Genomic DNA, 113911 nt, shown 5'->3' with positions numbered 1-113911 from the left:
CGCTTCATCTGGGACTTGATGTTCGCCACGAAAGAGCCTTTTCAGCTTCGTCGGAATTCGTATTGCGCCTCGTACGAGAGAGAGCACAAAGCGCAGTGGACCAGGCTACCAGCCGCTTCCGTGGCCTCCCAAACCGGACCAGGACCGCCGCGCATGGGACCATGGGGGAGACGAAAAACAACCGAGTCCCGCCTACCCGCGTTCTCTGAATGGACCCTGCGTGCCCGCGACCCCTACGAACGTGCCGGAGCCGAGCCGTACCGACCCGGCTCTCCTCCGTAACTTTTGCATCATCGCGCACATCGACCACGGCAAGTCCACGCTCGCCGACCGGATGCTCCAGCTGACCGGCGTCGTCGACCAGCGGCAGATGCGCGCGCAGTACCTCGACCGCATGGACATCGAGCGCGAGCGCGGCATCACGATCAAGTCCCAGGCCGTCCGGCTGCCCTGGGCCCCGACCGACGAGGACGCCGGCGCGACCCGCATCCTCAACATGATCGACACCCCGGGCCACGTCGACTTCACGTACGAGGTGTCGCGCTCCCTCGCCGCGTGCGAGGGCTGCATCCTCCTCGTGGACGCCGCCCAGGGCATCGAGGCCCAGACCCTCGCCAACCTGTACCTGGCGATGGAACACGACCTCGTGATCATCCCGGTGCTCAACAAGATCGACCTGCCGGCCGCGCAGCCCGAGAAGTTCGCCAAGGAGCTGGCGAACCTCGTCGGCTGCGAGCCCGAGGACGTGCTGAAGGTCTCCGCCAAGACCGGCGTCGGCGTCCCCGAGCTGCTCGACAAGGTCGTCCGCGAGGTCCCGGCCCCGGTCGGCGTCAAGGACGCGCCCGCCCGCGCGATGATCTTCGACTCGGTCTATGACGCGTACCGCGGTGTCGTGACGTACGTGAAGGTCGTCGACGGCACGCTCAGCAAGCGCGAGCGCATCAAGATGATGTCCACCGGCGCCGCCCACGAGCTGCTGGAGATCGGTACGAACTCGCCCGAGATGAAGGCCGCCGACGGCCTGTCCGTGGGCGAGGTCGGCTACCTGATCACCGGTGTGAAGGACGTCCGCCAGTCCAAGGTCGGCGACACCATCACCCAGCTCAGCAAGGGTGCCGACGTGCCGCTGGGCGGCTACAAGGACCCGAAGCCGATGGTCTTCTCCGGTCTGTACCCGCTCGACGGCTCCGACTACCCGGAGCTGCGCGACGCCCTGGACAAGCTCCAGCTCAACGACGCCGCGCTGGTCTACGAGCCGGAGACCTCCGCGGCCCTCGGCTTCGGCTTCCGCGTCGGCTTCCTGGGCCTGCTGCACCTGGAGGTCATCCGCGAGCGCCTGGAGCGCGAGTTCGGCCTCGACCTGATCGCCACCGCCCCCAACGTGGTCTACCGCGTGGACATGGAGGACGGGGCCGAGCACGAGGTCACCAACCCGAGCGAGTTCCCGACCGGCAAGATCGACGAGGTCCACGAGCCGGTCGTACGGGCCACCATCCTGGCGCCCAGCGAGTTCATCGGCGCGATCATGGAGCTGTGCCAGACCCGCCGCGGCAACCTGCTCGGCATGGACTACCTCTCCGAGGACCGGGTCGAGATCCGCTACACCCTGCCGCTCGCCGAGGTCGTCTTCGACTTCTTCGACCAGCTGAAGTCCAAGACCCGCGGTTACGCCTCGCTGGACTACGAGCCCACCGGCGAGCAGGCCGCCGACCTGGTCAAGGTCGACATCCTGCTGCACGGCGACAAGGTCGACGCGTTCTCCGCGATCTGCCACAAGGACAAGGCGTACGCGTACGGCGTGCGGCTGGTCGCCAAGCTGCGCGAGCTGATCCCGCGGCAGAGCTTCGAGGTGCCGATCCAGGCGGCCATCGGCAGCCGGGTCATCGCCCGTGAGACGGTCCGCGCCATCCGCAAGGACGTGCTCGCCAAGTGCTACGGCGGTGACATCTCCCGTAAGCGGAAGCTGCTGGAGAAGCAGAAGGAAGGCAAGAAGCGGATGAAGATGGTCGGCAGCGTGGAGGTCCCCCAGGAGGCCTTCATCGCCGTACTGTCCTCCGACTCCGACGGCGACTCCAAGAGCAAGAAGTAGCCGCGTAGGCGGGCGGTCCGGGCCGGTGGCCCGGCGTGCCCGCCGCCCCGCGGCTCCGCCGTCCAGCCCCCGGCCGTTTCCGGCCGGGGGCTGCGTGCTGTCACGGTCCCGGCCGGGGACTGTGTGCTGTCACGGTCCCGGTCAGGGGCTGTGCTGCCACGGAACGGACGTCCGGTGCGTACGGCATCCGGGCGGTCGGTGGGGAAAACGGCGGCCAGGCGGTTTCCGGGACGCGCCGGACGCCGTTGTCGTGGGTGGCAGCGGTGTGCCGGGCGGCCCAGGGGGCGTCCGGGCGGCATGAGTGCCGTGCCGCCGAGGAGGCCGCGCCGGGAAGGGATACGTATGAAGTACACCAGGGCCGCCGCGCTGCTGGCCGGGGCCGCGCTGTCGGTGGGCGTCGCCGCGCCCGCCTTCGCCGACCAGACGGGGGCGGACAAGTTCAAGAGCGGCGTCAGCGGGACGGTCGGCGGTGCGCAGAAAGCCGTCACCAACCTCGGCGACGGGCTGAAGAAGGTCAACGGCACGCTACGGGGCGACGAGAAGGTCGGCCACATGGTCGGCGACTCGGCCTCCTCGAACGCGCCCAGCGCCGACGGCATCGGCGTCCAGGCCGCTTCCCTCGGCCGCTGACCGGCGGCCCGGGGCCCGACGTCCGGGACCCGACGTCCGTGACCCGATGCCTGTCGCCCGACGCCCATGGCCCGACATCCGTGACCCGCGCCCGTGGCCCACGGTGTCGGCCGCCCGCGCACCCGTACCGCCTCGCGCTCCCGTACCGCCTCGCGCTCCCGAGCCGCCTCGCGCTCCCGAGCCGCCTCGCGCTCCCGAGCCGTCCGCGCACCCGAGCCGTCCGCGCACCCGTACCACCCCGCGCACCCGAGCCGCCCCGCGCACCCGGCGGCCGGCCCGGGCCGGTGCGCGGGCGACGGCGCACACGCACATCACACGAAGGACCCACATCACACGAACGACTGACGTCCCGCCCCACGAAGGGCGTACGCCACGCCCGCAAACCGAGTGCCGCACGAGTCCGGCGACCTTGCTCACACCGCAGGCCGCCTCCCGCCCGTACTGGTGGGCGCCCTGCCGACACCGGCCGACCGCGCCGCCCGAACCCTGGACGACCGACATCAGCGCTGGTCAGAGGCTCGTACATCCGCCCCGACGGCCCGCCGGAGACCCACCGGGCACCCGGTCGGAACGAAACGTGTATCAGGCACCCACCGCGTCGGCCCGCTCCTGAACCCGTCCCCCGCAGCCCCTTACGCCATGGCGCAACGCGCTCTAGTCTGATCACTGCTCGAAGGTTACTCGCGAGTCACCAGCAACGTAGCGGGCCCCGGAGGATGCCGTGACGGACACCCAGACGCTGATCGAGAACCGGCCACCTTCCGTGGCGACCCTCTTCCTGGAGCGTGTCGCGGCAACCCCCGACCACGAGGCGTACCGCTATCCGGTACCGCCCGCCGCGGGCCGGGGGCCCGACGACTGGAAGGTGCTGAGCTGGGCCGAGGCCGCCCAGCGGGTGTACGCGGTGGCCGCTGGGCTGATCTCGCTGGGCGTCCGGTCCGAGGAGCGGGTGGCGCTCGCCGCCAGTACCCGCGTCGAGTGGATCCTCACCGACCTCGGCGTGCTGTGTTCCGGCGCGGCCACCACCACCGTCTACCCCAGCACCAACGCGGACGAGACGGCGTACATCCTCGCCGACTCCGGCAGCCGTGTGCTGATCGCCGAGGACGCGGGGCAGCTCGCCAAGGCCCGCGAGAAGCGCGCCGACCTGCCGGAACTGGCCCATGTCGTGGTGATCCAGGAAGCCGACGCGCAGCCCGCCGAGGGCGACCCGGAGGACTGGGTGCTCTCCCTCGCCGAGCTGGAGCGGCGCGGCGCCGCCCACCTGGAGAAGAACCCGGACTGCGTACGGGAGCAGATCGCGGCCCTGCGTGCCGACCAGCTCGCGACGCTGATCTACACCTCGGGCACCACCGGCCGCCCCAAGGGCGTACGGCTGCCGCACGACTGCTGGTCGTACATGGCGCGGGCGATCCAGGCCACCGGACTGGTCACCGAGGACGACGTGCAGTACCTCTGGCTGCCGCTGGCGCACGTCTTCGGGAAGGTGCTGACGGCGGGGCAGATCTCCGTCGGGCATGTGATCGCGGTGGACGGCCGGGTCGACAAGATCATCGAGAACCTGCCGGTGGTGCAGCCCACCTACATGGCGGCCGTGCCGCGGATCTTCGAGAAGGTCTACAACGGCGTGGTGTCCAAGGCCCGGGAGGGCGGCGCCGCCAAGTACAAGATCTTCCAGTGGGCGGCAGGGGTGGCACGGGAGTACGCCAAGGCGTCCCAGGAGAACTTCCGCCGCACCGGCAACGCCTCCGTCCCGTTCGCCCTCGGCGCCAAGCACAAGATCGCCGACGCGCTCGTCTACGCCAAGCTGCGCGAAGCCTTCGGCGGCCGGCTGCGCGCCGCGGTCTCCGGCTCCGCGGCCCTCGCCCCCGAGATCGGCTACTTCTTCGCCGGCGCCGGTATCCACATCCTGGAGGGGTACGGCCTCACCGAGTCCAGCGCGGCCAGCTTCGTGAACCCCGGCGAGGCGTACCGCACCGGCACGGTCGGCAAGCCGCTGCCCGGCACGGAGGTGCGGATCGCCGAGGACGGCGAGGTGCTCGCTGCGCGGGCCCGGCATCATGGAGGGCTACCACGGGCTGCCGGAGAAGACGGCCGAGGTGCTGGAGTCGGACGGCTGGTTCCACACCGGCGACATCGGCGAGCTGTCCCCGGACGGCTATCTGCGGATCACCGACCGCAAGAAGGACCTGATCAAGACCTCCGGCGGCAAGTACATCGCGCCGGCCGAGGTCGAGGGGCAGTTCAAGGCGGTCTGCCCGTTCGTCTCCAACGTGCTGGTGCACGGCGCCAACCGGAACTTCTGCACCGCGCTGATCGCCCTCGACGAGCCGACGATCATGGGCTGGGCCGCCGAGCACGGTCTCAAGGGAAGGCCGTACGCCGAGGTCGTGGGCGCGGCGCGGACCCGCGAGCTGATCGAGGGGTACGTGGAGCGGGTCAACGAGGGGCTCCAGCGCTGGCAGCGGATCCGCAAGTTCCGGCTGCTGCCGCGAGACCTGGACATCGAGCACGGCGAAGTGACGCCCAGCCTGAAGATCAAGCGGCCGGTGGTGGAACGGGCCTTCAAGGACCTGCTGGAGGAGATGTACGAGGGCGCCCGCGAGTCGTGACGGCCCGCGACGCGCCTCGCGAGTCGTGACGGCCCGTGCCCGAGGGGCCGGCCGCCCCGCGAGACGTAGCGGCTTGCACTTCTGACGGCGGCGGCCGCGCCGACTCCGAGCGGTACGGGCACCGGTGCCCGCCGGTGCCCGTACCGCCCGGAGCCCGTACGAGCCCCCTGCCGAAACCCGATTCCCCTACCGGAACCCGATCCCCCCGCCGAAACCCGAGCCCCCGCCGGAACCCGGCTCCGCTACCGCCCCCGCCGCAACGCCCGTACCGATTCGCCCATGCGGGCCACGCTCTCGCCCAGGTCGCGCTCACCGGGCACGGAGCTGCCGGAAAGGCGGCGCTCGATCTCGGAGATACGGTCCGCCAACTCGCCCATCCGGGCATGGTCCTGCTTTATGAGTCGTCGCAACTGCCGGTTCTTGCGGTGCAGGTCGAGAAAGACGTTCACCTTCGCGCGGAGCACCCAGGGATCGAAAGGCTTGGTGAGGTAGTCGGCGGCGCCGGTCGAATACCCGCGGAAGGCGAATCCGGAGTCGCTGTCCGTCCCGGTCAGAAAAATGATCGGGATGTCCTTCGTCTGGTCGAGACGTTTGATGTTGGAAGCGGTCTCGAAGCCATCCATGCCGGGCATGAGAATGTCCAGCAGGACGACCGCGAACTCCTGCCGGAGCAGTGCCTTCATCGCTTCCTCGCCGGACCGGGCCCGGACCAGCGGCTCGCCGAGCGAGCCCAGGACCGCTTCGAGCGCGGCGAGATTGTCTTCCATGTCGTCGACGAGAAGGATGCCCGCCCGGTCGTCGGTTCCGGCGTCGGCGCCGGTGTCGGGTGCATGGGTCATGATGGGCCTTCGGTGCCTTGGGACCTCGGAGAGGTCGCGTCGGGGTCGTGCTTGCCTGATTCACCGCCCGGGGCCGGGTTGCCGGAGCCGTGCCGGGACAGGAGATCGACGGTCACCGCCAGCAGGCGGTCCACGTCGACGGGTTTCGGGACGTATTCGTTGGCTCCGCTCTCCAGTGATTTCTCACGGTCGCCGGGCATCGCTTTCGCGGTGAGAACGATGACGGGCAGATCCGCGAAGCGTGGCGTACGCCGGATCGCGCGAATGGTTTCGTAACCGTCCATCTCCGGCATCATGATGTCCATCAGCACCAGGTTGACACCGGGATTCTTCTCCAGCATCTCGATGCCCTCCCGGCCGTGTTCGGCGTAGAGGACCCGCATGCCGACCCGGCTCAGCACATTCGTGAGCGCGAAGACATTGCGGATGTCGTCGTCGACGACCAGGACCTGGCAGCCGGACAGCAGGCTGCCCGAGGGCCCGCTCACCCAGTCCTCCAGCCGGGTGGTGGTCGGCCACGGTGCCTCGTCGCGCGGGGCGGGCGGCCCCGAGCGCGGGTGGTGCCGCGGCGTCTTCGCCAGGTGCAGCGCACCGTCCGCGCGCTGCTCGGCGCTGTCCAGCGGCTCGGGGGCGTACCCGGGACAGTCGATGGGGACGTGCAGTGTGAAGACGCTGCCGATGCCGGGGCGGCTGCTCGCGGTGATCCGGCCGCCGAGCAGCCCCGCGATCTCCCGGCTGATGGACAGGCCCAGGCCCGTACCGCCGTACTTGCGGTTGGTGGTGCCGTCCGCCTGCTGGAACGCCTCGAAGATGACCGGCAGCTTCTCCGGCGCGATGCCGATGCCGGTGTCCGTGACGGTGAAGGCGATCGTGCCGTCCCCGGAGCGGTCCACCCGCAGGTCGATCTTGCCGGCGGCGGTGAACTTCACCGCGTTGGACAGCAGGTTGCGCAGCACCTGCTGGAGGCGCTGTTCGTCGGAGAACAGCTCCTTGGGCACGCTCTCGCTCACCGACACCTCGAAGGCCAGCCCCCGGTCGAGGGTCATCGGCCGGAACGTGTCGTGGACGTAGTTGAGCAGTTTGATCAGCGGCAGCCGCTTGGGCCGTACGTCCATCCGGCCCGCCTCGATCTTGGACAGGTCGAGGATGTCGTTGATGAGCTGGAGCAGGTCGGACCCGGACCGGTGGATCGTGATCGCGAACTGCACCTCCTGCTCGTTCAGGTGCCCGTCCGGGTTGTCGGCGAGCAGCCGGGCGAGGATGAGCAGCGAGTTCAGCGGGTTGCGCAGCTCGTGCGACATGTTCGCCAGGAACTCGGACTTGTACTGGGAGGAGCTGGCCAGCAGCGCCGCCTTCTCCTCCAGTTCCTCGTTCGACCGCTGGAGCTCCGCCTGCCGCCGCTGGAGCTCGTCGGTCCGCTCCTGGAGCTGGCGGGCCAGCCGCTGCGACTCGCCGAGCAGGGACTCCGTACGGGAGTTGGCGACGATGGTGTTGATGGCCACGCCGATGGTGTTCACGAACTGGTCGAAGAAGGCCAGGTGCACGTCGGAGAAGCGGGAGAAGGACGCCAGCTCGATGACGCCGAGCGTCTGGTCCTCGAACAGCACCGGGATGATGACGACGGTCGCCGGGTTGGCCTCGCCCAGCCCCGAATTGATCTTGATGTAGTCCGGCGGGGCGTCCTCCACCAGGATGCGCTTCTTCTCCAGGGCGGCCTGGCGCACCAGGCCGTGGTCCATGGAGCCCGGCGTGTCGATCGTGGTGTCCAGGGACGACCCGTACCCGGCGATGAAGGCCATCTGGAGGTCGTCGCGGTCGGTGTCGGCCAGGAAGAAGGCGCCGTACTGGGCGTTCACCAGCGGCGTCAGCTCCCGCAGGATCAGGTCGGCGACCTCCATCAGGTCCCGGTGGCCCTGCATCAGCCCCGCCAGCCGCGCGAGGTTCGACTCCAGCCAGTCCTTGGCGCGGGTGGTCTCCCGGAGGTTGGAGACCATCAGATTGATGTTGTCGCGCAGCTCGGCGACCTCGCCCTGGGTCTCCACGGTCACGTTACGGGTCATGTCGCCGGCCGCCACCGCCGAGGCCACCTCGGCGATGGCCCGTACCTGGGTGGTGAGGTTCGACGCCAGCTCGTTGACGTTGGTCGTCAGCCGCTTCCACGTGCCGTACACGCCCTCCACCCGGGCCTGGCCGCCCAGCTGCCCCTCGCTGCCCACCTCGCGGGCGACCCGGGTGACTTCGGACGCGAACGACGACAGGGTGTCGACCATCGTGTTGAGCGTGGTCTTCAGCTCCAGGATCTCGCCGCGCGCGTCCACGTCGATCTTCTTGGACAGGTCGCCCTGGGCGACCGCGGTTGCCACCAGCGCGATGTTGCGCACCTGCGTCGTCAGGTTGGACGCCATGAAGTTGACGTTGTCCGTCAGGTCCTTCCACACCCCGGACGCGCCCCGGACCTGCGCCCGGCCGCCCAGACTGCCCTCCGTGCCGACCTCGCGCGCCACCCGCGTGACCTCGTCGGCGAACGCCCGCAACTGCTCCACCATCGAGTTGACGGTGTCCTTCAGCTCCAGGATCTCGCCGCGCGCGTCGACCGTGATCTTCTTCGACAGGTCGCCGTCGGCCACCGCCGTGGTCACCTGCGCGATGTTGCGCACCTGGGAGGTGAGGTTGGACGCCATGAAGTTGACGTTGTCGGTGAGATCCTTCCACACCCCGGAGGCGCCGCGTACCTGCGCCTGACCGCCGAGGTTGCCTTCGGTGCCGACCTCGCGGGCGACGCGGGTGACCTCGTCGGCGAAGGCGGAGAGCTGGTCGACCATCGTGTTGATCGTCGACTTCACCTCCAGGATCTCGCCCTTCGCCTCGACCGTGATCTTCCGGCCCAGATCGCCCTCCGCGACCGCCGTCGCCACCAGGGCGATGTTGCGCACCTGGGAGGTGAGGTTGTCGGCCATGAAGTTGACGTTGTCGGTGAGGTCCTTCCAGACGCCCGACACGCCGCGTACGTGCGCCCGGCCGCCGAGCCGCCCTTCGGTGCCGACCTCGCGGGCGACGCGGGTGACCTCGTCGGCGAAGGCGGAGAGCTGGTCGACCATCGTGTTGACGGTCAGCTTCAGCTGGAGGATCTCGCCGCGCGCGTCCACGGTGATCTTCTGACTGAGATCGCCGTTGGCCACCGCCGTGGTCACCTGGGCGATATTGCGCACCTGGCTGGTCAGGTTGGACGCCATGAAGTTGACGTTGTCGGTGAGGTCCTTCCAGACGCCCGACACGCCCCGCACCTGGGCGCGGCCGCCCAGCTGCCCTTCGGTGCCGACCTCGCGGGCGACGCGGGTGACCTCGTCGGCGAAGGCGGAGAGCTGGTCGACCATCGTGTTGACGGTCAGCTTCAGCTCCAGCAGCTCGCCCGCCGCCTCCACCGTCACCTGCCGGGTCAGGTCACCGCGCGCCACCGCCGTCGTCACCAGCGCGATGTCCCGCACCTGGGCGGTCAGCCTGGCCGCCATGGTGTTGACCGCCTCGGTCACGTCCCGCCAGCTCCCGGACAGCCCGGCCACCTTGGCGCGCCCGCCGAGCCGGCCTTCCGTACCGGACTCGCGGGCCACCCGGGTGACCTCGCCGGTGAACAGCGACAGCTGGTCGACCATCCGGTTCACCGCCCGGCCCAGGCGCCGGCGGTCGCCGCGCAGCGGACGGTTGCCGTCGTGCAGGTCCACCCGCTGGGTCAGGTCGCCGCCCGCCACCGCGTCCAGCACCTGGGTGGCCTGGGTGGTCGGGATGACCAGCGCGTCGATGATGGCGTTGGCGGCCTGTACGGAGGTGGCCCAGGTGCCGGGACCCGGGCTGGCGGACATCCGTTCGTCCAGCCGGCCCTGGCGCACGACCTCCGACCGCAGGCGTAACAGCTCGTCGGCCAGGTGCTGGTTGCGGGAAGCTGTCTGGTTGAAGACCGCGGACAGCTCGGCCAGCAGGCCTTCCTGGGCCACCGGCAGCCGGGTGCGGAAGTCTCCGGCCGCCATCGACGTCAAAGCGGTCAGCAGCGGTCTGAGATCGGCGGCGCGCACGACGTCACCGCCCGGATCGAGGGACACTCGGGGCACTGCCGAATCGACCGCCATGTCTCCCCACTTCAGTAACTCGGTGCTTATGGGTGCGCTCAGTCTGTCACTCTGTGAGTGGCGTATTCGGCGCTATTGCGGAACTGCTCGGGAGTTGCTCAATGAGGACGACAACTTCGTCGGACAGGGACGCCCCGGCCCGGGGCGCCGCGGTGGCCCGGGCGGCGTTCCGCCCCGGTCGCGGCGGTCCCGGCGGGGCGGCTTCCGGCGGGCCTCACGAGGAGTTCACCGACGCTCGTTCCGAGGGAGGCAGGCCGGTGGATTCCCGCACGGAGGCGGACACGGACCCAGCCGGGGAGACGGCCGGCGCGACGGATGCGGCCATGGGGGCGGGGGTGGCGGATGCGACGGATCCGGCCACCGGGGAGGGGGTGACGGATGCGACGGATCCGGCCACCGGGGCGGGGGAGGGTGAGGTGAGATCCGCCGAAGCCGCACCCGTCGAAGCCGTGCCCGCGGAGCCCGCTCCCGCCGAACCCGCTCCCGTAGAGGCTTCCGCTGCCCCGTCCTCCAGACCGGCTTCCGGCCCCGGCGCCGGGCCCGCCACCGACGGGCGGGACAGCGTCCGCCGGTCGAGCCTGCCCGGCAATCCGCGTGCGGCCGCGGCGGCGCGGCAGTTCGTACGGGCTGTCCTGGCCGACTGGGTGTCCCGGTCGCTGCCCGGCGCGGACGCCCTCGGTGACCGCCTCGCCGACGAGGCGGTCCTGCTGGTCAGCGAGCTGGTCACGAACGTCGTGGTGCACGCGGGCACCACCGTGGAACTGCTGTGCCGTCTCGAAACGGACCTGGACGCGGGCACGGAGGCGGGTACGGCAGCGGATACGGGCGTCGGCACGACAGCGGGCGCCGGCGCGGCTACGGATGCCGATGACGCAGCCCCGAACCCGGACGCCACCTCGAACTCGGACACGCCCCCGAACCCGAACACGCCCCCAGCCCCGGACGCACCCCCGAACAGCCCACGCACCGCGATCGTCATCGAAGTCTCCGACCACCACCCCGCCCGCGCCGTACGGGCGCGCCAGTCGGCCTCCGTGAACGAGAGCCGGGGCCACGGCCTGCAACTGGTCGGCGCCGTCGCCGAGTCCTGGGGCATCACGTACCGGCGCGACCTGAAGACCGTGTGGTTCCGGCTCCCGGCCGGCCCGCGGCACCGTGCCTACGGGCCACCGGCCCGGTTCTCCCACCACGACCTGGAGCTGCAGCGCGGGCTGCGCGCCGCCGAACTGCTCGCCCCCGCGTCCGCCCGCCGCTCCCCGGCGCGCCGGACCGACGCGGACTGGATCAACCACGGCGCCCTGTCCTTCCTCGCGGAGGCGTCCGACCTGCTGTCCGGTCAGCTCGACGAGGAGCAGGTGGCGCTGCTCGCCGCCCAGTTGGTCGTACCGCGCCTCGCCGACTGGTGCGCGGTCTGGCTGCACGGCGGCGGCCGGGAGGGCGCTGGCGAGGCCCCGCGGCTCGCCCGCGTCTGGCATTCCAGCGAGGGCCGCATCGACGCCCTGCGGATGGCTCTGGAGAAGGACCCGCCGACGGCGCCGGCCCCCGGCCCGCAGCGGGACGGCGCCGGGGCCGCCGTGCCGTGGCCCTGGCCGCAGGAGCCGAGCGGGTACGGGCCCGGAGGCGCCGCACTGGCCTGCCGCCTGGTGGCCGGCGGCCGCGACCAGGGCACGCTGCTGATCGGGCGGGCCGGTCTGATGCGCTTCCCCGACGAGGTCGTGGGTCTCATAGAGGATCTGACCCGCCGGGTCGCCCGCGCCCTGGCCACGGCCCGCGCGTACCGCAATCAGGAGCGGATCAGCCAGGTGCTCCAGCGCCGCCTGCTGCCCAGGGGCCGGCCCGCCGTTCCCGGCCTGGAGTCCTCCGTGGTGTACGAGCCGCGGGAGGGCGCCTGGGCCGGCGGCGACTTCTGGGACCTGTTCCACGCCGGGAACGGACGCTGGTGCTTCGCCCTCGGCGACGTGTGCGGCAACGGCCCGGAAGCCGCGGCGGTCACCGGCCTCGCCCGCCCCGTCCTGCGGCTGCTGGCCCGCGACGGATTCGGCGTGGGTGAGGTGCTGGACCGGCTCAACAAGACCATGGCGCGCGAGGCCGCCGACTCGGTGGCCGCCGTGACGGCGGCGGTAGCGGCGGCGGGCAGCGGCCTGGACCCGTCCCTCGAACTGCGCGCCGAGGGCGAGCAGACCCGTTTCCTCTCCCTCCTGTACGGCGAGATCGTGCCGCACGCCGACGGCACGGCGGGCGCCCGGTGCACCCTGGCCAGCGCCGGGCACCCGCTGCCGCTGGTCCTCGGCACGGACGGCGCGGTACGGATCGCCGCCGCGCCGCAGATGCTGGTCGGAGTGGTGGAGGACACGTCGTACGAGTCCGAGTCCTTCGAGCTGGCCCCCGGCGAGACGCTGCTGTGCGTCACGGACGGGGTGACGGAGCGGCGCTCGGGCCACCGCCAGTTCGACGACGATGACGGCCTGGCCCACCACCTCGCCGCCTGCACCGGCCTGGGGGCCACCGCGGTCGCCGAGCACATCCGGCGGGCGGTGCACGCGTTCGCGGACACGCCGCCGGACGACGATCTGGCGCTGCTGGTGCTCCAGGCGACCGGAGAGCGATAGCGGACGGGGCGGGCGGAGACGGCCGGGCGGCGACGGCCGGGCGGCGCCTGCACGATCCGCCCACCACGCGCCTCCGTACCGTCCGCCCGCAGGCGCTCCCCGCGCTCCCCGCCCGATGCCGGACAATGGACCACATGCCTTCCGCACTCCCCGACGGTGAGCCCATGCCCGAAGACGGGTCGCTGCCCGGTCACGCCCTGACGGGGGCGGCCGCCCGGCCGCTCGGGTTCTACCTGCACGTGCCCTACTGCGCGACGCGCTGCGGCTACTGCGACTTCAACACGTACACGGCCACCGAGCTGCGCGGCTCGGGCGGCGCGCTCGCCTCGCGGGAGAACTACGCGGACACCGTCGCCGAGGAGATCCGGCTCGCCCGCAAGGTGCTCGGCGACGACCCCCGGCCGGTCGAGACGGTCTTCGTCGGCGGCGGCACACCGACCCTGCTCCCGGCCGCCGGCCTGGGGCGGATGCTCGCCGCGATCCGTGACGAGTTCGGGCTGGCGGACGGCGCCGAGGTCACCACCGAGGCCAACCCGGAGTCCGTCGACCCGCGCTACCTGGCCGAACTGCGGGAGGCCGGCTTCAACCGGATCTCCTTCGGCATGCAGAGCGCCCGGCAGCACGTCCTGAAGATCCTGGACCGTACGCACACCCCGGGCCGCCCCGAAGCCTGCGTCGCCGAGGCGCGCGCGGCGGGCTTCGAACACGTCAACCTGGACCTGATCTACGGGACGCCCGGCGAGTCCGACGACGACTGGCGGGCCACGCTGGACGCGGCGCTCGGCGCGGCGCCCGACCACGTCTCCGCGTACGCGCTGATCGTCGAGGAGGGCACCCAGCTGGCCCGCCGGATCCGGCGCGGCGAGGTCCCGATGACCGACGACGACGTGCACGCGGACCGCTACCTGATCACCGAGGAGGCGATGTCAGCGGCCGGCTTCCAGTGGTACGAGGTCTCCAACTGGGCCACGACGGAGGCGGGCCGCTGCCGCCACAACGAGCTGTACTGGACGGGTGCGGACTGGTGGGGCGCGGGTCCCGGCGCGCACAGCCACGTGGGCGGCGTCCGCTGGTGGAACGTGAAGCACCCCGGCGCGTACGCACAGGCCCTCGCCGAGGGCCGGTCCCCGGGCGCGGGCCGCGAACTCCTCTCCGACGAGGACCGTCGCGTCGAACGCATCCTCCTCGAACTCCGCCTCGCGGCCGGCTGCCCCCTCGACCTCCTCGCCCCGGCCGGCGCCAAGGCCGCCGCCCGAGCCCTGTCCGACGGCCTCCTGCAACCCGCCCCGTACGAACAGGGCCGCGCCGTCCTGACCCTGCGCGGACGCCTGCTGGCGGACGCGGTGGTGCGGGACCTGGTGGACTGATCACTCGGCCGGGTGAATGCCCGCCGTAGCCCAGTCCGACTGCCTACGCTGTCCATAAGCTGCCGCCAACGTACGCGGCGGATGTGGAGGACCACGGAGCTGACCGCTGTGGATGACCGGCTGATCACCGATGCCACCGAAATCTTCCGTCGACTGGAAGTTCCGGAGGGGTACAAAGCGGAGCTTCTCAGAGGGAACATCGTGATGACGGCGGAGCCCGACTGGGTCCACAACGACATCGTCGTGTCCGTGGCGGAACAAATTCCGTACCGGCGTTGGCAGCGTAAGCAGACACAAGACGTCTCGTTCCCGCTGGAGACCAGTGAGCCACAGCCCGACCTGGTGGTACTGCCGCGGGACGCCTTCGCGGGGCCGGGCCGCCTGATCCCGGCAGAGGTGGTGACCTTCCTCTTGGAGGTCGTTTCCCGGTCCAGCGTCGACCACGATTACCGCGTCAAGCGGTCCGTCTACGCGGCGGGCAAGGTGCCCGCTTACCTGATCATCGATCCGACGGTGGCCGAGTGCCGCCTGCTCACCGAACCGTACGGCGAGGGCGAGAACGCCGACTACCGGGTCGAGCGGATCAGCAAGTTCGGCGAGGCCGTGCCCCTGGAGCTGCTGGATGTCACGCTGGACACCAGCGAGTTCCCGACCCTCCCCGGTATCGGGCGGTATCACCGGCCGCGCTGATCACTCGACGGGGTGAATCAGGTGCTTCCCGCGCGGATCGCCCTACGCTGCTTCCTGACCTGCTGTCGTACTCATGGGCGACGGCGTGAAGCGGAGGACCACGGAGATGACGGCTGTGGACGACCGACCGATCACTCACCCCCTCGTCACGTTCTTCGACGAACTTGAGGTTCCCGAAGAATTCAAGGCGGAGCTCCTGCGGGGGAAATCGTGATGATGGCCGGCCCTGATCTGGTGCACAACCGGATCGTGTTGAGGGTGTTGCGACAGATCCCGGACCAGAAATGGGACTGTCTCCAGACGCAGGACATCGACCTCCTGCGCGAAACCAGTGAGCCGCAGCCGGACCTCGTCGTGCTGGATCGCGATGCCGGACCTGAATCGGGACGGCTGCTGCCCCCGAACTGGTCACGCTGCTCGTCGAAGTCGTCTCGAAGAACAGCGTCGACCGCGACTACCGCCTCAAGCGCAACATCTACGCCGCAGGCGACATCCCCGCCTACCTGATCATCGACCCCATCATGGCTCAGTGCGTCCTCCTCACCGAGCCTGGCGGCAGCGGCGAGGACGCCGACTACTCGGTGCAGCGCATCACCAAGTTCGGTGATGCGCTGCCACTGGACATCCTCGGCATCGAGATGGACACCAGCGAGTTCCAGACCCTCCCCGACGCTAAGCCGCACTCCCGGCCGTGACGAAGTCGATCAGTTCCTCCACTCGCCCCAGCAGCGCCGGTTCGATGTCCTTGTAGGAGTGGACCGAGGCGAGGATCCGCTGCCAGGCCGCGCCCGTGTTCTCCGGCCAGCCCAAAGCCCGGCACACGCCCGTCTTCCAGTCCTGGCCGCGGGGGACGGACGGCCAGGCGGGGATGCCCACCGCGGACGGTTTCACCGCTTCCCAGACGTCGATGTACGGGTGGCCGACGACCAGGACGTTCTCGTCCGTGACGGAGGCCGCGATGCGGGACTCCTTCGAGCCGGGGACGAGGTGGTCGACGAGGACGCCGAGGCGGGCGTCCGGGCCGGGGGAGAAGGAGCGGACGATGGCCGGGAGGTCGTCGACGCCTTCGAGGTATTCGACGACGACGCCCTCGATGCGCAGGTCGTCGCCCCAGACGCGTTCCACCAGCTCGGCGTCGTGGCGCCCTTCCACGTAGATGCGCCCGGCGCGGGCGACCCGTGCGCGGGCGCCGGGGACGGCCAGCGAGCCGGACGCCGTACGGGCCGGTCCGCGCGCCGCGGGGCGCGAAGAGGGCCGTACTAGGGTGACGGGCTTGCCGTCCAGGAGGAAGCCGCGCGGGGGCATCGGGAAGACCCGGTGTTTGCCGAAGCGGTCCTCCAGGGTGACGGTCGGGCCCTCGGCGGTCTTCTCGCAGCGGACGACCGCGCCGCAGAACCCCGTGACGGCTTCCTCGACGACGAGGTCCGGCTCGGCCTCGACCTCGGGGGCCGGCTGCTGCTTCTTCCACGGCGGGGTGAGGTCCGGGCCGTACTCTCTGCTGCGCATTGGACAGACGATAAGAAGGGATGGCCGGTCAGTGCCGCGACACGCCGAAGCGGCGGCTCAGCGCGTCGCGTTGGTCACGGACGAATCGGGCATCCACGACAGCTCCGTGCCCGGGCACGTACACCGCGTCCTCGCCGCCGAGGGCCAGCAGCCGGTCCAGGGCGGCCGGCCACTGGCCGGGGACCGCGTCCGGCCCGGCCTGGGGCGCGCCGGACTCCTCGACCAGGTCGCCGCAGAAGACGACCGGGGGCGAGCCGTGCGTGCCGGGGGCCAGGACGACCAGGTCGTACGCGGTGTGGCCGGGGCCGACGTTGGCGAGCACGACCTGCCGGTCGCCGAGGTCGACGGTGCGTTCGCCGGAGACCAGGTGGTGCGGGCGGACGAGGAGGTCGGCGGCCTCCGCGGCGGCGTCCGGGTCCACGCCGTGCGACACCGCGTCGCGCCGCAGGTCGTCCCGGGCGCGCGGCAGGAACTCGTCGAGCCCGGCCGCGCCGAAGACCTGGACGCCCGCGAAGGCCGCGGCGCCCAGCACATGATCGAAGTGGGGATGGGTCAGCGCGACATGTGTCACGTTCCGTCCCGCGATGTCGCGCAGTTGCCGACGCAGCTCGGCGCCGTCGCGGAGGGTGGCGCCGGTGTCGACGATCAGCACGCCGGACGAGCCGACGACGGCACCGGCCGTCTCGTCCCAGCCCGGCATCCGGCGCCGCCCGACGCCCGCGCCGAGCCGTTCCCACCCCGCCTCTTCCCAAGTCGTACGCATACCGCGACGCTAGCCGTATCGCGATAGCGTTGCCCGCCGGACCGGGGGATTCAGAGTGCCCGCCGGTGCCCGGGGTACGCGTTTCGCGGGACCCCGGAGCGCGACTCCGGTACCGCCGCCCTTGCCCTGCCCGTGCGACCCGGCCGTACACTTGGTCAGGGTCTGGCACTCGGCCCTGATGAGTGCCAGGGAAGACGACCCGGAAGAACCCGGCCGCGCGCCGGTGACACGGCCGGACTGGAGGTGTGCGCGATGCTCAGTGAACGCAGGCTCGAAGTGCTGCGCGCCATCGTCCAGGACTATGTCGGGACCGAGGAGCCGGTCGGCTCCAAGGCGCTGACCCAGCGGCACCAGCTCGGTGTCTCACCCGCCACGGTCCGCAACGACATGGCCGCGCTGGAGGACGAGGGCTTCATCGCCCAGCCGCACACCAGCGCCGGGCGCATCCCGACGGACAAGGGTTACCGCCTCTTCGTCGACAAGCTGGCCGGCGTCAAGCCGCTTTCCAGCCCCGAGCGACGCGCCATCCAGAACTTCCTGGACGGCGCCGTCGACCTCGACGACGTGGTGGGCCGTACGGTACGGCTGCTGGCGCAGCTGACGCGGCAGGTCGCCGTCGTGCAGTACCCGTCGCTGACCCGGTCCACGGTGCGGCACGTGGAGCTGCTGTCGCTGGCACCGGCCCGGCTGATGCTGGTCCTGATCACGGACACCGGCCGGGTCGAGCAGCGCATGGTGGACTGTCCGGCGCCGTTCGGCGAGACCTCCTTGGCGGACCTGCGGGCGCGGCTGAACAGCCGCGTGGTGGGGCGGCGGTTCACGGACGTGCCGCAGCTCGTGCAGGATCTCCCGGACTCCTTCGAGCAGGAGGACCGGGGCACGGTCTCGACAGTCCTGTCGGTGTTGCTGGAGACTCTGGTGGAGGAGACCGAGGAGCGGCTGATGATCGGCGGTACCGCCAATCTCACGCGCTTCGGGCACGATTTCCCACTGACCATCCGGCCGGTGCTGGAGGCCCTGGAGGAGCAGGTGGTGCTCCTCAAACTGCTGGGGGAGGCCAAGGACTCCGGCATGACCGTACGCATCGGGCATGAGAATGCCCATGAGGGCCTGACGTCCACATCGGTCGTCGCGGTCGGCTACGGTTCGGGCGACGAGGCAGTCGCCAAACTCGGCGTGGTCGGACCGACCCGCATGGACTACCCCGGAACGATGGGAGCGGTACGCGCAGTGGCACGTTACGTCGGACAGATCCTCGCGGAGTCGTAAGTGGCCACGGACTATTACGCGGTCCTGGGCGTACGACGCGATGCCTCGCAGGACGAGATCAAGAAGGCTTTCCGGCGGCTGGCCCGCGAGCTGCACCCGGATGTGAACCCCGATCCGAAGACCCAGGAGCGGTTCAAGGAGATCAACGCCGCTTACGAGGTGCTGTCGGACCCGCAGAAGAAGCAGGTCTACGACCTCGGCGGCGACCCCCTCTCGCAGGCGGGTGGCGGCGGCGGGGCCGGCGGCTTCGGCGCGGGCTTCGGCAACTTCTCCGACATCATGGACGCGTTCTTCGGCACGGCGTCGCAGCGCGGACCGCGGTCCCGTACGCGGCGCGGCCAGGACGCCATGATCCGGCTGGATGTCGAACTGGACGAGGCGGCCTTCGGGACCACCAAGGACATCCAGGTGGACACCGCCGTCGTCTGTACGACCTGTTCGGGCGAGGGCGCGGCGCCGGGCACCTCGGCGCAGACCTGTGACATGTGCCGCGGCCGCGGTGAGGTCTCGCAGGTCACCCGGTCCTTCCTGGGTCAGGTCATGACCTCGCGGCCGTGCCCGCAGTGCCAGGGCTTCGGTACGGTCGTGCCGACCCCGTGCCCGGAGTGCGCCGGTGACGGCCGCATCCGCTCGCGCCGCACGCTGACGGTCAAGATCCCGGCCGGTGTGGACAACGGCACCCGCATCCAGCTCGCGGGCGAGGGCGAGGTCGGCCCCGGCGGCGGCCCGGCCGGCGACCTGTACGTGGAGATCCACGAACTGGCGCACCCGACGTTCCAGCGGCGCGGCGACGACCTGCACTGCACGGTCACCATCCCGATGACGGCGGCGGCGCTGGGCACCAAGTGCCCGCTGGAGACGCTGGACGGCATCGAGGAGATCGACATCCGGCCCGGCACCCAGTCCGGCCAGTCGATCCCGCTGCACGGCCGCGGCGTCACGCATCTGCGCGGCAACGGGCGCGGCGACCTCATCGTGCACGTCGAGGTCATCACGCCGTCCAAGCTGGACGCGGAGCAGGAGGAACTGCTGCGGCGCCTCGCGAAGCTCCGCGGCGAGGAACGCCCGACGGGACAGTTCCAGCCGGGGCAGCAGGGGTTGTTCTCGCGGTTGAAGGACGCTTTTAACGGGCGGTAGGCGTGTCGTTGTGCCCGGGGGTCCGGGGGTTGTCCTCCGGGCAGGCGCTGTCGGCCGGGGCAGCAGGGGTTGTTCTCGCGGTTGAAGGACGCCTTCAACGGGCGGTGACCCCCGTACGGCATACGGCGGCGGTCGGGCAGGAGCCCGGCCGCCGTTCGCCGTCCGGTGCCCCTGATGCCCCGGGCCCCTGCCCGAACTGCCCTGATCGCCGGACGTGTTTGATCTTGGTGGGTCCGGGCCCGGTTCGGGTCCCCGCGTGCGGCGTGACACGATGTGGTCATGCCCACAGCGCTGACCGATCTCTGCCGCTATCCGATCGCGCAGGCCCCCATGGCAGGCGGCGTCGCCCGCCCGGAGCTGGCCGCCGCCGTCAGCGGAGCCGGCGGACTCGGCTTCCTGGCCGCCGGGTACAAGACCGCGGACGGCATGTATCAGGAGATCAAACAGCTGCGCGGGCTCACCGACCGCCCCTTCGGCGTGAACCTCTTCATGCCGCAGCCCTCGCTCGCCGAGAACGCGGCCGTCGAGGTCTACCGTGAGCAGCTCGCGGGCGAGTCGGCCTGGTACGAGACCGCGCTGGACGACGTCGACCCGTACGAAGGCGTCGACGACGGGTACGAGGCGAAGCTCGCCATCCTGCGCGAGGACCCGGTGCCGGTCGTCTCCTTCCACTTCGGGTGTCCGTCGCGCGCCGTTCTCGACGGATTCGCCAAAGTCGGCACGTTCACGATCGTCACCGCCACCACGGCGGCCGAGGCGCAGGCCGCGCAGTGGTCCGGCGCCGACGCGGTCTGTGTCCAGGGCATAGAGGCCGGCGGCCACCAGGGCACCCACCGCGACGACCCGCAGGCCGACGGCACCGGCGCCGGGGTCGGACTGCTGTCGCTGATCGGGCAGGTGCGGGAGGCCGTGCAGATACCGATCGTCGCGGCGGGCGGTCTGATGCGTGGCTCGCAGATCGCCGCGGTGCTGGCGGCGGGCGCGTCGATGGCGCAGCTCGGTACGGCGTTCCTGGTCACCCCGGAGTCGGGCGCGAACCCGCTGCACAAGCAGGCGATGACCAACCCCCTGTTCACGCGTACCGAGCTGACCAGGGCCTTCTCCGGGCGCCCGGCCCGCAGCCTGGTGAACCGTTTCCTGCGCGAGCACGGCCCGTACGCCCCGGCCGCCTACCCGGCCGTCCACCACCTCACCTCGGGCCTGCGCAAGGCCGCCGCCAAGACCGGTGACGCGCAGGGCATGGCCCTGTGGGCGGGCCAGGGGCACCGGATGGCGCGGGAGATGCCGGCCGGGCAGCTGGTCGAGGTGCTGGTGGCCGAACTGGAGGCGGCACGCGCCGGATCGGGCCGGGACGACGTGCGCGGGTCCGGCGCGCAGGAGAGCTGTCAGGCCGGTCCGGGGCTCCCGGGTGAGCCGGGAGGTGTGCTGTGACGGCGCCGGTGTTTCTCGTCGAGAGCGTCCCGGGTACGGGGGAGACCGTGCTGGACGGTCCCGAGGGAAGGCACGCGGTCTCCGTACGGCGGCTCCGTGCGGGGGAACCCGTGGTGCTGACGGACGGGCAGGGCAGCGGCGCGGTGGGCGTGGTGCGGGCCGCCGAGGGCAAGGACCGCCTCGTCGTCGAGGTGACCGGTACGCAGACCGAACCGGAGCCGGCGCCGCGCATCACCGTCGTCCAGGCGCTCCCCAAGGGCGACCGCGGCGAACTGGCCGTGGAGACCATGACGGAGACCGGCGTGGACGCCATCGTCCCGTGGGCCGCGTCCCGGTGCATCACGCAGTGGAAGGGCGAGCGGGCCGCGAAGTCCCTCGCCAAGTGGCGCAACACCGCCCGCGAGGCGGGCAAGCAGGCACGCCGGCTGCGCTTTCCCGAGGTCGCCGACCCGATGTCGACGAAGCAGGTCGCGGCTCTCCTCGCGGAGGCGGAGTTCGCCGCCGTACTGCACGAGGACCGCGACGCGGGCAGCGCACCGCTGGCCGCCGCCGAACTGCCGTCGAGCGGGCGGATCGTGCTCGTGGTCGGCCCCGAAGGGGCGTGTCGCCGGAGGAGTTGGCGGCCTTCGAGGAGGCGGGCGCCAAGGCGTACCGGCTCGGATGGAGCGTACTGCGGACGTCGACGGCGGGTACGGCGGCCACCGCGCTGCTGCTGGGCCGTACCGGCCGCTGGAGCTGACCCGGGCCTCTGGTCGGCGCGGGAGAGGCGACGGACGGCGGCGGGGCCGCGGCGCGCGTGACGCCGCGGCTCCGCCGCTCACCGCTGCCGCCGGATCAGACCAGCTCGGCGTGGAGGGTGATGTTCTTGACGCCGGCCAGCGCCTGGCTCACCGGGCAGTTCTTCTTCGCGTCCTCGGCCGCGGCCTGGAAGTCCTCTTCGGACAGACCGGGCACGCTGGCCTTGAGGGTCAGCACGATGCCGGTGATGCCCTCGCCCGGCTGGAAGGTCACGTCGGCCTTGGTGTCCAGCGCGGCGACGGTGTAGCCCTTGCCGGCCAGGCCGTGCGAGAAGGCCATCGAGTAGCAGGACGAGTGGGCCGCCGCGATCAGCTCCTCGGGGCTGGTGACGCCGTTCGGCTGCTCGGCGCGGGCCGGCCAGTTCACGTCGAAGGTGCCGACGTTGGAGGAGGCGAGGGCGACGCTGCCCTTGCCCTCCATCAGGTTGCCTTCCCAGTGGGTCTGCGCGGTGCGGGTCGTTGCCATGGTGGATGACTCCTGGTCGTGGGGTGACGGCGGGCTGTGCACGATCAGCTTAGTGAAGCCGGCGCGGTGTGCCGCGGGCCCCGGACAGCCGGAGCGCCGCACTCCGTACGAGCCGGAACGCGAGCCCGTACGGGACCGGCGCACAGTGGCCGAGCCGGGGCTGTCGGTCCGCCTGCGGCGGTGGGAAGCTGCCGGGCATGCGGGCCATAGGGCGCTTACGAGACGTACGGCACGGGCGGGAGCGGTACGCGCGGACCGGCCGGTGCCGGTCCCGCCGGACCCGGCGCGGCAGGCTGCTCGCGGTGGCGGGCACCGTGGGCGCCGCGATCGTCGGGGTGTCCGCCTGCGAGCCCGCGGGCGGGCTGAACACCTCGTCGGTCGCCGTCACCACCGACCAGGCGGGGACGCGCGCGCTGGAGCGCATCGGCGTGAACGTGAGCTGGCTGAGCTGTACGGCGACGCTCCAGGGCGATCAGCGGGCCACTGTGAACCCGACGGCCACCGCGCAACAGAAGTCGGTCGCCATCGTCGACTGCCAGGGACAGACCGCCCGGGGCAGCGACATCACCATCACCGGGCGGGTCACCTCCGGGGTGGACGGGCGCTGCGTACGGGGCAATCTGACCGCGCGCGTCGCCGGGCAGGTCGTCTTCCGGGTGAGCGTGCTCGGCAGTTGCGACGCGGACGAGCCGACCGGCAGTCAGCGGCCGACCGTGACCCGTACCGTCCAGCCGCCCAGCAGCGGCCATACGTCCGACGACCCGACCGACGATCCGCCGGACACGCCGCCGGTGACGGTCACCGTCACGGCGCCCGCCCCCGGCCCGGACCCCGATCCCGACCCGGACCCGTCCCCCAGCGACACCTGCACGGACGACTCCCATGACCACGACGGCCAGGGCGACGGCCACGACGGCGGGCAGAACGACGACCATCAGAACGACGACAAGCAGAACGACGACCACCAGAACCAGCAAGACCCCGACCAGCAGCACACCTGGGCAGCGCACCACTGACCCCGCTCGCCCCTCTCCTCCCGGCCGCCGCACCCGCTCCGTACCCCGGCCGCCGCACCGCCCCGCGCGGGCGGCCCGGTAACATCCGGTCCCATAGACGTGATGGTGATGTGACACGGCGCGGTACGGGCGGCCCGGCTCCGGACGGACGGGGCCGCCGGGTACCGGCCGGCGACCCGGGAGGAGCCCACCGGTGGCGGGAGAACCGCAGGCCGACTGCCTGTTCTGCAAGATCGTGGCAGGCGAGGTGCCCGCGACGATCGTGCGGGAGACCGAGACGACCGTCGCCTTCCGGGACATCAGCCCGCAGGCGCCGACCCATGTGCTGGTCATCCCCAAGGTGCACTACGCGAACGCCGGGGAACTGGCCGCCGCCGAGCCGCGGATCGCCGGTGAGGTGCTGAGCGAGGCCGCCGCGGTGGCCGCCGACGAGAAGGTCGACGCGACCGGCTACCGGATCATCTTCAACACCGGCCCGGGCGCCGGCCAGACCGTCTTCCACGCCCATGCGCACGTGCTGGGCGGCCGCGACCTCCAGCGCCTGGTCTGACCGGGGCGAAGGAGCCGCAGCACCGTGTCCGTACGCGAGTTCGTCGTCCTCGGCACCGCCAGCCAGGTGCCCACCCGGCACCGTAACCACAACGGTTACGTGCTGCGCTGGGACGGCGAGGGCATCATGTTCGACCCCGGCGAGGGCACCCAGCGGCAGATGCTGCGGGCCGGGGTCGCCGCGCACGACCTGCACCGGCTCTGTGTGACCCACTTCCACGGCGACCACTCGCTGGGGCTCGCCGGCGTCATCCAGCGCATCAACCTCGACCGGGTGCCGCATCCGGTCACCGCGCACTACCCGGCGAGCGGGCAGCGCTTCTTCGACCGGCTGCGGTACGCCACGGCCTACCGCGAGACGGTACGGCTGGGCGAGGAGCCGGTGGCCGCCGACGGGGTGCTGGCCCGTACCCCGTCGTACGTCCTGGAGGCGCGGAAGCTCTCCCACCCGGTCGAGTCGTTCGGCTACCGCCTCGTCGAGCCGGACGGGCGCCGGATGCTGCCGGAGCGGCTCGCCGCGCACGGCATCACCGGGCCGGACATCGGCCGGCTCCAGCGCGAGGGTGAGCTGAACGGCGTCACCCTCGACGACGTCAGCGAGGTACGGCGGGGCCAGCGCTTCGCCTTCGTCATGGACACCCGGCTGTGCGACGGGGTGCACGCTCTCGCCGAGGGCTGCGACCTGCTGGTCATCGAGTCGACGTTCCTCGACGAGGACGAGCGGCTGGCCGCCGACCACGGGCACCTGACGGCGGGCCAGGCGGCACGTGTCGCGGCCGGCGCGGGCGTGCGCCACCTGGTCCTCACCCACTTCTCGCAGCGCTACCCGAACCCTTCGGAGTTCGAGCGGCAGGCGCGGGCGGCCGGGTTCGCGGGCGAACTGACCGTCGCCCGCGATCTGATGCGCGTCCCGGTGCCCAAGCGCGCCTGAGGAGCTTGCCGCCCCGGGGGCCCGTGCCGGGTCAGGGCAGGAAGTACATCGGGTTCGGCAGCTTGAACGTCTTGTCGCCGTAGCCGCCGTTCAGGTCGCTGTACTGGTCGCCGAAGTTGGCGACGATGTTGTAGCCGCGCGACTCGATGTGCTTACGGGTGCCCGCCTTGTACTCGACCGTCGAGCACTTCGCGCCGCACGGCAGGTAGGCCGGCGGGTTCTTCTTGTCCTTCAGGTAGACGTGCGCGCGGTCGAGCGGGACGCCGTAGCCGACGTTCTTGAGGTTGCGCACGCTCCACTCGCGCTGCGCCTCCTTGCGGCCGGTGACGAAGAAGACCTCGATGCCCTGGCGGTGCGCCCGATTGACGAGGCGGTCCATGCCGTAGACCGCTTCCATGTCGGTGCTCGCCAGGTACTTGTCCTGGGCCTCCTCGGTGTGGTGGAAGCCGACCTGGAGCTCGTAGTTGTAGGTGAGCAGCGTGGTGTCGTCCATGTCCAGGACGATGGCGGGCTTCTTGCCGTGGTGGTGCTTGCCGGCGTCCTCGGCGACCTTGTCGAGGTAGCGCCGGGCCGAGTCGGTGATGCCGCGCACCTGCTTGGCGTAGTTGCTGCGCGGCGAGGCGTAGTGCTGCCCGTCCGCGGTCACCGTGTCGCCGTAGTACGCCTTGATCCTGGCCTGCACCTGGGTGAGGTTGGGGATCTCCTTGTCCGTACGCGGTACCGAGTGCTCGGCGGTGGCCTGACCGACGCCGAACGCCGCGGTACCGGCGACGACCGCCGTGGCGGCCGCGGCGCCGAGACGGACACGGCGACGGGAGAGGAGGGGTGGCGCATGTGCTGCTCCTAGGTGAACCGGTGGGGGCCACCTAGGTTTAACAGAGCGTTTACACGGACATCTACGCGCGAAGATTCAACGATTGGCAAAGGCTGGACGGGAAAGCCGGTGCTGAGGCACGCCGACGCTTCGGTCCGCACCGAAGTGACGCGCTCCTAGGCTCCCCACCATGAACACCGCACATCCCGCCGCCGCGCCCGCCACCCACCTGGAGATAGCGCCCAGCGTCCTGTATTTCGGGACACCGGTGGTCCTGGTGTCCACGGAGAACGAGGACGGAACGTTCAACCTCGCCCCCTCTCCTCCGCCTGGGCGCTCGGCCGGACCGTCGTCCTCGGACTCGGCCGCGAAGGGCAGACCGCGCACAACCTCGGCAGCCGGCCCGGACTGGTGCTCAGCCTGCCGGGCCCCGGGCTGTGGCCCGCGGTGGAGCGGCTGGCGCCGCTCACCGGCCGCGACCCGGTACCGCTGGGCAAGCCCGCCGGCTGCCGCTACGAGCCGGACAAGTTCGGCGCGGCCGGGCTCACCGCCGTACCGTCCCGCTCGGTACGGCCGCCCCGTGTCGCCGAGTGCCCGCTCCAGATGGAGGCCCGCGCCGAACGGGTGCGGCCGGACGTCTCCGGCGACTTCGTCCTCGTCGAGACCGTCGTGAGCGTGGTCCACGCCGATCCCCGCATCGTCGTCCCCGGCACCGACCACATCGACCCCGCCGCCTGGAGCCCGCTCGTCTACAACTTCCGCCACTACTTCGGACTCGGACCGGAACTGGGGCACTCGTACCGCACGCAGACGCCCCGCGACGCGTAGCAGCGTCCGCCGGAGCCGTGCCGCCGTAGCCGTACCCGCGGGTGCCGCACCCAACTCGCCATCTCCTCGCCGGACTTGCGCGAGCCCCCATTGACGCCCGCGGACCCGCCTCCCTACTCTCCGTCCCCATGGACGGATCACGTCTACATACGCAGACGGAGGCGCCCCCGGCGCCGGCCGCTCCCACCACCATCACCGCCATCCGCCTCACCCCGGTCCTCGTGGCCGACCCGCCCCTGCTGAACACCCAGGGCGTCCACCAGCCCTACACGCCCCGCCTGATCGTCGAGGTGACCACGGCGGGCGGGGCGACCGGCCTCGGCGAGACCTACGGGGACACGAAGTACCTCGACCTGGCGGGTCCGCTGGCCGACGCGCTGATCGGCCTTTCGGTCACGGACCTGAACGTACTGCCGCGCCTGGCCGCCGAGGTGTGCGGCGACTCCCCGGCGGCCACCGGGGCCGGTGCGGTCACCGCGGGCGGCCTGCGCGGTGTGCAGACCGCCGACAAGCTGCGGCTCTCCGTCCTCTCCGGCTTCGAGGTCGCCTGCCTGGACGCCTGGGGACGGTTCGCCGGTCTGCCCGTCCACGCCCTGCTCGGCGGCAAGGTCCGCGACCGTGTCGACTACAGCGCCTACCTCTTCTACCGCTGGGCCGCACACCCCGGCGGCCGCGGCGAACCCGACGACTGGGGCGCGGCCCTCGACCCGCCCGGTATCGTCGCCCAGGCCCGCCGTTTCCGTGACACGTACGGCTTCCGCTCCTTCAAGCTCAAGGGCGGCGTCTTCGAGCCCGCGCGGGAGACCGCCGCCATCCGGGCGCTGGCCGCCGCCTTCCCCGGCCACCCCCTGCGCCTGGACCCGAACGGCGCATGGAGCGTCCCGACGTCCCTGAAGGTCGCCCACGAGCTCCAGGACGTCCTCGAATACCTGGAGGACCCCGCCGCCACCACCGCCCACATGGCCGAGGTCGCCTCCCGTACGGACCTCCCGCTCGCCACGAACATGTGCGTGACCACCTTCGCCGAGATCCGGGAAGCGTTCACCCGGGGCGCCGTCCAGGTCGTCCTCTCCGACCACCACTACTGGGGCGGCCTGCGCAACACCCGTGAACTCGCCGCGGTCTGCCGCGTCTTCGGCGTCGGCCTGTCCATGCACTCCAACACCCACCTCGGCATCAGCCTCGCCGCCATGAACCACGTCGCCGCGACCGTCCCCGACCTGCGTTACGCCTGCGACACCCACTACCCCTGGCAGACGGAGGACGTCCTCACCGAACGCCTCGCCTTCACCGAGGGCGCACTGCCGGTGTCCGGCGCCCCGGGCCTCGGCGTCACGCTCGACCGCGACCGCCTGGCGGCCCTCCACGCACGCTGGCTGGCCGACGACGGCACGTACCGCGACCGCGACGACGCGGCGGCGATGCGGGCCGCCGACCCGGGGTGGGTGACGCCCCGGGTGCCGCGGTGGTGAGCGGGGCCCCGCGGCCGCCCGGCGCCCCGACGCACCGGCGCTTCCGGCGCCGGGGACGCGTACCGTATTCATCCCGTACGTGATCTTTGGAGGGAGCTGTCCCGATGGCACAGGAAGTGCGCGGCGTCATCGCGCCGGGGAAGAACGAGCCGGTGCGGCTGGAGACCATCCTGGTGCCGGATCCCGGACCGGGCGAGGCCGTGGTGAAGGTGCAGGCGTGCGGGGTGTGCCACACGGACCTGCACTACAAGCAGGGCGGGATCAACGACGAGTTCCCGTTCCTGCTCGGGCACGAGGCGGCGGGCGTCGTGGAGTCCGTCGGGGCGGGCGTGACCGACGTCGAGCCCGGGGACTTCGTCATCCTCAACTGGCGCGCGGTGTGCGGCAAGTGCCGTGCCTGCAAGCGCGGACGGCCGCAGTACTGTTTCGACACCCACAACGCGCGGCAGAAGATGACGCTGAAGGACGGCACGGAGCTGACGCCCGCCCTCGGCATCGGCGCCTTCGCGGACAAGACGCTGGTCGCGGCCGGGCAGTGCACCAAGGTCGACCCCGAGGTGTCGCCGGCCGTGGCCGGGCTGCTGGGCTGCGGCGTGATGGCCGGCATCGGCGCGGCCATCAACACGGGCGCCGTGGGCCGGGGCGACACCGTCGCGGTGATCGGCTGCGGCGGCGTGGGCGACGCGGCGATCGTCGGCGCCCGGCTGGCCGGCGCGGCGCGGATCATCGCCGTGGACGTGGAGGACCGCAAGCTCTCCATGGCCAAGACGATGGGCGCCACCCACACCGTGAACTCGCGCGCCGCCGACCCCGTCGAGGCGATCCGCGAGCTGACCGGCGGCTTCGGCGCCGACGTGGTGATCGACGCGGTGGGGCGCCCGGAGACCTACCGGCAGGCGTTCTACGCCCGCGACCTGGCCGGCACGGTGGTCCTGGTCGGCGTCCCGACGCCGGAGATGAAGCTGGAACTGCCGCTGCTGGACGTGTTCGGCCGGGGCGGCGCGCTGAAGTCGTCCTGGTACGGCGACTGCCTGCCGTCCCGCGACTTCCCGATGCTGGTCGACCTGCACCAGCAGGGCCGGATCGATCTGGCGGGCTTCGTCACGGAGACGATCGGCATCGACGGTATCGAGCAGGCGTTCGAGCGGATGCACCAGGGTGACGTGCTGCGTTCGGTGGTGACGCTCTGATGGCGGCCCGCATCGACCACCTGGTCACCTCCGGCACCTTCGCGCTCGACGGCGGCACCTGGGACGTCGACAACAACGTGTGGATCGTCGGCGACGACACCGAGGCCGTCGTCATCGACGCCGCCCACGACGCCGACGCGATCTTCGCCGCGCTCGACGGCCGTACGCTGCGCGCCATCATCTGCACCCACGCGCACAACGACCACATCGACGCGGCCCCGGCCCTCGCCGCCCGCACCGGAGCCTCCATCCACCTGCACCCGGCCGACCTGCCGCTCTGGCAGCAGACCCACCCGGACCGGGCGCCGGAGCAGGAACTGGCGGACGGCCAGGTGCTCACCGTCGCCGGCGTCGACCTGACCGTGCTGCACACCCCCGGCCACGCGCCGGGCGCGGTCTGCCTGTACGCGCCGGACCTGGGCGAGCACGGCACGGTCTTCACCGGCGACACCCTCTTCCAGGGCGGCCCCGGCGCCACCGGCCGGTCGTTCTCCGACTTCCCGACCATCGTCGACTCGATCCGGGACCGGCTGCTGACGCTGCCCCCGCGGACCGAGGTCCGTACCGGGCACGGTGACGGGACGACGATCGGTGCCGAGGCGCCGCACCTGGACGAATGGGTGAAGCGGGGGCACTGAGCCCCCGCCCGGTCAGTCCGTGGCCGCCGGGTCAGTCCGTGGCCGCCCGCTCCAGGATGCGGGCGGCCACCGCCGGTGAATCCACCAGCGGATGCAGCGCCATCGCGCGCAGCGCCGCGTCCCGGTCCTTGAACTCGGCCGCCTCGATCGTCGCCAGCTCGACGGCCTTGACCTGGAGCATCAGCCCCAGCTGGTCCTCCCGCAGGGGCGCGCACGGCAGCGGCCGCGCGCCGTCCGCGTCCACCTCGCACACCGTCTCGATGATGGACTCGGGGGCGAGCTGGGGCACGGTCGTGCCGTTCCGTACGTTCAGGATGAGGCGCGCGTGCCGGTCGCCCGCGATGGCGCGCATGACGGCCAGCGCCACCTGGTCGTAGCCGCCGCCTTCCAGATCGCAGGTGTCGCGCTGCCAGCCGCCGCTCGCCTCCCGGCTGTGGGCCATGTACGTCTCTTCGCGTTCCAGGCGGGTGCGTTCCCACAGCGCGTGCGCCTCTTCGGGAGAGACACCGGACGCCGCCTCGAAGAAGCCGCCCTGCTGCTGGTCCAGGAACTCACCGCGGGTCTCCTCCGTGTGCTGCACGGAAGCGAGGGTCTCGCGGCGGAAGTAGTAGTAGTGCAGATACTCGTTGGGCAGCGAACCCAGCGAGCGCAGCCAGTCGGCGCCGAAGAGTTTGCCCTCCTCGAAGGAGGTGAGGGCGTCGGCGTCGGCCAGCAGGGCCTTCAGCAGGTCCGTGCCGTCCTCGGCGGTCAAGGAGCGCAGCCAGCCCAGGTGGTTGAGACCGACGTAGCCGTACGTCACCCGGTCCGGATCGGCGCCCGCGGCGCGCGCGGCGCGCCGCACCAGCCCGACCGGCGAGTCACAGATACCGATCACCCGGTCGCCCAGCACCTGCGCCATCGCCTCGGTGACGATCCCCGCCGGATTGGTGAAGTTGACGACCCAGGCGTCCGGCGCCAGCGCCGCCACCCGCTCCGCGATGTGCAGCGCGACGGGCACCGTGCGCAGCCCGTACAGTACGCCGCCCGCACCCACCGTCTCCTGCCCCAGCACCCCCGCGTCCAGCGGAATCCGCTCGTCCGCGATCCGCCCCGCGGTGCCGCCGACGCGGATCGCGGAGAAGACGAAGTCGGTGCCCCGCAGCGCGTCGTCGAGCGACGCGGCGACCCGTACCCGGACGGGGGACGGTCGGCCCGGCCCGGCCCGCCGCTCGGCCTGGCGGGCCAGCACGGAGGCGATGACGGCCACCCGCCGCTGATCGGTGTCGTACAGGGTCACTTCGGTGACGGCCTGCGCGGGATCGTCCAGGAGCGCGCGGTGCACGAGCGGTACCCGGAAACCCCCGCCGCCCAAAATCGTGAGCCTCATGGGCCGGAACGTACCCCAGCATCGGGCAGACTGGCGTCACGCGCACGGACGAGAGGGGCAGGCACGGTGAGCGCACACGATGTCCAGCGGACCTCGGGCAACGGCCCGGCCGGTCACGTCCCGCCGGGCCCCGCGCCCGCGCTCGACCCCCTGGCCGCCGTACGGACCGGAGGCGATCCGGCCACCGACGTGTATCTCACCGGCACGGTCTTCCTGGACATCATCTTCACCGGCCTGGACTCCGCCCCGGTACGCGGCACGGAGTCCTGGGCCCGCGGCATGGGCTCCAGCCCCGGCGGCGTCGCCAACATGGCCACCGCGCTGGCCCGCCTGGGCCTGCGCACCTCGCTCGCCGCGGCCTTCGGCGACGACATGTACGGCGAGTACTGCTGGGAGGCGCTGGAGCGCGGCGAACACGTCGACCTGTCGCTGTCCCGCACCGTCGCCGGCTGGCACTCACCCGTCACCGTCTCCATGGCGTACGAGGGTGAGCGCACCATGGTCTCGCACGGCCACGAAGCGCCCAGCGGCCCCGCCCGCACCGCCTTCGACGGCAAGCACGCGCCGGGCTGCCCGCCGCCGTCCCGGGCCTGCGTCGCCTCCTTGGAGCCGGGCCGCCCCGAGGGCTGGCTCGGCTGCGCCGCCCGCCGCGGCAGCCGCGTCTTCGCCGACGTGGGCTGGGACGACTCCGGCCGCTGGGACCCGGCCGACCTCGCCGAACTGGAGCACTGCGAGGCCTTCCTGCCCAACGCGGAGGAGGCGATGCGCTACACCCGCCTGGACTGCCCGCGCGCCGCCGCGCGCAAGCTGGCCGACCGGGTGCCGATCGCCGTGGTCACCCTGGGCGCCGAGGGCGCGTACGCGGTCGACGGGCGCACCGGCGAGACCGCCGAGGTGCCCGCCATCGCGGTGGAGGCCATGGACCCGACCGGCGCCGGCGACGTCTTCGTGGCGGGCTTCGTCACCGGCTCGCTGGCCGGCTGGCCGCTGGCCGACCGGCTCGCCTTCGCCGGACTGACCGCCGCCCTCTCCGTACAGGAATTCGGCGGCTCGCTGTCCGCGCCGGGCTGGGTGGAGATCGCCGCCTGGTGGCAGCGCGTCGTGCGGGCGGAGGCGTACGGACGCACCCCGGACGGCTGCGCCACCTCGGCGGCCCGCGCCCAGGACGCGGCCGCGCTGCGCCGCCGCTACGCCTTCCTGGACGCCCTGCTGCCCACCGCGGACCGCACCTGGCCGCTGGCCCGCGCCCTACCGACGCTCGGCTTCCGCCGCCCCGCCTGAGAGCCCGCGCGCGGCGGTGCCGCGCGCCCCCGCGTGAACGGCCGGCCAACCGCGGAACACGCGCCCGTGCGCACTCCGTCACCGGAGGAACACGAGAACAGGAGAACGCCGGAAAAGGCTTCGGGCTTGTCAGTGCACCGTCGTACCCTGGGTGTCCCAAGGAGCCGAGCTGCCGGGCACCGTCCTTGCAGCGCAACGAATGGGGGATGAGCAGGCCAGAGAGCCGGCCCATGACTCAGACACCTACACGACCGCAGGCGCACGCCCAGTTCACCGTCCCCGCCAAGCACCCGATGGTGACGGTCCTGGGGTCCGGAGACGCCCTGCTGCGGGTCATCGAGAACGCCTTCCCGGCCACCGACATCCACGTCCGGGGCAACGAGATCCGGGCGACCGGCGACCCCGCGGAAGTCGCCCTCATCCAGCGCCTCTTCGACGAGATGATGCTGGTGCTGCGCACCGGCCAGCCGATGACCGAGGACGCGGTGGAACGCTCCATCGCCATGCTCCGCTCGGCGGCGGACGGCGAGGGCGCGACGAGCGAGACCCCCGCCGAGGTGCTCACCCAGAACATCCTCTCCAACCGCGGCCGCACCATCCGCCCCAAGACGCTGAACCAGAAGCGCTACGTCGACGCCATCGACCACCACACGGTCGTCTTCGGCATCGGCCCCGCGGGCACCGGCAAGACCTACCTGGCCATGGCCAAGGCCGTACAGGCCCTACAGTCCAAGCAGGTCAACCGCATCATCCTGACCCGCCCCGCGGTCGAGGCCGGCGAACGCCTGGGCTTCCTCCCCGGCACCCTCTACGAGAAGATCGACCCGTATCTGCGCCCGCTGTACGACGCGCTGCACGACATGCTCGACCCGGACTCGATCCCGCGGCTGATGGCGGCGGGGACGATCGAGGTGGCGCCGCTGGCTTATATGCGTGGTCGCAGCCAGCCTACGTTTACCAATGTACTGACGCCGGATGGTTGGCGCCCCATCGGTGACCTCCATGTCGGTGACCTGGTCATTGGCTCCAATGGTGAACCCACCCCGGTTATCGGCGTCTATCCGCAGGGCGAGAGGGACATCTACCGCGTCACCGCACAGGACGGTTCCTGGACCCTGTGCTGCGGCGAGCACCTGTGGACGGTCCGCACCGCGTCGGACAAGCGCCGGGACAAGCCGTGGCGGGTCCTGGAGACCAAGGAGATGATCGGCAATCTCCGCGCGGCGCAGGCCCGCCGCTACGAGCTGCCGTTGCTCACGGCGCCGGTCTGCTTTCCGGAGCGCGACGTTCCGCTGGATCCGTATGCGCTTGGGCTCCTGCTCGGCGACGGCTGCATGTCGGGGACCAGGACGCCTTCCTTCACCACGGCTGACCCGGAGCTTGTGGCCGTACTGGAAGCCGCAGTACCAGGCACCAAAGTTCGGGCGCGAGGAGGTTACGACTACCTCATCAACCGCGCGCCGACCCCTAAGGATGCTGAAGGCGGCATCTTGACACATCCGCTCAAGCAGGCGCTGCGCAGCTTGGACTTGCTTGGCAGTAAGTCTTACTCGAAGTTCGTGCCGGATGCCTACCTCTACAACTCGGCTGATGTCCGTCTAGCGGTGCTTCAGGGGCTGCTCGACACTGACGGTGGTCCAGTCACGCAATCCGACCGAACCTGCCGTGTCCAGTACTCGACGGCATCGATCCTGCTCCGGGACGATGTCATCGCGCTGGTCCAGTCGCTGGGCGGCGTCGCCTACAGCCGCCGCCGGGCGGCCGAGGGCCGGAAACAAGGGACGGCTCTTGGCGCCTACCGCCGGGACGCGCACGTCGTCGACATCCGTCTTCCCGAAGGCATCGAGCCCTTCCGTCTCGCCCGCAAGGCCGAGAAGTACCACGCGGCCGGGGGCGGCGGACGCCCGATGCGGTTCATCGACTCCATCGAGCCCGCGGGGCGAGAGGAAGCGGTGTGCATTCAGGTGGCGGCCGAGGACTCGTTGTACGTCACACAGGACTACCTACTGACGCACAACACCCTCAACGACGCTTTCATCATCCTGGACGAGGCGCAGAACACCAGCCCCGAGCAGATGAAGATGTTCCTCACCCGCCTCGGGTTCGACTCGAAGATCGTCATTACCGGTGACGTCACGCAGATCGATCTACCGGGCGGTACGAAGAGCGGTCTGCGGCAGGTCCAGGAGATCCTGGAGGGGCTGGACGACGTGCACTTCTCGCGGCTCAGCAGCCAGGACGTCGTCCGGCACAAGCTCGTCGGCCGTATTGTCGATGCGTACGAGAAGTACGACAGCCAGCACGGCCAGCACAGCCACAACGGCCGGCGAACCTGAGAAACGAGAAGCAGCACCACATGTCGATCGACGTCAACAACGAGTCCGGAACGGACATCGACGAGCAGGCGATCCTGGACGTCGCCCGCTACGCCGTGGCCCGGATGCGTATTCACCCGCTTTCCGAGCTGTCGGTCATCGTCGTCGACGCGGACGCCATGGAACAGCTCCACCTCCAGTGGATGGACCTGCCGGGGCCGACCGATGTCATGTCCTTCCCGATGGACGAGCTGCGTCCGCCGGCCAAGGACGACGAGGAGCCCCCGCAGGGACTCCTCGGTGACATCGTGCTCTGCCCGGAGGTCGCCAAGAAGCAGGGCGAGGAGGCGCCGACCGGGCACAGCATGGACGAGGAGCTCCAGCTGCTGACCGTGCACGGCGTCCTGCACCTGCTCGGGTACGACCACGAGGAGCCTTCGGAGAAGGCCGAGATGTTCGGCCTCCAGGCGGCGATCGTCGACGGCTGGCGTGCCGAGCGCGGGCTGACGGGTCCGTCGCCGGCCCCGACCGTCACCTGACGGCGGGAGATCCGGTGACCACCCAGCTGATCGCGGTCGCGGTTCTGCTCGTCGTCGTCGCGTGGCTCGCGGCGTGTGCCGAGGCGGGACTCGCCCGTACGACCAGCTTCCGTGCCGAGGAAGCCGTGCGGTCGGGGCGGCGGGGCAGCGCGAAGCTGGCCGCCGTCGCCGCCGATCCCGTGCGCTATCTGAACGTCGCGCTGCTGGTGCGCGTCGGCTGCGAGATGGCGGCCGGGGTGCTGGTGACGTACGCCTGTCTGCGCTCCTTCGAGCAGACGTGGCAGGCGCTGACCGTGGCCATCGCGGTGATGGTGCTGGTCTCGTACGTCGCGGTGGGCGTTTCTCCTCGCACGATCGGCCGCCAGCATCCGCTGAACACCGCCACCGCCGCGGCGTACGTGCTGCTGCCGCTGGCCCGGATCATGGGGCCGATCCCGCGGCTGCTGATCCTGCTGGGCAACGCGCTGACCCCGGGCAAGGGCTTCCGCCAGGGCCCCTTCGCCTCCGAGGCCGAGCTGCGCTCGCTGGTCGACCTCGCGGAGAAGGAGTCGCTGATCGAGGACGAGGAGCGCCGTATGGTGCACTCCGTCTTCCAGCTCGGCGACACCCTGGTGCGGGAGGTGATGGTGCCGCGGACGGACCTGATCTCGGTCGAGCGGTTCAAGACCATCCGCCAGGCGCTGACCCTCGCGCTGCGCTCCGGGTTCTCCCGTATCCCGGTGACCGGCGAGAACGAGGACGACGTAGTGGGCGTCGTGTACGTGAAGGACCTGGCCCGCAAGGTGCACATCAGCCGGGACGCGGAGACCGAGCTGGTCTCCACGGCGATGCGGCCCGCCGTCTTCGTGCCCGACACGAAGAACGCCGGTGACCTGCTGCGCGAGATGCAGCAGGACCGCAATCACGTCGCGGTGGTCATCGACGAGTACGGCGGTACGGCCGGCATCGTGACGATCGAGGACATCCTGGAGGAGATCGTCGGCGAGATCACCGACGAGTACGACCGGGAGCTGCCGCCCGTGGAGGACCTGGGCGACGGGCGGTACCGGGTGACCGCGCGGCTGGACATCGGCGACCTCGGTGAGCTGTACGGCTTCGCGGAGCTGGACGACGAGGACGTGGAGACGGTCGGCGGGCTGCTCGCCAAGCATCTGGGCCGGGTGCCGATCGCGGGTGCCACGGCCGAGATCGACCTCAGCGAGAACGCGTCCGCGCTCTCGCCGAAGGCGCTGCGGCTGACCGCGGAGGCCCCGGCCGGCCGCCGCAACAAGATCGTCACGGTGCTGTGCGAGCCGGTCAGGGGCGACGACGGCGCGGCCGGTCAGGACTGACCGCGGCGGCGTAGCGGGAAGCGGTCACGATGGGGGCTGCGGTGACGGGGTGACGGTCAGGACCGGCCGCGGCGGCGGAGCGGGAAGCGGTCGGGGCCGGCCGCGACGCACAGCCCCGCGAGCGCCGTGGTGGTCCCGGTGACCACCACGGCGGGCCAGCCGCCGCCCGACCAGGCCACCGTGCCGGCCAGCGATCCGACGGCGATGCCGGAGAAGCGCAGGGTGAAGTAGAGCGTGTTGAGGCGGCTGTGCACGGCCGGGTCGAGGCTGAACAGGGACGTCTGCGAGGCGGCCTGGCTGCCCCAGACCCCGACGTCCAGCACGATCACGCCCGCCAGCAGCCACCACAGTGAGCCGCCGCCCGGCAGCAGGAGCAGCCAGCCCGCGATCACCAGGCCGATCAGCGCCGCGAGCGCGCCGCGCCGCCCGAGCCGGTCGGCCAGCCGTCCGGCGTACGGGGAGGCCAGCGCGCTCGCCGCGGCCACCAGCCCGAACAGGCCGATCTCGGTCGACCCGTACCCGTACTCGCCCTCCAGCAGGAACGTCAGCGTCGTCCAGAACGCGCCGAACGCGATCCCCACCAGCGCGCCGGACACGGTGATCCGCCGGACCAGCAGGTGGGCGGCGAACAGCCGCGGCAGCGAGGCGAGCGTCGAGCGGTACGAGGCGGCCGCGGCGGCCGGGACGCGGGGCAGGGCCCGGCTCAGGACCAGCATGGTCAGCAGCGTCAGGACGCACGAGCAGCCGAACACCGCCCGCCAGCCCACCTGCTCCGCCAGCGCCCCCGAGTACGCGCGGGACGCGAGCACTCCGACCAGCAGGCCGGCCTGGACGGTGCCGACGACCCGGCCCCGGTCGGCGTTGCCGCCGCCGGCGGCCAGGGCCACCGCGAGCGGCGTGATGAGCTGCGGTACGGGCGAGAGCAGGCCGACCGCGAAGCCGGCCACCACCAGCCAGGTCACGCTGGGCGCGAGGGCACAGGCGGCGAGGGCGAGCGCGGACGCCGTACCGAGGCCGAGGACGATCCGCCGCCGGTCGTGGCTGTCGCCCGCCGGGACGAGCAGCAGGATGCCCGCCGCGTAGCCGAGCTGGGTGGCGGTGGGCACCGCGCCGAGGACGTCCGGGGCCACCCCGAAGGAGTGCGCGGCGGCGCCCAGCAGCGGCTGGTTCAGGTAGACGTTGGCGGCGGTGACGGCGCTGGTGGCGGCGAGCAGCAGGGCCGTCGGACGGGTCAGGCCGGAGCGGGGCGGGCGGTCGGTGCGCGGGGGAGCGGAAGCTGGTTCGATCACATGAGTCGACGCTAGGCCGGGGCGGGCGTGGCAGGCTTGTGCGGGAGTGCCAAGTTCTGTCGAGAACGTGCCAGGCGGGGAGCAGGCGGGAGGCGAGGCGGCGTGTACGGCAAGAGCGAGGACCGGGACGACTACCAGCAGGTGCCCCGGCCGGTCGCCGCGATGGCCCGTGACCTGCCCGACGGCCACCACATCCCGGATCACCGGCACCTCAGGGCCCAGCTGATCTACGGCACCACCGGCGCGATCTCGGTGGCCACCGGACACGGCGTGTGGGTGGTGCCCGCCACCCGTGGCGTGTGGGTGCCCGCCGGGCTGACCCACGCGATGACCTGCGCGGGCGCGGTCGCCATGCGCACCCTCTACATCGAGCCGCAGTCCGCCTGGCGGCTGCCCGACGCCCCCACCGTCGTCTCGGTCTCCCCCTGTTGCGGGAGCTGATCGACGAGGCCACCCGGCTTCCGGTGGAGTACGACGTACGGGGCCGCGACGGCACGGTGATGGACCTGCTCCTGCGCGAACTCGCGCCGCGCCCCGTACCGGCCCTGCACCTGCCCGCCCCGGACGACCCCCGGCTGCGCGACCTGTGCGCGGCGATCCGGCGCAGCCCCGGCGAGGACTGGACGACCTCGTACGCCGCGGCCCGCGCCCACCTGAGCCCGCGCAGCCTGCACCGCAGATTCGCCGCCGCCACGGGGATGAGCCCGGCCCGCTGGGTGCAGCAGGCCAGGCTCGTCCACGCGGTCACCCTGCTGGCCAGGGGGACACCGGTCACCTCCGTCGCCACCGGCCTCGGCTATGCCACCCCCAGCGCCTTCACCGCCATGTTCCGGCGGGCGCTGGGCACCACTCCGTCGGCCTACTTCGCGGGCGTGTAGTCCGTACGGGACCGGGACCGGCGGACCGCCCGGGAGAGGCCGGCGGCGGCCGGCGCGGCGACCGCCGCGACGAGCAGCGCGGCGGTGCGGACGGCCTGGCCGAGCCGGCCCGGCGACGAGGGGTACGAGTCGGTCGTACGGGAACTGCCCGCGGTCAGCGAGGATTTCGCGGAACTGTGGGCGCGCGGGGATGTGCAGGTCGGCGGGCAGGTCCAAAGGACCTGGAGCACCCGCTCGCGGCGCCCTGCTCTTCGAGACCACCCGGCTGCGGGTACCGGCCCGCCCGGATCTGACCATCGTGCTGCACGACCCGCGCCGGTCGGCAGTGGTCGACACGGCGGCGAAGCTGGAGTGGCTGACGTCGCCGGAGGGCCGCCGGGGCGGGATGTATGCGGTGGCGGGGTGACGGGAGGGACGGCCGTCGCCCTACGCCCCTTCGTGCCCGCCGGGCCGCGGGGCGCATATGCTCGCCCGTATGAGCGAAGCCGCACCGCTGGACCCGGAAGACCGCAAGATCATCACGCTGGCCCGTTCCGCGCGCGCCCGCAACGGGGTGCCGGAGGGCGCCGCCGTCCGTGACGAGACCGGGCGCACCTATGTCGCGGGGACCGTCGCCCTGGAGTCGTTGCGGCTCAGCGCGTTGCGTACGGCGGTGGCCATGGCCGTCGCGAGCGGCGCGCGGTCGCTGGAGGCGGCGGCCGTGGTGACCGAGGCGGAGTCCGCCTCGGACGAGGACCGCGCGGCCGTACGGGACCTCGGCGGCGCCGGGACCCCGGTGCTGGTCGCCGGTCCGGACGGCACGCTGCGGGCCTCGGTCCAGGCGGGCTGACGGGCCGGGCGGCGGCTGACGGGCCCGCCGGCCTAAGAGGCCAACAAGCTGACGGTCCAGGCGGCTGAAGGGCCGACGGGCCGACGTCAGGGCGGATTGACGGGTTGGAGGGGCCGGCGCAGGGCCCGCGCTCCTCACTCCGCCGCCCGGTCCGCCCCCACCCGCCCCAGCAGCGCCTTCTTGTCCGGCTTGCCGCTCGCCGCCACCGGCACCTCCCGTATGACGGTGATCGTGGCGGGCACGCTCGCCGGGCCCAGCACGGCCGCGACGTGGTCGCGCAGCGCCGCGAGGTCGGGCCGCCGGTCCGCCGCCGGGACGACGAACGCGTGGGCGGCCTCGCCGGTCCGCTCGTCGGGCGTGCCCACGACGTACGCCTGGTCGACGTCCGGGTGCCCGGTGAGGGCCTGTTCGACGGCGCCCGCGTAATGCAGCACGGCGTTGACGATGATGACGTCACGGGTGCGCCCGGTGAGCCGCAGGAAGCCGTGCTCGTCGAGGCGGCCGAGGTCGCGGGTGCGTACCCAGCCGTCCCGCAGTACGGCGCGGGTCTCCTCCTCGTCCCGGCGGTAGCCGGCCAGCGCTCCGGCCGTACGGACCCAGATCTCGCCGGTGGCGCCCTCGGGGAGCGGCCGCCCGTCGGCCGGGTTCCGCACGCCGATGTCCACCCCCTTCAGGGGCCGCCCCACCGAGCCGTACGCCGCGTCCGGCCGGCGGGCCAGGTCGTCGGGGGTGAGCAGGGTCAGCATGCCGGTCTCGGTCTGCCCGTACCCCTGGTGCACGACCGGGCCGAGCCGTTCGGCCGCCTCCGCGAGGCGGTGGGGCGACAGGGGTGATCCGGCCACGAGGAGAGCTCGGAGGCTCGTGAAATCAATGGTGTTGGCGGGTTCGGTGCGCAGGGTGTTGAGGATGTGGTGCAGCCGGGGGACGGTCAGCAGGCAGGCGGTGATGCGGTGCCGTGCGAAGACCTCCGGGAAGGACAGCGGCGGGTCCGCGATGACGGCGGTGCCGCCGCCCAGCAGGCACAGCCCCAGGTGCTCGAAGATCACCGCGCTGGTGAGGGTGCCGAAGAGCAGGAAGCGCGCGTAGGCCGCAGCGAGGGCGCTGGTCCGCGCTGACCAGCGGGCGGGCTGCCACGACCAGCTCGCGGTCAGGCTGCGGTAGGTGTGCGCGCACTCCTTGGGCTGTCCGGTGCTGCCGCTGGTCAGGGTGATCAGGGCGAGGTCGTCCGGGCGGCCGCGGGCCACGAGGTCGTCGGGGAGGCCGGTTCCGGCGTGTTCAGCAGGTCTTTCTCCAGGCCGAGCCGGGTGGTGTCGGGGGCGCCCGCCGCGAGGAGTTCGGGGAGGCCGACGGCTCGTCGTGTACGAGGACGTCGATGCCGTCGGCCAGGACGCGGGCGAGATGGCCCGGCGGCAGGCCGGGACGGAGGCCGGTCAGCCGGGCGCCCAGCAGATGCACCGCGAGGTGCAGGGCGAACGCCTCGGGGGTGACGCCGGCGGCCACCGCGACGGACGACCCCGGCCCGACGCCCGCCGCGCGCAGTCCGCGCACACAGCGGCCGGTCAGGTCCAGGACCTCACGGCGTGGGACGGCCCGCCCCCGGTGTTCGAACGCCGGGGCGTCCTGTTGCCGGTGGAAGGCGTCGGCGAGGGCCTGCGGGAAAGGACGTGCGGTCGGCTGGCTCATTTCGTGTCCGTTCCGGTCGGTGTGAACGGCTGAAATGCGTCACGGGACCGGCGGGGCGAGCGGGGCCGGGAGTGCGGGAGAGTAATGCGGCGACCCGCCGGGACGCGACAGAAGGGTGTTCCGGGTAAAAGTCCCGGACCTTGTGACACTGGCTTGTGCAGCGTACTCGTAAACCTTGGATTGAGTGTGACGCAGATCACTTATTTGCGCCCTGGTGTCGTTCTTTAATGCTCAAGTACTGTCGGATTCCGCTCCATCTCCATACCCCCGCAGGTGACAGGAGAATTGCGTGAGCCACGACGAAGCGATGGACTATCTGGTGGTCGGCGCCGGTCCCGCGGGATTACAAGCCGGATATTTCCTGCAACAGACCGGGCGCAGTCATCTCATCGTGGAGTCGGGCGCGGCTCCCGGTGAATTCTTCACCCGTTTCCCCCGCCACCGCACCCTCATCTCGATCAACAAGGTGCACACCGGCTGGGACGACCCCGAGCTGAACATGCGCACCGACTGGAACTCGCTGCTCTCCGACGAGCACACCCCGCTGTTCACCGCCCGTACCCCGCGCTATTTCCCGGATGCCGACGAGCTGGTCGGCTACCTCGCCGACTTCGCCGCCACCCACCGCCTGCGCATCCGCCACCACACCCGTATCACCGGGATATCCCGGCCGTACGGCGGGCCGGACGGGCCCGGCGACTTCCTCGCCCGCGCCGCCGACGGCACCACCTACCGCGCACGGCGGCTGATCATGGCGACCGGTGTCACCCGTCCGTACATCCCCGCCATCGAGGGCGTCGAGACGGCCGAGCGCTATGACGAGGTCTCCGTCGACCCGGCCGGCTTCACCGGGCAGCGGGTGCTGATCATCGGCCGTGCCAACTCCGCGTTCGAGACCGCCGACAACCTCATCGAGACCGCCGCCGTCATCCACGTCGCCGGACCCGGCTCGCTGAAGCTCGCCTGGCAGACCCATTTCGTCGGACACCTGCGGGCCGTCAACAACAACTTCCTCGACACCTATCAGCTGAAATTGCAGAACGCGGTGCTGGACGGAAGCATCGAGCGTATCCGGCAGCAGCCGGACGGCTCATACGTGGTCTCCGTTTCCTTTTCCCGGGTCGCGGAGGTCGTCAAGGACATCGCTTACGACCGGGTCATCCTCGCCACCGGATTCCGCTTCGACCCGTCGGTATTCGCCTCGGAGTGCCGCCCCGAACTCACCGTCAACGACCGTTTCCCGGCCCAGACCGACGCCTGGGAATCGCCGAACGTCCCCGGACTGTACTTCGCCGGCACCATCACCCAGGTACGCGATTTCAAGAAATCCACCAGCGGTTTCATCCACGGATTCCGGTACGGCGTACGGGCCCTGCACCGCATCCTCGAAGCCCGCCACCACGGCCGCCCCTGGCCCGCCCGCGCCCTGCCCGCCACCGCCGAGGCGGTCACCGACGCCGTGATCGCCCGCGTCAACCGCAGCTCGGCGCTCTTCCAGGTGTTCGGCTTCCTCGGCGACGCGGTGCTCGTCGACCGGGAAGGCACGGTCCGCTACTGCGAGGAAGTGCCGGTCGACCACCTGCACACCGCCGTCGCCGACGGCGGCTTCGGCGAGGTCGGCTCCTACTGCACCGTCACCCTCGAATACGGCGAGGGCCACGACAAGGTGAACCCGTTCGACATCTCCGCAGGCCGGGTCTCCCAGCAGGACACCACCGGCCTGGACGGCCGCTATCTGCACCCGGTGGTCCGCGTCTTCGACGGCGCCGCGCCCGGCAAGGCGACCGCCGAGCACCACCTCACCGAGAACCTGGAGAACGAGTGGGACAGCGAGGAGGTCCACCGCGCACCCCTGCGGTCCTTCCTGCGCCCCCGGCTCACCGGCCCCGAACCGGCGGCCCGGCCGTGATCCCCACCCTCGCCGACCTGCGCGAGCGGGCCCGGGAACGGCTGGACCCGCGGGTGTACGACTTCTTCGCCGGGGGCGCCGGGGGCGAGACGGCGCTCCACGAGAACGAAGCGGCGTTCCGCAGGCTCGCCCTGCTGCCGCGCGTCCTGCGCGGGGCGGCCACCCGCGACCTGTCCGTGACGCTGTGCGGCGACCGCCTGGCGATGCCCGTCCTGGTCTCGCCCACCGCCTTCCACCGCCTCGCGCACCCCGAGGGCGAGCTGGCCACCGCCCGCGCGACGGCGGCAGCCGGCACGGTCCTGGTCACCGGCATGGCCGCGACCGTGCCGGTGGCCGAGGTCACCGCCGCCGCCCGCGCCGTACAGGCCGACGCGGCCGTCTGGTTCCAGCTCTACCTCCAGCCCGAACCGGAGGTCACCCTCGCCCTGGTGCGCAGGGCGGAGCGGGCCGGCTGCACGGCGCTGGTCGTCACGGTCGACTCGCCCGTCTTCGGCCGCCGCGAGCGGGACGCCCGGCACGGCTTCGACGACCTGCCCGACGACCTGGCCGCCGAGAACATGCGCGGCCTGCCCGGCGCCCTCGACGACCGCCCCCGCGACATCGCCATGTCCCCCGGGCTCTCCTGGGACGACCTGCGCAGGCTGCGGGCGCAGACCCGGCTGCCGGTGCTGCTCAAGGGCGTCCTGCACCCCGGGGACGCGCGGATCGCCGTCGCCGAGGGCGTGGACGGGCTGCTGGTCTCCAACCACGGCGGCCGGCAGCTCGACGCCGCACCGGCGAGCGTCGAGGCGCTGCCCGCCGTGGCCGAGGCGGTCGCGGGCCGGGTGCCGGTCCTGCTGGACGGCGGCGTCCGCCGGGGCTCCGACGCCGCCGTGGCCCTCGCGCTGGGCGCGTCGGCCGTCGGCGTCGGCCGTCCGGTGCTGTGGGGCCTGGCCGCGGGCGGCGAGAAAGGCGTCCGGCACGTACTGGAGCTGCTGCGCGCGGAGTTCGACCACGTGCTGGCGCTGTGCGGCGGCGGCAGCCCGGCCGACCTCGGTCCGGACCTCGTCGTCGCGCGGGGGAGCGTCCGGGGCGGGGAGGCCCGATGAACCGCCTCCGGCTCTCCGCCCGCCCCCGCGCCCTCCGGCTGCTCGCCGCCACGGCCGCCGCCCTCTCCGTCCCGTACTGGCTGCCGCGCTCCGTCGTCGCCGCCCGCGTCGCGCTCTTCGCCCGGATCAACGGCGACGAGGGCATCGCCTTCCCGAACGCCGCCGTCCCCGCCGAACGCTTCCAGGAGATCTACTCCCACCCGGCCGCCAACGGCCGCAGCCGCGGCGCCGCCCTCTCGGACCTCTTCTGGTACTGGCTCGCGCCCGGCCCCGAAGTGCACCAGGAACACCTGGAGGACGGCCCGCGCTACGACGACGTCGCCCGCACCACCCTCGCCGTGCTCGCCGGTCCCAGCCAGGACCTGTCCGCGGCGGCGGCCCGCCGTACCGCCGCCGTGCTCGACGAACGGGGCGTCGGCCGCGCCACATTCGTACGGCTGCGCGACCTGATGATGCCGGTCTGGGCGGAATTCTTCTACGGCCTGGTCTTCCGCGAACCGTGCCCGGCCGGCGTCCGGCGCCTGATCGTCGACAACGCCGAGGACGTGGTGAACTCCCTGAAGTGCACCCGGCCACGCCACCTGGCCCGCCGCGCCCGCCTCACCCGCCACCTGCGGCAGCGCATCGCCGCCGGGCACGTGCCGCCGCGCCACCTGCCGGACTCCCTCACACCCGACGAGCAGGCCCACTACCTCCAGGGCACCTTCTTCAACACGGCCGTCGTGCAGCTGTCCGAGGCCATGGCCCACCTGCTGCTCGTCCTGGCCCAACACCCGGACGTACAGCGGAAGCTGGCCGCCGCGCCGGACGACGACCGCTACTTCGCCAACGTCCTCGACGAGACGCTGCGCCTCTACCCGCTCTTCGGCGTCGCCCACCGCATCAGCACGGACGACATCCCGCTCGGCCCGGACGCCGTCCTTCCCGCCGGCTCCGTCCTGTGCTTCAACTACCCCGACTACCACGCCACCGGCTACACCGACCCCGACGTCTTCGATCCCGGCCGCTGGGACCACCTCGTCGCCAAGGACCAGCACCACATCCCGTTCGGCGTCGCCGCCAACCGGCCCTGCCCCGCCTGGCGGCTGGCCCCGCTGGTCATGCGCGCCGCGACCCGCGAGGTGCTGAGCCGCTTCACCCTCCACTCCGACGTCGCGCACACCCGCTCCATCCCGCACCGCGCCCCCTGCCTGCTGGTCCGGCGCGGCCGCCCGCTGCCGCCGCACCGGCTGTTCGCCGCCCGCGCCTTCCTGCGGGTGCGCGACCGGTGGGAGGACGTGTGGCGCAGCTGCGTCCAGCTCGTCCTCGGTACGTGGATGGTGCTGGACGCCCGCCGGCTGCGCCCGGCCGAGCGGTACTTCGCCGCCCACGACAGCCAGGGCGCCTCGCTGCCGGCCGGCACCGGCGGACCGGCGCGCTGCCCGTACCCGTACGCCTGAGCCGTACGCCTGAGCCGCACGCCCGGTCCGCGCACCCGGTCCGGACGCCTGATCCCCCTCTCGGTCCGCACGCCCGGTCCGCGCCCCTGGCCCGTACGCCTCACCCCCACACCAGCCCCACGATCCGAAGGGCCCTCCGCCATGACCGTCACGGAGTTAGGGCCGGCCTTCTTCCTGGCCGTCGTCGTCATCCTGCTCGTCTGCCGGCTCGTGGGGCGCGCCCTGCGAGCGCTGGGCCAGCCGCCCGTGGTGGGGGAGATGGTCGCCGGCGTGGTGCTCGGACCGTCCGTGCTGGGCCTGCTGGCGCCCGGTCTGGAGACGGCCCTGTTCCCGCCGGAGCTGCGGCCCGCGCTGTACGTCGCCGGGCAGATCGGCCTGGTCGTCTTCATGTTCCAGACCGGCTACGAGTTCCGGTCGGCCGGTATCCGGGCGGTGGCCGGGCCGGCCGCGATGATCTCGGGCGCCGGGATCTTCGTACCGCTCGCGCTGGGCGTGGGGCTGACCTACGCCGTGCACGGCCGGGTCGACGTCTTCCCGGACGACGTGTCCGTCACCGTATCCGCCCTCTTCGTCGGCGTGACCCTGGCCATCACCGCGTTCCCCATGCTGGCCCGCATCATCACCGAGCGGGGTCTGACCGGCACCCGCTTCGGCTCGCTGTCCCTGGCGTCCGGGGCGGTGGACGACGCGCTGGCGTGGGTGCTGCTCGCCGGGGTGCTGAGCATGACCGGCGCCGGCACCGGGCCGCTGGTCGTCGCCCTCGTGGGCAGTGCCGGCCTGGTGGTCGTACTGGTCCTGCTCGCCCGCTCCGGGACCCGGCTCACGGGCCTGGTGAACCGCCGCAGCCCCGACGAGCTGCTGCTGATCACCATCGTGGTCCTGTTCATCGCCGCCTGGTACACCGACCGCATCGGCCTGTACGCCGTCTTCGGCGCGTTCAGCCTGGGCGTGGTCTTCCCGCGCTCCGCAGCGGTGGACCGGGCCGTCGAGACGATCGCGCCGATCAGCCGGATCGTCTTCCTGCCCCTGTTCTTCACCTACTCCGGACTGAACACCGACTTCGCGCTGCTGGCCTCGCCCGGACTGCTGCTGTTCACCGCGGGCTGTGTCGCCCTGGCCGTCCTCGGCAAGCTGGGCGCCTGCTGGCTGGCCGCGCGGCTGGCCGGCGAGGGGGCCGGGGTGGCGCTGCGCATCGGCACGCTGATGAACGCGCGGGGCCTGATGCAGCTCATCGCGATCAACATCGGTCTGGCGGCCGGCATCGTCACCCCGTCGATGTTCGCGGTGCTGGTCGTGGTCGCGCTGGTGACGACGGTGATGGCGTCCCCGATGCTGACCCTGTGGGACCGCCTCGACGCGCGCCGTACGCCGGGACGGACGCGGGCGGAGCGGGTCGGCGCCGCGCCCTGAGTCCCGCCGTACGGGGCCGGGCCGTCCGCCCGTACGGCCACCGCCCGGACCTGGTGGTCCGCGCCCGCCCGCCGATCGGGGACAATGGGCGCCATGAGCGTTCGTACAGAGTCCTCCGCCCAGCACCGCGCCGGCTTCGCGTGCTTCGTCGGCCGCCCGAACGCGGGCAAGTCCACCCTCACGAACGCTCTGGTCGGCACGAAGGTGGCGATCACCTCCAACCGTCCGCAGACCACCCGGCACACCGTGCGCGGCATCGTGCACCGCCCGGACGCCCAGCTCGTCCTGGTCGACACCCCGGGCCTGCACAAGCCGCGCACCCTGCTCGGCGAGCGGCTCAACGACGTCGTGCGGACCACCTGGGCCGAGGTCGACGTGATCGGCTTCTGCCTGCCCGCCGACCAGAAGCTGGGCCCCGGCGACCGCTTCATCGCGGCCGAGCTGGCGGGGATCAAGAAGACCCCGAAGATCGCCATCGTCACCAAGACCGACCTGGTGGACTCCAAGCAGCTCGCCGAGCAGCTGCTCGCGGTCGACCAGCTGGGCCGGGAGCTGGGCATCGAGTGGGCGGAGATCATCCCGGTCTCGGCCGTCGGTGACGAGCAGGTGCAGCTCGTCGCCGACCTGCTCGTCCCGATGCTCCCCGAGAGCCCCCGCTCTACCCCGAGGGCGACCTCACCGACGAGCCCGAGCAGGTCATGGTCGCCGAGCTGATCCGTGAGGCCGCGCTCGAAGGCGTACGGGACGAGCTGCCGCACTCCATCGCGGTCGTCGTCGAGGAGATGCTGCCGCGCGAGGACCGCCCGGCGGACAAGCCGCTGCTGGACATCCACGCCAACGTCTACATCGAGCGGCCCAGCCAGAAGGGCATCATCATCGGCCCGAAGGGCAAGCGCCTGAAGGACGTCGGGGTGAAGTCCCGCAAGCACATCGAGGCGCTGCTCGGCACGCCGGTCTTCCTCGATCTGCACGTGAAGGTCGCCAAGGACTGGCAGCGCGACCCGAAGCAGCTCCGCAAGCTGGGCTTCTGAGGCCCGGCCCCCGGAAACCGCCGCCGCTCACTCCACCCCGCGGATCCGCCGCACCAGCAGCGCCCCCGCCAGCCCGATGCCCGCCGCGACCAGGTACAGCACCCGGTAGCCGCCCAGGTACGTCACGATGGGCGCGGCCAGTGCGGGGGCGGCCACCTGCGGCAGCGAGTTCGCGATGTTGACGACGCCGAGGTCCCGGCCCCGGTGGGCGGCGGCCGGCAGCACGTCCGTCATCAGGGCGAAGTCCACCGACGTGAAGACGCCGAAGCCGACGCCCAGCAGCGCGGCGGCGACCAGCGCGCCGGTCCAGGTCTGCCACCCGGCGAGCAGGGCGGCGGCCACCGCCATGATCACGCCGGACCAGAGCACGAACGGCTTGCGGCGGCCCGAACGGTCCGACCACATCCCGCCGACGACGACGGTGGCGAGCAGCATCACCCCGTTGACGGCGGTCAGGATGAGCACGCCGTCCCCGGGGCGGGGCCGGTGCAGCGCGTCGCGCAGGTAGTAGAGCAGGTACAGCAGCGCGATCGCGTTGCCGAGGTTGACCAGGAAGCGGGTCAGCCACGCCCACGCCAGGTCGGGGTGGCGGCGCGGACTGATCCAGAACCCGGCGAGGAACGGCCGCCACGCGAACGGCGTCCGGTCGCCGGGCCCGATCCGCAGGTCCCGGTAGCGCAGTACGTACGGCAGTGTGGCCAGCACGGTGAAGGCGGCGCAGGCCGCGTACCCCGCCGCGACGCCGCCCGCGGCGGTGGCCAGGCCCGTACCGGCCACCACCCCCAGGATCTGCGCCGCGCCCAGCCAGCCGCCCACCGCACCGCGCTGGAGGTGCGGCACCCGGTCCGGTACGGCCGCGGTGACCGCCGCGAACGCGGCGTTGAGCGCCAGTTGCACCAGACACCACCCGGCCGCCATGGCGCCGACGCTCCTGGCGGCGGCCAACAGGCACAGCGCCCCCGCACCCCCGAGCACACCGGCCGCGATCCACGGTGTGCGGCGCCCGAACCGCGAGGCCGTACGGTCCGACAGCGCGCCGAAGACCGGATTGGCGACGAGCGACACCGCCGCGCCCAGGCCCGTCACCCACGCCAGCACCGTCTCCTTGGACGTGCCGGGCGGCGCCAGCTCGGCCGCCTGGAGGGCCAGCAAGATCTGGATCGGTCCGTACCAGCCGGCCCAGATCGCCCCGTTGGCCAGCGCCAGCGCCGCGGTCCAGCCGCCGCCCACCCGCTCGACCGGCTCGGCAAGGGCCCCGGACGTACCGGCGGGAGCCCCAGGCGTGCCCGAGGGGACTCCGGGCGTGCCCGCGGCCCCCGCACCGGTCACCGCTGGGCCCGGAGCGCGTCCCGCAGCCAGAAGTACGAAGCCTTCGGGGTCCGGACCAGCGTGTCGTGATCGACGTGCACCAGCCCGAACCTGCGGGCGTACCCCTCCGCCCACTCGAAGTTGTCCAGCAGCGACCAGACGAAGTAGCCGCGGACGTCCACCCCGGCGGTGATCGCGTCGTGCAGGGCCCGCAGGTGCCCGTCCAGGAAGGCGATCCGCTCCCGGTCCTCGACACCCTCGTACGAGCAGCCGTTCTCGGTGATGACCACGGGCGGCAGCCGGTCGCCGTACCGGTCACGGAACCCGGTCAGCAGCTCGGTCAGCGCCGCGGGCACCACCGGCCACCCGAAGTCCGTCAGCGGATACCCCTCGATCTCCCGAGGCGCGAACGGCAGCCCCGGCGGCAGCTCGATCCCCGCGAAGTCGCCCCCTCGGGCGCCCTCCGCCGCGGGCGCCCCCACCTTCGTCGGCTGGTAGTAATTCACCCCGTACCAGTCCAGCGGCTCACCGATGACCCGCAGGTCCTCGTCCACCGGACCGGCCCCGGACAGCAGCGGCGCCGTCAGCTCCTCCTCCGGATAGCGCCCCAGCAGCACCGGCTCCGCGAACAGACGGTTCAGCAGCAGGTCGTACAGCCCGGCCGCCTCCTGGTCGGCGGCCGACTCCGACGCGGCCCACGTCGGCCCGTGCGAATTGGCGATCCCGATGCCGCCCGCACCCCGCGCCCGTAGCGCCCGCACGGCCAGCCCGTGCCCCAGCAGCAGATGGTGCGCCACCGGCAGCGCCTCGAACCCCAGCTCCCGGCCCGGCGCGTGCTGCCCCAGCCCGTACCCCAGCAGCGTCAGCTCGGCGGGCTCGTTGAGCGTGATCCACCGGTCCACCCGGTCACCGAGGCGCGCCGCCACGGCGTCCGCGTACGCCGCGAACCGCTGCGCCGTGTCCCGCTCCAGCCACCCGCCCGCCGCCTCGACGGCCTCCGGCGTGTCCCAGTGGAAGAGCGTCGGCACCGGCCGGACGCCCGCCGCGCACAGCTCGTCGACCAGCCGGTCGTAGAAGTCCAGCCCCGCCGCGTTGACCCGCGGCCCACCGTCCGGCATCACCCGGGGCCAGGCCACCGAGAAGCGGTACGCGCCGGCCCCCAGCTCCTTGATCAGTGCGACGTCCTCGCGGTACCGGTGGTAGTGCCCGGTCGCCACCCGGCCGTCCGAGCCGTCCTTGACCCGCCCGGCCCGCTCCACGAAGGCGTCCCACACCGACCGCCCGCGGCCGTCCTCGTCCACCGCCCCCTCGATCTGGTAGGCGGACGTCGACACCCCCACACGAACCCCGCGGGAAAGCGGGGTAACGCACCCGACGAGGACCCACCCGGCGCACGTGATCCGTCCATGGGCCGGATCCTGGTTACCGGCGGGAACCCGTGTCAAGGGGCGTGCACGGGGCGGAAGTTGCCGGCCGGGCGGCCGGTCAGCAGCCCTCCTTCAGTACTCTGCTGATCAGCTTGCGCTGTTCCGTGGTGAGCCGGGGGTCGGAGGCGTAGACCGTGTGGCCGTCGATGGTGATCTGGTAGCTGAAACCGTCGGGGACGCCTACCGGGGGCGTACCCCGGCCGGCGGCGGCTGCCTGCTCGGCCAGGGCGTGCCATTCCGCGGCATCGGGGCGGCCGGAGGTGTCGACCTCGGCGTGGCGCTCGATACCGGCGAAGCCGCCGGTGCGTCGTACTTGAATCCGCATGACGGGCTTCCTACCCAGTGGGGTGCGGGGAAACGGACGGATCGGGCCAGATGGTGGCGGATCAGGTGGCGGGCACACCCACCTGGGACCATGCCTTCTGCAGGGCCTGGAGGACGTCGCCCTCACCGTACTCGGTGCGCGCGGTGGCCACCGTCAGGCGTGCGAAGTCGTCGAACTGGGCGTCCTTGTCGAGTTCGCCGCCGGTCAGCGTCTTGTACCAGATCTGGCCCGCCCGCTCCCACGCGTTGCCGCCGAGGGCCGTGGCGAGCAGGTAGAAGGCGTGGTTGGGGATGCCGGAGTTGATGTGCACGCCGCCGTTGTCACGGGAGGTCTTGACGTAGTCGTCCATCGTCGCGGGCTGCGGGTCCTTGCCCAGGACGTCGTCGTCGTACGCGGTGCCCGGGGCCTTCATCGAGCGCAGCGCCTCGCCGGTGACGTTGGGGCCGAGCAGCCCGGCGCCGATCAGCCAGTCGGCCTGGGAGGCGTTCTGGCCGAGCGCGTACTGCTTGATCAGGGCGCCGAAGACGTCCGACATGGACTCGTTGAGCGCGCCGGACTGGCCGTAGTAGTCCAGGTTGGCGGTGTGCTGGGTGACGCCGTGGGTCAGTTCGTGGCCGATGACGTCGACGGGGATGGTGAAGTCGAGGAACAGGTCGTTGTCGCCGTCGCCGAAGACCATGCGCTGGCCGTCCCAGAAGGCGTTGTCGTAGTTCTGGCCGTAGTGGACGGTGGCGTTCAGCGGCAGGCCGGAGTCGTCGATGGAGTGCCGGCCGTAGACCTTCAGATACAGGTCGAAGGTGGCGCCGAGGCCCGCGTGCGCGCGGTTGACGGAGGCGTCCTTGGACGGTTTGTCGGCCTCGGAGCGCACCTTCTTGCCCGGCAGTGTCTCCTGGTGCCCCGCGTCGTAGATGGTGCGGTTCGGCTTGTCCGAGGGGGCGCCGGTGGGCGCGGCCATGCCGCGGACGGTGGTGATGCGGCGCCGGGTGCGCTGCAGGGCGTCGTGCTCCAGGGTGCGCAGGGCGCGCTCGGAGCGGTCCGGGTCCTCCAGCCGGGACAGCGTGTCGAGAACGTGGGGCGGCACGATCGTGCAGAAGACCGGGTGGCTCTCAGTGGCTTCAGGGTTCATGCACGGCAATGTGGCACTGGGTCATCAGCGTGTCACGCCCTGGCGTCATGATTCCTGAAAACGTGTGGTAGATCGCCGTTCGGGGGTTACGCGGGCCCGGTCCCGCATACTGATACGGGGCCGCAGATTCCGCGTCACCTCGGCTAGGGTGCTGTGCATCATGCGTTACGGGCTGCTTCTCCTTAGCTGCCGCGGCGAGGGTCTGTTGTCGTAGGCCGACCCCCTCCCCGCGGGATTCGGTGTTGCGATTTTCGCCCCGTCGGCCTCTCCCCCGCGGACACACGAGGAGCCCCGCGCCACCATGACGAATCCGTCGATCGCCGCCCAGCACGCTGAGAACTCCGTCGGCCGCCCCACCCCGATCACGAACGCGACCCGCACCCAGAAGCCCTCCGGCCTGCCGGTGCACCGCTACGGCGGTTACGAGGCCGTCGACATCGCGGACCGCACCTGGCCGGACAACCGCATCACCCAGGCGCCCCGCTGGCTCTCCACGGACCTGCGCGACGGCAACCAGGCACTGATCGACCCCATGTCGCCGGCCCGCAAGCGCGAGATGTTCGACCTGCTGGTGAAGATGGGCTACAAGGAGATCGAGGTCGGCTTCCCCTCGTCCGGCGCCACCGACTTCGACTTCGTACGGTCGATCATCCAAGAGGGCGCGATCCCCGAGGACGTGACGATCTCCGTCCTGACGCAGGCCCGCGAGGAGCTGATCGAGCGGACCGTGGAGTCGCTGCGCGGCGCCCACAAGGCCACCGTCCACCTGTACAACGCCACCGCGCCGGTCTTCCGCCGGGTGGTCTTCCGCGGCTCGCGCGAGCAGGTCAAGCAGATCGCGGTGGACGGCACGCGGCTGGTCGTGGAGTACGCGGAGAAGATCCTGGGCCCGGAGACGGCGTTCGGCTACCAGTACAGCCCGGAGATCTTCACCGACACCGAGCTGGACTTCGCCCTGGAGGTCTGCGAGGGCGTGATGGACGTCTGGCAGCCCGAGGCGGGCCGCGAGATCATCCTGAACCTGCCGGCCACCGTCGAGCGCTCCACCCCTTCCACGCACGCCGACCGCTTCGAGTGGATGTCGCGCAACCTGTCCCGGCGCGAGCACATCTGCCTGTCCGTGCACCCGCACAACGACCGCGGCACCGCGGTGGCCGCCGCCGAACTGGCGATCATGGCCGGTGCGGACCGGATCGAGGGCTGCCTGTTCGGGCAGGGCGAGCGCACCGGCAACGTGGACCTGGTCACCCTGGGCATGAACCTGTTCAGCCAGGGCGTGGACCCGCAGATCGACTTCTCGCAGATCGACGAGGTCCGCCGGACCGCCGAGTACTGCAACCAGATGGAGGTCCACCCGCGCCACCCGTACGCGGGCGACCTGGTCTACACCGCCTTCTCCGGCTCCCACCAGGACGCCATCAAGAAGGGCTTCGAGGCCATGGAGGCCCAGGCCGCCGAGCAGGGCAAGAGCGTGGACGACCTGGAGTGGGCGGTCCCGTACCTGCCCATCGACCCCAAGGACGTCGGCCGCTCCTACGAGGCCGTGATCCGCGTCAACTCGCAGTCCGGCAAGGGCGGCATCGCGTACGTCCTGAAGAACGACCACAAGCTGGACCTGCCGCGCCGGATGCAGATGGAGTTCTCGAAGACCATCCAGGAGAAGACCGACGCCGAGGGCGGCGAGGTCACGCCGGACGCGATCTGGTCGGTCTTCCAGGACGAGTACCTGCCGACCCCGGAGAACGCCTGGGGCCGGATCGCGCTGCGCAGCGCGCAGACCTCCACGACGACCGAGGGCACCGACGCGCTGACCGTCGAGGCGGTCGTGGACGGCGCCGACACGGTCCTGACCGGCACCGGCAACGGTCCGCTGGCGGCGTTCTTCGACGCGCTGCACGCGATCGACGTGGACGTACGGCTGCTGGACTACGTCGAGCACACGATGAGCGAGGGCGTCGGCGCCCAGGCCGCCGCGTACATCGAGTGCGCGATCGGCGACAAGGTGCTGTGGGGCGTCGGCATCGACGCGAACATCGTGCGCGCCTCGATCAAGGCGGCCGTCTCGGCGGTCAACCGCGCGAGCCGCTGATCACCGGGCCGGTGTGCGGTCCGCGACCCCGGCCCGCGGGCCGGACCGGTTCCCGGGCCGCACACCGGCTGTGACCTGCGACGTACCGAGCGTCCCCCGGCTCTTTCCGCGAGCGCCGGGGGCGCTCGGGCGTTCAACCGGTTTAAACGGCCGTCTTGTCCGGTCCGCACTACTGACGTCGCATCACGGATGTGGCTAACATCACGTCAACGCGGCAAAGATGCCGGAGCGTTACGGAGGGTCGACGTGATGCACAAGCTGGCTGTGATGGGTGTGCGGACGTCCTGGCGCACCGTCGCCGACGGCGAGTTCTTCTGCCCCGAGTGCGGCGGGGACCGCAACTACCTCCGGCGGACCGGCCGCCGACGTCTGACCGTCCTCGGTGTGCCGCTGCTGCCGCGCGGCACCGCGGGCCCGGTCGTCGAGTGCTCCGCCTGCCGCGGCCACTTCGCGCTGGACGCCCTGGACCACCCCACCACCACGCGCTTCTCGGCGATGCTCCGGGACGCCGTGCACACCGTCACGCTGGCCGTGCTGGCCGCCGGCGGCACCGCCTCGCCCGGGGTGCGCGGCACGGCGGTGGGCACGGTGCGCGCGGCGGGCTTCGCGGACTGTACGGAGGACCAGCTGCTGACGCTGCTCGCCGCGCTCGCCGCCGACACCGGCCGGCTGCCCGGCGCGCACGACGGCGCCCTGTCCCGCGCCGCCTCCGGGAGCGTCGGCCGTCCCGGCGGCGGCCTCGACCCGTGCGGTACGGCGCTGGCCATAGAGCTGCACGAGGCGCTGGAGCCGCTGGCGCCGCACCTGGCCCCGGCGGGCCGGGAGTCGCTGCTCCTCCAGGGCGCCCGGATCGCCCTGGCCGACGGCCCGTACCTGCCGTCCGAGCGCGAGGTCCTGACCACCGTGGGCGCGGCCCTGCTGCTGTGCCCGGACGACACCGCCCGGCTGCTGGCGGCGGCCCGTACGCCGTCCTGAGGGCGGTACGGTCCGGCCGGGGCCGGGGCCGCCGCCGGGTGCGCGAGAATGGACGGCATGAGTCTGTTCCGCGATGACGGCGTCGTGCTGCGCACCCAGAAGCTGGGCGAGGCGGACCGGATCATCACCTTCCTCACGCGCGGTCACGGCCGGGTACGCGCCGTGGCCCGGGGCGTACGCCGCACGAAGTCCAAGTTCGGCGCCCGGCTGGAGCCGTTCTCCCACGTCGACGTGCAGTTCTACGCCCGCGGCAGCGAGCTGGTCGGACGCGGCCTGCCGATGTGCACGCAGAGCGAGACCATCGCCGCCTACGGGGGCGGCATCGTCACGGACTACGCCCGCTACACCGCCGGTACCGCCATGCTGGAGACCGCCGAGCGGTTCACCGACCACGAGGGCGAGCCGGCCGTGCAGCAGTACCTGCTGCTGGTAGGCGGACTGCGCACGCTCGCGCGCGGCGAGCACGAACCGCACCTGGTGCTGGACGCCTTCCTGCTGCGCTCGCTCGCGGTCAACGGCTACGCCCCCAGCTTCGACGGCTGCGCCAAGTGCGGCCTGCCCGGCCCGAACCGTTTCTTCTCCGTGGGGTCGGGCGGTGTGGTGTGCGGTGACTGCCGGGTGCCCGGCAGCGTCGTACCCTCCTCCGAGGCCATCGGGCTGCTGGCGGCGCTGCTGTCCGGCGACTGGGCGACGGCGGACGCGTGCGAACCCCGGCACGTCCGGGAGGGCAGCGGACTCGTCGCGGCCTACCTGCACTGGCACCTGGAGCGCGGCCTGCGCTCGCTGCGGTACGTAGAGAAATAGATAGGCTCAGCAGTTCGGGGGCGAGCACCCGCCCGGAGACGGCGGCGGCTCGGACCCGACCGCACCACGCACTACGGCATAGGAGATGTGGACCGGATGGCACGACGCGGATTCCTGGGGCGCGGCCGACGCGAGTACGAGACGCCCGAGCCGCACCCGTCCGGTGCGCGTCCCCCGAAGATCCCCGGCGAACTCGTCCCGAACCACGTGGCGGTCGTCATGGACGGCAACGGCCGCTGGGCCAAGGAGCGCGGCCTGCCCCGCACCGAGGGCCACAAGGTCGGCGAGGGCGTCGTCCTCGACGTGCTCAAGGGCTGTATCGAGATGGGCGTCAAGAACCTGTCGCTGTACGCCTTTTCCACGGAGAACTGGAAGCGCTCGCCCGACGAGGTGCGCTTCCTGATGAACTTCAACCGTGACGTCATCCGCCGCCGCCGGGACGAGATGGACGCGCTGGGCATCCGTATCCGCTGGGTCGGCCGGATGCCGAAGCTGTGGAAGTCCGTGGTGCAGGAGCTCCAGGTCGCCCAGGAGCAGACCAAGGACAACGACGCCATGACGCTGTATTTCTGCGTCAACTACGGCGGCCGGGCGGAGATCGCGGACGCGGCGGCGGCCATCGCGGCCGATGTGCGGGCCGGGAAACTGGACCCGTCGAAGGTCAGCGAGAAGACCGTCGCCAAGTACCTGTACTACCCGGACATGCCGGACGTGGACCTGTTCGTCCGGCCGTCGGGCGAACAGCGCACGTCCAACTACCTGATCTGGCAGAGCGCCTACGCCGAGATGGTGTTCCAGGACATTCTCTGGCCGGATTTCGACCGGCGGAACCTGTGGGACGCCTGCCTCGAATACGCCAAGCGGGACCGCCGTTTCGGCGCCGCCCCGGAGGCGGAGTCCGCGCCGCAGCAGTGAGCGTCCGCGTACGGAAGCGGCCGGGCCCCTGAATCAGGGACCCGGCCGCTTTTCCGTGCCGCTGCCGGCGTGCTCCGCGTCAGGCGGAGCCGGCGGCCGCCTTGGCCGCGCACTCACCGCACGTACCGAAGATCTCGATGGTGTGCCCGACGTCCTGGAAGCCGTGCTCGGCGGCGATCTGGTCCGCCCACTTCTCCACGGCCGGACCCTCCACCTCGACGGCCTTGCCGCAGTTGCGGCACACCAGGTGATGGTGGTGGTCGTCGGTGCTGCACCGCCGGTAGACGGCCTCGCCCTCGTTGGTGCGCAGCACGTCGACCTCGCCCGCGTCGGCGAGGGACTGCAACGTCCGGTAGACGGTGGTCAGCCCGACCGAGTCCCCCGGTGCTTGAGCATGTCGTGCAGTTCCTGCGCGCTGCGGAACTCGTCCACTTCGTCCAGTGCCGCTGCCACGGCGGCCCGCTGCCGCGTCGACCGGCCGCGCACCGGAGATCCAGCGCTCGCCACCGTTGCCTCCCTAGGTCTCGGGACGTCCCCCTGCACATCAGTCCGGCCATTGTGCCAGGTGATGACCGGAGCCCGGGTGCAACGCTTACGCGTACGTACCTATCCCTTGGCCCCTTGCACGCTGACATCGTCGCCGGGGGAGCGGCCGCCGGGCAGATCCAGAGTGCACTGTTCGGCGGCCGCGGCGGCGGCCCGCGCACGCTTTCTGGCCAGCGGGGCGGCCAGGGCCGCCATCAGCGCGAAGACCGCGATGGCCAGCAGCACGATGCTCGCGCCGGGCGGCACGTCCACGTAGAAGGAGAAGACCGTACCGGAGAGGGTGACGACGACGCCGATGGCGACGGCCAGCGCGAGGGTCATGGCGAAACCGCGGGTGGCCTGCTGCGCGGCAGCCACGGGAACCACCAGCAGCGCGCTGACCAGCAGCAGACCGACGGCTCGCATCGCGACCGTGACGGTGAGCGCGGCGGTGACCGCGAGCAGCAGGTTCAGCCACCGCACGGGCAGGCCCATCACCCGGGCGAACTCCTCGTCCTGGCAGACGGCGAACAGCTGCCGGCGCAGACCGAGGGTGACGGCCATCACGAAGGCGGCCAGCAGGCAGGTGACCGTGACGTCCTCGGCGGAGACGCTGGTGATCGAGCCGAAGAGGTAACTGGTGAGGTTGGCGGTGGAGCCGCCGGGCGCCAGGTTGACGATCAGCACACCGCCGGCCATACCGCCGTAGAAGAGCATCGCCAGCGCGATGTCCCCGCGGGTACGGCCCTTGGAGCGCACCAGCTCCATGGCGATCGCGCCGAGCGCGGCGACCAGCACGGCCATCCACACGGGCGAGGTGCGCAGCAGGAAGCCCAGCGCGACGCCGGTCAGCGCGACATGGCCGATGCCGTCACCCATGATCGCCTGGCGGCGCTGTACGAGGTAGATGCCGACGGCCGGCGCGGTGACGCCGACCAGGAGGGCGGCCAGCAGCGCGCGCTGCATGAAGGCGTAGTTCAAAAGGTCCATGTCAGGTCAGTCCGTCTCAGGTCAGCAGCCCGGTCCGGACCGGCTCGGCGGCCGGGTCCGCGTGCGGGTGGACGTGGTCGTGGCCGGGCAGGGCGTGCTGGCCCACGGCCTCCGGGGAGGCCCGTCGTGCACCACACAGCCGTCGCGCAGCACCACGGCGCGGTCGATCAGCGGCTCCAGCGGGCCCAGCTCGTGCAGGACGAGGAGCACGGTGGCGCCCGCCGCGACCTGCCCCCGCAGCGTCTCGGCCAGCACCTCCTGGCTGGCCAGGTCGACCCCGGCCATCGGCTCGTCCATGATCAGCAGCTCGGGGGAGGCGACCAGCGCGCGGGCGATCAGCACCCGCTGGTGCTGGCCGCCGGAGAGCGCCTCGACGCAGTCCTTGGCGCGGTCCGCCATGCCCACCAGGTCCAGCGCCCGGTGGACGGCGTCCCGATCGGCCCGTCCCGGCCACTTCAGCTTCGTACGGGAGAGCCGGCCGGAGGCGACGATCTCGCGGACGGTGGCGGGCACGCCGCCCGCCGCGGTGGTGCGCTGCGGGACGTACCCGATGCGCGCCCAGTCCCGGAACCGGCGCTGCGGGGTGCCGAACAGTTCCAGCTCGCCGCTGGTCAGCGGCACCTGGCCGACCACCGCGCGGACGGCGGTGGACTTGCCGGAGCCGTTGGCGCCGAGCAGGGCCACCACCTCGCCGCGCCGTACGGTCAGGTCGACGCCGCGCAGGACGGGGCGCGCGCCGAGCGCCGCACCCGCCCCGCGCAGGGATATGACCGTGTCCTGGTCCTTCATGGCCGGGTCCTCCCGTCGTGCCGTACGTATGTGTCCCGCCGGATACCCGGCCGCTTTGCGCGTCCGGTCACTTGGCGCCGAGCGCCTTCTGGAGCGCCGCGAGGTTGGCCTCCATGACCTGGACGTAGTCCTTGCCCCGGGACTTCTCGGTGATCCCCTCGATGGGGTCGAGCACGTCGGTCTTCACGCCGAGGTCCCTGGCCAGGGTCCGGGCCGTCGCGGGGCTGGTCAGCGTCTCGAAGAAGACCGTGTTGACGTGGTGGTCCTCGGCCAGCTTCTGGAGTTCCTTCATCCGGCTGCCGCTGACGTCGCCCGACTCGGGGTCGATGCCGTTGATGGCTTCCTCGGTCAGGCCGTAGCGCTCGGCGAGGTAGCCGAAGGCGGCGTGGGTGGTGATGAAGGTGTCCGACTTCTTGTTCTTCAGCCCGTCCTCGAACTTCTTGTTCAGGTCGTCGAGCTTCTTGACCAGGTCGTCGGTGTTGCGGGCGTAGTCGGCCTGGTGGGCCGGGTCGGCGTCCGCGAGGGTCTTGCCGACTCCCTTGGCGACCTGGGCGAGCTTCACCGGGTCGAGCCAGATGTGCGGGTCGTTGCCGTCGCCCCCGTGATCGTGGTCCTCGTGCCCGTGCTCGTCGTGGCCGGTGCCGTTGTCGCCGGTGGTGTGGTCGTGGCCGTCGACCTCCGAGCCGTGCTTCTTCAGCCCGGTCAGGGACGCCGCGTCGACGGTGTGCCGCACACCGGACTGCTGGACGGCCTTGTCGACGGCGGGCTGGACGCCCTTGAGGTAGACGACCGCGTCGGATTCGCCGAGGTCGGCGATCTGGCGGGGGCTGAGCTCCAGGTCGTGGGGCTCGGTGCCGGGCTTGGTCAGGTCGGTGACCTGGACGTGGTCCTTGCCGATCTCCTTGGCGAGGAACTCCATCGGGTAGAACGACGCCGTCACGTTCAGCTTGCCGTCGGCCTTGCCCCCGCCCGAGCCGGAGCAGGCGGAGAGGGCGAGCATGCCGAGTACGGAGGCTCCGGCCAGGACGGCGGTGGGTATGTGACGTCGTACGTTCATGACACTCATTTTCAACAAAATTGGAAACGATTGTCAACAACGGGCTCCGGGGAGGGCCGCCGGGGAACCGATTTGATCCGGGGGCAGGGCCGCCGGTAACCTGAGTTATTCGCCCGCGCGTATCCCGACCGCCGCCCCTCGTCGAGGCGCAGGGCGCCGCCTTGTCCACCCGTTCGTCGTCGCAATGAAGAGAGCACCGTGGCCGCCGACAAGATCGACACCATCGTCAGCCTGAGCAAGCGCCGTGGCTTTGTATACCCGTGCAGTGAGATCTACGGCGGCCAGCGCGCCGCCTGGGACTACGGTCCGCTCGGCGTCGAGCTCAAGGAGAACATCAAGCGCCAGTGGTGGCGCTCCATGGTCACCTCGCGCGACGACGTGGTCGGCCTCGACTCGTCGGTGATCCTGGCCCCCGAGGTGTGGTCCGCCTCCGGTCACGTCGCGACGTTCACCGACCCGCTCACCGAGTGCACCTCCTGCCACAAGCGGTTCCGCGCGGACCACCTGGAAGAGGCGTACGAGGCCAAGCACCACCGGCTGCCCGAGAACGGCCTGGCCGACGTCAACTGCCCGAACTGCGGCAACAAGGGCCAGTTCACCGAGCCCAAGCAGTTCTCCGGCCTGCTCTCCACCCACCTCGGCCCGACCCAGGACAGCGGCTCCGTCGCCTACCTGCGTCCCGAGACCGCCCAGGGCATCTTCACCAACTTCGCCCAGGTTCAGCAGACCTCCCGCAAGAAGCCGCCGTTCGGCATCGCGCAGATGGGCAAGTCCTTCCGCAACGAGATCACGCCCGGCAACTTCATCTTCCGCACCCGCGAGTTCGAGCAGATGGAGATGGAGTTCTTCGTCAAGCCGGGCGAGGACGAGCAGTGGCAGGAGTACTGGATGGAGCAGCGGTACAACTGGTACCGCGACCTCGGCCTGCGCGAGGAGAACATCCGCTGGTACGAGCACCCCGCCGAGAAGCTCTCGCACTACTCCAAGCGCACCGCCGACATCGAGTACCGCTTCCAGTTCGGCGGCTCCGAGTGGGGCGAGCTGGAGGGCGTCGCCAACCGCACCGACTACGACCTGTCCTCGCACGCCAAGGCGTCCGGCCAGGACCTGTCGTACTTCGACCAGGAGGCCGGCGAGCGCTACACCCCGTACGTCATCGAGCCCGCGGCCGGTGTCGGCCGGGCGATGCTCGCCTTCATGCTCGACGCGTACAACGAGGACGAGGCGCCGAACGCCAAGGGCAAGATGGAGAAGCGCACGGTGCTGCGCCTCGACCCGCGCCTGTCGCCGGTCAAGGTCGCCGTGCTGCCGCTGTCCCGTAACCCGCAGCTCTCGCCGAAGGCCAAGGGCCTGGCGACGGACCTGCGCAAGAACTGGAACATCGACTTCGACGACGCGGGCGCCATCGGCCGCCGCTACCGCCGCCAGGACGAGATCGGCACGCCGTTCTGCGTCACCGTCGACTTCGACACCCTGGACGACAACGCGGTCACCGTGCGCGAGCGCGACACGATGAAGCAGGAGCGGGTCTCGCTGGACCAGATCCAGGCGTACCTGGGTGCGCGTCTGCTGGGTTGCTGACCCTGCGCGAGGCGCCGCCGAACTGACGGCCTCAAACGCCGGCCGGGCTGGAATCGTCCAGCCCGGCCGGCGTTCGTTTTCCGCGAGATCGTCACGACGGGTCACCGGGGCGATCGCGCGGCGAGTGCCGCGCAGGTGATCGCCAGCGGCAGTTCCGCGCCGACCGCCATGGCTATGGCGCCTGCCAGCTCGCTGCCCGGCCCGGCCGTCGCCACGTCGGCGCACGCGTCGGCGGCGAGCAGGAGCGCGGCGGCCGCTGCGGCGACCCGGTGGCCCGGCCGGCCCGCCATCAGCCGGGTACCGGCGACCAGCAGGCACGCCGCCTCCACCGCGTCCAGCGCCACCCACGCCGCCGCCTCCGCGGGCGGCAGCGTCCCCGCGAGGTAGCCCATCCACGGCAGCAGGGCCAGACCGGCGCCGGTCAGGACGCGGCCCGCCCAGGTGCGGCGGGTCGCCGCCAGGGTGAACGGGCGGGCCGTGCAAGGGGAGTTGAAGGCGATGAGTGCCATGGGTGCGCCTCTTCCGGGCCAGGTCGGCCCGGCTTTCGGGCTCGTGATCCACTCTCCCGGCGAGAGCGGTCGCGGTCAGTAACACCGGTGTCCGACCTGGGGTGGCACTAGTTGCACCCCGGGAGCGGAAAGTGGCTTCATGGCTTGCCCGACAGGCCGCCGCATACCGTTTGCTCATGACCATCCCGCCGCGGCTGCGCCGTGTTCTCGTACGGCTGCGCCGCGACCTTCTCTTCATCGGCGCCGGGGTGCCGTTGCACGGCATACCGCCCCTGTTGTGCATCTGGGCGTGCCTGCACATCGCCGACATCCTCGGGCCGGGGACCACCTGGGGGACCCTGGGGCTGCTGATCCCGGTGACGCTGCTCGTCCTCTCCGCCTACGGCCTGACCGAGGCCCAGCGGTGGCGCTTCCGGACGCTGTGCGGCGTGGACCTGCCAAGGTTGCGCTTGCGTGAGGGGAAGCGGCAGTGGGGCTACAACTGCCTGATCGGGCCGCTCTTCGGGCTCCTCGAACTCGCCGTGCTGGCGGTGGTCGTGACGGCCCTGGCGGCGGCGACCAGCCTGGTGTGGATCTTCGCGGTGGACTGGCACTGGCGGGTGGAGCACCGCGGGTACGCCACCCCGCTCGGGTACGCGACCGTCGCGGGCCTGCTGGTCCTGGCCGCCGTCCCCGCCCTGGCCGGCGGCCTCGTACGGCTGGAGAACATCGTCGGCCGCGCCGTCCTCTACGTCAGCCGCTCCGAGGAACTGGAACGGCGCGTCGAGGACCTGACCGAGAGCCGGGCCGGAGCGGTCGACGCCGCCGACGCCGAACGCCGCCGCATCGAACGGGACCTGCACGACGGCGCGCAGCAGCGGCTGGTCGCGCTCGCGCTGAACCTGGGGCTCGCCAAGGCCACGCTCAAGGATCTGCCGCCCGAGGCGCGGCAGGTCATCGAGGAGGCGCACCGGGATGCCAAGGAAGCCATCGAGGAACTGAACAGCCTGGTACGCGGGCTGCACCCGGCCGTGCTGGACGAACTCGGCCTGGACGCCGCCCTGTCGGGCCTCGCGGCCCGGGCGCCGCTGCCCGTACGGCTGTGGACGGACCTGCCCGGCCGGGCCGCCCCCGCCGTCGAGGCGGTCGCCTACTTCGTCGTCTCCGAGGCCCTCAACAACGTGGCCAAGCACGCGGAGGCGACCCGGGCCGAGGTGACCGTGACCCGCCTCGGGGAGATACTGCGGGTGGTCGTCGCCGACGACGGGGTGGGCGGTGCCGATCCGGCACGGGGGAGCGGTCTGAAGGGGCTGGCCCAGCGCGTGCGCTCCGTGGACGGGGCGTTCCGGATGAGCAGCCCCGTCGGGGGCCCGACCACCATGACCGTGGAGTTGCCGTGCACGACCTGACGCCCGCCGTACGCCGCGCCGTGATCGCCGAGGACTCCGTCCTGCTGCGGGTCGGGCTGGTGAAGGTGCTGGAGACGGCCGGTTTCGAGGTGGCAGCCGAGGCCGGCGACGCGCAGGCGCTGCTGGCGGCGGTGGAGGGGCACCGTCCTGACCTCGCGGTGGTGGACGTACGGATGCCGCCCGGCTTCACGGACGAGGGGTGCGCGCGGCGCTGGAGATCCGGGAGCGGTGGCCGGACACCGCCGTACTGATGCTGTCGCAGTACGTGGAGGAGCGGTACGCCGCCAACCTGCTCGCCTCGAACACCAGCGGTATCGGCTATCTGCTCAAGCAGCGGGTCGCGGACGTCGAGGAGTTCATCGAGGCGCTGCGCCGGGTCGCCGACGGCGGGACCGCGCTGGACCCGCAGGTGGTGGCGCAGTTGCTGGTACGGCGCCGCAGCGACCCGCTGGAGCGGCTGACCGAACGCGAACGGGAGGTCCTGGCGCTGATGGCCGAGGGCCGCTCGAACGCGGGCATCGCGGGAGCGCTCGTGGTGAGCGAGTCCGCGGTGGCGAAGCACATCAACAACATCCTCGCCAAGCTGGACCTGCCGAGGGCGGACGCGGATCATCGGCGGGTGCTGGCGGTGTTGCGGTTCTTGGGGGTGTGAGGGAGTCAGGGCCGGACGAAGTCCGTAGTGTCCAGGACGCAGTCGTAGGGCTTAGGGATGGGGAGCTTGTCACCGAACGGCGCGGTGCGGCGCTTGGTATAGCCGTCCCTGGAGGGCTCCCAGAACACGGTCGTGTGCTTCTCCTGCATGTCCGCCAGCAGATACACCGGCACACCGGCACATCCGTACACAGGGAGCTTGTCGTCCCAGTCCGCGTTGCGTGTCGATGGGGAAGTCAGTTCGACGACCAGGGAAAGCGCCTCACCATCGAACTGGAACTCGTCCTCACCTTCATCGAACACGTGCGAAGCGACGCCGTAGACGTCCGGCCCATACGCCCTTCCCTGGCCAGGGAAGGTGAACAGGCTGGGAGCGTGATCAACGAAGTGCCCCTGAGGGGCGTGCGGATCCAACTGCGCCCGGATCGACCGCATGACACGCATGCAGCCACCCCTTGACCACGGCGACATGACGATGTTCCCCCCGATGATCTCTGCCCGGTAGCCGTCGGGCACGTCCAAGCTCAGGAGTGCCCGACACAGCTCCTGGAAGCCTGCCGAGCCGTGGGGAACGTCTATGGTCTTCGGTCGTTCGAGCATCACTGTCATGATGCACCTTCCCCGCGAAGTGAACCAGTCAACACTCAGCGTAGCGGGCGCCACTGACAGTCGCCGCCGTTACGTCAACTCCGCAACCCCCGCAACACCAACTCCACCACCGCCCCCAGCGCCTCCTCGATCCCCGGCCGCGACCACTCCGCCGCGTAGCACGGATCATGGAAGCGGCCGGTGGCGTCGAAGACGGCGCGGGCCAGGGTCGCCGAGTCGCCCGGCGCGAAAGCGCCCTGTTCGATGCCGTCGAGGATGATCGCCGCCAGCTGGCCGGTCAGGTCGGCGACGTGCTGTTCCACGACGCCGCCGCTCTCGCCGACCAGCGTCATGTAGGTCGCGAACAGTTCGGGGTCGTCGCCCGCCTTGTGCTGCTTCGCGGTGAACAGCGCGCGCACCCAGCGGCTCAACCGCTCCGGCGCCGGGCCGTCCTCGGTGACGAAGGCCTGCAGCCGCGTACTCGTACGGTCCAGCCAGCGCTGCGTGACCGCCTCGCGCAGCGCCGTCTTCGTGCGGAAGTGCCGGTAGACGCTGCCGTGGCTGACGCCCAGCGCGCGCGCCACGTCGACGACGGTGGCTTTGGCCGGGCCGTAGCGGCGCAGTACGTCCTCGGTCACTTCGAGGATGCGTTCGGGAGTCAGGGTCTCGGCAGGTGGCATGGCGGGCGTACGGGCCTTTCGGGTCGGGGGCGCCGGGCAGGGCGTCCTGGAGCGGACGCGAAGGCGTCCTTCCACGGACCGTACCCGTACGCTCCCCGACCGTGCCCCTAAGGTCAGCGCTCGCTGTCCAGGAGGGCCATCTGCTGTGCGGGGTAGCGGTCGCCGGCCGCGGCGTCCGCCGGGACGGCGCGTTCGATGGCCGCGAGGTCGTCGGCGTCCAGTGTGACGTCCAGCGCGCCCAGTGCCTCCGTCAGCCGGTCCCGGCGGCGGGCGCCGACCAGCGGCACGATGTCCTCGCCCTGGGCGAGGACCCAGGCGATGGCGATCTGCGCGACCGTGACGCCCTTCTGTTCGGCGATCACGCGCAGCGCGTCGGTCAGGTCGAGGTTGCGGTGCAGGTTCTCGCCCTGGAAGCGCGGGCTCGCCGCGCGGAAGTCGTCCGCGGACAGCTTGCGGTCGCGCGCGAAGTGGCCGCCGAGCAGGCCGCGCGAGAGCACGCCGTACGCGGTGATGCCGATGCCCAGCTCGCGCGCGGTGGGCAGGACCTTCTCCTCGATGCCGCGGGAGATGATCGCGTACTCGATCTGGAGGTCGGAGACCGGGGCGACGGCGGCGGCCCGGCGCAGGGTGTCCGCGCCGGCTTCGGAGAGGCCGATGTGCCGTACGTGACCGGCCTCGACCAGCTCGGCGATGGCGCCGACCGTCTCCTCGATCGGCACGTCGGGGTCGACGCGGGCGATCCGGTAGATGTCGATGTGATCGGTGCCCAGGCGCTGGAGGGAGTACGCGGCGAAGCTCTTCACCGCGGCGGGCCGGCCGTCGAAGCCGATGAAGTCGCCCTCCACGGTGCGCTGCGCGCCGAACTTGACGCTGGTCAGCGCCTGTTCGCGGCGGGCCGCGGGCGCGGTGCGCAGCGCCTCGTTGATCAGCAGCTCGTTGTGGCCCATGCCGTAGAAGTCGCCGGTGTCCAGCAGGGTGACGCCGGCTTCGAGGGCCGCGTGAATGGTGGCGACGGACTCGCCGCGGTCGCCCGGGTCGCCGTACAGGGCGGACATGCCCATGCAGCCGAGGCCGAGGGCCGAGGTCTGCGGGCCTGTGGTGCCGAGGGTGCGGGTCTGCACGGGGTGCTCCTCAGGAACGGGGGAGGGAGGTGGGTGGCGGGCCGCCACGTGCCGCGGGGGAACACGGCACGTGGCGGCGGCCCTCCTCAACCATGGCATGTGTGGTGACAGATTTCAATATCTGTCATTACGATGCCCGTCGGCCGGTCAGGGGCACCCCCGCCCCGCGCCCCCGCCCCTACCGCACCACCCGCGGCAACCGGAACGTGAGCGCCACATTGAGCGCCACCGTCGCCACCTGCGCGAGGAGCGCCACGATCAGCGCGTTCTGCACGCCCAGTGACGGCAGCAGCGTGAGGAAGAGCGTGCCGAGCGTCGCGACGCCCAGGGCCAGACCGGCCTGCTGGGTGGTGACCATCGCACCGCTGCCCACTCCGGCTTGCGCCGCGGGCAGTTCGCTGAGGACGATGCGCAGCAGGATCGGCAGGACGAGACCCTGGCCCACGCCGAGCACCGCCATGGCCGCCGCCAGGGCGGGCGCGGACACGCCGGGCCACTGCGTACGGAAGACGAGCGCCAGCGCGAGCAGCCCGGCGCCCTGGATCAGCGACCCGGCCAGCACCACCCGCCGCCCGAAGCGGGCCACCAGCCGCGGTCCGGCCAGCGACGCGAAGAAGAACGTCACGCACAGCGGGGCGAGCGCGAGCCCGGCGGCCAGCGGCCCGTACCGCAGACCGTCCTGGAGGGCGACGGCCAGCACGAACATGAACCCGCCGAAGCCGATCGAGAACGGCAGGATCACGCTCAGACCGCTGCGTACGGAGCGCAGGCGCAGCAGGGACGGCGGGACGAGCGGGGTGCGTCCGGCCCGTTCGGCGCGCCGCTCCACGACGACGAACGCCGCGGCGGCGAACGGGAAGACGGCCGGCAGCAGCCAGGACCACACCGGCCAGCCCGCCGCGCGGCCCTCGGTCAGCGGCAGCAGCAGGCTGACCATCGCGACGGCCAGCAGCACGGTGCCGGGCACGTCGACCCGGCTGGGGTGCGGCGAGCGGGTCTCGGGCACGGTGCGCAGCGCGAGCAGCAGCGCCACCGCGGCGATCGGCACGTTGACCAGGAACACCGCGCGCCAGCCGGTCCCGGCGAGGTCGGCGGCGACCAGCAGCCCGCCGAGCACCTGCCCGACGGCGCTGGCGACACCGGCCGTACCGCCGTACAGGCTGAGGGCCTTGGCCCGGCGTGCTCCGCTGGTGGTGGCCTGAATGGTGGCCAGTACCTGCGGCAGCAGCAGGGCCGCCGCCGCGCCCTGGGCGACGCGCGCCACGACCAGCGTCCAGGCGTCCGGCGCCAGGCCGCAGGCGAGCGAGGTGAGCCCGAAGGCGGCGAGTCCCCACAGGTAGAGCCGGCGCCGGCCGACCATGTCGCCGAGCCGTCCGCCGACGACGAGCAGGACCGCGTACGCGACGCCGTAGCCCGCGACGACCATCTCCAGCAGGGCCGGGCCCGCGCGCAGGTCGCGGTCGATGGTCGGCAGCGCGACGTTGACGATGAAGAAGTCGATCATCGGCAGGGCGGCGCCGAGGAGCACGGTGACCAGGCCGAGGGGGTCAGCGCGGGGTGGGTGGAACGAGTGGTGCTGGTGGTGCTGGTGGGGGCGGACTCGGAGGTCCGGGCGGGGACGGTTCGTACGTCGGTATCGCTCACGAGGAAGACGATCGCCTGCCGCTCAAGGGGGTACCAGAGTCTCCTTATCCTGGTACCGGTGCTACCTGGCAACCCGCTGAGCACTCCGGCATCCTGGGATCATGACCGCCACCATGCCGGAGAGAACGCCGGGGAGAACGCCGGAGAGAACGCCGGAGAGAACAGGGCCCGCCCGGACCGACGGCGACGTCAGGCGCGGCGAGCTGGCCGCCTTCCTGCGCAGCCGCCGCGAGCGGATCACTCCGGAGCAGGTCGGTCTGCCGCGCGGCCTCCGCCGCCGTACACCGGGCCTGCGCCGTGAGGAAGTCGCCCACCTCTCCGCCGTCGGTGTCACCTGGTACACGTGGCTGGAGCAGGCGCGCGACATCAAGGTCTCGCCCCAGGTGCTGGACGCCGTGGCCCGCGCGCTCCAGATGGACCGGGCCGAGCGCGGCCACCTCTTCGCGCTGGCCGGTGTGACCGACCCGGTGCGCGGCAGCGAGTGCACGGGTGTGTCACCGGCGATGCGGCAGATGCTCGACCGGCTCACGCCGTTCCCCGCCGCCGTCCAGAACAGCCGGTTCGACCTCCTCGCCTACAACAGCACCTACGGGCGGCTGCTGTGCGACGTGGACGCGCTGCCCGAAGAGGACCGCAACTGCCTGTGGCTGGCGTTCACCCACGCGGAATGGCGGGCGAGCCTGGTGGACCTGGACAAGACGCTGCGCGTGATGGCCGCCAAGTTCCGTGCCTCCATGGCGGGCCATGTCGCCGAGCCGCCCTGGAAGGCGCTGGTGGCGCGGCTGGAGGCGGCCTCGCCGGAGTTCCGCGAGATCTGGGCGCGCCAGGAGGTCGTACGGCCGGTGAGCCAGTCCAAGCTCTTCCGCCAGCGGGACGTCGGCCTGCTGCGGCTGTCCTCCACCAACCTGTACACCGGTCCCGGCCCAGGGCCCAAGATGATCACCTACACGCCCGACGACGAGGCGACGCGCGAGAAGCTGGAACAGCTTCAGGCTCTGATCCGCGCGGAGGGCTGACCGCCAAGTCCCTGCGGCGGGGCCTGGTCCCCCGTGGACTCCAGGCGTTCCGCGGCACGGCGCGCCGTGCCCTGCGCCCAGCGGCCGGTGGTCAGCGCGCCCAGCAGCAGCACGGCCGCGCCGCACCCGGCGATGATCCACCAGGCGGGACGGCTCGCCTCGACGAACCGGCTGCCGGTGGCGGCGGCGCGGGTGCCGCCGGCCAGTACGGCGCCGATCACCGCGACTCCCAGCGAGCCGCCCACCTGCCGGCTGGTGGAGGCGATGGCCGCGGCCACACCGGCCTGGGTACGGGGCATCCCGGACACCGCCGTATTGGTGATGGGCGCGTTGACCAGCCCGAAGCCGATGCCGAAGAGCACGTACCCGGTGAAGAGCAGCGGTGTGCTCGCCTCCGCCTCGAAGCCCGCGAACAGCACCCCGCTGGCCGCCATCGCCAGCCCGGCCAGCAGCAGCGGCAGCCGCGGCCCCACCGAGCCGACCAGCCGACCGGACAGCGGCGCGAAGACCAGCGTCATGCCCGCCATCGGCAGCATGTAGAGGCCCGCGTCCAGGGCGGACAGGCCCCGCACGTCCTGGAGGTAGAGCGTGTTGACGAAGAGGAAGCCGCTGAGGGCGGCGAACGCGCAGACCGCCACGACGGTGGCGCCGCTGAACGGTGCGCTGCGGAAGAACCGCAGGTCGATCAGTGGTTCGGTGCGGCGCCGCTCGTACAGCAGCAGTCCGGCGAGCGCGGCGACGGCCGCCGCGACGAAGCCGAGGATCAGCGGCGAGGTCCAGCCGGCGGCCGGTGCCTCGATGATCGCGTACGTGAGCGCGCCGAGCAGCACGATCACCAGCAGCTGGCCGACGGGGTCGACGCGGCGCGGCCTGGGCGCGCGCGACTCCGGTACGTAGCGCAGGGTCAGGAACAGGGCGAGCGCCCCGATGGGGACGTTGATCCAGAAGATCGCCCGCCAGTCGACGGTCTGCACCAGCAGCCCGCCGACGATCGGCCCGGCCGCCATGCTGATGCCGACCACGCCGCCCCACACACCGATCGCGCGGGCCCGCTCCTTCGGCTCGGTGAAGGTGTTGGTGATGATCGACATGGCGACGGGGTTGAGCATCGAGCCGCCGACGGCCTGCACCATGCGGAACGCGACCAGGCACTCCAGGTTCGGCGCCAGGCTGCACAGCAGTGAGCCGAGCGAGAAGACCACCAGGCCCGCCTGGAAGACCCGGCGCCGGCCGAGCCGGTCGGCGGTGGAGCCGGCCAGCATCAGCAGCGAGGCGAGGACCAGGGTGTAGGCGTCGATCGTCCACTGCATCCCGGAGACCGAGGTGTCCAGATCCTTCTGCAGGGACGGCAGGGCGACGTTCAGGACGGTGTTGTCGAGGCTGACGATCAGCAGGCTCATGCAGCAGATCGCCAGGATGAGCAGACGCCGCCGGTGACTCGGCTCGGGACTCGGCTCGGGCATAGGTGAACGGTACAACGAACGGGGGCCGGCGGCTGCGGAGCGGCCGCCGGGCACGGGCGCGACGGGCCGCCGCGGGCGCCTGTGACCAGGGGACCTACGGCACTGGCGGAGCAGCCGCGGGAGTGCGCGACAATGGGAGGTCGCTCAGTCCGCCCGTCGACCGCCGAAGGAAACCCGCTCCTCATGACTCAGCTGCAGATCGGCCCGCACGCGGTGCAGCCGCCCGTGGTCCTCGCGCCGATGGCCGGGATCACCAACGCCCCCTTCCGGACGCTGTGCCGGGAGTTCTCGGGCGGCAAGGGCCTGTTCGTCAGCGAGATGATCACGACGCGGGCGCTGGTCGAGCGCAATGAGAAGACCATGCAGCTGATCCACTTCGACGAGACGGAGAAGCCGCGCTCCATCCAGCTGTACGGCGTCGACCCGGACACCGTCGGCAAGGCCGTCCGCATGATCGCCGAGGAGGACCTGGCCGACCACATCGACCTGAACTTCGGCTGCCCGGTGCCGAAGGTGACCCGCAAGGGCGGCGGCTCGGCCCTCCCGTACAAGCGGCACCTGCTGCGCTCCATCCTGCGCGAGGCGGTGGGCAACGCGGGGGACCTGCCGGTCACCATGAAGATGCGCAAGGGCATCGACGACGACCACATCACCTTCCTCGACGCGGGCCGGATCGCGGTCCAGGAGGGCGTCACGGCCATCGCGCTGCACGGCCGGACCGCGGCCCAGCACTACGGCGGTACGGCCGACTGGGACGCCATCGCGCGCCTGAAGGAGGCCGTGCCGGAGATCCCGGTGCTGGGCAACGGGGACATCTGGTCGGCGGACGACGCGCTGCGGATGGTGCGCGAGACCGGCTGCGACGGGGTGGTCGTGGGACGCGGCTGCCTCGGGCGGCCGTGGCTCTTCGGCGACCTGGTGGCGGCCTTCGAGGGCACCGGTACGTACGCGAAGCCGACCCTCAAGGAGGTCGCGGCCGTGATGCTGCGGCACGCCACGCTGCTGGGGGAGTGGATCGGGGACGAGGCGCGCGGTGTCATCGACTTCCGCAAGCACGTCGCCTGGTACACCAAGGGCTTCTCGATCGGCTCGGAGTCCCGTAAGAAGCTGGCAATCGCCTCGTCGCTGGACGAAATGGACGCTCTGCTGAGCGAGCTGGATCTCGACCAGCCCTGGCCCGTGGGTGCCGACGGCCCCCGTGGCCGCACATCTGGCCGGAACCGGGTGGTCCTGCCGGACGGCTGGCTGGACGACCCGTACGACCGTACGGGCGTCACGGCCGACGCGGAACTGGACACTTCGGGCGGCTGAGGAGCAAACGCGACGCGAGAGGCCGGGCGGAAGCCCGGCCTCTCGGCTTTCGGCAGGTCCGATTCCGGGTCCGCGCGGCGGTGCCGGGCCCGGCGCGACGGCGTGATTCTCGCCACCTCTGATAGGGGTCACGCTCAGATGAGCGTTTCGCGAGGGAGTGCACCTCTCCAATAGGTGGCACTGGGTGCCACCCATCTCGCGTTCGCAGGTTCAAGTGAACATCGCGTTCCGTGACCGTTCGGCGCGTCGGTGCTCGCGCTGCGCCACCATGCCTTCAGTGCCTGAAGCCTGACCTCCGTCCGCGGTGACTTTCGATCTGCTGGCGTACGACGGGTTACGGGCGTATGTCGACCGAGTGGACGTACCCAGACGCCTTCGATCTGGGTATGTTCCTCGCCGTCAGGGCAGTCCGCGGCGAGGAGAGAGTCCCGTGCCGGAAACACAAGATCCCCACGTAACCCCGTCCGAGCCTTCGAAGTTCGTCTACGACTTCACCGAGGGCAACAAGGACCTCAAGGACCTTCTCGGCGGCAAGGGCGCCAACCTCGCCGAGATGACCAACCTGGGGCTTCCCGTTCCGCCCGGGTTCACCATCACCACCGAGGCGTGCAAGGTCTACCTCGACAGCGGCCAGGAGCCCGCGGCACTGCGTGCCGAGGTGTCGAAGCACCTGGAAGCGCTCGAAGCGACCATGGGCAAGAAGCTCGGCCAGGCCGACAACCCCCTTCTCGTATCGGTGCGTTCCGGGGCGAAGTTCTCGATGCCCGGCATGATGGACACCGTGCTGAACATCGGCCTGTCCGACGCGTCGGTTTCCGGCCTCGCCGCCCAGGCCGGCGACGAGCGCTTCGCGTGGGACTCCTACCGCCGTCTCATCCAGATGTTCGGCAAGACCGTGCTCGGCGTGGACGGCGACCTCTTCGAGGAGGCGCTGGAGGAGGCCAAGCAGGCCAAGGGCGTCCGCGTCGACGTCGACCTGGACGCGGCCGACCTGAAGAACCTCGTCGGCCGGTTCAAGGACATCGTCTCCAAGGAGACCGGCCGGGACTTCCCGCAGGAGCCCCGCGAGCAGATGGACCTCGCCGTCCGCGCGGTCTTCGACTCGTGGAACACCGACCGCGCCAAGCTCTACCGCCGCCAGGAGCGCATCCCCGGCGACCTCGGCACCGCCGTCAACGTCTGCTCCATGGTCTTCGGCAACCTCGGCCCGGACTCCGGCACCGGCGTCGCCTTCACCCGCGACCCCGCCAGCGGCCAGCAGGGCGTCTACGGCGACTACCTCCAGAACGCGCAGGGCGAGGACGTCGTCGCCGGCATCCGCAACACCGTGCCGCTCGCCGACCTCGAAAGCATCGACAAGCCGTCCTACGACGAGCTGATGCACATCATGGAAACCCTCGAAACGCACTACAAGGACCTGTGCGACATCGAGTTCACCATCGAGCGCGGCAAGCTGTGGATGCTCCAGACCCGCGTCGGCAAGCGCACCGCGGGCGCCGCCTTCCGCATCGCCACCCAGCTCGTCGACCAGGGCCTGATCGACGAGGCCGAGGCGCTCCAGCGGGTCAACGGCGCCCAGCTCGCCCAGCTGATGTTCCCGCGCTTCGACGAGAACGCGAAGGCGCGGCAGATCGGCCGGGCCATCGCCGCCTCGCCCGGCGCCGCCGTCGGCAAGGCCGTCTTCGACTCCTACACCGCGGTCAAGTGGTCCCGCTCCGGCGAGAAGGTCATCCTGATCCGCCGTGAGACCAACCCCGACGACCTCAACGGCATGATCGCCGCCGAGGGCATCCTCACCTCGCGCGGAGGCAAGACCTCGCACGCCGCTGTCGTCGCCCGCGGCATGGGCAAGACCTGTGTCTGCGGCGCCGAGGAGCTGGAGGTCGACACCAAGCGCCGGTGCATGACCGCGCCCGGCGGCATCGTGGTCGAGGAGGGCGACGTCGTCTCCATCGACGGTTCCTCCGGCAAGGTGTACCTCGGCGAGGTGCCGGTCGTCCCGTCGCCGGTCGTGGAGTACTTCGAGGGCCGGATGCACGCCGGTGCCGACGACGCCGACGAGCTGGTCAAGGCCGTACACCGGATCATGGCGTACGCGGACCGGGTGCGCAGGCTGCGCGTACGGGCCAACGCCGACAACGCCGAGGACGCCGCCCGCGCCCGCCGCTTCGGCGCCCAGGGCATCGGCCTGTGCCGCACCGAGCACATGTTCCTCGGTGAGCGCCGCGAGATGGTCGAGCGTCTGATCCTGGCCGACACCGACGCCGACCGCGAGGCGGCCCTCGGCGGCCTGCTGCCCCTCCAGAAGGCCGACTTCGTCGAGTTGTTCGAGGCGATGGACGGCCTGCCGGTGACGGTGCGCCTCCTGGACCCGCCGCTGCACGAGTTCCTGCCCGACATCACCGAACTCTCCGTACGCGTCGCCCTCGCCGAGTCCCGCAAGGACGCCAACGAGAACGACCTGCGCCTCCTCCAGGCCGTGCACAAGCTGCACGAGCAGAACCCGATGCTGGGCCTGCGCGGCGTCCGCCTCGGCCTGGTCATCCCCGGCCTGTTCGCCATGCAGGTACGGGCCATCGCCGAGGCCGCGGCCGAGCGCAAGAAGGCCGCCAAGGGCGACCCGCGCGCCGAGATCATGATTCCGCTGGTCGGTACCGTCCAGGAGCTGGAGATCGTCCGCGAGGAGGCCGAGCAGGTCATCGCCGAGGTCGAGCAGGCCCGCGGCGTGGACCTCAAGCTCACCCTCGGCACGATGATCGAACTGCCCCGCGCGGCGCTGACCGCCGGCCAGATCGCCGAGTCCGCCGACTTCTTCTCCTTCGGCACCAACGACCTGACCCAGACGGTCTGGGGCTTCAGCCGCGACGACGTCGAGGCCAGCTTCTTCACCGCCTACCTGGAGAAGGGCATCTTCGGCGTCAGCCCGTTCGAGACCATCGACAAGGACGGCGTCGGCTCCCTGGTCCGCAGCGCCGCCGAGGCCGGCCGCGCCACCCGCCCCGACCTCAAGCTCGGCGTCTGCGGCGAGCACGGCGGCGACCCGGAGTCGGTGCACTTCTTCCACGAGGTGGGCCTGGACTACGTCTCCTGCTCCCCGTTCCGCATCCCGGTCGCCCGCCTCGAAGCGGGCCGCGCGGCGGCGGAGTCCCTGGGCAGCGACAGCCGCTGAACCCGTAACACCCGGTAGGCCAACCGGAGTTGGTGTCGGACCGTACCGACCCTCACCCTGACGCCGGCTCCGGAACCCGACGAGGGCGGCACCTGTGCGGAGGTGCCGCCCTCGCTTTTCTCCGGACTCCCCCTCGGGAGCTGCCGTCAGCCATGTCGGCCTGGTTGACGGCCTTCCACGGCAAATGCTGAGCGGTCGGTCATTGCCTCGTCACCCCCCACGGGATCGAGCAATCCGTTCCATTCGCACTGCCGTCGAATTGAGTTACAGCTTTCCCTGTGCGCGGTGTTGGCGCGACCCCTTTCAACTCTGGCCAAAAGGGCGTGGTGACAGGCTGTGTCTGCGTGCATACTCAGATGGCCGGGGGTCGACTAGGGAGCATTGGTGGGGGTTCGGTGCTACGCGTCCATTTCAGTGGACCGGATCTGGCCCGGGTGCGCATTGCCGCGCGCCCTGACGTGCTGTGGGAGACCGTTTTAAGTTTTCACCGACTACGCGACCGGCGGCCCGGCACGGCCTTCGGCAAATGGCGCTCCGAAGCACGTTGCAGGTTGAATGGTGAAACACGGCTGCTGGCGCCGCTCGTTCCCACGCGCGGCTATTTTCCGGATTTCCTGACGCCTCCGGAGGGGCTGCTCGGCATCGACGAAGGGCTGGCGGCGCTCCGCGCAACCCCGCCCGCCCGACTGCACGCCGAACTTTCACGGCTGCCCGCGACCCGGCCACTGCCGGCCTGGCTGCGGGAACTGAGCGAGGGTGATTCCGCGGCACTCGGCCGGCTCGCCGGCGCGCTGCGCAGCTATTACGAGAACGCCGTCGCGCCGTACTGGCCGCTGCTCCAGGCCCGTATCGAAGCGGACCGTGCCACCCGCGGCCGGGCGCTGCTGGACGGCGGCGCGGACCATCTGCTCGCCTCGCTCCCGCCGACGATGCGCTGGCGGCCGCCCGTCCTGGAAGTGGACTACCCGGTGGACCGCGACCTGTTCCTGAACGGCCGGGGGCTGCTCCTGCTCCCGTCGTTCTTCTGCCGTCACACGCCCGTCACCTTCGCCGACCCCGACCTCACCCCCGTCCTCGTCTACCCCCTGGAGCACCCCGCGCCGCGCGTGATGCCGACGGTCGCGCCCGGCCACTCGCTGGGCAAGCTCGTCGGGCGGACCCGCTCGGCGATCCTGCACGGCGTGGGCGGCGGCTGCACGACGAGCGAACTGGCGCGCCGCGTCGACGTCTCGCTGGCCTCGGCCAGCCAGCACGCGACGGTGCTGCGGGACGCGGGCCTGCTGCTGACGCTGCGTCACGGGAACGCCGTACTCCACACGTTGACGCCGCTGGGGGCGGCGCTGCTGCGGGGCGGGCCGGAGGTGGACGTGCGCGGGGTGGACACCCGGGGGCTGGAGATATCGGCGCTGGAGGCGCGGGGGGCGGATGTGCGGGTGCCGGGGGCGGGGGCTGTGCAGTAACGTTCCGGCGGCCCGGGGGCGGTCGGTTCGCGTGCCGCACCCGGGGGTACGGGCGGGCGCGCGAACCACTCCATCCGCCCCCTGCGCCCCTTCCGCGTCAGTACGGCCGATCGCCCGTGATCGCCACCCGCTCGGCGACCCGGCGCCCCGCCCCGTAGTCGTTGACCGCGTAGTGCTGCGTGGCCCGGTTGTCCCAGAAGGCGACGTCCCCCGCCTGCCAGCGGAACCGCACCTGGAACTCCGGTACGTGCGCCTGCTGGAAGAGCAGCCGCAGCATCCGGTCGCTCTCCGCCCGTTCCCACCCCACGATGCGGGTGGTGAAGGAGGTGTTGACGAACAGCATCCGGCGGCCGGTCTCCGGGTGCCGCCGTACGACCGGGTGCTCCACCGGCGGGAACTCCTCCTGGAACGGCGCCAGCCGCTCGGCGGAGTAGAAGCGCGCGAAGCCCGGCAGGAAGTCGTGCACGGCGGTCGCGCCGTCGATACGGTCCCGTACGTCCTGCGGCAGATTGTCATACGCGGCCGCCATGTCCGCCCACATGGTGTCACCACCGGACGGCGGCACCTCGCGGAGCTGCAACACCGCGCCCAGCGCCGGGCGTTCGCGGAACGTCACATCCGTGTGCCAGACGTTCTCGAACGTGGACACCGCGCTGCGGTCGAACCGTACGACATCCTCTGCGTCCCCCGTGGCCAGCAGCGGATTGGTCTCCAGCTCGCCCCAGTCGCGGGCGAACGCGCGCTGCGCGGCCGAGGTGAGGTGCTGCCCCCGGAAGAACAGCACCTTCCACTCCAGCAGCGCACGGTTCAATTCCTCACGCAGCGCCGGGTCGAGGGGACGGGAAAGATCGAGACCGCGGATCTCCGCGCCGATCGTCGCGGCCTGCGGAACGATCTCGAACCGCTCATAGGGCCGGTCCTCCCAGCCCTCCGGCGTGCGGCGCAGGACACGGGTGCCCTCGTAGAGGCCGTCGGCGGGGACGCGGTGGTCGCGGAGAGCGGCGGGTGCGGGAGCGGGTGCGGGTGCGGTGTGGTCGGTGGTAGCGGTCAAGGGGTCCTCCTGGAGGGAGAGGCGCGAAAGGTACGAAGAGAGGCGCGCGACGCTCGTACCGGCGTCCGGCATCCAGTACCCGGCATCCGAGGAACACCCGGATCACGGGAACAGGCGCCGCTGCCGTAGGGGTGCGAAGCTGCCGCGGTGCGCGGTCGCTGCCGTCGGGAGGGCCGTCACGCCCGGAATGTCACCGACAGCGGAAAGCGGCGGCCGGGGGTGAACCCACCCGGCCGCGGCGGCGCAGAAACGTCATGCCGCGGGGCGCGCACTCGCCGTGGGGGCCGCTGCGCAGCGGCTCCGCCTCACGGAAGGTCGAGTACGTGGTCATGGCACGCACCGTACCTCATGCGGGAGACCGGGGGAACGGGGCACCGCCCGCCCCCGCCCGCCTCAGCCCTTCAGCTCCTTGTACAGATACACGTCCGCGTGCCCGCCCGGCATCCCCGGCACGCGCCCGACCTCGGTATACCCCTGCCGCTCGTAGAACCCCGGCGCCTGGAACGTGTACGAGGACACGGTCGCCCGGTCGCAGCCGCGCCGTACCGCCTCCTCCTCCGCGGCGCGCACCAGCTTCGCGCCCCAGCCGGCCGCCCGGCTGTCCTCCCGTACCCACAGGAGGTGGATACCGCACAGCCCGCCCCACACCCAGGCGCTCAGCCCGCCGATCAACTCGCCCTCCGCGTCCGTCACCTGTACCGAGAACTCGGCCCGCTCGGCGTCGACCGTGGCAGCGGCGTTGAAGGCGTCGAGCTCGTCCTCCAGGCGCTTGTCGAGGGCGGCGTCCTGGCCGCCGACCGTGAGTGCCGTCTCCTGAACCGAAGTGGTGGCATCGCTCATGCCTGAGTTCTCCCACACGTACCCCGCACCCCGCCACCGGGTTTCCGCGCCGGCGCTTTTGGCGGCCGGGCTTTACGGGGAGTCTTCCTTGTCCATGGTCGTCACGGTTGTCCCGGTCGTCCCCCCAGCCCCCGAGCAGCAGGAGAGTGCGATGGCCCGAACCCCGCGCCGTGCCGGATGCGTTGTCGCGGCGGCCGCCGCGCTGGCCGCTGTGGCCGCGCTCGGCGCGCCCGCCGCCGCGGATTCCGTCCCTGTACGAAAACCGCACTATGTCGCGCTCGGCGACTCCTCGGCCGCCGGCCCGCTGATCCCGGCCCAGACCAGCCTGCCCTGCCTGCGCTCGAACCGGAACTGGCCGGCCGTCGCCGCCGGGCGCCTCGGTGCCGACCTCACCGACGTCACGTGCAGCGGTGCCGCCACCAAGCATCTGGCCGGGCGGCAGTCCGCTCTCGTACCGCCCCAGTTCGACGCGTTGCGGCCGGATACCGACCTGGTCACCCTGGTCATCGGTGCCAACGACATCAAGCTGGGCACCGCCTTGCCGTCCTGCGTCCGGCCGCTCCCGCGGGCGGCGGGCCTGGGCCTGACGTGCGAGTCGGTCTATACGGCGGGCGGCCGGGACCGGCTGGCCGAGCGGATCACGCGTACGGCACCCAAGATCACCGCGGCGCTCGGGCAGATCCACCGGCGTTCCCCGCGGGCGAAGGTGTACGTCGTCTCGTACGGCACGTATTTCCAGCCGGGCGGCTGCTGGCCCAGGGAACCCGTCTGGGCGGGCGACGCCGACTACCTCCAGAACACCTTCGACCGGCTGCACGCGATGCTCGCCGAGCGGGCCGCCGCGGGCGGCGCGGGCTTTGTCGATCTCCGTACGCCCAGTGCCGGGCACGGAGTGTGCGCCGCGCCGGGCGAGAAGTGGGTGGAAGGGCTGCTGCCGGGCTCGGCGGCGGCCCCGTTCCACCCGAACGGCACCGGCATGGCGCACGCGGGCGCGACGGTGGCCGAAACCATCGGCTCGCCGTGAACTCCTCGACCCTCCGCTCAGTCGTCGATCCCCGACCGCTCCACCCCGGCCACGATGTACCGCTGCAACAGCACGAACACGACCACCAGCGGCGCGATCGAGATCGCCGCGGCGATGAAGAGTTCGTGCAGGTTGAGGTTCTGCGCCGTGGTGAACGTGGAGAGCGCGACCTGTACCGTCCAGGATTCCCGGTCCTGTCCGACGACCAGCGGCCACAGGAACGCGTTCCACGCGCCAATGAAGACGATCGTGCCGATGGCCGCGAAGACGGGCCGCGAGTTGGGTACCACGATCCGCCAGTACGTGCGCCAGTACCCGAGCCCGTCCACCCGTGCCGCGTCCTCCAGTTCGCGGGGGAAGCCGAGGAAGTACTGGCGGAACATGAAGCAGGCGAAGGCGCTGAAGAGCGTCGGGACGATCAGCCCGCGCAGGGTCGAGATCCAGCCAAGTGACGAGACGAGGACGAAGCTGGGGACGAACGTGACGGCGGCCGGGACCATCAGGGTGCCGAGGATCGCGTAGAAGACGAGGTTCGCGTGCCGGTACGGGATGCGGGCCAGGCCGTACCCGGCCAGCGACGCCAGCAGCACCGTGCCCACCGTCGTGGAGACCGCGATCAGGGTGGAGTTCAGCAGCGCGCGGGCCATCGGCAGGTTCGGGTCGGCGAAGACCTCGGTCAGGTTGGACCACTGGATGTCGCGCGGGAAGAACGTCCAGTCGGGGGCGGTGATGTCCTGCTCGGTGGCCAGGCCGTTGCGTACGAGCAGGTAGAACGGGATGAGGAAGAGGAGGGCGAGGACGGTGACGGTCACCGCGCGCAGCGCGCGCCCGGCGCGCACGCGGGGTCGCGCGGCGCACGCGCCCGTTCGGTGGCTCTGGTCGTGGACTTGGCCGTCGTCTCCGTGCGCCTGGACGTCATCGCTCAGTCCTCCTTCCGGCCGAGGCCGAACCAGCGGGCCTGCACGACGGTCGCCACGGCGATGATCAGTGCCAGGATCACCGCGCCCGCGCTGCCCAGGCCGAGGTTCTGTTCCTGCCCGAGGGCGGTGTAGTAGAGGTAGACCAGCGGCGGGCGGGCGTACGGCGGGTAGCCGCGGGCGTCGGACATCAGGTTGTAGAACTCGTCGAACGCCTGGAACGCGTTGATCACCAGCAGCAGGACGACGGCGACCGAGGTGGCGCGCAGTTGCGGCAGGGTGATGTACCGGAGTGTCTGCCAGCCGGGCCGCGCGCCGTCCACCGCTGCGGCCTCGTACAGGCGCGGCGGGATCCGTTGCAGTCCGGCGAGGAACAGGATCATGAAGAAACCGGCCTGCAACCACAGCCGTACGGTCACGATCACCAGCCAGTACCAGGGCGGGTCGGTCGTGGACAGCCACGCGGTCTGGTCCGCGCCGAACCACCCGAGCACGGTGTTGGCCAGCCCGAACCGTACCCCGTTGAAGATCGACAGCTTCCAGATCAGCGCCGCGACCACGTACGAGCAGGCGGTCGGCAGGAAGAAGACCGAGCGAAAGAACGCCTGGGCGAAGCGCAGCCGGTTGACCATGAGCGCGAGGCCGAGCGAGAGCACGTACGTGGCCGGCACGATGAACGCCGTGAACAGCAGGAACGTGCCCAGGCTGCTCACGAAGGCGTCGTCGCCGAGCATCGCCGTGTAGTTGTCCAGCCCGACGAAGTCCGTCGGGGTGACGGTGTTGTGGGCGTCGAAGAAGCTGAGGTAGACGCTCCAGGCCAGCGGTACGTACGTGAACAGCGCCAGGCCGATCGCGAACGGGCCCACGAACGCCCAGAACCACAGGTTCCGGTTCTGCTGCCCCCGGAGGCGCGCGAGGGGGCCGCCGGGGCGTGCGCCGGTGCCGGTCCCGCTCCCCGCACCGATGCCGGCCCCGCTCCCCGCGCCGGTCCCGCTCCCCGCCCCCGTACCGGCCTCGCTCCCTGCTCCCGTACCGGCCCCCGCCCTGGAACGCGCCCCCGCTTCGCTCACTTCTTCGCCCGCTGCAACTCGGCCTCCACCTTGCGCACCACGCCCTTCAGCTCGCTCTCCGGGTTCGCGCCGCCCTTGATGATGCGGTTGAGCGCGTCCTGGTAAGCGGTGCTGCTCGGCGTCGTCCAGAGCAGCGGCTCGGCGTGGCCGTACTCGGTGGCGTACGAGACCGCGTCGGCCGCCGTGCCCTCCCGGAGCTGCTTCGCCTTCTTGGCGAGCGAGGTGCGGGCGGGGATGTGGAAGCCGTACGCGAGGGCGAAGTCCTTCTGCTTGTCGGTCCCGTCCACCCAGAGCCACTTCACGTACGCCCGGGCCTCCTCGCGGTGCTTGCTGCGCGCACTGACAGCCGAACCGTACGCACCCACCGGCACGGCCGGCTTCCCGGCGCCGTCCTTCGGGAACGGCAGCACCCCGAAGTCGTCCCCCAGCGCCTTCTCGACCTGCGGCAGCGCCCACAGGCCCGACCACTGCATGGCGGTCAGCCCCTGCACGAACGCCGCCGGGTCGGACCAGTCCGTCGGCGCCCCGAGCAGCAACGATTCATCGGCGTACAGCTGCCGGATCCTCCCGAGCACGCGGGCGGCGGCCGGATCATCGAATCCGACTTTCCCGTCCTCCGTGATCAGACTCAGCCCCGCGGCGAACAGCGGCGTACCGCCCAGCACCGCCGCCCCGCCGTCGTTCCCCAGGAACAGCCCCTTGACCTTGTCCTTCCGGTGCCGCGCGGTCAGCGACTTCGCGGCCTCCACCAGCTCGTCGACGCTGCGCGGCGGCTCGACGCCCGCCGCCTTGAGCAGGCTCTTCCGGTAGAACAGCAGCTGGGTGTCCATGGTCTGCGGAATCGCCCAGACCTTGTCCTGCCAGATCTTCGGCGCGAGCACCGCCTGGTTGAAGTCGCCCTTGACGGACTCGATCTCCGCCGTCAGGTCCACGACCTGCCCGCCCTTGATCTGGTCCAGCTTCGGCCCGTTGACCTCGAAGACGTCCGGACCGGAGTCCGTCAGCAGCGCGGCGGCGGTCTGCCGGTCGTAGTCCCCGGGCCGCCACTGCACGCTGACCCGCGCCTTGTCGTACGCGGCCGCGTACCGCTTGACGGCCTGCTCGGCGCCCGGCTCCCCGTACTGGTGGTACCACTGGCTGAGGGCAGGCCCCGAACCCTTCCCGTTACGGCCGGTGTTGGACCCACAGGCCGCCAGGACCGTCGAGAGGCCCGCTCCTCCGGCCACCCCTCCGGCCATCCCGAGCAGCCGCCGTCTGCCGATGTCGCGAGTCATGCCCGATCGCCCCCTACGTAGCCCGTCGCGCGTCGCGCGCTGGTCGTCGTCCGGCTGTCGTGCCGCGTGGGTGATCGTCGATCACCGTCCGCCGCGAGCGCCTACTTTGCCGCACCACCGTGAAGAACGCATTGCACCTGCGCGAAAACGGCCGGTGGGCGCGCCGTAAGAGTGAGCACCGGGTCGCGCTGTGATGTTCCCGCATCCGGGCGCGGGGGCGGCGGTTCTCGATTTACGACGCGGAAGTGCGCACGTACCGGATGCCCGGCGTCGAGGCGGCTCGGAGGGGATGAGGCGGGACCGAACGGAACGGGGCCGGGACCAGGCACCCATGATCTGAGTGCTGCTGGCCCCGGCCCCGGTGGGCGGGTGCGCCCGGCGTTGTCGCCGTCGGTGTTGTCCGTCAGGCGATGGTCTCGTGCGACGACGTCTTGACGCCGGTCAGCTCGCGCGGGGCGAACGGTGCGCGCCAGTTGCCCGTGCCGTGGTAGACGTACGAGCTGCCGTCCGGTGTGGAGACGAGCAGGTCGGCGCGGCCGTCGGCGTTGGAGTCGCCGATGCCGACGAGCTGGCGGTAGCCGCCCCAGCTGGCGCCGATCTTCACGCGCCCGTCGAAGGTGCCGTCGCCCTTGCCGAGGTAGATCCAGAGGACGCCGTCACGGTCGCGGGCCACCAGGTCTCCGGCGGAGCCGCCCGCCACATCACCGACGGCCGTGATCTGGTCGTAGCTGCCCCAGCCGGCGCCGATCTTCTTGCGCGGTGCAAATGGTGCCCGCCAGTTGCCGGTGCCCTCGTAGAGCCAGAGGACGCCGGACCGGTCGCGGGCCAGCAGGTCGCCGCGGCCGTCACCGTTGAGGTCGCTGCCACCGGTGATCGCGTCGTACGCGCCCCAGCCGGCGCCGACCTTCAGCCGACCGTCGAACGTACCGTCCCCTTTGCCGAGGTACAGCCACAGCACGCCCGCCGAGTCCCGTGCCACCACGTCACCGGCGGAAGCGCCGGCCACGTCACCGACGGCGACGACCTGGTCGTAGATGTTCCAGCCGCCGCCGACCACGATGCGGCGGGCGCTGCCGAACTGCGGGTTCAGTGGATCGTGGGCGGTGTCTTCGAGCGACAGCTTGCCCGCCCGGTCACGCACGATCACGTCCGGCGAACCGTTGTCGGTGTAGTCGTGCGGGGCGGGCTTGCGCTCGACCGTGAAGGTGCCCTTCTGGTGGAGGGCGGGGCCGATGCCGTTACGGGGTTCGGCGGTGACTTCCCAGGTGTAGCCGCCGTTGGGCGCTGCCTCGTCCCGGCCGCGCGCGTTGACCAGACCGTTCCAGTCCAGGTCGACCCAGCCGTCCCCGTTGTTGTCCGGCAGGTCCGGGTTCAGGTGGGACACGCTCTGCTTGCCGGAGGCGTCGTGGCGCAGGGTCACGGTCATGCTGACGTTGCGCCGGGACAGGTGCCAGCGCGGATGCCACCGCCGCTGGTCCAACTGTGCCGTGCCCGATACGTCGAAGCCGAGCAAGGTGACCTTGGTGGGCTGCCCGGTGCCCGCGACCAGTTCCACGGTCGGTGCCTCGCCACCGGCCTTCGCGGAGATCCGGTAGAGCCCTTCACCCTGGGCGACGGTGCCGCCCATCGCCAGCAGGGCGCCGTCCGGGGTGGGCGTGGTGGACGTGACGTGGTCCATCACCTTGCGGGCGGTGCCACCACCGACCGGGACCGCCTTCAGGGCCGCGTCGCCCGGCGCGTCCCCTCCGTGAGCTTCTGCCGGTTCCCGTACAGCACCCAGTCGCCGGTCAGGCCCAGGGTCGGGCGGCTGACGCCGTCCAGTCGCGTGGAGGTCGTCTTCGGCGTGGAACCGCCGCCCAGCTCGACGGCCTTCAGATAGTTCTCCTCGCCGCCGCGGACCTCCGTTCCGATGGAGGCCATGTGGGTGCTCGACAAGGCCGCGGCCTCGGTGCTGGGACCCAGCATGTTGCGGCCCGAAACGATGCGGGCGGTGGCCAGGTCGACCGTCGAGTAGGCGAGGGCCGGCACGTCGGGGACACCCACGTCGTACCGCAGCAGCGCCTTTCCGGGAGCCCCCGCCGCCACCCGGAACTTGCCGAACCTGGTGCTCAGTTCCGTGACGGTCCGGTCGGTCAGCTCCTCGCCCTGGAACTCCAGGATGTGAACCGCTTCGCCCCCGTCGGCTGTCTTCTCGGCGCCGAGCACCCGGCCCTCGACGGTGCCGAGGTAGCGATACCCGTACTTCTTCAGGTCGACGAGGGTGGTGGCCCCGGTGACCATGTTCCGCAACGTGATCTTGGTCGAGGCGCCGACGAACGTGTTGTTCCCGAGCGCCACGATGTCGGACACGGAGCCGTGCGCCGTCGTGTGCGTGAACTGCCCGTAGTCCCGGCCCAGCTGGGTCGTACGGCCCAGGTAGTCCGTCCACGCCACGTTGTTCCGCGGGTCCACGGACAGGAACCCGGTACGGCCCGCACTGACGACCTCGGACCCCGGCGCGATCTTCAGCGCCACATCCTGCACGTAGTCCCACGTGGGAGGCTCCACGGGCGCGGCCACAGCGGGAGACGCGAACGCCCCGCCACTTACCGCGAGCCCGAGCGCGACGGCGCCGCCCAGAATCCGCCGGGACAACCGGGACCGTCTCGGCCCCGGCGCGGTGGAACGTTTCACATGCCCTCCAGGCAAGTCGCGGCGCGAGCGCCACGGTGGGTGACGGAGGGCAGGAAGAGGCCATGCCTCTCCCGACCGACTAAAAGTACGAGCCCCCCAAGATGAGGCAAATCATAACAACAGGGAGGGGAAGTCAGGTACTTGCGGGGAGCAGGGCCACGCGCCGCGCGCGGACCGCCTTGTCGCTCCCCGGCGAGATGGCACTTCGGCAAGTCGGTACGGCGACAACGGTCTTGGCCAGTGGTCACGAGGACGACCATGAGGCCCCGGCCCCGTAGCCGCCCATTATCGTGCCACCAGGTGTTCCGGCGCGGAGATCAAAAACTCTCCATAGCCGAGGTCCGCGCCGATGCTTTGGAATTTCTCATACTGCTCGTGCGATATCGCCTCACCCTTACACAAAAGAACCCGTAGAAGGATGCGGAAAGCGAGGTCCGGGGTGCAGAGGCGTACGCATTGAGTGAGCGCCGATGTCAACTCGGTGCCGAGATGGTCGGTCCCCTGAATCTCCAGCAGGATGGCACTGGCCGAGTCGTGACCATCACACTGATCAGCGCGACCGCGAGATATGGACTCCCTCTGCGAAAGCCACGCATCGCATCTTTCGATGATCGACCCCGTCCATTGCGTCCCCGACGGCACTCGTCGGCCGAAGAAGCCCGAAGCCTCTATCCCGGCTCCCCACAGCTCCTCCACGACCCCCGAGGGAAGCCGGTCGAAGAGCAACGCGGCATCGTGCCGCAGGGACATCACGTCCCTGGTGTCAGCCCCTTCTCCGAGTGCTGCCTCAAGCACTTCGTACTCGGATTTGGCGTAGTTGCTCCAGTCGAGATGGAACGCACTCATCAGCCTAGTAATGCCGAAGTCGTCCTCGGTGAACCGCTGCATGCTTCTCCTGCCTTCCGTTGTCGGCCGACTCTTCACTGGGGCGGTTCGCACGGAGTCTTCCCGTAGTAGGGCTGGACAGTCCTGGCCAGCTTTCGCTGAATCGACCGCAGCGTTCTGATGGTCGACTCGTCATCGAGACCGGTAGTCGTCGGCCATTCGACGCCTGAACCCGCGAGGTCACTCACGAAGACAACTTCAACCGCCAGAAGCACGCGTGCCCAGTCCACCGGCGCGAGCGGCGAACCGTCGCCGAGCGCGTTCCGGATTCAGCGAGAAGCGCACTCGCTGTCACAGCATCTGACGTCATTCCAACCCTTACTGGCGTATTCGTGCTCCCTGCTGGTCAGGTGGTGGGTTGCGGGGCTCCTGTGCGCAGAAATGCACCATATATCCGATGCAGCAGAACTGCGTACTGATAATGGGCGTCAACAGTTTCTCGCTCGGTCGTGGTCCCGCCTTCGCCGAATCGTTCCAGGCGAGAGATGATCCCTTCGAGCAAGCCCATGACGTCCGACCGGGCCGGCGAGAATACCCCCTTGTCGACAAAGAGGATCACCTGGGTCACATGTTCGTCAACGACAGCCAGGTCGCCATGAATGAGCGCCAGTTTTTCGCCTGCACGCAACAAATTCTCGCCGCGGCGTAGAGCGGGGAACGGCAAGTTCCGCCAGAGGGCGTAATCCTCCATGAAATCTGCCAACGATGCGTCCTCTCGTTGTCGGCGTTCTGGGTTGCTCGTGGTTGCTCCGTCCCCGGCGAGCTAGTGCTCGAACCAGCCCCTGGTCACAGCCTTTCGGAAGTTCGTCCAGGCGATGGGGGAGAGGTGGAGTATAGGACCGGTGGGGTTCTTGGAGTCGCGTATGGCGACTTCGTCAGGCGGGCCGACAGCTACCTCGACGCACTCGCGCTCCTGGTTGCTGTAGCTGGACTTGCGGAACACGTACTCGGTCACGTAGGTCACAACTCTTTGCTGAGGCGGCGGATGAACGCTTGCGACGCGTCCTCGTCCAGAGCACGCGCTGCGATTCTCTCGAACAAGGTGTCGTAAACGGAAGCCTCTTCTCCCCCTTCGACCCACAGCTCGGTGCGGAGAGTCTCCATGTACACCACGTCCATCGACCCCGGGCTCGCGAAGGAGAGAATGTTGAACGCGCAGTCCATGCCGAGCTGAGCGCCAGCGGTGAACGGCAGGACCTGAACCGTCACGTTCGGGCGGCCCGCCATGTTCGCAAGGTGATCGAGTTGCCCTCGCATGACAGTGGGGCTGCCTACGATGCACCTGAGCCCCGCCTCGAAGATCACCGCTTGCATGCACAGCGGCGCATTGTCCGTGAGGCGCTGCTGACGCTTGGTACGCATGGTCACCAGGCGCTCGTCGGGGTTCAAGGCGCGGATGTAGTCGGGGGTTTGCAGAAGGCCGGGAATGAAGGCAAGTTGCCATGTCTTGATAGCGGTAGCTGCATGCTCAAGCGTGACGTACTCCTTCATCGCGCCGAGACCCGGGAACTCGCTCCACCACCCCTTCGCCTTCCGCCGTTCCCGGTCCACGCGGGCCAGTTCCAGCAGCCCGCCCACCGTTGCCGGGTCGCTGACCTCGTACAGCTCGCACAGGATGCGGATGTCCGGGTCGCGCATCGGGACCCAGCCGCTCTCCATCCTGGCGACCTTGCCGGTTGACGCGCTGATGACCTTGGCTGCCTGGCCTTGTGTGAGGCCGGCGGCGAGGCGGTGCTTGGTGAGTTCGCCGCCGAGGCGGCGGCCCAGCACGGTGGACATGCGGTTGCCCTGGGGTGTCTGGCTGCGTTCCATGGTGCTCACTTTCGCTCGTGGGGGAGTGGTCCGGGTGTGAGACGGCGACTTGGCAACCCTCACGGGTGAAAATTGCACCGCTCGATTGTGGATGGCGTCGTGGCGCCCCTACCTTCCGTAACGAACGAACTGCTCGCGCGGCCGCATCAGTTGGCGCAACGGTGCGCGCTGCTCGTAACCCGGAGGTGGCCGTCGATGATCTCTCCGCATGACCCCACAGAAACCGTCCTCCACGAGGACCTGCTCGACTACTCGCCGTTCCCCAAGAGTGTGCGGCTCGCGCGGTACCGGATGGCCCGGCTGCTGTGGGAGTGGGGGTACGGGCATCTCGTGGACGACGCCGAGTTGCTGGTGTCCGAGCTGCTGACGAACGCGATCACGCATGGCCGGGTGCCCGGGCGGCTCGTGCGTGTGCACCTGACGGTGGGGAAGGAAGTGCTGCGGCTGGCGGTCAGTGATGCGCGCGGGGAGGCCTGGCCGCATGTGCGGGAGCCAGGGGGTGAGAGCCCCGGCGGGCTCGGGCTGGTGCTCGTGCAGGAGGTGGCCGTGCGGTGGGGCGTGCGGGAGCGGCAGGTCGGCAAGACGGTGTGGTGCGAGCTGGAGGTCAAGCGGGAGCGACCATCGGTGACGGGCCGCCGAGGACGATGTTCCAGTGGTAGGTGAGGGAGGCGGGGGCGTCAGGGAGTAGGGGTGCCGGGGTGTAGGTGGCGATCAGGCGGCGGCGGGCGGCCGGGCCCGGGGCCGCGTGGAGTACCGAGTCGTGGGTCAGGAGCGGGTCGCCTTCGAAGTGCATCTGGGTGAAAGGGCGTTGGGTGAGGGCGCGGCCGAAGACGGAGAAGTGCAGGTGGGCGGCGCGCCAGGCGTGATCGGGGGTGCCGAGCGGGTACGGGCCCGGCTTGATTGTCGTGAAGGTCCAGCGGCCGTCGGTAGACCGGGCCGTACAGCTCGGCGCTTTCCGGGTCGGCGGGGAGGAGGAACGGCGGCCGGGTGGGCCGGCGTAGCGGGAAGCCCCGGTACGGGGCGGGTGAGAGATCGAGACCGGTGTGCCGGGTGGGCGGGCTCACTGGCGCAGCGCCTCGCGAAGAGCCTGGGTGAAGCGCTCGGCTTGGTCCTGCTGGGGCATGTGGCCGGCGCCTTCGATGACGGTCAGCCGGGCGTCGGGGATCGGGCCCACGCACTCCCGGGGGATGGCGAGCGGGACCTCGGTGTCCAGTTCGCCGTGCAGGAACGTGGTGGGCACACGCACCTGGCCCAGGTGGCCGCGCGGGTCGTAGGCGGCCTGGTCGGCGACGAGTTGGTCGATGCGGAAGGTCGCTTTCAAGGGCCTGGCGGACCGTCCAGTCAGTCATAGCGGCGCTGGCGCCGGGGCGATACCACTGCCCTCGTCACCGGCCGGCACATCGCCCGTGCCCGCGACGAGGAGAAGGCGACGATCGATCAGCTGCCACCATTGGATAGCTGACCTGGTAGCGGATTTCCGTCCCGCGAGAGCAGAAGTAAAATAAAAGAGACGGGTGGCGGTATCCGACCGTCACTCGTCCATTCACCTATCCCGCCTGAGAGAGTTCTTCGTGTTCGGTTCCGGTCTTTCCGTCGGCCAGTGGTTGGCGCTCGCGGCTGCGTCTTCATTTCTCCCCGCCCTCGCCATGCTGCCGTACATCCGGAAAGCGAAGAAGAAGGCGCTGGTTCCTCTCTTCTTCGTCGTTCCCGCCGGCATCGGAGCGCTCGGCATCTGGGGGAGCGCCGCGGCCCGTGGTTACGGCGCGGCGGAGTCCCTTGAGATGTACGTCTGGTGTATGGCAGGTCTGGCACTGCTCATCATCCTCGGCCGTCCCCAGATCAAGAGGAACGAAGAGCTTCAGGCTGCGGGCAAGGAGATGGAGCAGCCATCGGGCCTCTATATGGCGGTGGTCTTCGTGTCCCTGGGAATCGCCGCCATACTTGCTTTCCTGGTCAGGAAATACCTCATTGGGTGACCCCTCGTCCCGCGCGATGGGTTCCACATTCGATCATGCGGGATCTGTGCCTCAACCGCTCGGTCGGCAACTTGACGGCGCGCGGGGCGGACGGCCCAAGTCGCATACTGTGCTCGCGGCAGACTACTTGCTCCACCACACGGCGACACGTCGGCCGGCTGCATCGAACAGTGCGGAGCAGGTCAGAAGCGATTTACTTCTTCCCAGGAAAGCTCGAGCATTCATTCATGCCGGCCGAGCGAGAGAACTGGACGACCAACGGCGGTGACGGGCGGCACTCTGCACCTTCGGGCCCGTACTCCTCGGTATCTCCCACCCCCAGCCAACGCCCCGGGCTCACCGTAGACATGGATGCTGTAACCACCATCCATGTTTCCGGTGGTTACCAGTGGTGCCCTACGCGCGCGGGATATGAACTCATCGTCGGCATCGGGTCGTTGTCGCACTTGGTGGGGGAAGACTGCGAACACGTCGGGTGGGGACCGAGCGGGTACCGGCCGTCAAGGGACAGTCACTGTCCCAACTCCCGTAGGGGCCGGTAGGGGAAGCCACTTGGGCAGGGAAAACGCAACTTCGACAGGGCCCTCGGAGGCCGCTACCTTCACCTGGTCTTCGGCGGTCGCGCACGGTCGCGGCCGCATCAGGCACCCCAACCAGGGAGAGAAGCATGCCCCGTCTTGCGCTGTACACCTTCGGCGTTCTGAAGTCGCCTCTCGCCGATCCCGGTCCTCTCACGCACGAGTTCTACGACATGGGCGAGGCCGTGTACCGGAAGCTCAGCCAGCACCCCGGATACCTCGCGCGCGCTGAAGCGGCAGGCGGTAACCGGGGCGCGCACTTCGGGGCGGACTGGGGCGCGTGGGGAGAGTTCGCCGTACCCGCCTGGTACGGCAAGGGCCGTACGGCGGAGACCACCGCCCTGGCCACGACCCTCTCGCTCTGGACCGACCCGCGCCCCGCCTTCGACGCCATCTACACCGGCCTGCACCGTGCGGCGCTGAACAGGCGTTACGACTGGTTCGAGAGGTCAGGGCACCCGGGGCACGTGTCCTGGTGGGTCTCCGACGACGTGATACCCACCTGGCAGGACGGGGTTTCCCGGCTGGAGCACCTGCACGAGCACGGCTCCGCGCCGCACGCCTTCACCTTCCACCACGCGTTCGCCCCGGACGGAACTCCTGTCAAGATCACGGTCGGTGCGTCTGGCGGCGGGGCCGCCAGGCCGTCCTCACGCTGATGGTCGTGCTGCCCATCAAGATGGCGCCGAGAACGATGTTCCACGTGTCGCCGAGCCAGATCCCGAGGGCCGTCACGGCGAGCGCGCAGAGAAGCGCGAGGGTGGAGAGTATCCGTGCGAGAAGCATGAGTGAGGGGTTCGGGTAGGGGGGCGGTGGCGCTCCACCGGGGGCCTTTCCTTGCGATCCTAACGGTGGCTTTCCCACTCATCGCCGCCCCGGCGGGTCACGCCGACAACCGGAACCGCAGCCGGCAGATCGTCGCGTCCGTCGTGCGGCGCACCGCGTGGGCGACGACCGCGCCGCGCTGGTTCTGGAGGAGGCGTTGCCACAGGTGGGCCGGTTCGACCTCGGGGATCAGGACGGTGACCCGGGTACGGGGGTGCCGGTCGGCGAGTTCGCGTACGTACGCGGCGATCGGGCGGCCGACGGTGCGGGTGGCGGAGGGCAGTTCGAGGAGGTCGACGCCGGGGTTCCACAGTTCCCAGTCGCGGCGCAGGGACTCCGCCGTACGCCGGTCCTCGGGCGCGGCGTACGTGACGGTGACGGCCACCACCTCGTCACCGAGCGAGACCGCGGCGTTCAGCGCCTCGCAGGTGAGCTTGGACAGGTGGGAGACGGGGACGACGACGAGGGAGCGGTCGCGGTGCGGGGGTTCGGGGATGCGGCCCAGGTGCAGGCGGTCCGCGATCCTGCCGTACGCCCGGTGGACGGCCTCGAAGGCGAGGACGAGCAGCGGCAGCGCGACGACGATGAGCCAGGCGCCCTCGGTGAACTTCGTCGCGGTGACGACGACGGCCGAGACACCGGTCAGCAGCGCGCCGGAGCCGTTGAGCACGGCCTTGCCGCGCCAGCCGGGGAACGTTCCTGCCGCCAGTGGCGGACCATGCCGACCTGGCAGATGGTGAAGCCGACGAAGACGCCGATGGCGAAGAGCGGGACGAGGGTGTTCACGTCACCGCCGGAGAAGCCGAGGAGCAGGGCGGCGACGGCGGCCAGCGCGAGGACGCCGTGCCGGTGCACCTGCCGGTCGGCCTTGAGGCCGAAGACGTGCGGCAGGTAGTTGTCGCGGGCCAGCAGGCCCATCAGGACCGGCAGCCCGCCGAAGCTGGTGTTGGCGGCGAGGGCGAGCAGCACCATCGTCGCGAACTGCACGACGTAGAAAGCCCAGTTGTGGCCGAGTGACGCGTCCGCGAGCTGCGCGAGGACGGTGACGCCTTCGACCGGCTGGAGGTGGAAGCGCCCGATGAGCACCGAGAGGCCGATCAGCATCACGCCGAGCAGGGCGCCCAGGGCGACCTCGGTGCGCTGCGCGCGCTTGGCGGCGGGCGCGCGGAAGGACGGTACGGCGTTGGCGACCGCCTCGACGCCGGTCAGGGCCGAACACCCGGCGGCGAACGCCTTGAGCAGGAGCAGCGCGCCGACCGAGGTCGCGTTGTCCGCCAGGACGGAGGCGTGCCCGGCGGCGGACGCCGTGGAGGCGGGCGCGTCCCGGAACAGGCCGGCCACGACCACGGTGAGGATCGACCCCACGAAGACGGCGGTGGGCAGGATGAAGGCTTTCGCCGAGTCGACGATGCCGCGCAGGTTCACCGCGGTCACCAGCACGAGCACGCCCAGGCACAGCCACAGCCGCTGGCCGTAGAGGGCGGGGAAGGCGGAGGTGAGCGCGGCGACGCCGGCCGTCACCGACACGGCGACGTTCAGCACGTAGTCGAGGAGGAGGGAGGCCGCGGCGGCCAGGGCCGTACGGCGCCCGAGGTGCGCCTTGGCGACGGCGTACGAACCGCCGCCGTTCGGGAAGGCCGCGATCACCTGCCGGTACGAGGCGACGAGGACGGCGAGCAGGGCGGCGATGCAGAGGGTCACCGGGAGGGTGAAGCCGAGACCGTACGCCCCGGCGGCGGCCAGGATCAGGACGATGGACTCGGGCCCGTACGCGACGGAGGCCATCGCGTCGAGGGAGAGGGCGGCGAGGCCCTGGACGGAGGTCAGACGGTGCCGGGCGTCCGGGTCGGGGGCGGGAGCGGGGGAGGGGGCGGAAGCGGGGCCGGAACCGGCACCGGAAAGGGACCGGCCGGTTACCCGGCCTGTGGTTCGGTCCGCGGGCCGGCCCGTGGGTTTCCACACCATCGACATCGTTCGCCGTACCTCCGTGCGCTGCGGGAAGAGAACCCCGGTGACGGGGCCAGCCCAGCGTGAGTGCCGGTTCGTACGGGCGCGCCGGTTCTTGGCGTGGCTTTGGCGGGTGATCCGGCCTTCTTCACGCCTTCTTGATGCCCGGCGGGGGTGTACTGACGCGGGCGGGTGGCCGGGGCACCGGGTGGTACGGACATCGGGTGACGCGGGCACCGGTACGCGGTCGGCGTACGGCGGGGGCCGCGTTGTCAGCGGTGCGTCAAGCAGCCGCGACGCGCCGTCAGCGTCGCGTCAAAGTCCCGGCGGCGTGCGCGCCACGGGCCTACCGTCACGGCCATGGAACGGAGAGGCGGTGTGACGCGCGATGGACGGCATACGCGAAGGTGGTACGCCCTTCCACCCCCGGTGCACGGCCCGGCGGCGTACCGCGACCGCCGGTGGACGGCCGAACTGCGCACGACGGCCTGCTGCACGGCCGGCGTCCTCGGCCTCATGCTCGGCGTCGACCTCGCCTGCCGCACCCTCGACCCGCTGCGCGCCGCCTGCTGGACGGGCCTCGCGGTGGTGCTCTTCGCGGCGCTCTTCCCGGCGCGGGTGACGGCCGGCGCGGGGTGGCTCGCCGTACGGGGGCTGCTGCGCGAGCGCCGGGTCCGTACCGACCTGCTGGTCCTCGTCCACCGCAGTGACGGGATGGCGCCCCGGCTGGTGCTGCGCGACGCGGTGGGCGGCCGCGTCGAACTGGACCCCAAGGTCCTCACCGCCGACCCGGCCCTGTGGCACCTCCTCGACACCGGCGCCCGGCTGTCGCGGGAGCGCGGGCTGCTCCGGTCGGGGAGCGAGGTGCTGCGGGTGCTGGGGGAGCACGTCGACCGGGACGGCGCCCGGAGGATCTTCGAGGCTTCGGGGATGGAGTGATCGGCCGCCCGGGAGCGGATCGCGCCACGGCCGCCGAGGCCGCCACGAACACGCCGCCGAACCCGCTACGAACGCGCCGTCCTGGACTCTTGCGCCCCGCCCGGCCACAGCAGCGCCTGCGCGACGATGACGCGCTCGCCGTTGAAGGTCACGGCGGGCCCGCCGTGCAGCGTGTAGCCCAGGGCGAGCATCTCGCTCACCCGGTGGCAGAACGCGGCGTCGTCCGGGCCGGTCAGGACGCGGTAGACGGGCATGCCGTCCGGCGGAGTGCTGGAGGAAGAACCGTTCACGAGGCGGCGTCCCCGAAGTCGTAGCGAACGCCCGTCAGCTCCTCCGACGCGTCCCACAGCCGCGCCGACGTCTCGTCGTTGCGCGTCCACGGCGCGCGGGGGACGGCGCGGTCGCGCCGCGCAGGCCGGTGCGGGGGCCGAGGAAGGCGTCCGGCTTCATGTGCGGGGCGGTGGCGGCGCACAGCGTCGGCAGGGCGCCGGACTCGGCGGGCTGGCCGACGACGCGGTTGGCCAGCGCCACGACGCGCTCCGCGCCCGTACGGCCCTCCATCCGTACGCCGGCGGTCTGCAGGTTGGTGTCGGCGTACCCGGGGTGCGCCGCGACGGCCAGCACCTGCGAGCCGGCGCGCGCCAGGCGGCGCGACAGCTCGTGGACGAAGAGCAGGTTGGCGCTCTTGGAACGGCCGTAGGCGATCCAGCGGCGGTAGCCGCGCTCGCTGTTGAGGTCGTCCAGGTCGACATTGCCCAGTACGTGGAAGCCGCTGGAGACGGTGACGACGCGCGCCCCGGGCGTGGCCAGCAGTTTGGGCAGGAGGAGGCCGGTGAGCGCGAAGTGACCGAGGTGGTTGGTCCCGAACTGCATCTCGAAGCCGTCGGCGGTACGGCGGTGTGGGAGCGCCATCACACCGGCGTTGTTGACGAGGAGGTCGAGACGGTCGCCGTCGAAGTCGTCCAGGCCGGCCGCGAAGGCGCGTACGGACGCCAGGTCGGCCAGGTCCAGCTGCCGGAACTCGGCCTCGGCGGCCGGTACTTCGGAACGCAGCCGGGCGAGCGCGGCGTGCCCGCGTGCCTCGTTGCGGCAGGCCAGTACGGTACGGGCGCCACGGCGGGCCAGTTCGCGCGCGGTGACGTAGCCGATGCCGCTGTTGGCGCCGGTGACGACGGCCGAGCGGCCCGTCTGGTCGGGGATGTGGCTCGTGGTCCAACGGGTCACGCCTGCTGCGCTCCTTCGTCGGTGCGTCGGGGGCACCAGCGTACGCCCGGCCCGGCGGGGATACTCCCAGGCCGGGCGGGCCGCGGACCCGGCCCGGCGGTACCGGGGCCGGGACGCGTGCAGGGGGAGGCTAGTTCCCGACCTCCCGCACCCGGTAGACGGGCACCGACACCGCCGGGTCGTCCAGGCAGGCGCCCGTCTCCAGGTCGAAGCGCTGTTTGAGGAGGGGGAGGCGACGAACGGGCGGCCGCCGGCCGAGCCGGTCAGGCCGCGGGAGAGGACATACGCGCCGGTGAACGGGTCGCGGTTGCCGATGGCGTACGGGCGTCCCGCGCGGTCCATGAACAGCGCGACCTGCCCGCCGTCGGGGAGCAGGGCGGCGACACCCCGGCCGGGGACGAGGGCGGAGGGGTCGCAGACCGGGAACCAGGTGCGGTCCGATCGCTGTTCCGCGTGCGGTTCCGAGGGGAGTTCTACTACGAGTGTCGTGGGGCTCATCGGGCGGCGGTCCCTTCCAGGGTGCGGGCGCGGCTGTCGGAAGCGGTACGGACGGGCAGGGTCGGCCCGGCCAGCAGGCGCAGGTCCGGCTTGATCTGGTCGCGCTCCGGGACGAAGCGGACGGCCGGGTCGGGGGCGTCCGGCGCGTTGACGAAGGAGACGAACCGGGCGAGGCGTTCCGGGTCGGCGAGGGTGTCGGCCCACTCGTCGCGGTAGGCCGTCACATGCGCGGCCATCAGGGCCTCCAGTTCGTCGCAGAGGCCGAGCGAGTCGTGCACGACCACGTCGCGTACGTGGTCGAGGCCGCCCTCGATGCGCTCCAGCCAGGCGGAGGTGCGCTCCAAGCGGTCGGCGGTGCGGATGTAGAACATCAGGAAACGGTCGATGAGCCGGATCAGTTCGGCGTCGGAGAGGTCCTGGGCGAGCAGGTCGGCGTGGCGCGGGTCGGCGCCGCCGTTGCCGCCGACGTAGAGGTTCCAGCCGTTGGAGGTGGCGATGACGCCGAAGTCCTTGCCGCGTGCCTCGGCGCACTCGCGCGCGCAGCCGGAGACGGCCGACTTGAGCTTGTGCGGGGAGCGCAGCCCCCGGTAGCGCAGCTCCAGGCCGATGGCCATCCGGACGGAGTCCTGGACGCCGTAGCGGCACCAGGTCTGCCCGACGCACGACTTCACGGTACGAAGGGCCTTGCCGTACGCGTGCCCCGACTCGAAACCGGCGTCCACCAGGCGGGCCCAGATGCGCGGGAGCTGGTCGACGCGGGCGCCGAACAGGTCGATGCGCTGGCCGCCGGTGATCTTCGTGTAGAGGCCGAAGTCGCGGGCCACCTCGCCGATGACGATCAGTTTCTCCGGGGTGATCTCGCCGCCGGGGATGCGGGGGACGACCGAGTAGGAGCCGTTGCGCTGGAGGTTGGCGAGGAAGTGGTCGTTGGTGTCCTGGAGGGCGGACTGCTCGCCGTCCAGGACGTGACCGTCGGCGCCGACCGTGGGGGCGAGCGAGGCGATGATCGAGCCCACGGTCGGCTTGCAGGTCTCGCAGCCGTCACCGCCGCGCGCTTCCTCCCGGCCGTGGCCGTCCAGCAGCGCGGCGTACGAGGTGAGGCGGCGGGTGCGGACGATCTCGTACAGCTCGGCGCGGGTGTGCGGGAAGCAGCCGCACAGGCCCTGGTCGACGGTCACACCGCCGGCCGTCAGCTCGTCGTTGACCAGCGTCGTCAGTGCCTTGACGCAGCTGCCGCAGCCGGTGCCCGCCTTGGTGCACTTCTTCACCTCGGGCACGGTGGTGCAGGAGTGCTCGGAGACCGCGGCGCGGAGGGTGCCCTTGGTGACGTTGTGGCAGTTGCAGATCACCGCGTCGTCCGGGAGGGCGGCGGGCCCGAGTGCGGCCGGTGCGCCGGTGCCCGCGGGCAGCACGAGCTGCTCCGGGGCGACCGGCGGCACGGAGCCGGTGAGCGGGCGCAGCAGCCCGTACGCCTCGGCGTCGCCGACCAGCACACCGCCGAGGAGCGCGCCGTCCGCCCCGACGACCAGCTTCTTGTAGACGCCGGAACGGGAGTCGGCGTACACGACGTCGAGACAGCCCGGGGTGGCGCCGTGCGCGTCTCCGAAGGAGGCCACGTCCACGCCGAGGAGCTTGAGTTTGGTGGAGGTGTCGGCACCGGTGAAGGCGGGAGCACCGGAGGCGGTGGGGGTGCTCCGGCCGGCCGCGATCGCGGCCGCCGCCGTCTCCGCCATCTCGTATCCGGGCGCCACCAGGCCGTACACCCGGCCGTCGACTGCCAGCGCGCACTCGCCGATCGCGTACACGGCCGGGTCGCTGGTACGGCATCGCTCGTCCACGCCGATGCCGCCGCGCTCGCCCACCGTCAGCCCGCAGTCGCGGGCGAGCTGGTCGCGCGGGCGCACCCCGGCTGAAAAGATCACCAGGTCGGTCTCGACGCGCGAGCCGTCGGACAGCTCCATGGCCCGCACGGCACCGTCCGCACCCGTGACGACCTCCTTGCCGCCGACGCCCGTGTGGACGCTCAGGCCCATCTCCTCGACGGTCCGGCGCAGCGCGCTGCCGCCGCCCTCGTCCACCTGGACCGCCATCAGCCGCGGCTGGAACTCCACGATGTGGGTGCGCAGTCCGAGGCCCTTGAGCGCACCGGCCGCCTCCAGGCCGAGCAGGCCGCCGCCGACGACCGTGCCGGTGCGGGAGTTCTTGGCGTACTCCTCGATGGCGAGCAGGTCCTCGACGGTCCGGTAGACGAAGCAGCCGGTGCTGTCCGCGCCGGGCACCGGCGGCACGAACGGGTACGAGCCGGTGGCCAGCACGAGCGTGTCGTACGGGATCACCAGGCCGGAACGGGCGGTCACGGTGCGCGCCGCGCGGTCGATCGCGGTGGCCGGGTCGCCGAGGTGCAGTTCGATGCCGTGCCGGGCCATGAAGCCGGGGTCGGTGAGGGACAGGTCCTCCGGTGTGCGGCCGGAGAAGTACGAGGTGAGCCGGACCCGGTCGTAGGCGGGCCGGGGCTCCTCGCAGAGCACCACGACGCGGGACCGGCGGGTCACCCCACGGTCGGCGAGGGCTTCGAGGAACCGCTGGCCGACCATGCCGTGGCCGATGAGCACGAGGGTGGGAACGGCGGTTGCGGCCATGGTCAGGAGCCTCCGTCGGGGGTGGGGGCGGTCCGGGGACCGCCGCTGGGTTCGGGGGTGAGCAGGTGCAGGAGGGGCGCTGCGGGCAGCGGGTCGTCGGCCTCCCAGGTACGGGCGAGGGTGCCGACGGCGCCCAGGTCGCCGAGGAGGATGCCGCCCACGAGGCGGTCACCGCGGACGATGACCTGGCGGTAGGCGCCGCGGGTGGCGTCGGACAGGCGGATCACGTCGTCACCGGGGGCGGGGGAGGGGTGCCGAAGGCGGCGAGGTCGAGGGGGGTGGAGGGGGAGGAGAGGGAGGTGGGGCTGGAGTTGGGGCCGGGGCCGGGGCCGGGATTGGTGCCGGTGAGGGTGAGGCGGGTGAGGGCGCGCGTGCCGCGATATCGGGCGGCGGCCTCCTCCGAGAGGAGGCGCGCCAGCAGGTCCGCCTGTTCGAGGGCGGCGCCCGCCAGGCCGTACACCACGCCGTCGTGCTGCGCGCAGTCGCCGATCGCGTGAATACGGGGATCGGCCGTCCGCAGCTCGTCGTCCACGACGACGCCGCGGTCCACCGGCAGCCCGGCGGCCCGCGCGAGTCCGACGCGCGGCCGTACGCCGCAGGCGAGGACGACCACGTCGGCGTCGGGCACGTAACCGTCCGCGAGTTCCACGCCGCGTACGGAGCCGTCCTCGACGCGCAGCCCGCGCACCCGGCACTCCGTGTGGACCTCGACACCCAGCGCCTCGATGTGTGCCCGCAGCAGGGCCGCGGCACCGGCGTCCAGCTGCCGTTCCATCACGTGCTCGCCCTGCTGCGCGAGCAGCACCGGTACACCGCGCTCGGCCAGCGCACGGGCCGCGGACACACCGAGCAGCCCGCCGCCGATCACCACGGCGCGCACCCCGGGCCGGGCGGCGGCCGCGGCGAGCGCCGTGCAGTCGTCCAGGGTGCGGAAGGGGTGGACGCCGTCGGGCAGCTCGTCGTGCCCGGGCGGGAAGAGGCCGCGCAGCGGCGGCAGCACCGGGTTGGAGCCGGTCGCGAGGACGAGCCGGTCGTACGGCACGGCCTGCCCGTCGTCGCACAGCACCGTACGGGCCGCCCGGTCGATCCGTACCGCCCGCACCCCGCCCAGCCACCGCACGCCGTCGTGCGGGGCGGGCAGCGCGATGACCTCGTGCGCGTACCGGCCGGCCAGCACCTCGGCGAGCAGAACACGGTTGTACGGCGCGTGCGGCTCCTCACCGAGGACGGTGAGCGCCGGGCCACCGGTGCCGGGGGCGCCGGCCGGGCGGAGGCGCTGCGCGAGCCGGGCGGCCGCCATACCGCCGCCGATCACCACGACACGCTGTTGCGAGGTCATGTCCGCCAGCGTGCGGTCCCGCTGTTACCCGTCCGCATCCGCGTTGTTACCCGCGGGGAACGCTGCCCTCAGCGCGGGGGCGGGCGGGGTGTGAGGGGACGGGGCGGGGTCGGCCGGGGTGGTGCTGCCCGAACCCCTGCTCTCCGTATCCGCACGATCGATCCGCGCGCGGCCCCGCCGTAGGTTGATGCCCATGCCACCGCACCACCGTCTGCCCGCTCCAGCGGCCCGCCTGTCGAGGGCAGCGGCCCGTCTGCCCGCTCCGGCCGCCCGCCTGTGCCGCCGGGCGGCCGTGCCCTTCGCTCCCCGGAGCCTGACCGGGGTGCTGCACGCCGTGACCGGGCTGCCGATCGCGCTGCTCGGCATGGTGCTCGTCGTCGTGGGGCTGCTGGTGAGCACGGTGCTGGCGTGGACGGCGCTGGGCCCGTGGCTGATGGCGCTGACCGTACGGGGAGCGACCGCGCTCGGCGGTGCGCAGCGCGCCCTGGCACGCGGGCTGCTGTCGGTGCACATCGAAGCGCCCGCGCGGCGCACCGGCGGCGGGGCGCTCGGGTGGCGGCGGGCGGTGCTCGGCGACCGGGCCGGGTGGCGGGCGGTCGGCTGCGCCCTGCTCGCGCCGTTCACGGCCGTCGCGCCGCTCCTGGTCGTGCTGGCCGGGTACGTGTACGGGCTGCTCTTCCTCGCCCATCCCGTCCTGAAGCACCTCAACCACTTCACCGAGCGCGGTCCGGACGGCGCCGAACGCCATGTCTCCCTCCAGGTGGGCGGGGTGGAGTTCGACTCCTGGCCACGGTGGCTGCTGGTGGTCGCCACAGGGGCCGCGCTGCTCCTCGTCGCGCCGTGGCTGCTGCGCCAGGCCCAGGCCCCGCACCGCCTCCTGCTGCGCTCGCTGCTCGGCCCCGATCCGTCGGCGCAGCGCATCCGTACGCTGGAGGAGACGCGCGCCCAGGCCGTCGAGGACGCCGCCGCGACGCTCCGCCGTATCGAACGCGACCTGCACGACGGCACCCAGGCGCGGCTGGTCGGGCTCGGGATGCACCTCACGATGATCCGCGAAATGATCACCGCGGACGCGGACCGGGACCAGCTGCTGGCCGTGGTGGAGACCGCCCAGGGCAATGCGCAACAGGCCGTCGCCGACCTGCGTCATCTCGTACGGGGCATCCACCCGCCCGTCCTGGACCAAGGGCTGGACACGGCGCTCGCCACCCTCGCCGCCGACAGCGCCCTGCCGGTCACGGTGACGGCCGGCGCGACAGGCCCCCGCCCCACCCCCGCCGTCGAATCCATCCTCTACTTCTGCGCCGCCGAACTGCTCGCCAACGCGGCCAAGCACAGCGGTGCCACGCGGGTCGAGGTCGAGGTGGACACGGCGGGCGGCAGCGAGCTGCGGCTCGCCGTACGGGACGACGGACGCGGGGGCGCGGTGGTCGGCGCGGGCAGCGGACTGACGGGGCTGCTGGCCCGGGTCCGTACCGTGGACGGCACACTGACCTGCGACAGCCCACCCGGCCGGCCCCACCGTGGCCACGGTCCGTATCCCGTTGCCCTAGGTGTGCTGTCCCGTTCTCCCACCGGAAGGACAAGCCCCATGCGCGTCGTCATCGCCGAGGACTCCGCGATCCTGCGCGACGGTCTCGTCCAACTCCTCACGCTGCGCGGAGTGGAGGTGGCGGCGGCCGTCGGCGACGCCGAGACGCTGCGGGCCGCGGTCGCCGAACACCGCCCGGACGCCGCCGTCGTCGACATCCGGCTGCCGCCCGGCCACACCGACGAGGGCCTGCGCGCGGCCGTCGCGATCCGCCGGGACCACCCCGGCACCGGCGTGCTGATCTTCTCCCAGTACGTGGAGACCGCGTATGCGGCGCGGCTGCTGGGCGGCGGGGCGGGCGGCGTCGGCTATCTGCTCAAGGAACGGGTGGTGGACATCGCCGAGTTCGTCGACGCGCTGGAACGCGTCGCGGCGGGCGGCACCGCGCTCGACCCGGAGGTCGTCACCCAGTTCTTCGGCGCCGGCCGCCGCGCCGCCGCGCTGGACACCCTCACACCACGCGAACGCGAAGTCCTCGCCCACATGGCCCAGGGCCGCACCAACCAGGCCATCGCCGCCGCCTTCGTCGTCACCGAACGCGCCGTCGAGAAGCACATCGCGCACATCTTCACCAAGCTGGACCTCCCGCCGTCCGGGACGGACCACCGCCGGGTGCTCGCCGTGCTGCGGTATCTGGAGGCGGTCGGGTAGGGGCAGAGCTACGGGGTGATGGCGGGCGGCGGTGACAGCTTCCACAAGTGGCCCAGCGGCCGCAGTCCCAGGCGGGCAGCGACGTGCTGGGAGGAGCGGTTGGTGCCGGAGGTGCTGTAGAAGAGGTGGCGGCCGGTGGGGGCCAGGAGGCGGGACCAGGCGGCGGTGACGGTTGCCGCGTGGCCTTGGCCGCGGTGCCCGGGGCGGGTCCAGGTGCCGGCCTCCGCGCCGTGGTCGGTCCAGCAGGGGGTGTGGCAGATCGAGACGACGTGGGCGGAGCGCCCGGCGTCCGGGGGCGGGGCCGCGGGGTCCAGGGCCATGGCCCACCAGCCCAGTTTCCCGTCGAGCAGGTCGTGCCACTCGTCGGCGCCCCAGTTGCCGGGGTTGGCGGTGCGCAGGGACGCGACGGCGGCGGGGTCCGCGGCGTCGGACCGGACGACGGGTGCGGTCGGGGTGTGCCGTATGCGATCGGGGTGGATCAGGTAGCTCGGGCCCGAGGCGATGTGTACGGGGCCGAGGGCCGCCTCCAGGAGGTGCTGGACGCGGGGGAGATCCGGCGGGGGTGCGCCGGGGCTCGCGGGGGCGGGCTGTGGCGACACGGCTGCCAGCAGTTCCGCGGCGAGTGCGTCCGGCAGGTGGTCGGCCGCAGCCGGAACCTGGTGGCGGCCGTCGGCCGAGACGGCGATCACCAGGTGGTGCGGGCCCTGTGAGCGGCCCCGCGCGTCCGTGGGCCAGTTGACCTCGATCTCGGTCCTGAGCAGGTCCGCGACGCGTGTCGGAGGCGCGTCCGTCACCGGGCACCTCCCGGCGCCGTCACCGGGCCCCCTCCGGCGCGGGGGCCAGCAGCCGGGTGAGCGCGCGGCGGGTGCGGTCCTGGGCCTGGGGGTCGGCGAAGAGCTGGATGGCCTGGTTGAGGCCGGTGTAGAGGCCGATCAGCTCGAAGACGAGCTGGTCCGGGTCGGTGTCCGGGGGCAGCTCGCCCGCGTTCACGGCGTACCGGATCTCGTTGGCCAGCCGGCGGCGCCAGAGCAGGGAACGGCGTACCACCGCGTCGCGGATGGGCCCCACGCGCGCGTCGAACTCGACCGCCGCCGTGGTGAAGAAGCAGCCGCCGGGGAAGGCGCCGTGCTCGCGTTCCAGGTAGGTGATCCAGTACTCGCAGACGGCCCGGAGGCGGGCGAGACCGCGTTCCGTGTCGGCGGCGGGTTCCCACACCGCCCTGGAGAAGATCGCGGACGCGCCGTCCAGGGAGGCGAGCTGAAGGGTCTCCTTGGTGCCGAAGTGGCCGAGGACGCCGGCCTTGCTCATGCCCAGGTCGGTGGCGAGGCGGCCGATGGTCAGCCCGTCCAGTCCTTCGACCGAGGCGATCGCGATGCTGCGGTCGATGATCCGGTCCCGGGTCCGGCGGGACTCGGCGGCGGACTTGCGTGGGCTCATGCCGCCATCGTAGCCAGCGCGTCCCGCCCCGCCCGAAATTAACTTCCGACCGATCGGTTGCTATATTTCCGGCCGGTGCGGCCGGCACCACCGCACCAGGCGGCGCACCGGTCGCGTCGCGCCGTCCACGAGCCGAGGAGAGCAACCGTGCCGGGAACCCGTATCGCCGCGCTGGGCCACCATCAGCCGGCCCGCGTCCTGACCAACGACGACCTGGCGGGCCTGGTCGACACCAGTGACGAGTGGATCCGGCGGCGTACCGGCATCGCCACCCGCCGGATCGCCGACGAGGAGTCCGTCGCCGACCTGGCCACGGCCGCCGCCGCCAAGGCCCTGGCCGCCTCCGGGCTGGCACCCGCCGACATCGGGATGGTCACCGTCGCCACCTGCTCGGCCATCGACCGCTGCCCGTCCACCGCCGCCCAGGTCGCGGCCGCGCTCGGCATCCCCTCGGCCGTCGCGTACGACCTGAACAACGGCTGCGCGGGCTTCTGCACCGCGCTCGCCTCCGCGGACCACGCGGTCCGTGCGGGCGCCGCCCGGCACGCCCTGGTCATCGGTGCCGAGAAGATGTCGGACGTGACGGACTGGACCGACCGCAGCACCTGCGTCCTGCTCGGTGACGGCGCGGGCGCCGCCGTGGTGAGCGCCGCCGAGTCCGCGCACATCGGGCCCGTCGTCTGGGGCTCCGACCCCACCCGCGCCCAGGCCGTGCGCCTGATGGGCGACTGGCACCCGCGTTTCGCGCAGGAGGGGCAGACGGTGTTCCGCTGGGTCACCACCGAACTCGCCCCGCTGGCCCGGGAAGCCTGCGAACGGGCCGGTGTCGCCCTCGCCGATCTCGCCGGAGTCGTCACCCACCAGGCCAATCTGCGCATCATCGAGGCCGTGGTGCAGCAGCTCGGCCTGCCCGAGGACGTGGTGATCGCCCGGGATGTGGTCGAGTCCGGCAACACGTCCGCCGCGTCCGTGCCGCTCGCCCTGTCCAAGATGGTGGAGCGCAGCGACCTGCCGGCCGGCGGGCCGGTGCTGCTGCTGAGCTTCGGGGGCGGGCTGTCGTACGCGGGGCAGGTGGTGGACTGCCCGTAGGGCGGGGAGGGGAGGGCATGCCCTGCTGAGCGCGCTGTCCAGGTGACTCCGGTCCGGCCACGGCCGTACCGGAGGGCGCCGCCCGGACCACGGCGTCAGGCTGTCGGCGGCATATTCGTCTGTCATGCCCGCCCTCGGGACGCAACCCGACGGGGTTCCGCCGTTTCTTCCGTGGGGCGGGGGCACTCGGGGCTGGAACGTTCCCGTTCCGCTACGGCTGGAGAGCCCGATGTCGTTCAACCCCTTGGAGCAGCGGGGCATCCCGCTGGACCGGCAGGTACGCAACTGGCGTGAGCTGAACGTGACGCCGATCGACCCGGACCACTGCGACCCGTACACCCGGTGCCGGATCATCACGATGAACGGGATCGAGGTGGAGGCGATCCTGTTCGGTCACCAGCTGGCGCGGCACTGTCCGGACATGGAGATCAAGCAGCAGCTGGCGCGTACCCGCTACATCGAGGCGCAGCAGCAGAAGGCGGTCAACTGGCTGCTGCCGGGTGTCTCGTCGGTGCTGGAGACGACGATCGCCTACGAGCAGGTGGCCGTGGACCTGACGGCGTGGGTGGCGCGGATGGAGCCCGATCCGTACCTCAGGCAGGCGTACCAGTTCGGGGTGCTGGAGGACTTCGACCACCTGTACCGGTACGCGAACCTGTACGAGATGATCGAGCACCGCAAGGCGGAGACGATCGTGGACGGGCTGACCGAGGTGATGCCGGGCCGCCCCACCCCGCTCCACCACCGCCACCCGGTGGACAACGTGCGCGAGCCGTACGACAGGGCCAGGACCGATCCGCTGTCGAAGCTGCACGCGCTGACGATCATGTCGGCCGAGCAGCAGACGATGAACTTCTACATGAACACCGGCCCCACCTACATGGAGCCGATCGCCCGCCGGCTCTACCAGGAGATCGGGCTGATCGAGGAGGAGCACGTCACGCACTACGAGTCGCTGGTCGACCCGGGCGAGACGTGGTGGGAGCAGCTGGTCAACCACGAGTACAACGAGTGCTACCTGTACCACTCCTTCATGGAGCAGGAGAGCGACCCGAAGGTGAAGGCCATCTGGGAGCTGCACCTGAACATGGAGCTGGAGCACCTGCACATCGCCTGCGACCTGATGCGGCGTCACGACGGGCGCGAACCGGCCGAGGTGCTGGCCCCCGAGCTGCCCAACGTGCTGACGTTTGAACCGAACAAGGGGTACCTGCGGGAACTGATCGCCGAGCAGCTGGACCTGACCACGCTGGGCGCGGGCTACGTCCGCGAGGCCCATGAGCGGTTCGAGGCGATGCAGGAAGCCCTCAACGGCGGCGGGACGACGCCGAGCGACCGGGTGCTGGCCGAGCACGACAAGCTGATCGGCGGCGACCACCGGTTGCAGACGGAGGGCGAGCACCCGGTCGCCGCACTGCGGACGGGGGACGACCGGTGACGGCCCCGGCGGACCGTGGCGGGGACGGGCGGACCACGGCGACGACCGACCCGGCCACCGACCGGAACCCCACGCCGGACACGGACGTGGTCGCGCTGCTGATCGCCCAGCACGGGCAGATCCGCGACCTCTTCGACGAGGTGGAGCAGAGCAGCGGGGACGCCCGCCGGGACGCGTTCCGCCGGCTGGTGCGGATGCTGGCCGTGCACGAGACGGCCGAGGAGGAGGCCGTCCACCCGTATGTGAAACGGACGGCGGACGGCGGGGACGGCATCGTCGCGGACCGGCTGGCCGAAGAGAAGACCGCCAAGCAGGACCTGTCCGCGCTGGACGGCATGGACGTCGAGGACGAGGCGTTCCTGCCGCGGCTGCTGTCGCTGCGCACGGACGTGACGGAGCACGCCCGCGCGGAGGAGCGCTACGAGTTCTCGCGGCTGCGGCGGCTGAACGACCCCGCCCGGCTGGCCGCCATGGCCAAGGCCGTCAAGGCGGCCGAAGGCACCGCGCCCACGCATCCGCACCCCGGTGTCGAGTCCGGCGCCGCGAACGCCGTGCTCGGTCCCGTGGCGGCCGTCGTGGACCGTACCCGCGACGCGGTCCGCAAGGCCCTGGGCAAGGACGGATGAGCGGCGGTCCGGCCGGCCTCGGGCAGGCCGGTACCGGAACCGGAACCGGAACCGGAACCGGAACCGGTCTGCCGGATTCTTCCCGCTGCGAGGTGTTTAGCGCCCGGAAGATCGGCTACGCGGTGGACTGGAAGGCACAGCCAAGATCTAGGTAAGGGTGAGTGACGATGGCTGAGTCCAACCCCGGCAACTTCGCCAACGACCGCGAGAAGGCCGCGAACGCCGGTCAGAAGGGCGGCCACGAGAGTGGCGGCAACTTCGCGAACGACCCGCAGCGTGCCTCCGAGGCTGGTCAGAAGGGCGGCCACGAGAGTGGCGGCAACTTTGCCAACGACCCGCAGCGTGCCTCCGAGGCTGGTCAGAAGGGCGGCCACGAGAGTGGCGGCAACTTCGCGAACGACCCGCAGCGTGCCTCCGAGGCCGGTCAGAAGGGCGGCCGGAGCCGCCAGGGCGAGTAGCTGCCGGACGGGGTGGTGAGCCCTCGCCGAACCGGATGCCGCGCCATGCCGCAGGCACCCTGGGCGGGGCCACCGGCCCACCGGGAACCCAGAGGGCGGACGTCCACCGGACGTCCGCCCTCACTCCGTCGTCAGCTCCGGCCGGGGGCGGTCCCCGACCAGGCTCTCAGCCTCCGGCCGGACTCAGCTCCCGGGCTTCGCCGGGCACAGGCGCCTCGGCTGCTGGTCGCCGCGCAGCTTGGCGTCGACGCAGCCGGCGGGCAGCCCGGCGTACGGGACCTTGCCGAAGTTGGCGGTGACGGTGAGCTTGCCGTCACCGAACTCCGTACGCTGCACGAGGTTGTCGTCGGTCAGGCGGCGGAACGAGGTCAGCTGCTCGGTGCCCGCCGCCTTGTGCAGCGGTGAGAAGTACTTCTGCAGCGCGGCCAGCTCGGGCCCGGACTTCTTGATGGACGGGCCGTCGAGCACGTAGTTCAGCGGGATGTTGTAGAGCATCGCCAGCAGCGCGCGGTCGGTCTTCTGCTTCGGCAGCTTGTTGTACGACAGCTCCCAGCGCTCGGCGTTGACGAGTGAGCTGTGCAGCGCGGTCTCGTACAGCGGCACCCGGTAGGCCGGGTCGTACATCGCCTTCGCCAGGTCGGCCGGCAGCTCGACCGGCTTGAAGAACGTCTTGGGGGCGTTCTGCGGGTACCAGGCGCCCCAGGTCTCCTTGTCGCGCTGGAGCTTCCACAGACCGTCGGCGACCGGGGTGGCCGCCCCGTGGTCGAACGCCAGCACCTCGTTGGCCCAGGACTGGGCGCTCTCCGAACCCAGGACGAGCTTCTTGTCCTGGGCCAGGCGCCGCATCCGGGCCAGCCGGTTCGCGCGGTCGTCCGCCTTGGTCATCGGGTGGGCGGCGCTGTGGTCGCGGAACTCCTCGCCGGTCGCGTCGACGTCGAGGAAGTAGCTGTCGGCGCCGTTGGCGGTCATGGCGCGGGTGCGGTCGGCGAGGTAGTGGTGCTCCGGCTCGGCCTGTTCGAAGGCGCGCGAGCTGAGGTAGCAGCCGCGGTTGCCGAACCCGGTCTCCGGCTTGCCCTGGGCGTCCCGTACGCAGAAGTCGGGGTAGACCGTGCCGGGCCACTTGGAGGTGGGGGAGTCGGCGGTCTTCGGGTCCTGGCCGTTGGCGAACGTGTCGTACGGGCCGACGAGGTAGCCCGCCTTCTTCGCCGCCTCGACGGCCGCGGCGTCCATCGGGTCGGCCCCGGCGTCGTAACCGAGCCACATCCGGTCCACGCCCAGCTTCCGCAGTTCCCCGACGCCGCCGGCCTTGCGCGCGTCGCCCCACACGTACGCGTGGAAGGCGCCCAGCAGCCGCCCGTTCGCCGGGTTCTTGCGGATCTTCTCGCGCAGGCTGCCGAGCTGCCCGTGCTCGGAGAGCCAGGAGCGGTAGTCGGCGCCGGGCGCGACGGGGTTGCCGTCGGTGAGGGCGAAGGTGACGGTGTAGTCGCGGGTGCCGTCGCCGCCGGTGAAGGCGTGGGTGGTGGAGGTGGTCAGCCGCCCGCCGTCGGAGCGGAACTTCAGCGAGGTGCCGAGGTCGGTGGGGGTGAGGTAGCTGACGCCGTGCCCCTTGCCCAGGGAGTAGCCCCACAGCGGCAGTTCGAGCTGGCCGCCCACGTCGATCGCGTCGCCCGTGAGGCCGCCCTTCGCGGAATTCCAGAACGTGTCGCGTACGGGGATGTCCAGGCCCTCGCCGCGCGGCAGCTGGACGGACGACGCGGCCCGGTCGGTGCCGGTCACCGGCCAGCTCACGGAGCCGTCGCGGTCCGCCTTCATGCTGACCCGCAGCCGCCCGTGGTCGGCGCGCGCGGTCACCGTCAGCCCCTGGTCCGGGTAGCTCCAGCGGGCGCCGCCGTCGGTGCGCTCGACCGGGCCGGGCGTGCCGAGGGCGGTGCCGGACGGGGCGGACAGGGCCAGGCTTCTGCCGTCCGCCGTACGGGCGTTGACGGCGAGGGTTCCGGTGTCGACGGTGGCCGTGCCGCCCCGTACGGGGATGTCGACGTGCCGCCCTCCGACGGTCCCGGCCACGGCCTGGCTGCTGCACCCGGAGGCGCCGACGGTGGCCGTGGCCGTCAGTACGAGGGAGGCGGCGAGCACGCGCGTACCGGTACGGGAGCGGGGTCGGGTGCGGGCGCCGGGGCGGGGTTCGCCGCCGGTCGGGGCGATCTTGGAATCCATGGACACGTGAATAGTGCGCGGGGTTAAGAACTCTCTAAGAGCCCAGGCGGCGGCGCTGATCCGCCGTCCCCGTAGGTGTTGTCCCGGCGACCGATGTGCGATTAGGTTAGGCTTACCTAAGTCGAGGTCGGGCGCGCTGCGTACGACCCGGCCGAAGTCGTCTGTGCCCGCGCCGGAGTGCCGGGCGGGAAGCGGGTTGTCGATGGGAGCGTCGATGAAGACATCGGTGGGCACGTCGACGGGCGCGGTCGGGGGAACCCTGCCGGGTGCCGCGACGGGTACGGCGACGGGAGCGGTACGGGGGCCGGTGCCGGGCGCACCCTCCGGCGGACCGGCGGGAACGGGGGCCGCGGAAGCCGTGCCCGCCGGCCCGCCGCACACGTCGCGCCCGGCACCGGCCGAGATCGTGGACAGCCCGCGGATCGTCGCGCTGGCCGCCTCCGTGGCGGGCGGACGCGACGCCGCCGTACGGGAGTTCTGGGCCGAGGCCGCCACGCAGGGGACCCCGCTCGTCGAGCCGATCCCCTGGGACCCCGAGCACCGGGCCGTCACCTTCCTGTGGCGCGGCACGGACCGGACCCGCCGGGTCCTCCTGCTGGTCAACCGCCTGGTGGACCGCGCGCACCTCGCGGGCAGCCTGATGCGCCGCATCCACGGCACCGACGTCTGGCACCTCACCTACCGGCTGCCCTCCGACCACCGTGGGTCGTACGTCATCGCGCCCGACACGGGGGCGGAGGGCGGTCGGGCCCGTACGGGGGACGTGTCGGCCGCGATGCCGGAGGTGCCGGTGTCGTCGCCGGCGGTGTCGGCGGTGTCGGCGGTGTCGGCCGCACCGGAGCTGTCGTCGGCGCCGGGCTCCGAGCCCGCGGACGACTTCCAGGCCCGGCTGCTCCCGCTGCTCGCCGCCGCGCGGCCCGATCCGCTCAACCCGCACGTCATGCCGTCGCGTTGGCGCGGCGAGGGCGGTTCGGTCTTCGAGCTGTCCGACGCCCCGCCGCAGCCGTGGCGGCCGTGGGCCGCCGGACCGGACGAGAGCGCGGCCCGGGGCACGGTCGAACGGCACCGGCTGACCAGTGCCGCCCTCGCCGCCCGCCGTGACGTCTGGACGTACGTACCGCCGGGGCCGCTCCCGGACGGCGGGGCCGACACGCTGGTGCTCCTGGACGGCGACATGTGGTTCGGGCGGCTCGGTGTGCAGGGCCTCTTCGACCGGCTGATCGCGGACGGCGTGCTGCCGCCGCTGGTCGTGCTGGCGCCGGACGCCGTGGACAACGCCACCCGCGCCCGCGAGTTCGGCGGCTGGCAGGCGTACGCGAACTTCCTCGCCGCCGAACTGCTGCCCTGGGCCGCGGCGCGGCTGCCGGTGACGTTCGACCCGTCGCGCACGGTGGTCGCGGGCGAGAGCCTGGGCGGACTCACCGCGCTGTACGCCGGTTTCGTGGCGCCGCGCCGGTTCGGCAACGTCCTGGCCCAGTCGCCCGCGCTGTGGTGGCGGCCGGAGGGGCGGGCCCGGTGAACGGGAGCGACGTCGCGGAACGGCCGTCCTGGCTGGCGGAACGGTTCGCCGCGGGAGGCCGCCGCGCACTGCGGATCCACCTGCGGGCGGGCCGGTACGAGGGTGACGCGCGCACCCGCTCCCGGGAACTGCGCGACACGCTGCGTGTCCTCGGCCATCCGGTCACGTACAGGGAGTACAACGGCGGTCATGACCACGCCTGCTGGGCGGGCGGCCTGGCGGAGGGGCTGGCGGACCTGCTGGGCCGGCCGGCCGCCGACGCCGGAACACGAGGGTCCGCATGAAGCCCTTCACCCCGCGCCTCGCGTACTACGCCCTCAAGTCGCGCGCGTACCACGCCGTCCTGCGCACGCCCCGCTTCCGTACGGCCAAGTCGGCGGACCCGGCGAGTCCGGCGGCTCCGTCGGCGACGGAACGCCAACCGGACCGCCCGCAACGTGCCACGACGGATCGCCCGCAACGGCCTGCCCCCGACCGCGCGCGACGGCCGGTCGCGGACCGTCCGCAGCGGCCCGCCAAGGACCGCCCCCAGCGGTTCCCCAAGGACCGCCCGCAGCGGTCCGTCCCTGACCGTCCTCACCGGCGTACCAAGGCCCTCGCCGGATGACGGACGCGGCGCCCCGCCCCACCAGTGCCGGGGCGGGGCGCCCTTGATGCGGACGGGTGGCGGGCGGCGGTCACGGGCCGCCCGCCACCCGCCCATCACCCCTGCACCGCACGTCCCTTGCGCGGTCCCGGGCGTCCCCCGCCCGCCACTTCTGTGACTCCCGCCACGGGGGCCCCTCCCGCCCCGCCCGGCTCCTTAAGATCGGCCGGTGCCCGCAGACATATCTCTGACGACGACTCTCCTGCTGTGCCTGGCCGCCCTGGCGGCGGGCTGGATCGACGCCGTCGTGGGCGGCGGCGGTCTGCTGCTCCTGCCGGCCCTGCTCGTCGGCCTCCCGCACACGCCCGCCGCGTACGTCCTGGGGACCAACAAGTCCACGGCCGTCGTCGGCACCGCCGCCGCGGCCTGGACCTACGTACGCAAGGCCCCGATCGACCTGCGCACCGCCCTGCGCATCGGCCTGGCCGCACTCGGCGGCTCGCTGGGCGGCGCGTTCTTCGCGGCGGGCATCGACAGCGCGGTGCTGCGCCCGCTCATCATGGCCGTCCTGGTGGGCGTCCTGGCGTTCGTCCTCCTGCGCCCGGCCTTCGGCACCGCCCCGCCGCCCTCGGGGCCCGTCACCCGGCGGCGCCTCCTGGCCGCGCTCCTGGTCGCGGGCCTGGGCATCGGCTTCTACGACGGCCTCATCGGCCCCGGCACCGGCGCCTTCCTCGTCGTCGCGCTGGCCGCGATCCTCCACATGGACCTGGTGACGTCCTCGGCCACCGCCAAGGTCGTCAACGTGTGCACCAACGTCGGGGCCCTGGCCATGTTCGCCTACCAGGGCACGGTCCTGTGGCAACTGGGCGCCCTGCTCGCGGTGTTCAACTTCGTCGGCGGCACGGTCGGCGCGCGCATGGCCCTCAAGCGGGGGCCGGGTTCGTGCGCGGGGTGCTGGTCGTGGTCGTGGTGACGCTGCTGTGCAAGCTGGCCTTCGACCAGTGGCTGGCCTGAGGGCCTGGCGCCGACCGGCCTGGGGGCCGGTGGCGGCCGGCTGCGGTCAGTTCATGGACTTCGTCGCCGTGACGGCGGTCAGCAGGACGGCGGAGTCCTGAAGGGCCTTCAGGCCGTGCCGCTCGTGGGGGACCGGCATCACCTGCCCGGCGATCAGGTCCCGGTCGTCACTCGTCCCGGTCAGCCGCACCCGGCCGTGCAGCACCTGGAGGCTGGCGGCCGGGGGTGTGACGTGCTCGTCCAGGGCGGCGCCCTCGATGAGCGCGATCACGGTCTGCCGGAGCGGGCCGTCCTGGAGGAAGAGGTGGGCGCTGCGCCCGTGAGCGGAGGCCCTGGCGTCGTCGAGCTGGCGGCGGGCGAGCGAGCTGAGGTCGTCCATGACGCGGCCTTTCGATCGGGGGTTCGTCGGGGGTTCGTCGGGGTTCTTCGGGGGTCCACGGCGCCGGGGCCGGCACCGGTGCCGGTACTGGTACCCGTATCGCCTCCGCCCACCGCACCGCCGTGCGGCCCGGTCCATCCTGACGGGTGGCCGGTCGGCTGCCGAATGGCCGCCCGGCCGCGGAATCACCGGTGGACGGCGCGCGGCGGCGGGCGGCGGCCGGGTGATCACCGGAGTCCGTACGATGCGAGGAACCTGATCAGCGACCCAGTGCCCGAAGGAGGCGTCCGGATGCGAGACGAACCGGCGGAACACGACGGGCGGCAGGAACGCGC

The 113911-nt window shown here is 71.7% G+C and carries 89 protein-coding genes and 17 pseudogenes (1 of these 106 running past the window's edge); 57 read left to right on the top strand and 49 right to left on the bottom strand.

All coding sequences use genetic code 11. From position 1 onward, the window contains the following. Positions 1-29, bottom strand: partial view of a 30S ribosomal protein S20 gene (rpsT, locus tag ACEXOX_RS17680; RefSeq protein WP_030023016.1) — the 5' portion only. 238 nt of this gene lie to the left of the window's left edge; 29 of the gene's 267 nt are visible here — the first part of the coding sequence; its start codon is at positions 27-29; the stop codon falls past the left edge of the window. Positions 30-220: 191 nt separating this feature from the next. Here rpsT and lepA point away from each other — a divergent pair, with 191 nt between their 5' ends. The 3 genes and pseudogenes from lepA to ACEXOX_RS17665 all read left to right on the top strand — a co-directional run bounded on the left by lepA (position 221) and on the right by ACEXOX_RS17665 (position 5331). Then, complete coding sequence (gene lepA, locus ACEXOX_RS17675; protein ID WP_406521757.1) at positions 221-2089, top strand: translation elongation factor 4; 1869 nt, start codon at positions 221-223, stop codon at positions 2087-2089. Positions 2090-2431: 342 nt separating this feature from the next. Further along, positions 2432-2719: a hypothetical protein gene (locus ACEXOX_RS17670; protein ID WP_406521755.1), complete on the top strand. Its 288-nt coding sequence runs from the start codon at positions 2432-2434 to the stop codon at positions 2717-2719. A 721-nt stretch (positions 2720-3440) separates the two neighbouring features. Further along, positions 3441-5331, top strand: a pseudogene (locus tag ACEXOX_RS17665) (AMP-dependent synthetase/ligase). 242 nt (positions 5332-5573) lie between these two features. Here the strand turns inward: ACEXOX_RS17665 and ACEXOX_RS17660 are convergent. Then, on the bottom strand, positions 5574-6170 hold the full coding sequence (locus tag ACEXOX_RS17660; protein ID WP_406521753.1) for a two-component system response regulator: 597 nt from the start codon (positions 6168-6170) through the stop codon (positions 5574-5576). Beyond that, a complete protein-coding gene (locus ACEXOX_RS17655; protein ID WP_406521752.1) occupies positions 6167-10291 on the bottom strand; it encodes a HAMP domain-containing protein in 4125 nt (1374 codons plus the stop codon). The genes ACEXOX_RS17660 and ACEXOX_RS17655 overlap by 4 nt, the downstream gene beginning before the upstream one ends. A gap of 257 nt (positions 10292-10548) precedes the next feature. Between ACEXOX_RS17655 and ACEXOX_RS17650 the strand changes: the two genes are divergently transcribed. The 4 genes and pseudogenes from ACEXOX_RS17650 to ACEXOX_RS17635 all read left to right on the top strand — a co-directional run bounded on the left by ACEXOX_RS17650 (position 10549) and on the right by ACEXOX_RS17635 (position 15652). Further along, positions 10549-12900: a SpoIIE family protein phosphatase gene (locus ACEXOX_RS17650; RefSeq protein WP_406521750.1), complete on the top strand. Its 2352-nt coding sequence runs from the start codon at positions 10549-10551 to the stop codon at positions 12898-12900. A gap of 134 nt (positions 12901-13034) precedes the next feature. Beyond that, the gene (gene hemW, locus ACEXOX_RS17645; RefSeq protein ID WP_406521748.1) at positions 13035-14267 is read left to right on the top strand and encodes a radical SAM family heme chaperone HemW; all 1233 of its coding nucleotides are present in this window, start codon (positions 13035-13037) and stop codon (positions 14265-14267) included. Between the two features lie 99 nt (positions 14268-14366). Beyond that, positions 14367-14957: a Uma2 family endonuclease gene (locus ACEXOX_RS17640; protein ID WP_406526380.1), complete on the top strand. Its 591-nt coding sequence runs from the start codon at positions 14367-14369 to the stop codon at positions 14955-14957. 106 nt (positions 14958-15063) lie between these two features. Further along, positions 15064-15652 (top strand): annotated as a pseudogene (locus ACEXOX_RS17635) (Uma2 family endonuclease). On the opposite strand, the gene ACEXOX_RS17630 reads toward ACEXOX_RS17635, so the two are convergent. Together ACEXOX_RS17630 and ACEXOX_RS17625 are read right to left on the bottom strand one after the other, a co-directional pair. Then, positions 15630-16463, bottom strand: a complete 834-nt coding sequence (locus ACEXOX_RS17630) for a DUF3097 domain-containing protein (protein WP_406521746.1) — start codon at positions 16461-16463, stop codon at positions 15630-15632. The pseudogene ACEXOX_RS17635 and the gene ACEXOX_RS17630 overlap by 23 nt on opposite strands. 28 nt (positions 16464-16491) lie before the next feature. Further along, positions 16492-17226, bottom strand: coding sequence for an MBL fold metallo-hydrolase (locus ACEXOX_RS17625; RefSeq protein WP_406521744.1), 735 nt, complete (start codon positions 17224-17226; stop codon positions 16492-16494). A gap of 252 nt (positions 17227-17478) precedes the next feature. Here ACEXOX_RS17625 and hrcA point away from each other — a divergent pair, with 252 nt between their 5' ends. From hrcA to ACEXOX_RS17605, 4 genes and pseudogenes are all read left to right on the top strand, one after another. Further along, positions 17479-18495 carry a heat-inducible transcriptional repressor HrcA gene (hrcA, locus tag ACEXOX_RS17620; protein WP_406521743.1) on the top strand — a complete coding sequence of 339 codons (1017 nt, stop codon included), beginning with the start codon at positions 17479-17481 and terminating at the stop codon, positions 18493-18495. Beyond that, complete coding sequence (gene dnaJ / locus ACEXOX_RS17615; RefSeq protein WP_406521741.1) at positions 18496-19632, top strand: molecular chaperone DnaJ; 1137 nt, start codon at positions 18496-18498, stop codon at positions 19630-19632. A 279-nt stretch (positions 19633-19911) separates the two neighbouring features. Beyond that, the gene (locus tag ACEXOX_RS17610; RefSeq protein ID WP_406521739.1) at positions 19912-21063 is read left to right on the top strand and encodes a nitronate monooxygenase; all 1152 of its coding nucleotides are present in this window, start codon (positions 19912-19914) and stop codon (positions 21061-21063) included. Next, positions 21060-21802: pseudogene (locus ACEXOX_RS17605) on the top strand (16S rRNA (uracil(1498)-N(3))-methyltransferase). The gene ACEXOX_RS17610 and the pseudogene ACEXOX_RS17605 overlap by 4 nt, the downstream one beginning before the upstream one ends. A gap of 95 nt (positions 21803-21897) precedes the next feature. On the opposite strand, the gene ACEXOX_RS17600 reads toward ACEXOX_RS17605, so the two are convergent. Next, positions 21898-22326 (bottom strand): OsmC family protein, encoded by a 429-nt coding sequence (locus ACEXOX_RS17600; RefSeq protein ID WP_361144098.1) that lies wholly within the window; start codon positions 22324-22326, stop codon positions 21898-21900. A 197-nt stretch (positions 22327-22523) separates the two neighbouring features. On the opposite strand from ACEXOX_RS17600, the gene ACEXOX_RS17595 reads away from it, so the two are divergent. The 3 genes from ACEXOX_RS17595 to ACEXOX_RS17585 all read left to right on the top strand — a co-directional run bounded on the left by ACEXOX_RS17595 (position 22524) and on the right by ACEXOX_RS17585 (position 24822). Beyond that, entirely contained in the window at positions 22524-23342 is an 819-nt protein-coding gene (locus ACEXOX_RS17595; protein WP_406521737.1) for a hypothetical protein, read from the top strand. 193 nt (positions 23343-23535) lie between these two features. Continuing rightward, positions 23536-23892, top strand: a complete 357-nt coding sequence (locus tag ACEXOX_RS17590; protein ID WP_031001933.1) for a histidine triad nucleotide-binding protein — start codon at positions 23536-23538, stop codon at positions 23890-23892. Positions 23893-23916: 24 nt separating this feature from the next. Beyond that, positions 23917-24822, top strand: a complete 906-nt coding sequence (locus ACEXOX_RS17585; RefSeq protein WP_406521735.1) for a ribonuclease Z — start codon at positions 23917-23919, stop codon at positions 24820-24822. A 31-nt stretch (positions 24823-24853) separates the two neighbouring features. On the opposite strand, the pseudogene ACEXOX_RS17580 reads toward ACEXOX_RS17585, so the two are convergent. Further along, a pseudogene (locus ACEXOX_RS17580) lies at positions 24854-25648 on the bottom strand (HAD family acid phosphatase); the annotation flags it as partial. 178 nt (positions 25649-25826) lie between these two features. Here ACEXOX_RS17580 and ACEXOX_RS17575 point away from each other — a divergent pair. From ACEXOX_RS17575 to ACEXOX_RS17560, 4 genes and pseudogenes are all read left to right on the top strand, one after another. After that, positions 25827-26464: pseudogene (locus ACEXOX_RS17575) on the top strand (flavin reductase family protein). Positions 26465-26592: 128 nt separating this feature from the next. Then, positions 26593-27936: an enolase C-terminal domain-like protein gene (locus ACEXOX_RS17570; protein ID WP_406521734.1), complete on the top strand. Its 1344-nt coding sequence runs from the start codon at positions 26593-26595 to the stop codon at positions 27934-27936. Positions 27937-28040: 104 nt separating this feature from the next. Further along, positions 28041-29126: an S-(hydroxymethyl)mycothiol dehydrogenase gene (locus tag ACEXOX_RS17565; protein WP_406521732.1), complete on the top strand. Its 1086-nt coding sequence runs from the start codon at positions 28041-28043 to the stop codon at positions 29124-29126. Next, positions 29126-29764: an MBL fold metallo-hydrolase gene (locus tag ACEXOX_RS17560; RefSeq protein WP_406521730.1), complete on the top strand. Its 639-nt coding sequence runs from the start codon at positions 29126-29128 to the stop codon at positions 29762-29764. Before ACEXOX_RS17565 ends, ACEXOX_RS17560 begins: the two co-directional genes overlap by 1 nt. A 31-nt stretch (positions 29765-29795) precedes the next feature. On the opposite strand, the gene ACEXOX_RS17555 is transcribed toward ACEXOX_RS17560, so the two are convergent. After that, a complete protein-coding gene (locus tag ACEXOX_RS17555; protein ID WP_406521728.1) occupies positions 29796-31130 on the bottom strand; it encodes a 6-phospho-beta-glucosidase in 1335 nt (444 codons plus the stop codon). A gap of 66 nt (positions 31131-31196) precedes the next feature. Between ACEXOX_RS17555 and ACEXOX_RS17550 the strand changes: the two genes are divergently transcribed. The 4 genes from ACEXOX_RS17550 to ACEXOX_RS17535 all read left to right on the top strand — a co-directional run bounded on the left by ACEXOX_RS17550 (position 31197) and on the right by ACEXOX_RS17535 (position 36596). Continuing rightward, positions 31197-32411, top strand: a complete 1215-nt coding sequence (locus tag ACEXOX_RS17550; protein WP_406521726.1) for a carbohydrate kinase family protein — start codon at positions 31197-31199, stop codon at positions 32409-32411. A 230-nt stretch (positions 32412-32641) separates the two neighbouring features. Beyond that, positions 32642-34747 (top strand): PhoH family protein, encoded by a 2106-nt coding sequence (locus tag ACEXOX_RS17545; protein WP_406521725.1) that lies wholly within the window; start codon positions 32642-32644, stop codon positions 34745-34747. A 20-nt stretch (positions 34748-34767) separates the two neighbouring features. After that, positions 34768-35265 carry an rRNA maturation RNase YbeY gene (gene ybeY, locus ACEXOX_RS17540; RefSeq protein ID WP_030021976.1) on the top strand — a complete coding sequence of 166 codons (498 nt, stop codon included), beginning with the start codon at positions 34768-34770 and terminating at the stop codon, positions 35263-35265. Between the two features lie 14 nt (positions 35266-35279). Next, entirely contained in the window at positions 35280-36596 is a 1317-nt protein-coding gene (locus ACEXOX_RS17535) for a hemolysin family protein (protein WP_030021975.1), read from the top strand. Between the two features lie 56 nt (positions 36597-36652). Here the strand turns inward: ACEXOX_RS17535 and ACEXOX_RS17530 are convergent, their stop codons facing one another. Next, positions 36653-37885: an MFS transporter gene (locus ACEXOX_RS17530; protein ID WP_406521723.1), complete on the bottom strand. Its 1233-nt coding sequence runs from the start codon at positions 37883-37885 to the stop codon at positions 36653-36655. 102 nt (positions 37886-37987) lie between these two features. Here ACEXOX_RS17530 and ACEXOX_RS17525 point away from each other — a divergent pair, with 102 nt between their 5' ends. The 4 genes and pseudogenes from ACEXOX_RS17525 (at position 37988) to ACEXOX_RS17510 (ending at position 39592) form a co-directional block, all read left to right on the top strand. Beyond that, positions 37988-38326, top strand: a complete 339-nt coding sequence (locus ACEXOX_RS17525; RefSeq protein WP_406521722.1) for an AraC family ligand binding domain-containing protein — start codon at positions 37988-37990, stop codon at positions 38324-38326. After that, positions 38314-38763 (top strand): helix-turn-helix domain-containing protein, encoded by a 450-nt coding sequence (locus ACEXOX_RS17520; protein ID WP_406521720.1) that lies wholly within the window; start codon positions 38314-38316, stop codon positions 38761-38763. Before ACEXOX_RS17525 ends, ACEXOX_RS17520 begins: the two co-directional genes overlap by 13 nt. Positions 38764-38847: 84 nt before the next feature. Next, positions 38848-38925: pseudogene (locus ACEXOX_RS17515) on the top strand (hypothetical protein); the annotation flags it as partial. A gap of 313 nt (positions 38926-39238) precedes the next feature. After that, positions 39239-39592 (top strand): cytidine deaminase, encoded by a 354-nt coding sequence (locus tag ACEXOX_RS17510; RefSeq protein WP_406521718.1) that lies wholly within the window; start codon positions 39239-39241, stop codon positions 39590-39592. A gap of 134 nt (positions 39593-39726) precedes the next feature. Here ACEXOX_RS17510 and ACEXOX_RS17505 read toward each other — a convergent pair whose 3' ends face one another. Further along, a complete protein-coding gene (locus ACEXOX_RS17505; RefSeq protein WP_406521717.1) occupies positions 39727-40836 on the bottom strand; it encodes an ANL family adenylate-forming protein in 1110 nt (369 codons plus the stop codon). Positions 40837-40867: 31 nt separating this feature from the next. Further along, on the bottom strand, positions 40868-41275 hold the full coding sequence (locus ACEXOX_RS17500; RefSeq protein ID WP_406521716.1) for an AMP-binding protein: 408 nt from the start codon (positions 41273-41275) through the stop codon (positions 40868-40870). 307 nt (positions 41276-41582) lie between these two features. Between ACEXOX_RS17500 and ACEXOX_RS17495 the strand changes: the two genes are divergently transcribed. The 5 genes and pseudogenes from ACEXOX_RS17495 to era all read left to right on the top strand — a co-directional run bounded on the left by ACEXOX_RS17495 (position 41583) and on the right by era (position 48152). Next, the gene (locus tag ACEXOX_RS17495; protein ID WP_406526379.1) at positions 41583-43184 is read left to right on the top strand and encodes an NAD(P)-binding domain-containing protein; all 1602 of its coding nucleotides are present in this window, start codon (positions 41583-41585) and stop codon (positions 43182-43184) included. Further along, positions 43181-44272: an alpha-hydroxy acid oxidase gene (locus ACEXOX_RS17490; RefSeq protein ID WP_406521714.1), complete on the top strand. Its 1092-nt coding sequence runs from the start codon at positions 43181-43183 to the stop codon at positions 44270-44272. The genes ACEXOX_RS17495 and ACEXOX_RS17490 overlap by 4 nt, the downstream gene beginning before the upstream one ends. Continuing rightward, complete coding sequence (locus tag ACEXOX_RS17485) at positions 44269-45711, top strand: cytochrome P450 (RefSeq protein ID WP_406521712.1); 1443 nt, start codon at positions 44269-44271, stop codon at positions 45709-45711. Before ACEXOX_RS17490 ends, ACEXOX_RS17485 begins: the two co-directional genes overlap by 4 nt. Before the next feature lie 141 nt (positions 45712-45852). Further along, complete coding sequence (locus ACEXOX_RS17480) at positions 45853-47121, top strand: cation:proton antiporter (RefSeq protein WP_406521711.1); 1269 nt, start codon at positions 45853-45855, stop codon at positions 47119-47121. A gap of 84 nt (positions 47122-47205) precedes the next feature. Then, positions 47206-48152, top strand: a pseudogene (era, locus tag ACEXOX_RS17475) (GTPase Era). Between the two features lie 27 nt (positions 48153-48179). Here the strand turns inward: era and ACEXOX_RS17470 are convergent. The 4 genes and pseudogenes from ACEXOX_RS17470 to ACEXOX_RS17455 all read right to left on the bottom strand — a co-directional run bounded on the left by ACEXOX_RS17470 (position 48180) and on the right by ACEXOX_RS17455 (position 52338). After that, on the bottom strand, positions 48180-49481 hold the full coding sequence (locus tag ACEXOX_RS17470) for an MFS transporter (protein WP_406521709.1): 1302 nt from the start codon (positions 49479-49481) through the stop codon (positions 48180-48182). Further along, positions 49478-50868 (bottom strand): annotated as a pseudogene (locus tag ACEXOX_RS17465) (GH1 family beta-glucosidase). Before ACEXOX_RS17465 ends, ACEXOX_RS17470 begins: the two are co-directional and overlap by 4 nt. A 77-nt stretch (positions 50869-50945) precedes the next feature. Continuing rightward, positions 50946-51212, bottom strand: coding sequence for a protealysin inhibitor emfourin (locus ACEXOX_RS17460; RefSeq protein WP_030021960.1), 267 nt, complete (start codon positions 51210-51212; stop codon positions 50946-50948). 61 nt (positions 51213-51273) lie between these two features. After that, entirely contained in the window at positions 51274-52338 is a 1065-nt protein-coding gene (locus ACEXOX_RS17455; RefSeq protein WP_406521708.1) for a M4 family metallopeptidase, read from the bottom strand. 301 nt (positions 52339-52639) lie between these two features. Here ACEXOX_RS17455 and leuA point away from each other — a divergent pair, with 301 nt between their 5' ends. From leuA to ACEXOX_RS17435, 4 genes are all read left to right on the top strand, one after another. After that, positions 52640-54427, top strand: coding sequence for a 2-isopropylmalate synthase (gene leuA, locus ACEXOX_RS17450; protein ID WP_406521706.1), 1788 nt, complete (start codon positions 52640-52642; stop codon positions 54425-54427). A 249-nt stretch (positions 54428-54676) separates the two neighbouring features. Next, positions 54677-55402 (top strand): TerB family tellurite resistance protein, encoded by a 726-nt coding sequence (locus tag ACEXOX_RS17445; RefSeq protein WP_030021957.1) that lies wholly within the window; start codon positions 54677-54679, stop codon positions 55400-55402. Positions 55403-55459: 57 nt separating this feature from the next. Then, on the top strand, positions 55460-56206 hold the full coding sequence (recO, locus tag ACEXOX_RS17440; protein WP_030021956.1) for a DNA repair protein RecO: 747 nt from the start codon (positions 55460-55462) through the stop codon (positions 56204-56206). A gap of 96 nt (positions 56207-56302) precedes the next feature. Beyond that, entirely contained in the window at positions 56303-57121 is an 819-nt protein-coding gene (locus tag ACEXOX_RS17435) for an isoprenyl transferase (protein WP_030021955.1), read from the top strand. A 79-nt stretch (positions 57122-57200) separates the two neighbouring features. On the opposite strand, the pseudogene ACEXOX_RS17430 reads toward ACEXOX_RS17435, so the two are convergent. From ACEXOX_RS17430 to ACEXOX_RS17415, 4 genes and pseudogenes are all read right to left on the bottom strand, one after another. Next, positions 57201-57628: pseudogene (locus ACEXOX_RS17430) on the bottom strand (Fur family transcriptional regulator). A 99-nt stretch (positions 57629-57727) separates the two neighbouring features. Beyond that, positions 57728-58636: a metal ABC transporter permease gene (locus tag ACEXOX_RS17425; RefSeq protein WP_406521704.1), complete on the bottom strand. Its 909-nt coding sequence runs from the start codon at positions 58634-58636 to the stop codon at positions 57728-57730. Positions 58637-58652: 16 nt separating this feature from the next. Further along, positions 58653-59425: pseudogene (locus ACEXOX_RS17420) on the bottom strand (metal ABC transporter ATP-binding protein). A gap of 67 nt (positions 59426-59492) precedes the next feature. After that, a complete protein-coding gene (locus tag ACEXOX_RS17415; protein ID WP_406521703.1) occupies positions 59493-60482 on the bottom strand; it encodes a metal ABC transporter substrate-binding protein in 990 nt (329 codons plus the stop codon). Between the two features lie 198 nt (positions 60483-60680). On the opposite strand from ACEXOX_RS17415, the gene ACEXOX_RS17410 reads away from it, so the two are divergent. Next, a complete protein-coding gene (locus ACEXOX_RS17410; protein ID WP_406521701.1) occupies positions 60681-62063 on the top strand; it encodes a glycine--tRNA ligase in 1383 nt (460 codons plus the stop codon). A 101-nt stretch (positions 62064-62164) separates the two neighbouring features. On the opposite strand, the gene ACEXOX_RS17405 is transcribed toward ACEXOX_RS17410, so the two are convergent. Next, the gene (locus tag ACEXOX_RS17405) at positions 62165-62572 is read right to left on the bottom strand and encodes a hypothetical protein (protein ID WP_406521700.1); all 408 of its coding nucleotides are present in this window, start codon (positions 62570-62572) and stop codon (positions 62165-62167) included. 176 nt (positions 62573-62748) lie between these two features. Here ACEXOX_RS17405 and ACEXOX_RS17400 point away from each other — a divergent pair, with 176 nt between their 5' ends. Together ACEXOX_RS17400 and ACEXOX_RS17395 are read left to right on the top strand one after the other, a co-directional pair. Further along, positions 62749-63960, top strand: a complete 1212-nt coding sequence (locus tag ACEXOX_RS17400; RefSeq protein WP_406521698.1) for a sensor histidine kinase — start codon at positions 62749-62751, stop codon at positions 63958-63960. Positions 63961-63980: 20 nt separating this feature from the next. Beyond that, positions 63981-64612 (top strand): annotated as a pseudogene (locus ACEXOX_RS17395) (response regulator). A gap of 5 nt (positions 64613-64617) precedes the next feature. On the opposite strand, the gene ACEXOX_RS17390 reads toward ACEXOX_RS17395, so the two are convergent. From ACEXOX_RS17390 to ACEXOX_RS17375, 4 genes are all read right to left on the bottom strand, one after another. Then, positions 64618-65220, bottom strand: coding sequence for a Uma2 family endonuclease (locus tag ACEXOX_RS17390; RefSeq protein ID WP_406521697.1), 603 nt, complete (start codon positions 65218-65220; stop codon positions 64618-64620). A 74-nt stretch (positions 65221-65294) separates the two neighbouring features. Continuing rightward, on the bottom strand, positions 65295-65879 hold the full coding sequence (locus ACEXOX_RS17385) for a TetR family transcriptional regulator (protein WP_406521695.1): 585 nt from the start codon (positions 65877-65879) through the stop codon (positions 65295-65297). A 113-nt stretch (positions 65880-65992) separates the two neighbouring features. After that, the gene (locus ACEXOX_RS17380) at positions 65993-67000 is read right to left on the bottom strand and encodes an aldo/keto reductase (protein WP_406521693.1); all 1008 of its coding nucleotides are present in this window, start codon (positions 66998-67000) and stop codon (positions 65993-65995) included. 178 nt (positions 67001-67178) lie between these two features. Beyond that, positions 67179-68528 (bottom strand): MFS transporter, encoded by a 1350-nt coding sequence (locus tag ACEXOX_RS17375; protein WP_406521691.1) that lies wholly within the window; start codon positions 68526-68528, stop codon positions 67179-67181. 217 nt (positions 68529-68745) lie between these two features. Between ACEXOX_RS17375 and ACEXOX_RS17370 the strand changes: the two genes are divergently transcribed. Beyond that, positions 68746-69660: a helix-turn-helix transcriptional regulator gene (locus ACEXOX_RS17370; protein WP_406521689.1), complete on the top strand. Its 915-nt coding sequence runs from the start codon at positions 68746-68748 to the stop codon at positions 69658-69660. Here ACEXOX_RS17370 and ACEXOX_RS17365 read toward each other — a convergent pair. Next, positions 69633-71123 (bottom strand): MFS transporter, encoded by a 1491-nt coding sequence (locus ACEXOX_RS17365; RefSeq protein ID WP_406521688.1) that lies wholly within the window; start codon positions 71121-71123, stop codon positions 69633-69635. The genes ACEXOX_RS17370 and ACEXOX_RS17365 overlap by 28 nt on opposite strands. Before the next feature lie 183 nt (positions 71124-71306). Between ACEXOX_RS17365 and dusB the strand changes: the two genes are divergently transcribed. The 3 genes from dusB (at position 71307) to ACEXOX_RS17350 (ending at position 77063) form a co-directional block, all read left to right on the top strand. Beyond that, positions 71307-72434: a tRNA dihydrouridine synthase DusB gene (dusB, locus tag ACEXOX_RS17360; RefSeq protein WP_406521687.1), complete on the top strand. Its 1128-nt coding sequence runs from the start codon at positions 71307-71309 to the stop codon at positions 72432-72434. A gap of 430 nt (positions 72435-72864) precedes the next feature. After that, positions 72865-75603, top strand: coding sequence for a pyruvate, phosphate dikinase (gene ppdK / locus ACEXOX_RS17355; RefSeq protein WP_406521685.1), 2739 nt, complete (start codon positions 72865-72867; stop codon positions 75601-75603). A 551-nt stretch (positions 75604-76154) separates the two neighbouring features. Next, positions 76155-77063 (top strand): ArsR/SmtB family transcription factor, encoded by a 909-nt coding sequence (locus ACEXOX_RS17350; RefSeq protein WP_406521683.1) that lies wholly within the window; start codon positions 76155-76157, stop codon positions 77061-77063. A gap of 97 nt (positions 77064-77160) precedes the next feature. On the opposite strand, the gene ACEXOX_RS17345 is transcribed toward ACEXOX_RS17350, so the two are convergent. The 3 genes from ACEXOX_RS17345 to ACEXOX_RS17335 all read right to left on the bottom strand — a co-directional run bounded on the left by ACEXOX_RS17345 (position 77161) and on the right by ACEXOX_RS17335 (position 78954). Continuing rightward, positions 77161-78186, bottom strand: coding sequence for a TauD/TfdA dioxygenase family protein (locus ACEXOX_RS17345; RefSeq protein ID WP_406521682.1), 1026 nt, complete (start codon positions 78184-78186; stop codon positions 77161-77163). A gap of 118 nt (positions 78187-78304) precedes the next feature. Next, positions 78305-78445, bottom strand: a complete 141-nt coding sequence (locus ACEXOX_RS17340; RefSeq protein ID WP_157851661.1) for a hypothetical protein — start codon at positions 78443-78445, stop codon at positions 78305-78307. 62 nt (positions 78446-78507) lie between these two features. Next, on the bottom strand, positions 78508-78954 hold the full coding sequence (locus tag ACEXOX_RS17335) for a GNAT family N-acetyltransferase (RefSeq protein WP_406521680.1): 447 nt from the start codon (positions 78952-78954) through the stop codon (positions 78508-78510). Between the two features lie 151 nt (positions 78955-79105). On the opposite strand from ACEXOX_RS17335, the gene ACEXOX_RS17330 reads away from it, so the two are divergent. After that, entirely contained in the window at positions 79106-79978 is an 873-nt protein-coding gene (locus ACEXOX_RS17330; protein ID WP_406521678.1) for an SGNH/GDSL hydrolase family protein, read from the top strand. Positions 79979-79995: 17 nt separating this feature from the next. On the opposite strand, the gene ACEXOX_RS17325 is transcribed toward ACEXOX_RS17330, so the two are convergent. The 9 genes from ACEXOX_RS17325 to ACEXOX_RS17285 all read right to left on the bottom strand — a co-directional run bounded on the left by ACEXOX_RS17325 (position 79996) and on the right by ACEXOX_RS17285 (position 88609). Then, positions 79996-80790 carry a carbohydrate ABC transporter permease gene (locus tag ACEXOX_RS17325; RefSeq protein WP_406521676.1) on the bottom strand — a complete coding sequence of 265 codons (795 nt, stop codon included), beginning with the start codon at positions 80788-80790 and terminating at the stop codon, positions 79996-79998. Positions 80791-80900: 110 nt separating this feature from the next. Continuing rightward, positions 80901-81779 carry a carbohydrate ABC transporter permease gene (locus ACEXOX_RS17320; RefSeq protein ID WP_406526378.1) on the bottom strand — a complete coding sequence of 293 codons (879 nt, stop codon included), beginning with the start codon at positions 81777-81779 and terminating at the stop codon, positions 80901-80903. Between the two features lie 182 nt (positions 81780-81961). After that, the gene (locus ACEXOX_RS17315) at positions 81962-83239 is read right to left on the bottom strand and encodes an ABC transporter substrate-binding protein (protein WP_406521675.1); all 1278 of its coding nucleotides are present in this window, start codon (positions 83237-83239) and stop codon (positions 81962-81964) included. Positions 83240-83642: 403 nt separating this feature from the next. Beyond that, entirely contained in the window at positions 83643-84917 is a 1275-nt protein-coding gene (locus ACEXOX_RS17310) for an FG-GAP repeat domain-containing protein (protein ID WP_406521674.1), read from the bottom strand. A gap of 38 nt (positions 84918-84955) precedes the next feature. Beyond that, a complete protein-coding gene (locus tag ACEXOX_RS17305; protein ID WP_406521673.1) occupies positions 84956-85786 on the bottom strand; it encodes a hypothetical protein in 831 nt (276 codons plus the stop codon). Positions 85787-86197: 411 nt separating this feature from the next. Further along, positions 86198-86800 carry a hypothetical protein gene (locus tag ACEXOX_RS17300; RefSeq protein ID WP_406521671.1) on the bottom strand — a complete coding sequence of 201 codons (603 nt, stop codon included), beginning with the start codon at positions 86798-86800 and terminating at the stop codon, positions 86198-86200. A 343-nt stretch (positions 86801-87143) separates the two neighbouring features. Continuing rightward, positions 87144-87500 (bottom strand): hypothetical protein, encoded by a 357-nt coding sequence (locus tag ACEXOX_RS17295; protein ID WP_406521669.1) that lies wholly within the window; start codon positions 87498-87500, stop codon positions 87144-87146. Positions 87501-87560: 60 nt separating this feature from the next. Next, entirely contained in the window at positions 87561-87752 is a 192-nt protein-coding gene (locus ACEXOX_RS17290) for a DUF397 domain-containing protein (RefSeq protein WP_406521668.1), read from the bottom strand. A gap of 5 nt (positions 87753-87757) precedes the next feature. Beyond that, positions 87758-88609 carry a helix-turn-helix domain-containing protein gene (locus ACEXOX_RS17285; protein ID WP_406521666.1) on the bottom strand — a complete coding sequence of 284 codons (852 nt, stop codon included), beginning with the start codon at positions 88607-88609 and terminating at the stop codon, positions 87758-87760. 195 nt (positions 88610-88804) lie between these two features. Here ACEXOX_RS17285 and ACEXOX_RS17280 point away from each other — a divergent pair, with 195 nt between their 5' ends. Next, a complete protein-coding gene (locus ACEXOX_RS17280; protein ID WP_406521664.1) occupies positions 88805-89272 on the top strand; it encodes an ATP-binding protein in 468 nt (155 codons plus the stop codon). Here the strand turns inward: ACEXOX_RS17280 and ACEXOX_RS17275 are convergent. Continuing rightward, positions 89214-89510, bottom strand: coding sequence for a hypothetical protein (locus tag ACEXOX_RS17275; protein ID WP_406526377.1), 297 nt, complete (start codon positions 89508-89510; stop codon positions 89214-89216). The genes ACEXOX_RS17280 and ACEXOX_RS17275 overlap by 59 nt on opposite strands. Before the next feature lie 159 nt (positions 89511-89669). Continuing rightward, complete coding sequence (locus ACEXOX_RS17270) at positions 89670-89930, bottom strand: alpha/beta fold hydrolase (RefSeq protein WP_406521662.1); 261 nt, start codon at positions 89928-89930, stop codon at positions 89670-89672. A gap of 193 nt (positions 89931-90123) precedes the next feature. Between ACEXOX_RS17270 and ACEXOX_RS17265 the strand changes: the two genes are divergently transcribed. Both ACEXOX_RS17265 and ACEXOX_RS17260 read left to right on the top strand, forming a co-directional pair. Continuing rightward, positions 90124-90585 carry a hypothetical protein gene (locus ACEXOX_RS17265; RefSeq protein WP_406521660.1) on the top strand — a complete coding sequence of 154 codons (462 nt, stop codon included), beginning with the start codon at positions 90124-90126 and terminating at the stop codon, positions 90583-90585. 667 nt (positions 90586-91252) lie between these two features. Further along, a complete protein-coding gene (locus ACEXOX_RS17260) occupies positions 91253-91822 on the top strand; it encodes a DUF3291 domain-containing protein (protein ID WP_406521658.1) in 570 nt (189 codons plus the stop codon). A 224-nt stretch (positions 91823-92046) separates the two neighbouring features. On the opposite strand, the pseudogene ACEXOX_RS17255 reads toward ACEXOX_RS17260, so the two are convergent. After that, positions 92047-93959: pseudogene (locus ACEXOX_RS17255) on the bottom strand (APC family permease). A gap of 405 nt (positions 93960-94364) precedes the next feature. Between ACEXOX_RS17255 and ACEXOX_RS17250 the strand changes: the two are divergent. Then, positions 94365-94874 (top strand): hypothetical protein, encoded by a 510-nt coding sequence (locus ACEXOX_RS17250; protein ID WP_406521656.1) that lies wholly within the window; start codon positions 94365-94367, stop codon positions 94872-94874. 65 nt (positions 94875-94939) lie between these two features. Here the strand turns inward: ACEXOX_RS17250 and ACEXOX_RS17245 are convergent, their stop codons facing one another. The 5 genes and pseudogenes from ACEXOX_RS17245 to ACEXOX_RS17225 all read right to left on the bottom strand — a co-directional run bounded on the left by ACEXOX_RS17245 (position 94940) and on the right by ACEXOX_RS17225 (position 100574). After that, positions 94940-95128 (bottom strand): DUF1737 domain-containing protein, encoded by a 189-nt coding sequence (locus ACEXOX_RS17245; protein ID WP_406526376.1) that lies wholly within the window; start codon positions 95126-95128, stop codon positions 94940-94942. 32 nt (positions 95129-95160) lie between these two features. Then, positions 95161-96098 (bottom strand): annotated as a pseudogene (locus ACEXOX_RS17240) (oxidoreductase). A gap of 130 nt (positions 96099-96228) precedes the next feature. After that, positions 96229-96596, bottom strand: a pseudogene (gene nirD / locus ACEXOX_RS17235) (nitrite reductase small subunit NirD). Then, positions 96593-99235 (bottom strand): nitrite reductase large subunit NirB, encoded by a 2643-nt coding sequence (gene nirB, locus ACEXOX_RS17230; RefSeq protein ID WP_406521654.1) that lies wholly within the window; start codon positions 99233-99235, stop codon positions 96593-96595. Before nirB ends, nirD begins: the two are co-directional and overlap by 4 nt. Positions 99236-99237: 2 nt before the next feature. Continuing rightward, positions 99238-100574, bottom strand: a pseudogene (locus ACEXOX_RS17225) (NAD(P)/FAD-dependent oxidoreductase). A 187-nt stretch (positions 100575-100761) separates the two neighbouring features. Between ACEXOX_RS17225 and ACEXOX_RS17220 the strand changes: the two are divergent. Together ACEXOX_RS17220 and ACEXOX_RS17215 are read left to right on the top strand one after the other, a co-directional pair. After that, positions 100762-101694 (top strand): annotated as a pseudogene (locus ACEXOX_RS17220) (sensor domain-containing protein); the annotation flags it as partial. A 471-nt stretch (positions 101695-102165) separates the two neighbouring features. Beyond that, entirely contained in the window at positions 102166-102816 is a 651-nt protein-coding gene (locus ACEXOX_RS17215; protein WP_030022351.1) for a response regulator transcription factor, read from the top strand. A gap of 8 nt (positions 102817-102824) precedes the next feature. Here the strand turns inward: ACEXOX_RS17215 and ACEXOX_RS17210 are convergent, their stop codons facing one another. Together ACEXOX_RS17210 and ACEXOX_RS17205 are read right to left on the bottom strand one after the other, a co-directional pair. Then, positions 102825-103610 carry a GNAT family N-acetyltransferase gene (locus tag ACEXOX_RS17210; protein ID WP_406521652.1) on the bottom strand — a complete coding sequence of 262 codons (786 nt, stop codon included), beginning with the start codon at positions 103608-103610 and terminating at the stop codon, positions 102825-102827. Positions 103611-103629: 19 nt separating this feature from the next. Next, positions 103630-104253, bottom strand: a complete 624-nt coding sequence (locus ACEXOX_RS17205) for a TetR/AcrR family transcriptional regulator (protein ID WP_406521650.1) — start codon at positions 104251-104253, stop codon at positions 103630-103632. Positions 104254-104400: 147 nt separating this feature from the next. Here ACEXOX_RS17205 and ACEXOX_RS17200 point away from each other — a divergent pair, with 147 nt between their 5' ends. From ACEXOX_RS17200 to ACEXOX_RS17185, 4 genes are all read left to right on the top strand, one after another. Next, complete coding sequence (locus tag ACEXOX_RS17200) at positions 104401-105342, top strand: beta-ketoacyl-ACP synthase 3 (protein WP_406521649.1); 942 nt, start codon at positions 104401-104403, stop codon at positions 105340-105342. Between the two features lie 229 nt (positions 105343-105571). Continuing rightward, on the top strand, positions 105572-106780 hold the full coding sequence (locus ACEXOX_RS17195) for a hypothetical protein (protein WP_406521647.1): 1209 nt from the start codon (positions 105572-105574) through the stop codon (positions 106778-106780). Then, positions 106777-107406, top strand: coding sequence for a hemerythrin domain-containing protein (locus ACEXOX_RS17190; protein ID WP_406521645.1), 630 nt, complete (start codon positions 106777-106779; stop codon positions 107404-107406). The genes ACEXOX_RS17195 and ACEXOX_RS17190 overlap by 4 nt, the downstream gene beginning before the upstream one ends. A gap of 167 nt (positions 107407-107573) precedes the next feature. Beyond that, positions 107574-107864, top strand: coding sequence for a general stress protein (locus ACEXOX_RS17185; protein WP_406521643.1), 291 nt, complete (start codon positions 107574-107576; stop codon positions 107862-107864). Positions 107865-108047: 183 nt separating this feature from the next. On the opposite strand, the gene ACEXOX_RS17180 is transcribed toward ACEXOX_RS17185, so the two are convergent. Next, a complete protein-coding gene (locus ACEXOX_RS17180; RefSeq protein ID WP_406521641.1) occupies positions 108048-110078 on the bottom strand; it encodes a glycoside hydrolase in 2031 nt (676 codons plus the stop codon). Between the two features lie 214 nt (positions 110079-110292). Here ACEXOX_RS17180 and ACEXOX_RS17175 point away from each other — a divergent pair, with 214 nt between their 5' ends. From ACEXOX_RS17175 to ACEXOX_RS17160, 4 genes and pseudogenes are all read left to right on the top strand, one after another. Next, a complete protein-coding gene (locus ACEXOX_RS17175; protein ID WP_406521639.1) occupies positions 110293-111597 on the top strand; it encodes an enterochelin esterase domain-containing protein in 1305 nt (434 codons plus the stop codon). Next, positions 111594-111881 (top strand): hypothetical protein, encoded by a 288-nt coding sequence (locus ACEXOX_RS17170; RefSeq protein ID WP_406521637.1) that lies wholly within the window; start codon positions 111594-111596, stop codon positions 111879-111881. The genes ACEXOX_RS17175 and ACEXOX_RS17170 overlap by 4 nt, the downstream gene beginning before the upstream one ends. Continuing rightward, entirely contained in the window at positions 111878-112204 is a 327-nt protein-coding gene (locus ACEXOX_RS17165; protein WP_406521635.1) for a hypothetical protein, read from the top strand. Before ACEXOX_RS17170 ends, ACEXOX_RS17165 begins: the two co-directional genes overlap by 4 nt. A gap of 208 nt (positions 112205-112412) precedes the next feature. After that, positions 112413-113197: pseudogene (locus tag ACEXOX_RS17160) on the top strand (sulfite exporter TauE/SafE family protein). 46 nt (positions 113198-113243) lie between these two features. Here ACEXOX_RS17160 and ACEXOX_RS17155 read toward each other — a convergent pair. Beyond that, entirely contained in the window at positions 113244-113576 is a 333-nt protein-coding gene (locus ACEXOX_RS17155; RefSeq protein ID WP_030022365.1) for a cupin, read from the bottom strand. Positions 113577-113911 lie beyond the last annotated feature (335 nt).

Source organism: Streptomyces sp. Ac-502, from assembly GCF_045222935.1.
Classification (GTDB): domain Bacteria; phylum Actinomycetota; class Actinomycetes; order Streptomycetales; family Streptomycetaceae; genus Streptomyces; species Streptomyces monomycini.
The sequence above is the reverse complement of the archived record's forward strand: the minus strand, read 5'-3'. Positions and strand labels throughout refer to the sequence as shown.

Excerpts from the sequence above, each read along its gene's own strand:
- ACEXOX_RS17280 (WP_406521664.1), top strand. The coding sequence starts at position 88,805 with ATGATCTCTCCGCATGACCCCACAGAAACCGTCCTCCACGAGGACCTG.
- ACEXOX_RS17670 (WP_406521755.1), top strand. The coding sequence starts at position 2,432 with ATGAAGTACACCAGGGCCGCCGCGCTGCTGGCCGGGGCCGCGCTGTCG.
- ACEXOX_RS17500 (WP_406521716.1), bottom strand. The coding sequence starts at position 41,275 with ATGAGCCAGCCGACCGCACGTCCTTTCCCGCAGGCCCTCGCCGACGCC.
- ACEXOX_RS17260 (WP_406521658.1), top strand. The coding sequence starts at position 91,253 with ATGCCCCGTCTTGCGCTGTACACCTTCGGCGTTCTGAAGTCGCCTCTC.
- ACEXOX_RS17155 (WP_030022365.1), bottom strand. The coding sequence starts at position 113,576 with ATGGACGACCTCAGCTCGCTCGCCCGCCGCCAGCTCGACGACGCCAGG.
- leuA (WP_406521706.1), top strand. The coding sequence starts at position 52,640 with ATGACGAATCCGTCGATCGCCGCCCAGCACGCTGAGAACTCCGTCGGC.
- ACEXOX_RS17460 (WP_030021960.1), bottom strand. The coding sequence starts at position 51,212 with ATGCGGATTCAAGTACGACGCACCGGCGGCTTCGCCGGTATCGAGCGC.
- ACEXOX_RS17335 (WP_406521680.1), bottom strand. The coding sequence starts at position 78,954 with ATGAGCGATGCCACCACTTCGGTTCAGGAGACGGCACTCACGGTCGGC.
- ACEXOX_RS17570 (WP_406521734.1), top strand. The coding sequence starts at position 26,593 with ATGGACGGATCACGTCTACATACGCAGACGGAGGCGCCCCCGGCGCCG.
- recO (WP_030021956.1), top strand. The coding sequence starts at position 55,460 with ATGAGTCTGTTCCGCGATGACGGCGTCGTGCTGCGCACCCAGAAGCTG.
- ACEXOX_RS17300 (WP_406521671.1), bottom strand. The coding sequence starts at position 86,800 with ATGCAGCGGTTCACCGAGGACGACTTCGGCATTACTAGGCTGATGAGT.
- ACEXOX_RS17165 (WP_406521635.1), top strand. The coding sequence starts at position 111,878 with ATGAAGCCCTTCACCCCGCGCCTCGCGTACTACGCCCTCAAGTCGCGC.
- ACEXOX_RS17340 (WP_157851661.1), bottom strand. The coding sequence starts at position 78,445 with ATGACCACGTACTCGACCTTCCGTGAGGCGGAGCCGCTGCGCAGCGGC.
- ACEXOX_RS17405 (WP_406521700.1), bottom strand. The coding sequence starts at position 62,572 with ATGGCACTCATCGCCTTCAACTCCCCTTGCACGGCCCGCCCGTTCACC.
- ACEXOX_RS17330 (WP_406521678.1), top strand. The coding sequence starts at position 79,106 with ATGGCCCGAACCCCGCGCCGTGCCGGATGCGTTGTCGCGGCGGCCGCC.
- ACEXOX_RS17610 (WP_406521739.1), top strand. The coding sequence starts at position 19,912 with ATGCCCACAGCGCTGACCGATCTCTGCCGCTATCCGATCGCGCAGGCC.
- ACEXOX_RS17545 (WP_406521725.1), top strand. The coding sequence starts at position 32,642 with ATGACTCAGACACCTACACGACCGCAGGCGCACGCCCAGTTCACCGTC.
- ACEXOX_RS17455 (WP_406521708.1), bottom strand. The coding sequence starts at position 52,338 with ATGAACCCTGAAGCCACTGAGAGCCACCCGGTCTTCTGCACGATCGTG.
- ACEXOX_RS17310 (WP_406521674.1), bottom strand. The coding sequence starts at position 84,917 with ATGGACCACGTCACGTCCACCACGCCCACCCCGGACGGCGCCCTGCTG.
- ACEXOX_RS17495 (WP_406526379.1), top strand. The coding sequence starts at position 41,583 with ATGGACTATCTGGTGGTCGGCGCCGGTCCCGCGGGATTACAAGCCGGA.
- ACEXOX_RS17180 (WP_406521641.1), bottom strand. The coding sequence starts at position 110,078 with ATGGATTCCAAGATCGCCCCGACCGGCGGCGAACCCCGCCCCGGCGCC.
- ACEXOX_RS17345 (WP_406521682.1), bottom strand. The coding sequence starts at position 78,186 with ATGCCGGACGCCGGTACGAGCGTCGCGCGCCTCTCTTCGTACCTTTCG.
- ACEXOX_RS17390 (WP_406521697.1), bottom strand. The coding sequence starts at position 65,220 with ATGACAGTGATGCTCGAACGACCGAAGACCATAGACGTTCCCCACGGC.
- ACEXOX_RS17425 (WP_406521704.1), bottom strand. The coding sequence starts at position 58,636 with ATGGACCTTTTGAACTACGCCTTCATGCAGCGCGCGCTGCTGGCCGCC.
- ybeY (WP_030021976.1), top strand. The coding sequence starts at position 34,768 with ATGTCGATCGACGTCAACAACGAGTCCGGAACGGACATCGACGAGCAG.
- ACEXOX_RS17600 (WP_361144098.1), bottom strand. The coding sequence starts at position 22,326 with ATGGCAACGACCCGCACCGCGCAGACCCACTGGGAAGGCAACCTGATG.
- ACEXOX_RS17175 (WP_406521639.1), top strand. The coding sequence starts at position 110,293 with ATGAAGACATCGGTGGGCACGTCGACGGGCGCGGTCGGGGGAACCCTG.
- ACEXOX_RS17415 (WP_406521703.1), bottom strand. The coding sequence starts at position 60,482 with ATGAACGTACGACGTCACATACCCACCGCCGTCCTGGCCGGAGCCTCC.
- ACEXOX_RS17370 (WP_406521689.1), top strand. The coding sequence starts at position 68,746 with ATGACCGCCACCATGCCGGAGAGAACGCCGGGGAGAACGCCGGAGAGA.
- ACEXOX_RS17655 (WP_406521752.1), bottom strand. The coding sequence starts at position 10,291 with ATGGCGGTCGATTCGGCAGTGCCCCGAGTGTCCCTCGATCCGGGCGGT.
- dusB (WP_406521687.1), top strand. The coding sequence starts at position 71,307 with ATGACTCAGCTGCAGATCGGCCCGCACGCGGTGCAGCCGCCCGTGGTC.
- ACEXOX_RS17560 (WP_406521730.1), top strand. The coding sequence starts at position 29,126 with ATGGCGGCCCGCATCGACCACCTGGTCACCTCCGGCACCTTCGCGCTC.
- hrcA (WP_406521743.1), top strand. The coding sequence starts at position 17,479 with ATGCTCAGTGAACGCAGGCTCGAAGTGCTGCGCGCCATCGTCCAGGAC.
- ACEXOX_RS17285 (WP_406521666.1), bottom strand. The coding sequence starts at position 88,609 with ATGGAACGCAGCCAGACACCCCAGGGCAACCGCATGTCCACCGTGCTG.
- ACEXOX_RS17365 (WP_406521688.1), bottom strand. The coding sequence starts at position 71,123 with ATGCCCGAGCCGAGTCCCGAGCCGAGTCACCGGCGGCGTCTGCTCATC.
- ACEXOX_RS17555 (WP_406521728.1), bottom strand. The coding sequence starts at position 31,130 with ATGAGGCTCACGATTTTGGGCGGCGGGGGTTTCCGGGTACCGCTCGTG.
- ACEXOX_RS17510 (WP_406521718.1), top strand. The coding sequence starts at position 39,239 with ATGAGCGAAGCCGCACCGCTGGACCCGGAAGACCGCAAGATCATCACG.
- ACEXOX_RS17485 (WP_406521712.1), top strand. The coding sequence starts at position 44,269 with ATGAACCGCCTCCGGCTCTCCGCCCGCCCCCGCGCCCTCCGGCTGCTC.
- hemW (WP_406521748.1), top strand. The coding sequence starts at position 13,035 with ATGCCTTCCGCACTCCCCGACGGTGAGCCCATGCCCGAAGACGGGTCG.
- ACEXOX_RS17625 (WP_406521744.1), bottom strand. The coding sequence starts at position 17,226 with ATGCGTACGACTTGGGAAGAGGCGGGGTGGGAACGGCTCGGCGCGGGC.
- ACEXOX_RS17195 (WP_406521647.1), top strand. The coding sequence starts at position 105,572 with ATGTCGTTCAACCCCTTGGAGCAGCGGGGCATCCCGCTGGACCGGCAG.
- ACEXOX_RS17315 (WP_406521675.1), bottom strand. The coding sequence starts at position 83,239 with ATGACTCGCGACATCGGCAGACGGCGGCTGCTCGGGATGGCCGGAGGG.
- ACEXOX_RS17480 (WP_406521711.1), top strand. The coding sequence starts at position 45,853 with ATGACCGTCACGGAGTTAGGGCCGGCCTTCTTCCTGGCCGTCGTCGTC.
- ACEXOX_RS17205 (WP_406521650.1), bottom strand. The coding sequence starts at position 104,253 with ATGAGCCCACGCAAGTCCGCCGCCGAGTCCCGCCGGACCCGGGACCGG.
- ACEXOX_RS17185 (WP_406521643.1), top strand. The coding sequence starts at position 107,574 with ATGGCTGAGTCCAACCCCGGCAACTTCGCCAACGACCGCGAGAAGGCC.
- ACEXOX_RS17435 (WP_030021955.1), top strand. The coding sequence starts at position 56,303 with ATGGCACGACGCGGATTCCTGGGGCGCGGCCGACGCGAGTACGAGACG.
- ACEXOX_RS17245 (WP_406526376.1), bottom strand. The coding sequence starts at position 95,128 with ATGCCCGTCTACCGCGTCCTGACCGGCCCGGACGACGCCGCGTTCTGC.
- nirB (WP_406521654.1), bottom strand. The coding sequence starts at position 99,235 with ATGGCCGCAACCGCCGTTCCCACCCTCGTGCTCATCGGCCACGGCATG.
- ACEXOX_RS17215 (WP_030022351.1), top strand. The coding sequence starts at position 102,166 with ATGCGCGTCGTCATCGCCGAGGACTCCGCGATCCTGCGCGACGGTCTC.
- ACEXOX_RS17595 (WP_406521737.1), top strand. The coding sequence starts at position 22,524 with ATGCGGGCCATAGGGCGCTTACGAGACGTACGGCACGGGCGGGAGCGG.
- ACEXOX_RS17385 (WP_406521695.1), bottom strand. The coding sequence starts at position 65,879 with ATGCCACCTGCCGAGACCCTGACTCCCGAACGCATCCTCGAAGTGACC.
- ACEXOX_RS17565 (WP_406521732.1), top strand. The coding sequence starts at position 28,041 with ATGGCACAGGAAGTGCGCGGCGTCATCGCGCCGGGGAAGAACGAGCCG.
- ACEXOX_RS17400 (WP_406521698.1), top strand. The coding sequence starts at position 62,749 with ATGACCATCCCGCCGCGGCTGCGCCGTGTTCTCGTACGGCTGCGCCGC.
- ACEXOX_RS17630 (WP_406521746.1), bottom strand. The coding sequence starts at position 16,463 with ATGCGCAGCAGAGAGTACGGCCCGGACCTCACCCCGCCGTGGAAGAAG.
- ACEXOX_RS17445 (WP_030021957.1), top strand. The coding sequence starts at position 54,677 with ATGCACAAGCTGGCTGTGATGGGTGTGCGGACGTCCTGGCGCACCGTC.
- ACEXOX_RS17660 (WP_406521753.1), bottom strand. The coding sequence starts at position 6,170 with ATGACCCATGCACCCGACACCGGCGCCGACGCCGGAACCGACGACCGG.